Genomic DNA, 111,694 nt, shown 5'->3' on the forward strand with positions numbered 1-111,694 from the left:
GACTCGGCGGCGAGCGCCTCTGGACGATCGGCTTCGACGGGCAGGCGGCCGAGTGGTACGGGGGCGGCCAGCTCGGGCGGGTGCGGGACGTGGTGCGTGGGCCCGGGTCCACGCTGTATCTGCTGACCAACAACACCGACGGGCGCGGGACGCCTCGCGCGGGCGACGACGTGCTGTACCGGGTGAATCTGGTGCCGGCGGGCTGAGGGCTCGGCGGGCGGGCGCGGTGGGACGGGTGGCGGGCGGGTTCACACGCGGGCTCGGCGGTCGGGTTCCCGCGCCGGTCTTCGAGCGTGGGTTCGCGACCTGCCGGGGGCGACGGGGCGCGATGACGGATGCTCTGGGTACCCTGGATCGAACGGGATCCGAATCACCGGTGGGAACGAACGCCAGATCCAGGCGCGGGGCCCAGACGTAACACCAGGAGCACCAACTGAGCATCATCACCGGCTACGACATGACCACCCTCCGCGAGAAGGTCGACCTTCGCGCGATCGGTGAGCGCCTCGAGGAACTCGGCAAGCTCCGCAGCCTCTCGGCACTCAACGAGAAGGTGGTGCTGCTGCGCCTGGGCGGCCAGCTCGACGAGGCCTTCACCGTGGCGAACGAAGCCGTTCGCCAGGCGCGCTTCTCGGGTGACCGCGAGCAGGCGCTCGGGGCGCGCATCCGCCGGGCCCAGGTTCAGCAGTACCAGGGCAAGTACGCCGCCGCACTGCAGGAATTGAGCCTCTGCGTCGAAGAGGCACAGACCCACGAATGGGGCGCCCTCGAGGCGACGGCGACGCTCAGCCGCGGCAAGGTGCACTTCGAGACCCAGGAGTATGCGGAGGCGCTCACCGATTTCAAGGCGACCGTCTTCCTGCTGGAGCGGCAGGGCGCATCCATCGATCAGCTCGAGAGTTCGCTGGTGGCCGTGGCCGTCACGGAATCGCTCCTGTCGGCCTAGGTTCGACCGGATGGCTGAGCTCGCGCGCGTGACGACCTGGGCGGATGCGCTCATCGCTATGCACCTCGACGCGCGCGTGTGGTCGTTCGGCTTCGACAACGCGAAGACGCGCGCGGGGCAGTGCAACTACACGACGCACCGCATCACGGTGTCACGGTATCTCGCGGCGCGCTACGAGGACGACGAGATCCATCAGGTGCTGCTGCACGAGGTGGCGCACGCACTCGCCGGCGCCGGTGCGGGCCACGGGCCGCGGTGGGCGGCGATCGCCCGCGAGCTGGGCTACGAGGGGAAGCGCCTGCACGACGGCGACCGCGCTGACGAGCTCGCGCCGTGGGTGGGGCGGTGCCCCGCGGGGCACGAGTTCTACCGCCACCGGAAGCCGGCGGGGCGGCTGTCGTGCAGCCTGTGCGCGCGGGGGTTCAGCTCGGCGCACCTCATCGTGTGGGCGCGGCGCGACGTGTCGGCTGCTCGGCGCTCGGTGCGGCGGGACGCGGCCGTGCGGCCGGTGTCGGCGTCGCCTCCCGATGCGGCGGCTCGCGGCTCCGAGCCGCGCAAGGCGCGTTCGGCCTGAGGCACCCTGCGCCCGAGTCACGGCCTGCGCGCTCAGCCTGGGTCGCGGTCTGCGCGCGGACGGAGATGCGGTCTGGCGCGCTGGCGTGCGCGGTGGGGCGCGCCCGCTGACCGCGGCGGCGGTGGGCGGCTTGAGGCGGGTCAGACGTTGCCGAGGGTGTTGCGCACGGCGTCGGTGTACCAGAGGGAGCCGTAGGAGGTGACAGCGAGGCGGTCGGGGGCGCTGTCGGTGAAGGGTGGGCGCGTGTACCTGACGTGGCCGGCGGAGTCGACCGTGCCGATGCCCATTGCGTAGTCGGTGAAGTGGAGTTCGGTGTCGACGCCGGCGATGAGGTGGCGCGGGGCGGTGTAGCCGGCCGGCGAAGGGGGAAGCGCGACCGAGGCCGCGATGGAACCGTCGAGGCGCACGCGGAGGAGCGTGTCGATGCCGGCGACCCAGAGGTCGCCGGTGTTCGAGAGGGCCAGGCCGGTGAACTCGCCGACGGGCACCGGGTAGGACTCGAAAGTGCCGGTGCGCGGGTCGTAGGAGCCGAGCTCGGGGCCGGTGTTCTTCGTGTACCAGAGGCGGCCGTCGGCGGCGGCGACGAGGTCAACGATGGCGGCTCCGGACGGTTCGGGGATGCCGGTGATGCTGCCGCTCGGCGAGATCGCGTCGATGCGCCCGTTCACAGGGTCGCCGAACCACACGGACCCCTCAGGACCGGCAACCAGTGACGACGCCCAGTCGGTGGCGGCGAAGAGCGGGAACGACTCCACCACGCCAGTGACCGGGTCGAGATGGCCGATGGCCCCGTTGACGAAGTCGTCGAACCAGATCGAGCCGTCGGCACCGACCGCGAGGCTCGAGACGCCGGGCCAACCGGCACCGAGATCGTAGCTGCGTGGGGTGGAGGGCGACGCGGACGGCACCCGCACGATCTGATTGTCGAGCGGGTCGGAGTACCAGATGTTGTCGGCGGCGTCGGTGGCGATCGTCGCGAGCGTGCCACCGGGCGTGGCGGTGGGGTATTCGTGCCAGGTGGCGAAGTCGCCCGGGCGAGGGTCGAGAGCGATGGCCGGAGCGGCCACGAGCATCCCGCCCGCCACCGTTCCGAGTGCGACGGCGGCCGCGAGGGTGCGGCGGGAGAGAGATAACACGGGGGGCTCCTCGCGGGGATGGTGAGTGGGCGGCGCGTAGGGGGGACACGCGCCGCCCGCCATCACCGTAGGCGAGGGGGATTCAGGGGTGGGACGAGTAGTTCGTACTCAGTCCATCCCGGGTCAGTCGGTGACCTGGACTTCTTTCCAGAAGGCCACGTAGTTGCTGAAGTCCTTGCCCACGCGATCGAACGCGGTGGGGTACGGCGTGGGATAGCTCCAGGCACGGTCGGGGAGGACCGCGTCGCCGTCTTTCACGGAGAAGTACTGGCACTCGCCCTTCCACGGGCAGGTGTAGGGGGTGTCGCTCTTCACGAGGAACTCGGATTTCACGCTCTCCGGCGGGAAATACCAGTTGCCCTCGATGGCGATCAGGTCTTCTTTGGGTGCTTCGGCGATCACGGTGCCGCCCAGAACTGCCTTCATGTGCTGACCTCCCAGTCGATGCAACGCTACGCCTCGCACGCCCCCTCGGGCCACGGATGCGCGAGAAGTCAGGAGACGCTCAGCACCGTGTCGACGGCGTCGAGCCGGGCAGCCTCGGCGAGCGCGTCGGCCCGGCCGAGGCTCACCCACTCCTGGCCCGCGACCGAGGCGGAGACCAGATGCCCGATCGCGCGGCGCAGGCCGGTGAAGGCCGCGCAGGCGGCGGCGGCCTCGGGCGAGGAGAAGTCCAGCCCGAGCTCGGCGAGCGCGTCGACCACGGCGCCCGCCGCGAGGAAGTCCTCGACCGCGAACCGACCGTCGGCGCGGCTTAGCGTGACGACGGTGACGTGTGCCCTGGTGCCGAATCGAGCCTGCGCATCCAGAACGACCTGGGCCGCTGCGGTGCGCGTGCGGAAGTCGGCCACCACCACCTCGGCACCGGCGCCGACCGGCGCGATCGCGCCGAACGCCTCCTGCTCGCCGAAGCGCGCCAGGTCGCCGTCGTCGAGCACGTCGACCACGACCACGACGTCGGAGCTCGAGACCGCGGCCCGCACCTCGGTGACGCCCGCGCCGACGAGGAGACGCACCTGGTAGCGGGACTGCGGAACGACGGCGGCGGATTCGGCAGAGCTGGGCATCCGTCGATTTTATGCCGCCGCGACCTCGCACGCGCGAGACTGGGAGCATGCGCGTTCTGTTGAAGCTGGTGCTCGATTGCGACCCGGATGCCGCGTGGCGCGCCGTCCGCAGCCCCGCCGTGTTCCGGGAGGTGTCGTCGCCGCTGGTGGAGATCGAGTCCCTGGCGGCCGACGGGTTCCCGACTGTGTGGGAGCCGGGGCAGCATCCGGTGCTCATGCGCGGCGGCGGGGTGGTGCCGATGGGAAAGCAAATCATCCGGCTGAGCTTCGAGACGGCCGAGCGCGGGAGCACACGCATCCTGCACGACTCGGGGCGGGGCGTGACCGGCGCGGTGAGCGCCATCCGGCTCTGGGACCACCGGATGGCCGTGGCACCCGACCCGGCGGGCACCGGGAAGACGCTCTACCGCGACCAGCTGATCGTGGGTGCCGGACTCCTGACCCCGTTCGCCTGGTACAGCCTCTGGGCGTTCTGGCAGTGGCGCGGGCGGAAGCTGCAGCAGCTCGCCCCGAGTTGGGCCTACGATTTCCCTGCACCCGATCCCGACGCCGTCGCCGTCGACGACGCGGAGTCGGCGCCCTCGGAGGAGAAGCCATGAACGCACGTGCCACGACCGCGCTCGAGACCGCCGACTGGCGCCGACGGGTGTTCAGCATCTACGAGGAGGTGCGGCGACTGCGGAGCGTCGACGCCGCCGAGGCGCACGAGTTCTGGCGCGAGACGCGCGACGACCTGTTCCGGCTGCACCCGGCATCCCCTCTTCTCGCCGAGGATCTGCCGGATTTCGCCGGGCTCCCGATCGCGCCCTACGACCCGGCGTGGAGCTTCGAGGTGGAGATCGAGGAGGTGGCCGACGACGACCCCCGGCCCCGCCGCTTCGACTTCGAGACCGGGACCGACGGCGTGGTGCCGTTCGAGCTGCTCGGCATCGCGCGCCTCGAGGGCGTGGGCACCCTCGACGTCTGGCGCCTCGCCTCCTACGGCGGCGGGCTCTTCGTGCCGGTGAAGGATGCGCGCGCCGGCACGCCCGGCGGCACCTACGGCGGCGGCCGCTATCTCGTCGACACCATCAAGGGAGCGAGCCTCGACGCGAACGGCGTGCTCGGCATGGGCGAAGGCTCCGCCACGCTCGTGCTCGACTTCAATTTCGCCTACAACCCCTCGTGCGCCTACGACCCGGCCTGGGCCTGTCCACTGGCGCAGCCGGGCAACCGCGTGGCTGGGGAAATCCCGGTCGGCGAGAGCTATCCAGGATCCGTGCACTAGGCTGTAAGCAATCGAGGGCTCGGTCATGAGCCCCGTGCGTCGAAAGAACGCTCCCTCTTCACTCTGAAGCACGGCATCGCGGTAGCAACCGGGGCCGGTTTCATTTGCAGATACTTCTTGCGGCGAACGGATGCACCGTCGGTGCGTTCGCCAAGCTTCCGAGTGGGCCTTCTTCGTAGTGCGCCTGCCGGACTGATGCCGGAAAGGCACCACTGTGTCCACAACACCCACCACTTTCAGCGCGCTCGGCGTGCCTGCTCCTCTCGTGGCGGTTCTCGCCGCCGAGGGCAAGATCGAGCCCTTCCCCATCCAGGTCGACACGCTTCCTGACACCCTCAACGGCCGCGACGTGCTCGGCCGCGGCAAGACCGGGTCGGGCAAGACGCTCGCGTTCTCCATTCCGATGGTCTCCCGCCTCGCCGGCGCTCTCGCCGGTGGCAAGCGCCGCCCGGGACGCCCGGTCGGCCTCATCCTCGCGCCGACCCGTGAGCTCGCCACCCAGATCGACGCCGTCATCGCGCCGCTCGCCAAGACCTACAACATGACGACCACGACGATCTTCGGCGGCGTCTCGCAGGGCCGCCAGGTCACCGCGCTCAAGGCCGGCGTCGACATCGTCGTGGCCTGCCCCGGCCGCCTCGAAGACCTCATGAAGCAGGGCTTCGTGACCCTCGACGCGGTGGAGATCACCGTGCTCGACGAGGCCGACCACATGGCCGACCTGGGGTTCCTGCCCGTGGTCACGCGCATCCTGGACAAGACCCCGCAGTCGGGCCAGCGCCTGCTGTTCTCGGCCACGCTCGACAACGGTGTGGACAAGCTCGTGCGCAAGTTCCTCCACAACGAGGTGCTGCACTCGGTCGACGAGGCGAACTCGCCCGTGGCCGCCATGACGCACCACGTGTTCGAGACCGCCGACGTGGAGTCGAAGCGGGTTCTCGTGGAGAAGCTGGCCTCGGGCACCGGCCGCCGCATCCTGTTCATGCGCACCAAGCACCAGGCCAAGAAGCTCGCGAAGCAGCTGACGGATGCCGGCATCCCGGCCGTCGACCTGCACGGGAACCTCTCGCAGGTGGCCCGCGACCGCAACCTCGCCGCCTTCTCGGCCGGCGACGTGCGCGTGCTCGTGGCGACGGACGTGGCCGCCCGCGGCGTGCACGTCGACGACATCGAGCTCGTGATCCACGTCGACCCGCCGGCGGAGCACAAGGCGTACCTGCACCGCTCGGGACGCACCGCGCGTGCCGGCTCGGCCGGAGACGTCGTGACGATCATGCTGCCCGCGCAGCGCAAGGACGTGAAGGACCTGCTGCGCAAGGCCGCGATCACCGTCACGCCCGAGGTGGTCCCGGCTTCCGCCGACGCCGCTTCGGTGAACGCGCTCGTGGGGCAGGTGGCCGCGTATGTGAAGCCGGCTCCGCGCACGACGAGCCAGCTGCCTGCATCCGGTCAGCGCCGCACCGGGAACGACGGTGTTTCGCGCGGCGGCTCGCAGGGCGCCAACGCGCAGCGCAAGCGCTCACGCCGGGGCGAAGGCGCCGGTGCGGGCCAGGGTGCCGGTGCCGGTGCCGGCGAGGGTCGCGGTTCGCGCCAGGGCGGCGGCTCGGGCCGCGGCGCCGGCGGATCGTCGCGCGGTGGCAACGGCGGGGCCGCAGGCGGCAGCCGCTCCTTCTACAGCACCTCGAGCGACGGCGCCTCCTCGGGCGCCGGGCGCGGCAACGGCGGTTCGGGTTCGGGCGATGGCGGCTCGCGCCGCGGCCAGGGCTCGGGCGCTGCCGCCGGGAACGGCGCGGGTCGCCCGCGTCAGTCGGCGGCCGCCTTCTCGGCCGGCTCGGGTGGCGGGCGTCGCAGCTCGCGCTAGTCGCGCATCCGCTGCTCGTCGCAGCACTCTCGTCTGAACGGCCCGCCTCCTCGTGAGGCGGGCCGTTCGGCGTCTCGGGAGCTCGCCCGGCCGTGGCGCGCCGGGCCCCGGGTGGTCGGGCCGCGCGAGTCGACGGAGTTCAGGGGGGCGATGTCGAGAACGACGGATGCTGGGTCCGAGTCGAGCGGACTATTCCGTCGGTTGGGGGCCACAGGCGGGGCGCGGCGGGGGCGTCAGGCTSGGGCCTGAGCGCGAGGAGGCGTGCGCCTGAGTGCCCGCGCGCCTGGCGGGTGAGGTGGGGACGACGGAGTTCGGGGGGCGAACGCGAGGACGACGGATGCTGGGTCCGACTCGAGCGGGTTATTCCGTCGTTCGGGGGCAAGACGGGGGCGCGAGCGAAGGGTGGGCGCGGATGCGGGCGCGGGGCGGAGGGCGTCAGGGGGCGGGAGGTGCGGCGGGGGCGGGGCGCGGGGGCTGAGGGTAGACGGTTTCGTGGCGGGCGAGCTGGGCGACGAAGGTCGTGATGTTGCGGGCGCGGGTTTCGGGGCGCTTGGCGTGGTGGAGGCGGAAGAGGATCGCGTAGCGGTTCTGGCTCGAAAGAGTGCCGAAGAACGCGAGAGCCTCCGGGTTCGCGGCGAGCGCCGCCGCGAGGTCGTCGGGCACCTCGATGGTCTTGGAACCGGCGTAGGCGGCCTCCCAGCGGCCGTCGGCCTTCGCGCGTGCGATCTCGGCGTGACCGGCCTCGCGCATCCGGCCCGCGTCGATGAGGGCGGCGACCTTGTCCTGATTGACCTTCGACCAGATGCTCTTCGAGCGCCGGGGCGTGAAGTTCTGCAGGAAGAAGTCGGCGTCGAGCGCGTTGCGGCGGGCGTCGATCCAGCCGTAGCAGAGGGCGACGTCGAGCGCCTCGGGGTGGCTCACGGTGCGGTGGGCGCTGCCCTTCTTGGCGATGCGCAGCTGTGCTCCCGCGCTCGATTCGTGGTGGGCGGAGAGCCAGGCCTCCCACGCAGCGGCGTCGTCGAACTGCAACTGCGGGAGCTCGGCGGCCATGCGCCCGACCCTAGAGCAGGCGGCCGACCGAGGCGAGGGCCGCGCGGAGGAGACCCCCGCGGCCGCCCTCCATCTCGTCGGTGATGCTCGGGGATGCCGCCTCCTCGGGCGTCATCCAGGTGAGTTCCAGGGCGTCCTGCCGCGGCTCGCAGGTGCCGGTGACCGGCACCACGTAGGCGAGCGAGACGGCGTGCTGGCGCTGGTCGTAGTAAGCCGAGACGCCGGGCAGCGGGAAGTACTCCGCGACCTGGAAGGGCACCGGGCTGGCCGGCAGCTGCGGGAACGCCATCGGTCCGAGGTCTTTCTCGAGGTGGCGGAAGAGCGCGTCGCGGAGGGTCTCGCCGTACATCACGCGGCCCGAGACGAGAGTGCGGGCGATGGTGCCGCTCGGCCCCACGCGGAGCAGCACACCCACCTCGACCACCTGGCCGAGCCCGTCGACCCGCACCGGCACGGCCTCGACGTACAGCAGCGGAAGACGCTGCCTGACCTCGGCGAGCTCGGAGTCGCTCAACCAGCCGGAGTTGGGGTCAGGGGTGCGCACGCTCATAGTTCATTCTTACCTACCCGCGCGCACGATTGCGCTTGCGGCGATCGGGCGAGCCGTTGTCGGGGGCGTGGGCGAGGATGGGGGGATGGGCGACGTGCTCGACAGCTTCTCCCCCGCGACCCGGGAGTGGTTCCGTGGCGCCTTCTCGGCGCCCACGGCGGCGCAGGCCGGGGCGTGGGATGCGGTGTCGGGCGGGCAGCACGCGCTCGTCGTGGCGCCCACCGGCTCGGGAAAGACGCTCGCCGCCTTCCTCTGGGCGATCGACCGGCTCGCCTCGACCATCACCGAGGGCGCGCCGCGCAAGACCTCGGTGCTCTACGTCTCACCGCTGAAGGCCCTCGCCGTCGACGTCGAGCGCAACCTGCGCGCGCCGCTCGTGGGCATCACGCAGACGGCGAAGCGGATGGGGGCCGCCCCGCCGGTCATCACCGTGGGCGTGCGCTCGGGAGACACGCCCAGCGGCGAGCGGCGCACCCTCGCGAAGAACCCGCCCGACATCCTCATCACGACGCCCGAGTCGCTCTTCCTCATGCTCACCTCCGCCGCGCGCGAGTCGCTCAGCGAGGTGACCACGGTGATCGTCGACGAGGTGCACGCCGTCGCCGCCACCAAGCGCGGGGCCCACCTCGCGATGAGCCTCGACCGGCTCGACCTGCTCCTCGCCTCCCCCGCTCAGCGCATCGGGCTCTCCGCCACCGTGCGGCCCCGCGAGGAGGTCGCGCGCTTCCTCGCCGGCGGGCGGCCCGTGACGATCGTCGCGCCGCCGTCGACAAAGAAGTTCGACCTGCGGGTGGTGGTGCCGGTCGAGGACATGACGCAGATCCCGCCCGCCGAGTCCGCCTCGCTCGAAGGCTCGGCTGCCGCAGCCTCCGCGCCCGAGCAGGGATCGATCTGGCCGCACGTCGAAGAGGACATCGTCGACCGCATCCTGGAGCATCGCTCGTCGATCGTGTTCGCGAACTCCCGGCGGCTGGCCGAGCGGCTCACCGCCCGGCTCAACGAGATCTTCGCCGAGCGGATGGCGGCGGTCACGGAGGGCGGCGACGCCGACGACGACGACAGCGACGCCGGCGAGCGGGATGCGCGGAGGGCGCCCCGAGAGGCGGTCGGGCAGCCTCGCGCGGGTACCGCATCCGTCGCCCGCATGCCGCTCGTGCGACCTCCCGCGCAGACGATGGGGCAGGCCGGCCAGACCATCGGTGCCGAACCCCTGCTCGCCCGCGCCCACCACGGCTCGGTGAGCAAGGAGCAGCGGGCCATCATCGAGGACGACCTCAAGACCGGGAGGTTGCGCTGCGTGGTGGCGACGTCGAGCCTCGAGCTCGGCATCGACATGGGGGCCGTCGACCTCGTGATCCAGGTGGAGGCGCCACCGTCGGTGGCGAGCGGGCTCCAGCGGGTGGGCCGCGCCGGGCACCAGGTCGGCGAGGTCTCGAAGGGGCTGCTCTACCCGAAGCACCGGGCCGACCTCATCCACTCCGCGGTGGTGTCGATCCGCATGAGCGAGGGCCTGATCGAGACCCTGGCCGTTCCCGCGAACCCGCTCGACATCCTCGCGCAGCAGACCGTGGCGGCCTGCGCACTCGAGCCGATCGATGTCGAGGAGTGGTTCGACGTGGTGCGGCGCAGCGCCTCGTTCACCAACATTCCCCGATCGGCATACGACGCCACCCTCGACCTTCTCGCGGGGCTCTATCCCTCCGACGAGTTCGCCGAGCTGCGCCCGCGACTGGTCTGGGACCGCGACGCCGGCACCCTCACCGGCCGTCCCGGCGCCCAGCGCCTCGCGGTCACGAGCGGCGGCACGATCCCCGACCGCGGGCTCTTCGGCGTCTTCATGGTCGGCGGCGAGCCCACGGATGCCGACCCCGCGCCGGGGTCGGTCGCCACGACCCGTTCCGCGCCGGGCCGACGGGTGGGCGAGCTCGACGAGGAGATGGTCTACGAGTCGCGCGTGGGCGACGTGTTCGCGCTCGGGGCGACGAGCTGGCGCATCCACGAGATCACGCACGACCGCGTGCTCGTGACACCCGCCTTCGGGCAGCCCGGGCGCCTGCCGTTCTGGCGGGGAGAGGGCCTGGGCAGGCCGGCCGAGCTGGGGGCCGCGATCGGCGCGTTCACCCGCACCGTCGCATCCGCTTCGCCCGCCGAGTCCGCGGCGCTGGCCGAGAAGGCGGGGCTGGACGCCTGGGCGGCGTCGAACCTCGTGGCCTTCGTGGCCGAGCAGCAGGCGGCCACCGGCCAGGTGCCGAGCGACCGCACCCTCGTGGTGGAGCGCTTCCACGACGAGCTCGGCGACTGGCGGGTGATTCTGCATTCCCCGTTCGGGATGCAGGTGCACTCGCCGTGGGCGCTGGCCGTGAACGCGCGGATCCGCGAACGCTTCGGCGTCGACGCCAACGCCGTGGCGAGCGACGACGGCATCGTCGTGCGACTGCCCGACACCGAGAGCGAACCGCCCTCGGCCGAGCTCTTCCTCTTCGACGCCGCCGAGCTCGAGCAGATCGTGACCGAGGAGGTGGGCGGTTCGGCGCTCTTCGCCTCCCGCTTCCGCGAGAACGCGGCGCGGGCGCTGCTGCTGCCGCGGCAGAACCCGGGCAAGCGCTCGCCGCTCTGGCAGCAGCGCCAGCGCTCGGCGCAGCTGCTCGAGGTGGCGCGCAAGTATCCGTCGTTCCCGATCATCCTCGAGACCGTGCGCGAATGCCTGCAGGACGTCTACGACCTGCCCGCCCTGCTCGGCATCGCACGCGACATCGAGGCGCGGCGCATCCGGGTGGTGGAGACCGAGTCGACCGAGGCCTCGCCGTTCGCCCGCTCGCTGCTCTTCGGTTACGTGGCCTCGTTCGTCTACGAGGGCGACAGCCCGCTCGCCGAGCGCCGGGCGGCCGCGCTCGCTCTCGACCCGAGTCTGCTCTCCGAGCTGCTCGGGCGCGCGGAGCTGCGCGAGCTCCTCGACCCCGGCGTGATCGAGGAGACCCAGCGCGAGCTCCAGCGCCTCACACCCGAGCGCCGGGCGCGCGACGAGGAGGGGGTGGCCGACCTGCTGCGCCTGCTCGGCCCGCTCACCACGGCCGAGGTGCGGGAGCGCTCGCTCGACTTCGATGTCGAGGCCGCCCTCGGCGAACTCGTGGCCTCGAAGCGCGCACTGCGGGTGAGCTTCGCCGGCACTCCGTGGTGGGCGGCCATCGAAGACGCGGCGCGCCTGCGCGATGCGCTCGGCGTGCCCATCCCGTTCGGGGTGCCCGACGCGTTCATCGCACCGGTCGAGCATCCGGTGCTCGATCTCGTGAGCCGCTACGCGCGGACGCATGCGCCCTTCCTCGCCCAGGAGGCGGCGGCGCGCTTCGGCCTCGGCGTCTCGGTGGTGACGGATGCGCTGCGCCGGCTCGCCGCCGACCGCCGCGTCATGGAGGGCGAGTTCCGCCCGAGCGGGCTCGTGGTGGACGCCGAACGCGTCGGGCAGGCCGGTTCGACGGAGTGGTGCGACGCCGAGGTGCTGCGGCGGCTGCGCAGTCGCTCGCTCGCCGCACTGCGGCACGAGGTGGAGCCCGTCGCCACGCAGACGCTCGCCCGCTTCCTGCCCGCCTGGCAGCACGTGGGCGGCTCGCTCCGCGGGGTCGACGGTGTGCTGACCGTGATCGAGCAGCTCGCCGGCGTTCCCGTGCCCGCCTCGGCCTGGGAGAACCTCGTGCTGCCGGCCCGGGTGCGCGACTACTCCCCCGCGATGCTCGACGAGCTCACGGCGGCGGGAGAGGTGGTGTGGTCGGGCCGCGGGAGCCTGCCGGGCAGCGACGGGTGGGTGGCGTTCCACACACTCGACACGCTGCCGCTCTCCTCCGCGCCGCCGGAGGAGTTCGACGAGACGCCCGTGCACCGCGCGGTGCTCGACGCGCTCGGGCACGGCGGCGCCTACTTCTTCCGCTCCCTGGCCGACGGCGTGGTCGCGACCCTGCAGGCCGAGGCGCCCGAGCGCATCCCCGACGACGCGGCCCTCGTCGGCGCCATCTGGGATCTCGTCTGGGCCGGACTCGTGACGAACGACACCGTCGCCCCTCTCCGCACCCTCACCGGCTCGGGCAAGGCCGCACACAGCACCAAGCGCGCCGCGCCGCGCTCCCGCATGTACCGCGGACGCGGGCTCGCGCGCGCCTCGATGCAGACGCGGGTAGGGCCGCCGACCGCGGGCGGCCGCTGGTCGCTGCTGCCCGCGCCGGTGGCCGATCCCACGCTGCGCGCGCACGCCACGGCCGAGATGCTGCTCGACCGGTACGGCATCGTCACGCGCGGTTCGGTGGTGAGCGAGCGGGTTCCCGGCGGCTTCGCGCTCGTCTATCGCGTACTCAGCCAGTTCGAGGAGAGCGGGCGCTGCCGCCGGGGCTACTTCGTCGAGACGCTGGGCGCCGCGCAGTTCGCGACGGGTGGCACGGTCGACCGGCTGCGCGGGTTCGCTCCGGATGCGATCGGCCGCGACTCCGGCCGCAACCGGCCGCCCGAGGCGGTGACGCTGGCCGCCACCGACCCCGCGAACCCCTACGGCGCATCCTTGCCGTGGCCGACCGTGGAAGGGCACAAGCCCGGCCGCAAGGCGGGCGCCCTGGTGGCCCTCGTCGACGGCGAGCTGGTGCTCTACCTCGAACGCGGCGGCAAGTCGGCGCTCTCCTTCAGCACCGACGAGGAGGAGCTCGCGGTCGCCGCGCGCTCGGTGGCGCACGCCGTGACCTCGGGACGGGTCGACCGGCTGGCCGTCGAACGCGTGAACGGCGACTTCGTGCTCGGCACTCCCGTGGGCGGGGCGCTCGAGACCGCCGGGTTCACGGGCACCCCGAGAGGACTGCGGCTCCGTGCCTGAGGGCGACACCGTCTACCGCACGGCCGTGCACCTCGACGAGGCGCTCCGCGGCCGTCCCCTCACCGTGAGCGATGTGCGGGTGCCGCAGTTCGCCGCGGTCGACCTGCGCGGCGAGGTGGTCGAGGAGGTGGTCTCGCGTGGCAAGCATCTGCTCACGCGTGTCGGTGCGCAGAGCATCCACACCCACCTCAAGATGGAGGGTTCGTGGCACATCTACCGCCACGGAACGGCCTGGCGCCGACCCGCCTACCAGGCGCGGATCGTGCTCGAGAACACCGAATGGGTGACCGTGGGCTTCGATCTCGGCGTGGTGGAGGTGGTCGACCGGGACCGCGAAGACGAGGTGGTGGGGCACCTCGGGCCAGACCTCCTCGGGCCTGACTGGAATCCCGAGGAGGCCGTGCGTCGCCTCGCCGCGGCGGGTGAGCGCGAGATCGACGTGGCTCTGCTCGACCAGCGCAACCTCGCCGGGCTCGGCAACGAGTACGTGAACGAGCTGTGCTTCCTGCGCGGGGTCCTGCCCGAGCGGCCGGTGTCGGCGGTGTCCGACCTCCCGGCCGTCGTGGCGCTCGCCCACCGGCTGATCACGGCCAACCGCGACCGCGTCGAGCGCACCACCACCGGCGACACCCGCCGCGGACAGCAGACCTGGGTCTACGGGCGCGAGGGGCGGCCGTGCCGGCGCTGCGGCACGCGCATCCGCCGCGGCTCGCTCGGGGCGAGCGAGCTCACCGAGCGCGTGACCTACTGGTGCCCCCGGTGCCAGAGCTGACGGCCGGCCGGGCGGACCGCTCGCCGCGTTCGTGCTGCTCGGCTTTCGCATCCCGCGCATCCCCCGCATCCCGCGCATCCCCCGCCTGCGCGTCGAGCGCCACGCGCTGACGCTTCAGCGCCACCTGGCGGTAGGAGGTGTCGACGAGCTCGGCCACGAAGGCCCAGTCGGTGTCGGCGTCGTCGCCCACATCGATGGCGAGCCAGCCCGAGGGCCCGAAGTAGGGCGGCACGAACACGCCCGGCAGTTCGAGCAGGGCTGGACGCTCCTCGGGGTCGGGCTTGAAGACGATGCTCAACGGGCGGTCCATCATGGCGCCGGCGACCACGAAGATCTTCTTGCCCGCCCGGAAGGTGGGCCGCCCCCACGACTCGACCTCCACGGCCTCGGGGAAGCGCGCGCAGATCTCGCGAACCCGCTCGAGAACGGGCTCTCCCGGCTCGAAGAGCGTCGGATGCTCCATGCCGGCCAGGCTACCCACAAGCGCCACCGAGGGCGAGAGTCGATGTTAGATTCGGACGATGAGCGACCTGGATGCCCCTGCTGCCCTCGAACTCGACGACTCGGTGGTGGTCTGGTCAGTGGCGCGGGAGGAGCTCTCGGAGCGTCTCGCGAGTGAACCGCTCGTCGTGGTGATGCACGGTCGCGGCTCGCACGAGGGCGACCTGCCGGGTCTGTTCCCCTCCCTGCCCGAAGGCGTGGTCTATGCCTCGCTCCGCGCCCCGCTGAACGGCGCGCCATACGGCATCGGCGGCTTCACCTGGTTCCCGCCCGGAGTGCCCGCCGATCCCGCTCCCGAGGTGATGGCGGCCGCCGCCGGAGCCGTGCTGGCCTGGCTCGACCGGGTGGAGGCGGAGTTCGGCGCCCCGCCCGCGATCGCCGCGCTCGGGTTCTCGCAAGGCGGCGCGATGTCGATCCACCTGCTGCGTTCCGCCCCTCACCGCTTCGCCGCCGCCGTGAACCTCTCGGGCTTCGCCGCCTCGGGCTCTCTGCCCGGCGACGAGGTGCTCGCCGAACTCCGGCCGCCGCTGTTCTGGGGGCGCGATGTCGCCGACCCGGTGATCGCCGCATCCGGGATCACCCGCACCGAAGCCTTCGTGCCCGGCCACTTCACGGTGACCGCGCGGCTCTACCCGGGCATCGCGCACTCGATCTCGCTCCCGGAGCTGGCCGACGTCTCGCAGTTCCTGCGCTCGGTGCTGCCGGTCGACCCGGCGTCACAGGTTCCCGCGGGTCTGTAGCGGACGGCACCCGGATGGCGAAGAAGGCAAGCGGGACGGCTGCGGGCGGCCCCACGACGGCCGCGACCCAGGCGCTCACGCGGGCGGGCATCCCGTTCACCCCGCACGTCTACACGCACGACGCAGCGGCGACCGATTTCGGTGCAGAGGCGGCGCGGGAGCTGGGCGTCGAGCCGGCCCGTGTGTTCAAGACACTCATGGTGGAGACCGACGGCGGGCTCGGCATCGGCATCGTGTCGGTGCAGGACCAGCTCGATCTCAAGGCCCTCGCCACGGAGCTCGGCGCGAAAAAGGCGGCGATGGCCGACAAGGCGCTGGCCGAACGCAAGAGCGGCTACGTCGTGGGAGGCATCAGCCCGGTCGGGCAGAAGACGCGACTGCCGACCGTGGTCGATTCGGCGGCGCTGGAGTTCGCGACGGTGTTCGTCTCGGGAGGGCGACGCGGCTTCGACATCGAGATCGCCCCGACGGCGCTGCTCGAGGCGGTGGCGGGGCGGACCGCCGTCATCCGGCGGGGCTGAGCGGGCAGGCCGGACGGGATCAGGCGGGGCCGTCGGCCTCGACGCCGTCGACGACCGACGCCGCCCAGCGCCGCAGGAACACCGCGCCGGCCGCATCGTTGACGATCTCCTCGTCGGCGGTCAGCACCTCGTAGGGCTTGTCGGGAACGCCCTCGGACGGGCGCACGTCGACGTGCGCCACCTCGTAGCGTTGCGCGTGCAGCCAGTCGGCCATGGCGTAGTCGCTGCGCGAGTCGCCCACCGTGCGCCAGACGGCCGGCACCGCGCCCGTCGCGGCGATCAGGGCGAGGGCCCGCTCGGCACCGAGGTCCTTGCCGACCTGGACCGACTCGATGTCGGTCGAGATGATCGTGGGGTCGAGACGATAGAGGATGCGCCCGTCGCTCGCGGGGTGCTCCTCCGTTCTCCACACCGCGCCGAGGTCGAGAGTTCTGCACAGATCGAGCACCGCCCGGTCGAACTCGGGCTGCAACGCGAGATAGTCGTCGGAATCGATCTCGGTGCGCTGCTCGACCGAGATCATGGTGCGTTTCGTGTAGTCGAAGAACATCGACTCCGCGAAGCGCGTGGCAACGAGTTCGTCGACGGCGCGCGACAGCTCCACAGGAGGAATGAGGGTCTCATCGATGGACAGATCGCCCACGCCGGCCGGGGTGATGCGGAACCACACCGCGCCCTTCTCGCACACGCCGAACACCCGGGCGTTCTCGGTGAGGCCGCCCTCGACCAGAGGCCCGACGACTTCGCCGCGCAGGAACTCGTCGGAGCGGCCCGTGTTGAACACCACCGGCACGCCGGCGTTGGCGAGGGCCACGAGGTCGGCGGCAATGGACGGGATGGCGATGCTGCGCGTGACGGGGCTGGCGATCGGCCCGTCGACGTCGAGGAGCAGGCCGAGGGCAGGCAGATCAGAGGTCACCGCTCCATTATCGCCGCCGGGTGGGTCAGCCGGCCGCGGTGCGGCCGAACGTGGTGTGCAGTCCGGGGGAGAACAACACCGAGTCGGGCGCCCGGTCGGCCAGCCCGGGAAAACCGGCGGCGGCGAGCAGTTCGTCGTCGAGGAACCGCAGTTCGGCGTCGACGACGGCCCAGGGCGGATGCTCGTTCGGAATGAAGCGGGTGCGGCCGGCCCGCGCCACATGCAGGCCCCAGCGAGCCGTGAGGAACACGGCGAGCTCGTCGTCAGAGCGATCGGCGGTTCCCGGACGGGCCTCGACGACGCAGTGCGGGCCGGGGGCGCCTCCGAAGCCGTCGTCGCCGAACCGCTCGGAGCGATACGAGATGGTGCGGTCGGCTGCCGTGCTGATGCTCATGCGCGCCCAGCGGTAGGGCAGCCCGAACAGGGCGTGGGCGGCCGCGACCGCCGCGAAGCGCGACGACTCGAGGGAACGGAAGACGACTCCCCGACGGCCCGACCCGTCAACCGAGTAGAGCCGCACGTTGATCTCGGGGAAGGTGCCCGCGTACGGGATCGGTCCGAGCGCGCGGAACCCTGGCGCCGTCGCGTTCGCGAGCCGGAACGGGATGAGGCCGACCCAGGTGGAGCCGTCGAAGACGTCCGGCCGCGTGCCCGCGGGCAGAAGGGGCGCCACGATCGCCGGGTCGACCCGCCAGTGCAGGAAGGTGAGCGACTGCCAGTCCTGCTCGTGGAGCACGCCCCCGCGCAGAGCGGGGGCGAGACGCGAGATCGGCTCGGGAGCATCCGGGCCGGGGCTGACCGCCATCAGTCGACGGCGTCGATGCCGATCACGGAGATGTCGATGCCCGGGGAGAGCAGGATGTCGGCACGCTTGTACCGGCCCTCGCCCACGTTGACTTCGAGCCAGACCGGAACGGCCTTCTCCACAGCGGCGCGGATCTCCTCCTTGACCTCGTCGACATCGCGACCCGAGACCGAGTACTGCTTTCCGCCGTACAGGATGTTGATGCGCTTCATGGAGCCCTGCCTTCCGCCGAGACCCAGGCTACCGGGATGGCGGGGATTCCGCGGCGATCCGGCTGCGCATCTCCCGCCCTGCACGGATTGGCTCTACGCTCGTGGTGATGACGACCTCCAGCATTCCGACGCCCTACGAAGACCTCCTGCGCGAGACGCTCGCGCTCGGCACGCCGAAGTCCGACCGAACGGGCACCGGAACCCGCAGCGTGTTCGGCCGGCAGCTCCGCTTCGACCTGAGCGAGGGCTTTCCGCTCGTGACGACCAAGCGCGTGCACTTCAAGTCGGTGGCCTACGAGTTGCTCTGGTTTCTCCGCGGCGAGGGCAACGCCCGCTGGCTGCAGGAGCACGGCGTGACGATCTGGGACGAGTGGGCCGACGAGCAGGGCGAGCTCGGGCCGGTCTATGGCGTGCAGTGGCGGTCGTGGCCCACGCCGAACGGCGAGCACATCGACCAGATCTCCCAGGTGATCGAGACCATCCGCACCGACCCCGACTCGCGCCGCATGATCGTCTCGGCCTGGAACGTGGCCGAGATCCCGCAGATGGCGCTGGCGCCCTGTCACGCCCTGTTCCAGTTCTACGTGGCCGACGGCAAGCTCTCCTGCCAGCTCTACCAGCGCAGCGCCGACCTCTTTCTCGGGGTTCCCTTCAACATCGCGAGCTACGCGCTGCTCACCCACCTGATCGCCGCCCAGACCGGACTCGGCGTGGGCGACTTCGTGTGGACGGGCGGCGACTGCCACATCTACGACAACCACGTCGAGCAGGTGGAACTGCAGCTGAGCCGCGAACCCTTCGCCGCGCCCACCTTGCGGATCGCGCCGGGCCGCGAGAGCGTCTTCGACTACGAGTACGAGGACTTCGAGGTCGTGGGCTACGAGCACCACCCCGCCATCCGCGCGGCCGTCGCCGTATGAGCCTGGCCCTCGTCTGGGCGGAGGCCCGGGGTGGCGTGATCGGCAGCGGCGGGACGATTCCGTGGCACCTGCCCGAAGATCTGGCTCGATTCCGCGAGCTCACGACGGGAGCCACGGTCGTGATGGGCCGGCGAACCTGGGACTCGTTGCCCGAGCGGTTCCGGCCGTTGCCGGGGCGGGAGAACATCGTGGTCACGCGTCAGCCGGGGTGGCAGGCGGTGGGGGCACGGACCGCCCACTCGCTCGAGGGGGCGCTCGCGCTGGCCGGAGCCGAGGCATCCGTGTGGGTGATCGGCGGCGGAGAGATCTACCGCGAAGCGCTGCCGCTGGCCAGCCGCCTCGAGATCACCGAGGTGGATCTCGACGTGCCGGGTGACACTCTGGCGCCTCTGGCGGTCATCGATGACGCGGCGATGCCGGATGAGAGCTCCTGGCAGCAGACGATGCAGCCGGAGTCAGGATGGTTCGAGTCACGCACGGGGCTGCGCTACCGATTCCGCACGCTCATTCGACAAGCGCGCTGATCGTCGAGCCGATCCGGAGGAGATCGGCGCCACGGCAGTCGGCGACACGGCGCTCGGCGCTAGTGGTCGGTCTCCTGCTCGGCCGGCTCGCCGGCGAGCGTGACCACGACGATCGTGATGACGGCGCCGATCACCGCGAACCCGAACGCGGCGACCGCGATCCAGTCCATGATGCCCCCCAGAACGTCGTCGGGCGGCAGGGTCAGGACGACGTCGCCCGGGCCGGGTGAACTCATCGTCGATGCTGTGATCGAGAGCACCACGTCGAGAAGGAACAGCCCGGCGCCCACCAGATAGGCGACGCGGAGCAGGACCACGAGGCGGCCGAGACGCGAGTTCACGATCCAACGATACGACGTGGACGCTCGGCGGCGCATCGCCCTCCTACCCCAGGCAGGAGCGCACGATGCGCCGCACGAGGCTCAGACCGCGGCCTGCTGACGGCGCGGGAGCTTCCAGCCTGGGCGCACGTAGTGGCAGGTGTAGCCGTTCGGGTAGCGCTCCAGGTAGTCCTGGTGCTCGGGCTCGGCCTCCCAGAACGCCCCGGCGGGAACCACCTCGGTCACGACCTTGCCCGGCCACAGACCGGAGGCGTCCACATCGGCGATGGTGTCGAGCGCGACCTCCTTCTGGGAGGCGTTCTCGTAGTAGATGCCTGAGCGGTAACTCGTGCCGATGTCGTTGCCCTGACGGTTCTTCGTCGACGGGTCGTGGATCTGGAAGAAGAACTCCAGCAGCTCGCGGTAGCTCGTGGCCGCCGGGTCGTAGGTGATCTCGATCGCCTCGGCGTGGGTGCCGTGGTTGCGGTAGGTGGCGTTCGGCACGTCTCCTCCGGTGTAGCCGACACGCGTGTCGAGCACGCCCGGGCGGCGGCGGATGAGGTCTTCCATGCCCCAGAAGCAGCCTCCGGCGAGGACGGCCTTCTCGGTGGTGGTCGAGGCGGTGGTGGTCGAGGTGCTGGTGTCGGTCATCGTGCGTTCTCCTTGGTGGATGCGGTGGTGCCCTCGAACAGGGCGAGATAGTCGCCGTATCCCTCGGCCTCGAGCTCGGCGAGCGGCACGAAGCGGAGTGCGGCGGAGTTGATGCAGTAGCGGAGCCCACCGGCCTCGGCCGGCCCGTCGTCGAACACGTGCCCGAGATGGCTGTCACCATGGGCGGACCGCACCTCGGTGCGCGTCATGCCCCAGCTGCGGTCCTTCTTCTGCACCACGTTGGCGGCGTCGATCGGAACGGTGAAGCTCGGCCAGCCCGACCCCGAGTCGAACTTGTCGACCGAGGCGAACAGGGGTTCGCCGGAGACGACGTCGACGTAGATCCCGGCGTCGTGGTTGTTCCAGTACTGATTGCGGAACGCCGGCTCGGTCACGTCGTCCTGGGTGACGCGATACTGCTGCGGCGTGAGACGGGCGAGCGCCTCGGGGGTCTTGCGGTACTCCTGTGTCACGGAATCCTCCTCGGATTCGCGTCGCTGGCTGCGACGGTCACTCAGTAGAACGCCCGTTCCCCCGCGGTTGGTCCCGCACTCAGCGAACTGCCAGCTACGGTCGGCGCCGGGCATCGCGGTACCCTGCACGCATGGGATTCACGCGGGCCGAACTCGACTCCTTCCGCGGGGCGAGCATCCCCGACGTGATCGGGCCGGGCCTCCGGATGCTCCTCGTCGGCATCAACCCCGGCCTCCACACGGCGGCGGTGCAAGCCCCGTTCAGCCGACGCGGCAACCGCTTCTACCCGGCTCTCTACCGGGCGGGCATCACCGACCATCTGATCGACGCTTCCGAGGGCTTCCGGCCCGGCGACCGGGAGCACCTGGTCGAACGCGGTCTCGGCATCACGACCTTGGTGGCCGGGGCGACCGCCCGGGCAGACGAGTTGAGCGACGCCGAACTGGTCGCCGGGGGTGCCGCACTCCTCGCGAGGCTGCCGTCGCTGCATCCGGCCGTCGTCGCCGTGCTCGGCATCACCGCGTTCCGCACCGCCTTCGGCCGGCCGCGCGCCACTCCGGGCCGGCAGTCCGACGATCTCGCCGGCTTCGAGCTCTGGGTGGTGCCGAACCCGAGCGGACTCAATGCCCACGAGACGGTCGACACGCTCGCGACCGCCTACCGGCGGGCGGCGGTCGCGGCGGGCATCGAGGTCTTCCCCCAGCCGCCGCTCCGGCCGGCGGCGCGGTAGCCCGACCCGCACGCGCTCCCGGGCACCCGACCGAGTGCCCGGGAGACGGAATCAGAGCGACCCGGTTCGACGCCGCCGCGCGAGGGATGCACCACCGACGGCGATCGCCCCGAGGGCGGCGAGCAGCAGGATCCCGGCCGGCAGGCCCGCCCGCGGAGGCCGCGGCCGCCACCGATGTCCCGGCCCCGGCCTCGGCGACCGGAGTCGCAGGAACGTTCGGGCCCTCCTCGCCGACCGTCAGCGCAGCCGAGACCTGGCTGCCGTCGGCGAGCACGACGACGACATGGTGCAGCCCCGCCGGCGTTCCGGCGGGGATCACGGCTTCGAAGCTCAATCGGCCGTCGGCGGGGACCACCACAGAACCCAGCTGGACCGGGGTGGAATGCAGCTCGATCCCGACGGTCGAACCCGGCGCGAATCCCGCGCCGGAGAGCACCACCGAGCCGCCCGCCGCGACGTCGGCGACGGAGAGCGCGAGGGTGGGCGTGCCCCCGCCGACGGGAGCGACATCGACCGGGGTCGTGTGCGACGACTCCACATTTCCTGCGACGTCGGTGGAGACGACCGCGACGTCGTGCTGCCCGACGTCGGAGATCGTGAATGGCGCGGTGTACTGCTGCCAGTCGCCGGTGTCGATCCGGTAGCGGGTGTCGGCCACTCCCGACACCGCATCGGATGCGGCGATCGACACGGTCGCAGACCCGGAACCCGGCGTCGAGATCACCGTGCTGGTCGGCGGCGTGGCGTCGCGTTTCACCGTGATGTCCTGCGGCGCCGAGACATTGCCCAGCGTGTCGGTGGCGCGGAACTCGTACCGCGTCTCACCCTCGCCCGCGGCGATCGGAGCGGCGTAGGGGCTCCACGTGCCGGTGTCCCCGATCCGGTACTCGACGCCGGCGACCCCGGACGGGTCGCTCGCCGTCGCCCCGACCCGGGTCTCGCCGACATACCAGCCAGCGGCACCGTCGGCGACGGCGGGGGACGTGGTGACCGCGAGCTCGGGGCCGACCTCGTCGGGCGCCGTCGGGTCGCTCACCATCAGCCAGCTCAACTGGACGTCATGCCCGCGCGTCGGGGCGAGGGAGAACGTCAGCTTCCCGTCTGCGCCGACCACGGCATCCGGATACGTTGCGGCCTGGTCGGCGGAGTCGTAGTCGTGGTCGTGCTCGACGAGGGTGCCGTTGATCGAGACATCGGCCCCCCGGTCGTCCCAGGGCCAGGGGTCGGCATACCCGGCGTAGACGGTGTACGACCCAGGCCGAAGCCCGTCGAGCTCGTAGCTGAGGTCACTCCCCCCGGTCGCGTAACGCAGCGTCGAGTAGATGTCCCCCGCGGCGTCGCCCGACACCCCGTTGGCGTCGCCGAGGTAGCCCCAGTTCTTGCCGCTCTGCGGATCTGCGCCGAAGGACTGATCGCCCGCGGTGTTGTACACCGGGCCGGCCGCGCGCGCGGCGGCGATGATCGCCGTCCAGTCGGCGGTCTGCTGCCCTCCGGCGTCCACCACGTAGCGGAGGCCGGGAGGGAGGACCGGGACGGACCTCGAGAAGGTGCGGCCGCCGAAGTCAGGGAGCGTTCCGGTGATCGTCACCATGCCCGGCCGGTCGAGCGCCCCATCGACGGCCCAGGTGACCGGCTGTACGGTGTCGGCACCGTTCTGGCGCACCGTCACGGTGGGTGGTCGGCGCCTGTCCGATCGTGAGCGAGGCCGGAGCCCCGGTCACGTCCCAGGCAGCCCACTGCCCCAGCTGGTCGAGGGTCCACTCGTCCCAGACCTCGACCCCGAACGTGGTGCCGCCTTCGGACATATTGATCGGCAACCACACCATCGGGGCGTTCGCGAGATCGTCGGCATTGTTCCAGCGGTCGCCCATGTAGATGTACTTGCCGTTGGCGGGGTCGAGCGGGATGACGGAGGTCGGCTGCGTGTTCCACGACGTGCTCTGCGCCCACCACGGGAACGGATTGCCTTGCACCGCCCAACCGCCCCCGAGAATCGACGTCGACGAGGCGTATTCGGCCGGGTTGGGCGACCACCCGGTGGCCCTCGAGGTCATCAGGAAGTAGGTGTCGCGGTACTTGAACATGGCCGGAGCCTCCCGCGACCAGCCGATGAACAGGCGCCGGTAGTCGCGTCCCTCCACCGCCTGAGCCGGATCGGTGGCCAGCGCCGTGTAGTCGGCATCCAGTTTGGAGATGAACATGGTCGCGTTCTCCTCGCTGGAATAGATGATGTATGCGGTGCCGTCGTCGTCGACGAAGAGGTTCATGTCGCGGGCCATGCCCGGGTTCCCCGGGGCCTTGTTCGTCGGGTCGTCCGGCGAGGCGTAGTCGAGTCGTGAACTCCCGAGGTATTTGAACGGTCCGTACGGGGAGTCGGAGATGGCGACGCCGGCGTTGGCTTTGGCGTACTGCGCGTTCGACCAGGCGGACGGCCCGTCGGCGTGCACCCACATCACCCATTTGCCGGTGGCCTCGTTGTGGATGACCTTCGGGCGCTCGAGGATGGCGGGGTTCACATCCGGGTCGGTCTGGACGGTTCCGAGGTCGCGGTACACCGCGGTGCGCTGCTCGTCGGTATCGTTCCCGTAGAGAGCGGCGAAATAGGGGTCGCTCACGAACTGGTCGGCGGACGACATCGCGCGGAGGGCGACGCCCTGGTCGGTCCAGTTGTAGAGGTCGTACGAGCTGTACACGTGCACGCCGGGCGAGGAGTGATAGCCGTTGGTGCGATCCTCGCCGTAGAGGTAGTAGATCGTGCGGCCGTCGGAATCGGTGGACGGCACGACCTGACCGCCGTGCGCCTGGATCGCCGCGCCGTTGTCGTCGACCCAGGGCTGGCCCGGTCGGATGCTGGAATAGGTCTCGGCCGCCGGGTTCGCCGCCGCGACGTCAGCCGCGCGCGCCGGCTCGGCTGAGATCGCGAGCGGGACGACCGCTCCGGCCAGTAGGACGGCCGCGGTCACCGCCGAAGCGAAGGAAGTGCGCGATCGGATGGGGGAGATCGACATCGTTGTCCTCTCGAGTGTTAACGCAAACATCTATGTTCACGTAAACATGAATAGCGGACGCCCCACCGCCGCGTCAAGCCCCGATGCGCCGCGCCCGGTGACTCCGACGAGCCACCGGGTCACCCCGGCTCAGTGCACGAACGCTTTGAGCAGCACGAACACCACGCCGAACGACGCCGTCACGAGGGCTCCGAGGATGCGCACCCAGAACGCGCTCCCCCGCCGGAGGAAGGCGACATAGCCGAGGAGGGCCAGGATGACGACGCCCGACCACAGCGCGATGTCGATGGCCACCACGTCGGGCACCACCTTGAGGATGCCCGCCGCGAGCACCAGGCACGGGATGGCGGCCGCGCTCAGCATGCCGAACGAGTGCCGCACCGACTGGCCGAAAGCCCGCCGGAGCCCGGGATGCGCCTCATCGTGCACTTCGCCGACCTCGGCGAGCCGCGCCACGGTGCCGGAGTACACGTGCGCACCCCAGAACACCAGCACGGTGATCGCCACGGTGAGCAGCACGACACCGGAGGTCTCACCGTGCGCCGAGGACACCGCCACGAGTCCGCTCACCAGGATGGTGCCGTACACGGCGGCCTCGGTTCCGAAGCCAGGGCGCAGCACCCGGTGCATGCGCAGGATGCTGCGGTCGGCGGCGCTCGGCGTGCTCATGCGACGAGCTTATTGGCGGCCGATGTCCGCCCGCGCGGGAATCAGATCGCCGGATGCGCGTCAGTACGCCTGCTGGATCGACGCGGCCACCTTGCCCACGTCGTCGTTCGCGGCGAACACGCCCTCGACGTCGGCGAAGACACTGCTGTTCGCCATGATCGTGAAGGCGAAGTGCCGGCCGCCCTTGGTCTCGATGTAGCCACCGAGGGCCTTGGTGGACAGGAAGTAGCGGTTCGCGTTGAAGGGATCGACGCTCGCGAGCGTGCCGGTCTTGCCGACGACCTTGCCCGCAGCGGGGCTGCCGGCCTGCACGGTGCTGAGCGAACCGTCGACGCCGAGGCCGGGCATGGTCGACCGCCACTGGTCGGCGTCGGAGCGCTTGGCCATGATGCTCTGCAGCTGCACCTGGTTGTTCGCGGTGATGCGGTTGCCCGGCAGGCCGGATCCGTCGACGAGAACGGCCTGGCTGGTGTCGAGGCCGGCCTTCGACCAGATGGCGGAGGCCTGCTTGAGACCGTCGGCGCACTTCGTGCTGCCCGCCTCCACGGCCAGGCGGCAGATCAAGGTCTGCGCGCCGCGGTTGTAGCTGATCTTCATCGTGTAGGTGGCCTCCTGCAACAGAGGCAGGCTGGTGAGTTCGGCGACGGAGGGCAGGGCGTCGACGCTCGCCTTGTCGGGCAGGGCGGCATCCGGGTTCTTCGACGTCGGGTCGGCGGTCACCGTCACGCCGGCCCGGCCCAGCGCCTCGATGTAGGCGGTGCGGGCGAAGGTGGCGGGGTCGTCGAACTCGTAGACCTTGAGGATCGGGCCGGCATCGGCCGCGATCGTGCCGGTGAGCACGATCGTCTTCTCGTCGGGCGACGTCACCGTGACGTCGGTGTCGCCGCCCGCCGCGACGGTCGTGACCCGGTCGTCGATGGTCCAGGGCGCGACCACCGGGCTCATCGCCGCGGTGGAGGGCCGGCCTTCGGCGCCCGGGGTGATCGTGATGTCGATGACGTTCTGGTTGATGATGATCGGCGTCACCGGCTGGCCGACGAGCTGTGCCGGGTCCCACAGCCGGTCGTCGACGATGACGTCGCCCGACACGGCGTCGATTCCGGATGCCTTCACCTGCTGCGCGAGCTCGTTCAGTCCCGTGAGCGGGTCTTCGGGGGTCAGGGTCGCCCCGGGGATGCCGTTGGCGTCGTTGTGGTCGAGGTTCGTGAAGTCGACCGTGCCGTCGGCCTTGGTGCGGCCGCCCATGGTGAGGTCGCCCTTTCCGACGAGCACGAGGTCGCCGTTCAGGGTTCCGTTCACCACCTGGCCGGTGGCCTTCACGGGCGTCGTGATGGTGGAGTCGGGCCCGAACTGCTGCCAGGCGGCGCCGATGCTGTAGGTCTTCACGATCGAACCGGGCTCGGAGAAGGTGTCGGCGTTGAGCGAGACGATCTGCTCGCCGGTGTCGAGGTCCTGCACCGAGACCGCCCACCGACCGTTGGCGTAGGCCGGCTGGTTCATCACGTCGAGGGCCGCCTGATCGAGGCCGGCCACACTCGTGAGGGTGCCGCCGGCTCCGGAGCTGGAGCCGGCAGGGGCGCTCGCGTCGGCGGTGCACGCCGTGAGCCCCAGGAGCGCGACCGCGGCGACACTCGCGCCGATCAACCGGGAGGTTCTGCCGAACAGCATGCGTGGGCTCCTTCGAAACGGGGCGTCGCACCGGCGTGCTCGAGCGCGCGGCCGACCTCTATACCCCGATGATGGCAGCCCGCAGCCTCGACGTCACCGTCAGCCGTTCCCCGCGGACACGCTGGCGCGCACCTCGTCGACCAGCGCGGCCACCACGGGTCGCCGGCTCTGGCCGCGGCGGGTCGCGAGCGACACCACCCAGGGTCCGATCGGCTCGGTCAGCGGCACCCGCACGCATCCGTCGCTCACCACCAGATCGGGCACGACGGCCACTCCGAGGCCGGCTGCCACGCAGGGCCCGACGGCCGGCAGTTCGGCGAGTTCCGCCGCGATGTGGCGCACGATGCCGCGCTCGGCGAACGCGCGCTCGACCGTGACCCGGTTGCCGAACCCGGGCTGCATGTCGACCCAGTCGTCGTCGGCCAGCTGGGCGAGCGAGACCGAGGAGGCTCCGGCCAGGGGATGCGCGGGCGGCAGCAAGGCGACGAACGGGTAGCTCACCAGCGGCCAGCTGTCGAACGCGGGCGACGGGGGCAGAGCCGTGAGCGCGAGGTCGAGGCGGCCGTGCACGAGGTCGTCGGCGAGTCCGGTCGACCCGGTCGGAGACACGGTCAGCTGGAGATCGACTCGCGGGTGGCGCCGCCGGAAGCGGCCGAGCAACCCGGGCAGGTCGAGCAGTTGCAGCGCGGCGAAGGTGCCGATGCGCACCCGGCCGCGGAACCCCGCGACCGACTCCGGAGCCGCCTCGCGCAGCACGGTCACCTCGTCGAGCACGCGCCGCGCCAGGGGCAGCAGCTCTTCTCCGGCGGGCAGCAGGCGAACGGCCTTGGTGCTCCGCTCGAACAGGGTGACGCCGAGTTCGGACTCCAGGCTGCGCAGCCCTGCCGAGACGGTGGACTGCGCCGCGTAGAGGCGGGCGGCGGCGCGGGTGACGTTGAGTTCGTCGGCGACGGCGACGAAGTACTCCAGCAGGCGCGTCTCCACGTGCTGATCATAGATGAAGCCGATGACTGTGTGCATTGAAACTCGTTGGACTCGATGACTAAGAGCGCGCATCATCGAGTCATGACCATCACGTCCATCCCCCTGCAGACCACTCCGGAGCCCGCCATCGATCGGCCCGCCTCACGCCGGGGCCTCCGGCTCCCCCATCGCGCAGGCTTCTGGGTGACGGCCGTCGCCTTCCTCGTGATGATGGCGTTCAACACGGTGCCCACCCCGCTCTACGCGCTCTACCAGCAGCGCGACGGGTTCCCCACCGTGATGATCACGGTGGTGTTCGCGGCCTACTCGATCGGTGTGATGGTCGCGCTCTACCTCGCCGGGCACCTGAGCGATCGCCTGGGCCGGCGCCGCATCATCCTGAGCTCGGTGCTGATCGAGGTGGTGGCCGCCGTGCTCTTCCTTCTCTGGCCCTCGGCCGTGGGACTGGTGGTGGCGCGCTTCGTGGCCGGGCTCGGCATCGGGATGCTCACCGCCACCGCGACCGCGCACCTGGCCGACCTGCGGCGCATCAGCCACCCCGCCGCCACCATCGGCTTCGCCGCGACCATCGCGGGCGTGGCGAACATGGGCGGTCTCGCGCTCGGGCCGCTGATCGGCGGGCTCTTCGCCGAGTGGGCGCCGCAGCCGCTCGTGGCGCCCTACCTCGCCTTCCTCGCCGCGCTGGTGGCGATCGGATTCGCCTACGCCTTCGTTCCCGAGACCGTGGAGCGCGGCCGGGTGCACGGCCCGTACCGGCCGCAGCGCGTGCGGGTGCCGGCCGAGAGCCGCCGCGCCTACTGGGCGGCGGGCATCGGCGCCTTCGCGGCCTTCGCCGTCACGGGGCTGTTCGGCTCGGTGGCGCCCACCTTCCTCGCGCAGCTGCTGCACCAGAGCGACCACCTCGTGGCCGGGATCGTGTCGTTCTCGGTCTTCGGCGCCGCGGCGCTCGCGCAGGTGGTGTTCGCGCGGCTGTCGACGCGCACGCAGCTGTGGATCGGCGTGCTGGCGATGGTGGCGGGCCTCCTCGCTCTCGGCGTCGCCGACCTCACCGTCTCGGCCGCGCTCTTCGTGGGCGGCGGAGTGGTGGCCGGCGCGGGCGTCGGTCTCGTCTTCCGCGGAGCACTCGCCACGGCCGGCTCGCTCGGCACCGCGGCGAACCGCAGCGAGATCACCGCGGGCATCTTCCTGCTCGCCTTCGCCGGCATGACCGTGCCGCCGCTGCTCGTGGGAGCTGCCCTGCTGGTGCTGCCGCTGGTGCCCGCCTTCCTCGGGTTCGTGGTGCTGGTGCTGGCGCTCATCGTGTGGGCCGGGCCCTCGATGATCCGGGCCGTCGCCCGCTGAGCCCGCTCGGCGCGAACAGCGCGACCTCGATGCGACCGTCCTCGTAGCGCGAAGCCTAAGATTCAATCCGGACGACGTCCCGAGCAAGGGAGATTCACGGTGGAGCAGGGTGGCCGGAAGTGGGAGTCTGCGAGTTCCTTGAGCGGGCTGTGGACCGCGGCGGCGCGCGCCAGGGAGTCCTCCCGCACCGATGCGCTGTTCGAAGACGACCTCGCAGGTGACCTGGCAGGAGAACAGGGATGGCTGCAGCTCGCGGCTCGTGAAGCAGACGGCATCGAGAATCCCTACCTGCCCGTTCGCACTCGCTTCTTCGATGACGTCATCCGCGCCTCGGTCGGACCCGCTCACCAGGTCGTTCTCCTCGGCGCCGGGATGGACACGCGTGCTTTTCGCCTGACGCTCCCGCCCCGCACGACGATCTTTGAAATCGACCGCGCAGAAGTGTTCGACTACAAGGAACATGCCCTCGCCGGCACTGTCGCACCCGGCGAGCGTCGCGTGGTGCCGGCCGATCTTCGCGGGGAGTGGTTCACGGAGCTCACCCGGGCGGGCTTTCGCAGCACCGCTCCCACACTCTGGATTGCTGAGGGGCTCCTGTTCCACCTCCCGACGCCCGCGGTTCGAACGCTGCTGCGTCAGGCCGCGGAAGGCAGCGCGCCGGGCTCCGATTTCGTTGCCGATGTCTTCGGAAAGGGGTTGCTGCACCTTCCTTCGATGCGACCGCTCATCGACGCGAGGCGTGCGGCCGGCGCCGAGCCCCCGTTCTGCACAGACCAGCCACGCGAGCTCTTCGCCGACTGCGGATGGCCGGAGGTACAGGTCATCCCCGCCTTCCACATCGGCGCGCGACTGGGTAGGCACACCCCGAGCGCAGAGCCCCTGACACCTCGTCCGAGCACGCTCACCAGCAGTTTCATCACTGCCCGCTCACAGAAAGACGAGTAGCCCGGAAATGCAGCGAGATCACCGCGGGCGTCTTTCTGCTCGCCTTCGCCGGCATGACCGTTCCGCCGCTGCTCGTGGGAGCTGCCCTGCTCGTGCTGCCACTGGTGCCCGCCTTCCTCGGGTTCGTGGTGCTGGTGCTGGCGCTCATCGTGTGGGCCGGGCCCTCGATGATCCAGGCCGTCGACCGCTGAGCCCGGCCGGCAGTTCGACCGCCCGCGCGCCAGCCCGTCAGCCCGCGGGACAGCCCCCGGGAGGCGGGCTCCGGGGCGCATACTGAGGGAGTGCGCATGCTGGGCGGTGACCTCGTACCCCATCCGGGGTCGGGTCGGGGAGAGCCCTCACCTGGGCGCGCTCTCGTCTGGCCGCTAGCTCGAGCCGATGACCAGTCGGGGAGCTCAGGGCTCGGGGTGTGCTTCAGCGACGACCACGGCGTGATCGTCACGCGCCATCTCGACATGATCGCTTCCGACACGATCCCGGCGGTCGGTGAATGGAAGAGCGTCATCGTGGTGCTGGCGTCCCATCCGGGCGACATCCACACCGCGATCGATGTGGGACGCGTCAACGGCTGGATTCCCGTCGCCACCTCCGCTCCGGCCGACGACACCACCATCGGGTACGCCGTGGGCGTGGGCATCTCGACCACCTGATCTTCCGACGTCGACGGGAGCTACTGGGGCCGGCCAGCGAGCCGGCGCGCGACGCCTAGCGGAACAGGCTGAGGAAATCGAAGAAGTCGAGGATGCCGCCCGGAACGTCGCGTTTGCGCAGCCGGCCTCGCCGGTTCTGGAGGAATTCCTGGTCGTTCTCCCGGTCGCGTCGGCGCCTCGAGCTCGCCGCACGCTCGTGCCTCTCGGCACGTTCGATGCGGCGCTCCTCGCGTTGGGCGCGGAACCATTCGGCCGGTGTCTGCATGTCGCGAAACTAGCAGCCCTGGAAGGATGTCAGCACGGGATCGTAAATGGAGCGAAATTTTCCGTGCACCACGGCGGCCTGCCGATCCGGCCGCCCCACGCAGCTAGGCTCTCTTGCAACACCCTCCGAGCATCGCACACCACGAAAGGACAGTCCCGTGACCGTCATCGTCATCCTCCTCGTCCTCTGGGCCGTGCTCACGGTCGTCGGGTTCGCAATCCAGGGCCTTCTCTGGCTGGGGATCATCGGCATCATCCTCCTCGTCGGCACGCTCGTGTTCGGCCTCGTCCGTCGAAGCGTCGGCAAGAAGAAGCGCCAAGCCTGAAACCGGCGGTCGGCCCACACCAGGCAGATGCGCCCGCTCGGTAGCCACCTTCGCCGATTGAGCATCGGCGGCACCATCCGAGTGGGCGCTCATCGCTCCGGCGCCTCGAGCTCTGTGGCCGGGTCGGTGTATGCGCTGGCCGTGGTCACGGGGCTGTCATGGCCGCCAGTGTCGTGCTGAGCTCGGATGCGGCGGCGGCGTCGAGGTAGAACGTCACCCTGGGGTGGCGCTGCAACAGCGATGCTGGGTGTGAGAGATCCGCGGGTTCTTCGATGGCTCGACGGACCGCGTCTGCTTTGTCGATGCCGTTGGCTACGAGAACGATTGACCTGGCCGCCATGATCGTCGCGAGCCCCTGCGTCATCGCCTGGGTAGGGACATGGTCGATGCTGGGAAAGAAGCGACTGTTGGCGGAGCGGGTCTCGCCAGTCAGGTCGACGACACGGGTTCGTGAATCCACTGGCGATCCTGGCTCGTTGAAGCCGATGTGACCGTTGCCTCCGATACCGAGGATCTGGAGGTCTATGCCGCCCTGCAAGGCGATTTCGGCCTCGTAGGCGGTGGCGGCTCGGCAAAGGTCCAGTGCGAGCCCTTCGGGTACCCGTACTCTCGCGGCATCCATGTTGAGGGGAGCGGTGACGTCACGCTGAACGATGGAGTGATAACTCTCCGGGTGCTGATAATCGAGGCCGACGTATTCGTCGAGGGCGAACGCTGATGCTGAACGGAGATCTAGCTGGCCTGCCTGGACGAGGTGCCCCAACGCACGGTACAGCGGCTGTGGTGAACTTCCGGTGGCCACGCCGAGAACCAGATCCGGTCTTTGAGCGGCGGTGACGGCGATGGCTTTCGCGGCAGCAGTCGCGGCATCGTCTGCACTGTCGTAGATGGCGATCTTCATGAGGCGAGTCCGGTGATGTAGGAGACTATTTCGTTGCGGCTGGTGTCGGCCAGCGCACGCGTGGCGACCTGGGTTCCACGCCGGAGGACGGTGACGGTGTCAGCGATGCGAAAGACCTGGTCGAGATTGTGGCTGACGATGAGAACGGCGGCTCCGCGGGCTTTCAGCTTCAGGATCGTTTCTTCCACTTTGGCGGTCTCCGCAACACCCAGCGCGGCGGTGGGTTCGTCCATGAGGACGAGGCCCTTGGCGTAGTGCGTCGCGCGGGCGATAGCGATCCCCTGCCGCTGGCCGCCGGAAAGGGCTTTGATGTTCGATCTCGGGGACGGGATCCGCACGTCGAGTTCGTCGATCATGGTCTGGGTTCGCTGCGCCATGGTCTTGCGGTCGAGGATCCGTAGGGGTCCTCGGACAAGTTCACGGCCGAGGAACATGTTCATGTACACGGGCTGGTTGTCGACGAGCGCGAGGTCTTGATAGACGACTTCGACACCCTTGCCGCGCGCGTCCGACGCGTCTTTGAAGGTGACCTGTTCGCCGTTGAGATAGATCTGGCCGGCGCTTGGCGGGAACAGGCCGGAGATGATCTTGACGAGAGTGGACTTTCCGGCACCGTTGTCGCCGACGAGTGCGACGATTTCACCGGGCCGGACTTGAAGGTCGAAGTGCTTGATCGCGACGACCCCGTCGAAATGTTTGGAGATCCCTTCGATTCGGAGGGGCAAATTCTTGGTCGTCGGCGCGGACCTGTTCTCGTTGCTGATGTCGGTCATGATGTCCTCAGTCGTTGAGCTATCGGAGCTAGATGGGCCAGGTCGTCGGCGAGCCGTCGGCAAACCAGATGTTCTGCACCCGGGGGGTGTTGCTGGATATTCCGGAGACAGCTGCGGTGTAGCCGCGGGTGACGAACGCTTGGATCCGGAATCCGAAGACGACGCTGTCGCCGGTGCGGATTGTGGTCTCGTCGGGGTCGAGTTGGCCGTAGTAGTCGATCGCGGTCGCGGGCGGAAGTTCCACGTCGACCTGATGGACCGTGTCGGCGTCTGCACCGACGAGGGCGCGCATTTGGTAGGGCGGGAAGACGGGGTCGACGTACATGCCTCCGCCGAAGCAGTACGCCCGGCCGCGTGCGAAGTGGCTGACTTCCGAGAGGTAGCAGACGGCGGGGGTTTCGGGGACGTCGTCACGGTAGGCGTGCAACGGGGTCGTTCCGGTGAGCGCATGGCCGGGTTCGACCTGGGTGGCGCCGGCGCCGGCGAGGGCTTCGAGCATGATGGTGGAAGTCGTTCCCGGGGCGTTCACCTGGAAGTCCCTGCGCCCGGAGTTTCGGAGTGCCTCGGCTGTCCGCTCCAAGGTTCTGAGGTTCTTCGTTTGCCTGATGGCGCGGGTCTCGGTGTCGAAGACGAGGGCGGGGAAGGTGGTGATTCCGCCGAAGTGGCCGCCGTTCAGGGCATCCAGTCGGTCGGCGACGTCGACGATCCGGGCTGCGTCGAATCCCCCCTCGTGGCCGGAGTAGAACTCGTCGCCCACATCCTGCACCCGCGCCAGGAGTCGCTGACTTCTGCCTAGATCGTGAGCGGCCGCAGCGGCCTCCTCTGCTTTGTCGTCACTGAACACCGTCCAGTTGTGCGGGGCCATCGCAGCTGCGGCTGCGGCCTCGGCGCGAGGCACTTGGACGAGGTGTCCGAGGTGACCGAGTTGCATCCCGGCGGCGACGGTGGCTCGTGCGCAGGCCATGTCCACCGCGACGCTCGCGGGGATTCCCGCCTCGATCAGCGCTTTCGAGACATCTGGGTTCCGGCCGATCTGCTTGGTCATGGCGAAGACCGTCAGCCCGAGCCTGGTGGCCTCGGCGCTGATGATCTGAGCATTGCGGGTGATCGCATCCAGATCGAGGACGAATGTGTTGGCAGGGAGTTTTCCGGCTTGGTGCAGCGTGATGGTGGCGTTGATCAGTCCGGGATTCCGTGATCTCAGGGCGTCGAGGAACATGTCCGGCCTTTCAAGATTTCTTTTCGCGGAGGGTGAGGACCACGGCGATCAGGATGATCGCACCGCGGGCGATTTGCTGTTGCGCGTCACTGAACCCGGCGAGGATCAGTCCGTTGTTGAGCATTCCGAAGATCAAAGACCCGGCGAAGGCTCCGATAATGCTTCCCTTGCCGCCGAACAGCGCGGTACCGCCGATAACAGCAGCGGCGATGACGGTGAGTTGGTCTGAACTGCCGAGGGTGTACGACGCACCGTGGAGTCGGCCGGTGTACAGGAGCCCGGCGAGGGCGGCGCACATTCCGCTGAGGATCATCACGCCAAGCAGGATGCGGTCCGCTCTGATACCGGACACTCGCGCCGATTTGATGTTGTCCCCGACGGCGAGGACATGAGCGCCGATGCGGGTGTGCCTGTAGACGTACTGACCCACGATCAGGACGACGATGGTCCAGATCACGAGGGAAGGGACACCGAACACGGTTCCTGCGCCGAAGATGGTGTTGAACGTCGTGTCCAAGGTCGGAACCGCCTGAAGGCCGGTGATCTGCTGGGCGATACCGGCCACGAGGCCCGTCATTCCCAGCGTGACGAGGAAGGACGGGAGCCGGAATCGGGTGACCAGGATGCCGTTCACGGCTCCGACGATCGCTCCGGTCGCGAGTCCGGCGGCGATGCCGGCGATGAGGCCGTAACTGTTCAGGACCGATGCGGAGACCAGTGCGGAGAGCGCGACGACGGCTCCGATGGAGAGGTCGATCTGTGCCGTGCTGAGCACGAAGACCGCGCCGACAGCCATGACGGTGATCGGGGTGGTCTGGAGGACGATGTTGAGCAGGTTCGTCGGGTTGAGGAAGCCTTTGTCGTGCAGCAGGATCGACATCACGACGAAGATCAGGGCGAGCGCGACGTACGGGAAAGCGCTGTTGCTGGCGGTGGCCAGTCGTTGCGCTCGGACGCGCAACGAGGGTGGTGCGGGTGTTGTCGGGCTGGTGGTGTTCATGGTGATCCTCGGTTAGAGGTTTGGGCCGGGTGCGGTGAAGTACCCGGCCCAAACGATGAAGAAGCTACTTCAACGCCGCTTGAACGGTGTCGGGTACGTCGGCGTCGAGGGAGTCTTTGTATCCCGCGGCGATGGTGTCCTTGGTGACGACGACGGTGTCGGCGACAGCGAAGGCGGGGGCCGACTTGCCGAGGATGCCGTAGGCCGCGGCGTCGGCCATGCCCTTGCCGAGCGCGTAGGCCTGGTCGGCGACCACCGCGACGGTGTTCCCACCCTGCGCCAGATCCACGATCACCGGGTCATCGATGTCGAGGGTGACGAGTTTGGTGGTGGTGTTCCCGGCGCTGCGAAGAGCGGAGAGTGCGCCCTCCGCCGCGGGCTGCGCATAGCTGACATACATGCCACCGAGGTCGGGGTTCTGCGTGAGCATTGCGCTGGCGATCGTGTCGACCTTGGTCGCGTCGGAGAAGCCCTGCTTGGACACGATGGTGATGTTCGGGAATTCTGTCTTCATCGTATTCAGGAATGCGGCGTCTCGCTGATTGGTCACGTAGTAGTTGGCGTTGTAGTAGATGACACCGACGGTTCCCGTTCCTCCCATCGAGTTTCCGAGCTGCTCTGCAGCCTTCTTGCCCATTTGGTACAGGTCATCGGTCACGATCGACGTGTAATCGACGCCCTGCTTGTATCCGGCGGGGGTGTTGGAGAGGAACACCAGTTTTACTCCGGCATCAACGGCGGGCTGGAACGCAGCGGCGGCGGATGTCGGGTCGACAGGCAGACTCAGGATGGCGCTCGGCTTTGACGCCAGCGCGGTCTGAACCTGGTTCGCCTGAGTGCCTGCGTCCATGTTCGCGACGGCGGAGAGGCCGACGCTGATACCGAGACGACCGAATTCGTCGGTGGCGCCCTTTTGCACGGCGGTGACGAACTGCGATGAGGCGTGCCAGAGGAAGTCCGCGGAGTATCCGCCGGCTTTCAGCTTGGCTACGTCGCCATCGGTCAAGGTGAGAGCGGACAGCGGGGTGGGTGTTTCCCCGTTCGGTCCGACGGTCTGCGAAATGTCGAGGTCGATGACTGTCTTGTCACCAGCGGCTGCGGTAGCACTCGTCGATGCGGTCGTGCCGGAGGAGCTGCAGCCGGTGAGCGCGGTGACGGTCACCGCTATCGCCGCGACGGCGAGGAACATGGGCTTTCTCATTGTCTTCCATCTCTGTGTGTTCGAACTGATGTGACGCTGGTCGGGTGTTGCTGTCGTTCGGGCTCGTACCGTTCCATTTCGGGTCGGCCTCGTTCCCGGGCGAGTTCTATGGCGCCGAGGACGGACGCATCCGCTCCGAGGGCGCTCGTTCTGATGTCGACCCCTGTGGCACCGAACTTGATGAGCCAGGCCTGGATCAGGGGCAACATCTCTGTGCGCGATCCGACCCCGCCGCCGAGGACGACCATGGCGGGGTCCAAGACGGATCTCACGGCGACGACGGCCTGAGCGACGTAGCGGGCTTCGACCTCGATCGAAGCGATCGCGACAGTGTCACCGGCGCCTGCGAGGTCGAAGACGTTCCTTGTCGTCACCGTCTTTCCGGTCTGCCGGGTGTACCGGATGGCAATTTCCTCGCCGGCGACGAGCTCTTCGAGCGGTCCCCTGCTGTGGTTCAGAGGGTCGAGGGGGTCGGCGCCGATCGGGAGATAACCGATTTCTCCGGCCGCGTTCCGCGCCCCCCGGACCAGAGTCCCCTCCGCGACGATGCCCATCCCGATGCCGGTTCCGACGGCGATGAAAACGAAGTCCGTTTCGCCGGTCGCGACGCCTCGCCGCCATTCGCCGAGGGCGGCGAGGTTCACGTCGTTGTCCAGACGGACAGGGGCGTCGAAGATGGCGGTCAACGCGTCGAGGATGTGGCTGGTGCTCGTCCCTTGCAAGTTCGGGGCCAACGCGAGCTGTCCGTTTGACACATTCACCGCCCCGGCGATCCCCACACCCACACCCCGCACGTCTTCCGGATACACGTTGGCCTGAGCGAGAAGTGTGAGACTCGCGCGGCCGACCGAATCAGCGAGCTCTCGGGGGCTGGTCGCATCATTCGGTGTGATTCGGTCACGCAGGACCTGCCCATGGGCGTCGGACAGCGCGAAATGGATCTTCGTGCCACCGAGATCGATACCGAGGAAGTAGTGCGCCCCGTCCACCCCGACGGCAGCCGTGGTGCTCTTGAGCCCTGAAATGGGTGGGTTCATCGAGTTCCCCCGACCGTGAGGAGACGTCTGGGGTTCACGTGCGTCATCGTCGCGATGTCGGTTTCGGTGACGCCGTGGTCGCGCAGCAGCGGCAGAAAGACGGCGGAGAGGTACGAGTAACCCCATTGGCCATGGGTCAGGGGATTCAGGTACGCCTCTGCACCGGTGAGGTCCATGGCCAGGAAGAGGCGATCTGCCCAACCCGCGGCGACGAGGTCAGCCACTCGTGCAGCCCGCGAGACATCCGATCGGAAGTACGCCCGTTTCGTGTACTCGCCATCTGCTCGCACCGGTTCGGCACCAAGGAAGAAGTCCCAGTGCTGTTTGCCGATCGTGTCGATCGCTACGTTCGCACCCGCGTTCAGGGCGTACAGGACGTCATCTGGGCTTTCCGGGATGTCGAGATGACCGATCACCACGCGGGAAAGGTCCGTGTTCTCGTCGGTGAGGATCGCGATCTGTTCGCGAACCATCGTCCCGTGCGTGGTGTGAGTCGCTATCGCGAGGCCGGTAGCCCGCGCGGCGCGAGCCGCCGCCCGCAGATTCTTCTCTTCGAAATCGGTGACGACGCCGAGCCCGGTCGCCTGCTCACCAAAGATCCCGGCTCGGACACCGGTGTCCCCGAAGCCGGTTGTCGCGTCGGAGATGAAGCGTTCCGCGAGACCGTCGGCATCCAGGTCACGCACCCAGGCCGGACTCATCGCCTCGAGGTAGACCGAGGACCCGGCGACCACATGGAGCCCCGTTCGTTCACTGAGCTCGCGAAGAGCGAGGACGTTCGATCCGGTGGCACTTCGCCCGACGACGCCGTAGGGGCTCAGGTCCACGATCGTGTCGACTCCCGCGTCTTTCAGCGGCGCGAGAGCATCGACCGCGATACGGATCGCGTCGGGCCGGCCACCCGATCTGCCGCCGCTCAACCAGGGGCCGGGAACCAAAGAAAGCAGATGCTCATGGGGGAGAACCCCACCGAGCTCTTCGGCACTGACAGGCCCGAGGACGGTCTGCACGTGACTCATAGCGGCATCATTTCCTGACGTGGAACGCGAGATGTGATCAACGGTGATCATTTACTTTCATCGTGAGACTAAAAGTAGAGCACGGCGTTCGAGATCGCAAGACCTTTTTGTCAGTGACGCGTTCATGGAGCCAAACTGGGCTTGAATCTGTCACTCTGGGGCGCGATCCAATAGATTTGGGTTCGCCGAGAACAGAAATAGGTATCGATGAACGACAACAGGTTCAACGGTCGGCGAGAAGTCTTGACCGAGCTTCTTAGCGCACACCGCACCACTCGCGTGGACGTCGCTTCAACGACGGGGCTTTCGCCGGCTACCGTTTCGCGCGCGGTGGACGCACTCGTGAGTGAGGGAATCGTCCGGGAGACACGAGACATACACACCGGAATGAGGGGGCGCCGTGCCGTACTCCTCGAGGTGGTTCCGGATCTGCAACACGTCGCCGGCGTCGACCTCGGTGCCACCACGACGCGTGTCGTCATCGCGAACTTCCTCGGCGAACCCGTCAGATCCGTCCAGGTGCCCACCCCGACCGACAAGGGCTCGGCAGCTCTGGGCCAGTGGCTCGCCGGCATCGTGAAAGACGCGCACCAGGACTACCGACCCCCGACCGCCGTTGCCGTCGGGCTTCCTGGGGCCGTGAAGACAGACGACAGGAGCGTCAGCAACGCACCGAACCGTCGAGAAGTCGAGGACCCGGCCTTTCTCGGAGCATTTCAGTCCCATCTCGGCGTGACCGCCGAGATCGACAACGACGCGAACTTCGCGCTGCTCGGCGAGCAGAAGTTCGGGGCCGCACGAGACGCCCCGACCGCCGCGATGATGACGATCGGCGCCGGACTCGGCTGCGCCATGTCGATAGACGGACGCATCATCAGGGGCCGACGCGGCATCGTCGGCGAATTCGGACACCTTCTCGTAGGTCCGCTCGGATCCCGGCTGGAGAACATGGTCACCGGGCCCATGCTCAGACGCCGCGCACAAGAACTCGGACACGAACTGGACTCCCCCGCAGATCTGTTCCGAAGCGACAGACCAGCTGTCCTCGACGCCGTGGTCTCGCAATTCGATCAAGCCCTGATGGTGGCTCTCACCGCACTGATCGTCAGCTCCGACCCAGCAGTGGTGGTCCTCGGGGGCGGAATCGCGAAATCCCTCACGTCAAGGCTGGGCCGCTATGAAGAAGCCATCGCGAGCAACCTCAACGTCTTCACACCCGTCGTCAACTCACAACTCGGAGACTTCTCTGGCGCGATGGGCGCCGTGGTCGCGTGTCTCCAGTCCGTCTACGAACAGCTTGGTGTCTCGGAGAGCGATCTCTCCCGACTGCCCGCAGCCCGCCCATTGGGGCAGAGCGAGCTCTCTCCGGCATTCGAACGGCGGGATGCCGCCTCTCCGACTCTGTGAAGGATCCCCTCAACAAGCCGAGTGCGATGGCGGAGAGCTCGGCGAAGCTGGTGGGAGTCACGCCAGGTGAAACCAGGTAGACCCCGCGCTAGGCGTACAGGCCTGGTCGCGGACCGGGCCGCTCCGCGTATCCGAGCGACTCGCGGCCGTCAACGTAGACCCTGAGCTGCCCGATCTTCTCTATCTCCATCGTCACCACATCCCCGTCGACGATCGGCCCGACCCCGGCTGGAGTGCCCGTGGCGATGATGTCGCCTGGCTCGAGAGTCATCACCGAACTGGCGTAGGCAATCAGCTCCGGCACGCCGAAGATCATCTTCGATGTCGACGAATGCTGGCGAACATCGCCGTTCACGTCGAGCTTCAGTATCAAATCGCCGGGATCCGGGATCTCGTCGGCGGTCACGATCCACGGGCCGAGCGGCGTGAAGGTGTCGAACGATTTTCGGGTCGATCGATCTTCGCTCGAGCGAATGGTGATATCGAGAACGCAGGTGTAGCCGAAGACGTGCTCTAGTGCACGATCTGCAGTGATGTCCCTGCCGCCCGTACCGATCACCACCGCGAGTTCACCCTCGTAGTCGGTGCGGACATCGTTATAGGGAAGCCTTACTCGCCCCTCCGGACCGGTGATCGACGTCGGCGCCTTCAGGAAGGTGCCCCAATCCCGAATCGTCGCAGAATCGGGCATCTCGTCGATGTGCTCGTAGTAGTTCGCCGGCGCTCCGATGATCTTGCCCGGTCTCTCGATCGGGGCCTCGAGCACCACGCCCGATACCAGTTCGCCGCGTTCCTCTCCGACGTCATCGGCGCAGAAGCGGCTGCCCGCTGAGAAGAGGTCGACGATCGATCCACGCGGCACTTCAGCCGACCCGAAGGAGGCCGAGATGTCGTGGATTCGATCCCCCTTGACGATACCGATCCGGCCACCGTTGAATCTTGCGATGATCATGACGCGGTCACACGCTTGTCGTAGGCGGCACGTTCCGAGGCGATCACCTCGTAGTCGTCCCGGCTTTCCGGGATCCGCGGAATCGGCGCCGTGGGATCATTTCCGTAGAGCCAGTCGAGATGCCGATAGATATCGGGCGCGACCGAGCGGAGCACTTCATCTCTGCGAACGGCCTCTGCGCCCCCGACGTGGCTCCATTCACCCCAGAATCTGGACCCGCGCTGAACGGCACTCGTGCGAGGATATCGGCGCTCTTCGAATTCTTGAAGTCGATCGGACAGATCGTCCGAGTTCGCGATCAGTTCCGCGAGCTCGATTCCGTCCTCCATCGCCTGGCATGCTCCTTGCGCGAAATATTGGTGAGTGGGATGCGCAGCGTCGCCAGTCAGGACGATCCTCCCTTGAACCCATCCCGGCTGGGGCGCTCGATCGAATTGTGTCCATCGCTTGGAACGGTCCAGTTGGCGGACCGCGCGCCTGACCACCGGATTGGCACCCGCGAATCTGTCGTCGAGCTCGGTTATCGCACCCCAGGCGTCTCCGCCCGGAGCGTCTGTCACGCTCCTGAACGAACACACGAGATTCACCATCGTTCCGGCCTTGATCGGGTAGTACATCACGTGGTGTTCATGCCCGACCTGAAGCGTGACCGCGTTCTCGATGTCGTCAGTGCGATCGAAGGTTCCCCGGTAGATCGCGTACGTCGATGCGAGCGGCGGTTCATTGTCGCCGAGTATTCTGCGCACGTGCGACCGGATGCCGTCGGCGCCGACCAGAACCTCAGCGAGGGCGCTCGAACCGTCCGCGAATGTTGCTGTGACCGTGTCCGCATCCTGCTCCACGCCTATCAGTTCTTTGGCTGGCACGATCGAGACGAGCCCAGTTTCCTGAGCCGTGCGAACCAGGGCGGCGAGCAGATCGCCACGATGCATCACCTGATAGGGCGCACCGTATCGCTTTGTGAACTGGTCGCCGAACTGGATCGCGAAGACCTCTTCCCCCGTGCGGATGTCCCTCATGACAGCGCGATCCGGGAGGACGATCGCCTGCGTCAGGTAGCGCGTCACGCCCAGACGTTCCAAGATCCTCACGGCGTTCGGGCCCACCTGGAGACCGGCCCCGACTTCTCGGATCTCCTGTGCGCGCTCATAGACGGTGGCCTTGACACCCTTCTGGGCCAACGCCAACGCGGTTGTGATGCCGCCGATTCCGCATCCGATCACGATCACCCGCGCCGGACCCGATTCGGGGGATCGCACCTCACCCGGTTTCATGCGTTGTCCTGAGCCGGTTCGACGATCTGTCGACGAAGAAGGCCGAACGGTTCGTAGATCGGCAGATCGCTCAAAGAGAACAGGACCGCATCCCCCGAACCAGCGACATGCTCATACCAATGCCATGACGGCACGACGAAGAAGTCGTTCTCGGCCCAGTCGTACCGCTTGCCCTCGATGAGGCTGTACCCGCTTCCTTCCAGCACGCAGTAGACCTTGCTGGGCGTGTGCCTCTCCCGCACACTTCGACCGCCCTCGGGGATCAAGGTGAGGTAGGAGGCCAGGGTGGGAATGACGTGACCACCGGTCAGTGGATTGACGTACTCGAGCGTGGACCCCGTGACCGGAGCTCCTTCGGCATCGTGGAATGTGTCGAGCGCGACGCGGGCGACATCGTATGGATACTTGTTGAGCGGCGAGTGTTGGGCGGTCCAGGCTTCGTCGACGGGGTTGAGGCCCGCGAAATAGCGGTGGACGCTGGCGTCTTCGGTCTTCGTGAGCTTCTGGAGCTCACCGTTCTCGTATTCCTCCGCGAACTGGGCGTGCTGGCCTCGGACGAATGGCACGTCGAGTCCATCGAGCCAGATCATCGGTACGTCTCCGTTGTGGCGATGATCGTGCCAGGTGTTGGGCGGAGTGAGCACCAGGTCGCCACGCTTCATCAGCACAGGCTCGCCATCGACGGTGGTGTGCCCGGAACCTTGAAGAAGGAGTCGGATCGCGCTGGGCGTGTGCCGATGCGCGGGTGCCGTCTCGCCGGGAAGGACGAGCTGATAGCCGGCTACGAGATTGTGGCTGGTGCCGAATACCCGGTTCGGGTTGGAAGCGTTCAGCGCCCTGCGGTCGGTCTCCTCGCCGAGGTCCGCGATTTCGACCGCTTCGAACAGCAGCGGAAAGATCTCGTCCGCATGCCAGACATAGGGGACCTCGTCGAGGGTGGGTTCGGTCGCCAGCGTCCCGGGAATGGTCCACAGCGCAGCAACGTGCGCGTCCCGTAGCTTCCCGAAGTACGCGGCTGCTCGAGTTGCCCTGTCTGTTTCGGTCATTGCAGTTCCTCTTCTCATCTTTGATCAGCGGCACAATTAGTCCGTTAACGGATTATCTGGAGAAGACGATATTATTCCGTCAACGGAATGTCAACGGACTTCATCGGGAGAGCACGGATGATCGAACTGTCGAGTGAAGGCGCGTTACCCCAAACCTTCGAGGAACTGATCTGCCGGCAGCCTCTGCCCGACGGCGCCGCCATTCGAACCGCACGCGTTCCTTACGAACGCGACGGTACGCAATTCGAAGGCTTCGTCGCGACAGATGTCGCTGTGACCGGTCCTCGGAAGGGCATTCTGCTTCTGCATGCGTGGACGGGGGTCGGCCCCAATGTTCAGATGCGCGCCCGGATGCTGGCACGACTCGGCTACGTGGCGTTCGCCGCCGACCTTTACGGGGCGGGAATTCGTCCGACGGCTCCGGCAGACGCGGCCGCCGAAGCGGCAAAGCACTACTCAGACCTCCCCCGGCTTCGCCGGCGAGTCCTCGCAGGGTTGGATGTGCTTGTTCATGACCTCGGCGTCGACCTCAGCAAGATCGTCGTCGCCGGTTACTGCTTCGGAGGCACAGCAGCGTTGGAGTTCGCGAGGACAGGCACCCCCGTGGCCGGGGTGGTCTCCTTTCACGGCAATCTCATCTCCCCCGACCCCGGGTGCTTCGGAACAATCGCCGTTCCTCTGCTGATCGTTGCCGGGGGCTCGGACGATCTGGTTCCGGACGACGCCCTCATGCGTTTTCTCGATACGCTTCGGGCGCACCCCGAGGTCGACTGGCAAGTGGCCCTGCACGGGGGCGCACCGCACGCGTTCACGGTCCCGGGAAGCGACCGGTTCCGCCCGATCGCGGATCAGCGCAGCTGGGGTCAGTTCACGGCGTTTCTGGATGAGAGATTGGCTCCGTCGGAATAGCGCTCAAATGACGAAAGCCGACGAGGTCTCGGGCGCGAAGAGCTCCTCGGGGGCTCGCGCCCGCGATGCGAGCCCCTGGTCGACCGAGTACTGGATCAGGGTCTCGAGGGTGCTCTGATTCTCTTCGAGACCGTACTGCCAGAAATCAGAACCCATGAGCGCGAAGGTCGACTCCGCTTCCTGATAGCTCCACGGCAACATCGAACTCAACGCAGCAGTCTCCCGCAGATGCCGCTCGGCTGAGGCTTTCGAGGCTTGGAACGCCTTCATGATCGAGCGGGCGATCCAGCGATCACGCTCGTACACATCTCGACGGATGACCACGGTGTGCATTATCGGAAAGATGCCTGTCTCACGGAAATAGGAAGCCTCTACCGCTTTCGAGTCGGCCCAGAGTCGACGGATGCGCCGGTCTCCCGCCGCGTATTCGGGCGGAATGCGGGGAGAGTAGATCGCATCCAGCTCTCCGTCGATCAGAAGCTGGCCGAGCGTTGCCTTTCGGCCCACCGGGGCCAGGTCGATGCCGGGAGGATTGATCGCCAGCTTTTCAGTCCTCCCGGCATCGTAGAGCCCACCGATCCGATACTTGACGGATCGCACCGGCACGCCGTGGTGCTCCTGCAGGATTCCGCGAATCCAGACGGCCGCGGTGACTTGATATTCGGGCACTCCCACTGTCGCACCGACGAGTTGCTCGACGCTGTCGATTCCACCGTCAGTTCGCACATAGACGCCGTTATGACGAAACGAACGAGACGGAAAGACCGGTATCGCAACGAACTCCGCCTGACGGTCGAGCGTGAGCAGGTAAGAAGACAAGCTCATTTCAGAGATGTCGAATTCCGCGTATTTCGCGGTCCGGTAGAAGATCTCCTCCACCGGGAGCGTCAATACGGTCAGATCAATGCCTTCCGGCCTCACTCCTCCGTTCGCGAGCGCGGCGGTCCGGTCGTAGCTCCCACAAGCAAGCGTCAGTGCTTTCATCAGAAATCCTTGGCTGTCGAACTATACGGAGGCCTCGCCCATCGCCGGCTCTGCGGGCTCTGATTGGTCGAGATCATCACGTCGCCCAAGACTCTTTCGGCTGGACTCCTTCAGGATCAGGAGGCAGACCAGCGCGACCACACAGGTTGCAGACATGATCAGTGACAACGGGAGCGTACTCGTGCCTCCATTGCCCTGAAGAACCGAGGCGAAGACGAGCGGCGTCAGCCCTCCGAAGATGCCGGCCGTCTGGTAACTGACCGATGCACCGGTGAAGCGCGCCGCAGTACTGAACTGCTCGGTGACGAACGCAGGCTGAGGTCCTGCGAGAGCCGCGTGCACGAGCGCCTGGTTCACCGGGAGGATGAGGGCCAACGCAACAACAGATCCGGTATCGATGACAGGGAACAGCACGAACGACATCACGATCAGACCGATCGCTCCCGCAATCATCACCGGCCGTCGGCCCAGGCGATCGGAGAGTGACCCGTAGAACACCATGAAGATCGCAGTGATGAACGACGACAGCAAGAGCACGTTCAATACTTCTTGACGTTCGAACCCTCGCGTAGTGGCGTACGAGAGCACGAATGTCGTCAGTACGACCGAACAGACCGACCCGGCGATCGACACTCCCAGGACGAGCAGCAGAGGTCGCCACTCGTATCGCAGCACGTCGACAAGGGGGAAACGACGCTTCGGCGCATCCTTCATCGCGGCGAGGAAGACCGGGGTCTCCTGAACCTTCAGACGGATGACCAAGCCGCCGATCAGCAGCACGACACTGAACAGGAACGGAATTCTCCAGCCCCAGGACAAGAATTGCTCCTGGGTGGTGAGCGCCGACACCAGCGCGAGCACCGCGGTGGAGAAGACCGAACCTGTCGGGGCGCCGGCCTGCGTGAAGCTGGCCCAGAGCCCGCGGCGCGACGTCGCATGCTCTGCAGAGACGAGGGCCGAACCGGCCCATTCACCCCCGATCGCGATACCTTGCACGACTCGGAGAGACGTCAAGACCAGCGGTGCGAGGACGCCGATTTGAGCTGCTCCTGGGAGTAGCCCGATCAGGATGCTGGACCCGGCCATCAGGCTCATCGTCCAGACAAGAATGCGCTTGCGACCGAGCTTGTCGCCGAAGTGACCGAAGATGATTCCGCCCAGCGGCCGTGCGAAGTAGCCCGCCGCGAGGGTTCCGAAGGAAGCTATCGTGCCGACGACCGGGTTCAGGTCAGGGAAGAACACCACATTGAAAACGAGCGCGGATGCGGTGGCGTACAGGAAGAAATCGTAGAACTCAAGGACACTTCCGAAGAAGCCCGAGAACACGGCGAGGCGGAGTTGCCTATTCGCTCGCACGGCACTGGAGGGGGAAGAAGTACTCATGTGCTGACTCCATTGTCAAGTGAAAGATCGGGTCTCCCCGTCTGATCGGTTGAATCTGAGCGTGTTGGCATCTCGCTTGAGGTACCTGCACGAGAGGGGCCGAGCGCGGCTAACGCTCGGCCCCTCCGACTTGCGTGAGGTGCCGCCTTCTACGAACCCGGGAGGAGAGCTTGGTCCTGTCCCGCGTCCGCCGATCACGGCGCATTTCTCTGTGCAGAAGCGAGAATACGCAAACCATTCCGTCGACACAATAGTTTTCGTGGAATTTCTCCGTCAACGGAACAGTTGCGCTCGCGAGGGCCTCCTGGATTGCCCCTATCGCTGCTCCCCCGCCTCGACCAGCAGCTTCAGAATCCGCACCAGTTCCCGTTGCTCCGGGCCGGCCAAGGGTTGAACGAACACATCGGTCATCCGTGCAGCCTTCTGGGCAATGAGCCGGAACTCGTCTTCGCCGGCCGGGCTCAGCGTCAAGAGATTGCGTCGGAGGTCCGACGGATCCTTGCTGACCTCTATCCATCCGCGTTGGATGAGCCTGTTCACGATTGCGCCGATCGTCGAGGTATCGAGCGACGTGGCCCGCGAAATGGCGTTCTGGTCGATGTTCGGATGATCGGCAAGCGCAGAGAGTGTCGAGAACTGCGACGGGGTGACCGCAGCCGACACGAGCGTGGTCCACAAGGAATTGTGCACTTGATGCGCCCGGCGCACCCAATGTCCCGCCTGGCCGTACATGTCAGGCAACGGGGAGCGATCCAGCTGTCCTTGCTCGTCGATATCGCCCTGCTGAGAATCCATGGAGGAAGTCTAAGTGAGGGTGCAACGTGTACTGAATATCTCAGGGACGCCCCCGAGATCGACCCCCCACAGACCCGATCGAGCGTTTCGATTCGAAGCGTTGACACGGTGATCGAATCACCATACGTTCAGTTAACGGAATTATTTAGCCAGGGAGCTGAAATGCACATCGTGGTGCTCAACGGGCCCAACCTCAATCGCCTGGGCAAGCGACCGGTCAGCCAGTACGGCACGGACACTCTTCCCGAAATCGAGGCGCGGATTAAGACTCGGGCCTCGGAGCTGAGCGTCCGCGTCACGCAATACCAGTCGAATCACGAAGGCGACCTCATCGACAGACTCTACGATCTGCTCGATACTGCCGATGCCGTCGTCGTGAACCCGGCCGGCCTCACCACCTACGGCAAGAGTCTCGCCGATGCGCTGGCCGAGTGCGGAGTTCCCTATGGCGTCGTGCACATCTCGCAGCCGTACAGCCACCGCGGAGCCGACATGCCCGACGTCTTCCGCGACAACTCCGCAGTGTATGTCTGCGGTCTCGGATGGAAAGGGTACGTCGCCGCGATCGAAGGACTGGCCGACCGCATCCGGTCCGCGGAGTGAGCGGGTCGGGCGGAACCCGTGCATCGCTCACGCGACCGACCCGAGAGCGACGAAACCCCCTGACTTCCGCTTAGACAAAGAGAAGTAGGGGGTTCATCTGTGGCGGTACCGGTGGTGTCTGGTTTCAGGACATAGGAAACGGGTGTCTCACGACATAGGAAACTCCGGGCCAGTCTCGGTGGGTGTCGAAAGCGCGTCTGATAATCACCGCCGTCCTCATCCAGGGCCGCCCGCAGTCCGAGGTCGCCCGCGAGTACGCGGTCTCCAAGAGCTGGGTCTCCAAGCTCGTCGCCCGCTACCGACTCGAAGGAGCGGCGGCCTTCGAACCTCACTCACGCAAGCCCCGCACCAGCCCCACGGCAATCAGCGACGAGACCCGCACCCGCATCCTCGCCCTCCGCGACCAGCTCACCGCAGAGGGCCTGGACTCCGGCGCCCACACCATCGCCTGGCACCTCCAACACCACCACGACACAGCCGTGTCGCCGGCCACGATCTGGCGCACCCTCCGCCGCGCCGGGGCCATCACCCCGCAGCCGCAGAAGCGCCCCCGCTCCTCCTGGATCCGATTCGAGGCAGCCCTGCCCAACGAGACCTGGCAATCCGACTTCACCCACTACCGCCTCGCCGACGGCACCGACACCGAGATCCTCACCTTCCTCGACGACTGCACCCGATACGCAGTCGGCATCACTGCCCACCCCAGCGTCACCACCTCCGCGATCCTCACCGCCTTCCGCGCCGCCGCCCGAGTCCACGGGATCCCCGCCTCCACCCTCACCGACAACGGCATGGTCTTCACCGTCCGCCTCGCCGGACACGGCCGCCGCGGCGGCCGCAACGCGTTCGAGAACGAACTGCGCGAGCTCGGCATCGACCAGCGCAACGGCAGCCCGAACCACCCCCAGACCCAGGGCAAGGTCGAGAGGTTCCAGCAGACCATGAAGAACTGGCTCCGCGCCCGCCCCGACCAGCCCGACAACATCGAGCAGCTACAGCACCTCCTCGACCTCTTCGCCGACGAATACAACAACCGCCGGCCGCACCGCTCGCTGCCACACCATGCCACACCCGCAGCCCGCTACCAGGCACTCCCCAAAGCCGCCCCCAGCCCCGACAGCCACTCCCGGATCCGCCACGACCGAATCGACAAGACCGGCTCCGTCACCCTCCGGCTGGCCAGCAGACTCCACCACATCGGCATCGGCCGAACCCACGCCGGAACCCACGTCCTCATGCTCGTCGACGACCACGACGTCACCGTCATCAACGCCACCACCGGCGAACTCCTACGACAACTCACCATCGACCCGACACACGACTACCAGCCCCAGAAAACAGAAAAACCCCCGAACCAATAGGTTCGGAGGTTTCCTATGTCTTGAGACAAGACAGTGGCGGTACCGGTGGGATTTGAACCCACGGTGGAGTCTCCCCCACACAACTTTTCGAGAGTTGCACCTTCGGCCGCTCGGACACGGTACCGCAGATGAGTGTACGCGAGCACGGCCCGCCTCGCCAATCGAGCCGGTGCAGCCACCCGCCACGCTCGGAGTACCTAGGCTTGCCCTGTGTCCATCTCCCTCTCCGTGGTGATCCCGGCGCGTGACGACGCCCGGTTCCTGGAGCGCGCCCTCGAGTGCCTGGATGCGCAGACCCGCCGCCCCGACGAGGTGATCGTGGTCGACAACGGCAGCACCGACGACACGGCAGCGGTGGCCAGGGCGCACGGCGCCCGCGTGCTGAGCGAACCGGTGCAGGGCATCCTGCGCGCGACCGCGGCCGGCTTCGACGCGGCGACCGGGGTCATCCTCGCCCGCATCGACGCCGACTCGGCGCCGCCCGCAGACTGGCTCGAGCGGGTCGAGCGCGCCTTCCTGAAACCGGACGCGCCCACCGCCTACACCGGCCCCGGCGCCTTCTACGGCATCTCGAGCGCGGGCGCGTGGGCCGGCCGCACCTTCTACCTCGGCGGCTACGTGACCTGGATGACGCTCTTCCTCGGCCATGCGCCCCTGTTCGGCTCCAACTTCGCGATGCGCCGTGACGCCTGGCTGCGCATCCGCGACACCGTGCACCGCACCGACCGCCGTGTGCACGACGACCTCGACATCAGCTACCACCTGCTGCCCGACATGAGCGTGGAGTACGACCCGACGCTGGTGATGCCCATCTCGGGGCGGCCGTTCCACTCCCCGCGCGGCTTCCTGCGCCGCCTCGGCTGGGCGTTCCGCACGATCGGCGTGAACCTGCCCGGCCAGTGGCCATGGCAGCGCTGGTCTCGCCGGCGGGCGACCGCTCGTCGCGCCGCCCGGTGAGGGTGCGGGCTTACCGGCCCTCGGCCTTGGCGAAGAGCGCCAGCAGGTCGCCCGAGAGCTCGTAGGGCGCATCCTCACACGGACTGTGACCCGTGCGGTAGACGCTGATCGACGCCCCGATCGCCTGGGCGAAACGCCGGTGCCGGCCCAGCGGCCACAGGTCGTGCTCGCCCACCGCCACGGCCTTGGGCAAGGTCGCCGCCGCCAGCGCCTGTTCGAAGTCGGGCGCGTGCATCATGATGTCCATGATGTCGCGGTGCGAGTCGCGCCGGGTGAGCTGGAAGCGATCACGCACGAACGCCAGCCTGCCCGGCTTCACGTGCAGCACGTTGCTCACCACGCCCCAGCGCATGAGCGTCGCGGCGACTCCTGGTGAGGCGAACCTCGAGATGGCGCCGATGCGGCTCACTCCGGCGAAGCTCTGCCCCGGGTCGGGCGGCGTTCCGAGCAGAGTGAGGCTCGACACGAGCTCCGGATGCGCCACCACCGCGGCCTCGGCCACCACCCCCGCGAACGAATAGCCGAGCAGATGCACGGGCGTCGACCCCGCCGACAGGAACGCCACCATGTCGTCGACGAAGAGCTCGAGCGTGTAGTGCGGCTGCGGCGGCGACAGGTTCCACGGCCCTGCCGCGTGCGACTCGAACTGCCCGGCGAGGTCGTAGCTCTGCACGTAGTAGCCCGCCTCGGCGAGCACCGGCATGATGAAGTGGAAGTCCTCTTTCGACCCGGTCGCCCCGGCGACGAGCACGACCCGCGGATGCGCCGGGTCGCCGAGCGACACCGTCGCGAGCTCGCCGCTCGGCGCGCGGAAGAGCGAGGTGACGGCCCCCTCGGGCGGAGTCACCCAGTCGATGTCAGGAAGGTTCTCGTCGCGGCTGACGGCCAGTCGCTTCGCCTCCGTAGCCGGGTCCAACACGCCCCCAACTTACCCCGCCGCGCCCGCGAACCGTGGCATCCTGACCCCCAGGGAGGCCGCATGGCGCAGGACGACGCACGACGCATCGCATGGGAGACCGCGACGTCGATCCCGCTGGTCGTGCTCTCAGTGGTGTTCATCGTCGCGTACTCGGTGCAGATCCTCACGCCGCAGATGGACCCCGCCGGAACGGCCGCGCTCAACGTGGTGATCTTCGTGGTCTGGCTGAGCTTCGCCGCCGACTACGTCGTGCGGCTGAGCCTCGCCGCCCACAAGTGGGCGTTCGTGCGCTCGACGCCGATCGTGCTGCTCTCGGTGCTCGTACCCGTGTTCCGCCCGTTCCTCCTGCTCACGCGGCTACGGGACATCCCCTACTTCCGTCGCAGCAGCGGCAACGCGGTGCGCTTCACGATCATCATCTACGCGGCCCTCTTCGTGGTGCTCTTCATCTACTCCCTCTCGCTCGCCGAGTACGCCGCCGAACGGGATGCGCCGGGCGCCACGATCGTGAGCTTCGGCGACGCCGTGTGGTGGGCCTGCGTGACCATGACCACCGTGGGCTACGGCGACTACACGCCCGTCACCATCCTCGGCCGGGTGATCGCGGTGGTGCTGATGTTCGGCGGGGTCGCCATCCTGGGCGTGGCCACGGCCACGATCGTGTCCTTCCTCAACGAGAAGATCGGGCGCCCGCGACACGACCGGGCCGAGCACTGATCCCGTCCTGACCCTCGAAGTGGGGGTGTCGATCGCCCCCAGGTGGGTTCAGACTCGATCTTCAGCCCGACTCGCGGGCGGAAGTTCGCCTCCCGTTCAGATTCGCGTGATTGGGTCGAACCAGCACCACGGACGGGTCGCAACCCCTGAGGCCCGCACCTCACCCGAATGGAACTCCTGTGAGTAACCGAACGGCCGAGTACCCGAGGCCGAACCACTTCCTCCTGCACCTCAGCGACACGCACCTGCTGGCGGGAGGCGGAAAGCTCTACGACACCGTCGACAGCGAGAGCCACCTGCGCGAGGTGTTCGCCGAGCTGGAGGCATCCGGGGGCCGTCCAGAGGCCATCATCTTCACCGGCGACCTGGCCGACAAGGGCGAACCGGATGCCTACGCCCGGCTCCGCGCCATCGTCGAGCCGGCCGCCGCGCGGCTCGGCGCCCAGGTGATCTGGGTGATGGGCAACCACGACGATCGCGCCTCGTTCCGCGAGGGCCTGTTCGGCGAGGTGCCGACCGACCGCGCCGTCGACCGCGTCTACGACGTCAACGGCCTGCGCGTGATCACGCTCGACTCCACCGTTCCCGGCCACCACTATGGCGAGATCACGGGCGATCAGCTCGACTGGCTCGCCGAGGAGCTGGCCTTCCCCGCTCCGCACGGCACCATCCTCGCGCTCCACCACCCGCCGGTGCCGAGCGTGCTCGACCTCGCCGTGGCCGTCGAGCTGCGCGATCAGAAGAACCTCGCCGAGGTGCTCGAGGGCTCCGACGTGCGCTCCATCATCGCCGGGCACCTGCACTACTCCACCAACGCGACCTTCGCCGGCATCCCGGTCTCGGTCGCGAGCGCCACCTGCTACACGCAGGACCTCAACGTGGAGACGGGCGGCACCAAGGGCCGCGCCGGCGCCCAGGCGTTCAACCTCGTGCACGTGTACGAGAACACGGTGCTGCATTCGGTGGTGCCGGTCGGCACCTACCCCACCCTCGACTACATCACGGCCGAGGAGACCCGTCGCCGCCTCGCGGCCGACGGGATCGTGATCGCCGACGCCGTCAGCCCGCGGGTCTCTCCTGAGCCGCCGATGACGATGCCGATCCTGCTGCCGACGGGCGTGTGACGCCGCTCTCGGCCACCGGCTTCTCCCACGGCGCCGGGAACGGGAAGTAACGCTCGAGGAACGCGATGACCGCGGTCGTGCGCTCCTCCACGCCGATCTCGGGCTTCGAGCCGTCGTTGAGGCAGAACATGTCCATCGAGCGCTTCTTGAGCAGCACGTCCATCTCTTTGAGCGCGGACTTCAGCGTGGTCTCGATGTACTTGACCTTCGCATCCGTCTGCACCACGGCCCGGCCGGTCATCAGCGCGTAGTAGTGGTAGAACGAGTTCGTCACCGAGATGTCGGTGGCCGAGCGGAACGGGCTCGCCGCGGTGCGCGCGAACTCGGCCGGGAACTGCTGCTCCATCTCGAACAGCACGCTCTTGCGCAACGGTGCCGCGCAGTGCTCCAGGTGGCGGGTGGTGACCCGGCCGAAGCGCTGCTGCAGCAGCTCGCGGTTCACCCGGGCGGCGTTCTCGAAACCGCTGCGATGCAGCGCGTTCGGGCCGAGCCCGATGCGCGTGGAGGCCTCGACGAACTTGCTGATGCCACCCGGCGAGAAGAACAGGTCGGGTCGCACCGGCCGGCCGAAGAACATGTCGTCGTTGGAGTACAGGAAGTGCTCCGAGAGGTCGGGGATGCGGTGCAGCTGCGCCTCGACGGCGTGCGAGTTGTGCGTGGGGAGGTCTCCGAGGTTCTTGAAGAACGCCTCGCTCGGCATGATGGTGACCCGCGGGTCGTCGGCCAGCCAGGCGGGCCGCGGGGAGTCGGTGGCGATGAAGATGCGACGAACCCACGGAGCGAACAGGTAGACGCTCCGCAGGGCGTACTTCAGCTCGTCGATCTGGCGGTAGCGCGCCTCGGAGTCGTCGCCCTCCCCCACCACGTAGCTCGCCATGCGCTTGGCCCGTGCCCGCTGGAACTCGATCGCGGTGCCGTCGACCCAGGAGAACACCATGTCGATCTCGAAGCCGATGTCGCTGGCCAGCTCGTGGAACATGCCCTCGAGCGTGGTCCAGGTGCGGCCATAGAGGTCGACGGTGGTCTCCACCATCTCCTCGCGCGGGATGGTGCGGCGGGTGAGCGAGTTCTCGAGAGGCGCTTCGACGACGTCGCCGTCCTCGCGCCAGAACTCCAGCTGCACGGCCGATTCGGCTCCGTAACGCAGGCGGCCGATGGGCTCGATGCGGGGGCGGTAGAGCCGCACCACGCGCGCCTTCGGGTCGCGCGTCAGCTTGCCGTCGGCCACGAGAAGAGCGGGCGCGCCGGGCGCCTTGGCGTAGAACGGCTCGCTCGCCATGGCCTCGAACAGCGCCGCCTTGGCGCGCTTGCGGTCGGCCCAGCGCACCGCGATGACGGGCCGCTCGTCGTTGCCGCGCACGAGCAGGAAGCGCACGTGGGCGCCGTCGAGGGCATCCGCGATGAAGAAGAGGTCTTCGATCATCGACTCGCGCGGCGTGGCGTGGCCGTTGAGAAGGGTCAGCTGCCCCTTGCGCAGCACGAGGTCGTCGCGATCGAGGGCGATGGGATGCGCCGTGGCGACGCGCAGCACCGATTCGAGGTGTGGGGCTCCTGACACGTCATCGCTCAAAGTCGCCTCCTCGTGGGGTGCTGCGTGGGTGGGGTGCTGGTGGTGCTCGTGCTCCTGCCGTCGTCGCCAGTCGAGGGTCCAGTACCCCTATTTTACGCCGATGTCACCCGGACGGGTGACCACCGGATGCCGCACTCCTCAGAGGGCGCGCATCCGGTTGTTCCGGGGGTCGTGGGTGAGTTCGGCGAGGCCGAGCTCTTCGAGCAGCGGCGGCAGGTACATGCCGAAACGGCCGCGGTAGCCCTTGCGCAGGCCGTACCAGCCGCCGACCGGGTTGTCCTCGGAGCGCCCCCAGGCCTCCACCGAACCGGCCGGGGCGGGCTTCTGCTCGTCGGCGGCGCCAAGCGGCACCCATCCGTCGTTCTCGGTCTGCGTCTTCAGCCAGGCATGCAGATCGTCGATGGCGCGCGCCTGGTAGGTGAGTTTCGTGGAGCCGACCTGGCAGACCAGGATGGGCGGGTCGACGGTGTCGTCGCGGTGCATCGTGTAGGCGGAGGAGCCGGGGGGCGTCTTCAGCTCCCAGGGCTCGGCGGGGGTTCCGGTGGTCATAGCCGCATTGTCCTCCCTGAGGACCAAAGACCCTAGCGATCCGCGAATGCCCGCGTGTTAGCCTTGCCTAAGTAGGGCATGGAAAACGCGCTTGCCTTCTGACCGAAAGGGTTCATTTCGCGATGAGCTACATCCGTTCCCAGGCCTTCGAGGAGACCGGCTACGTCGTTCTCGACCGGTACGACCAGGAGGCCGACCCGAAGGAGTGGCTCGACCTCGAGTACGTCGACTGGAAGTCGTCGGGCGACACGCGATTCGCCCCGCTCGCGAGCGCATTCGGCGAGATGGAGTGCAACGGGTTCTGGAACCACACCCCGCCGCGCACCGACAAGGACGGCGTGTGGGTGGAGGCGAACGTCGCCAAGGCGCCGCACCTCAAGGCGCGGGCCGAGGAGCCCGGCGCCAACATCGGCCGCTGCCGCGTGATCGAGCTGCAGCCCAACGACTACGCCGAGGCGCTCTACAACCTGCACCAGGACGACAACAACCGTCTGAACCCCGACGGCACCGGCTGGATCGTGCGCGGCTTCTTCAACCTCTCCGACGACAAGGACTCCTGCATCATCCTGCGGGAAGACCGCTTCGACCCCGAGACCGAGGTGCGCATCGCGCTGCCGGCCGGCGCGCAGCTCATCGTCGACACCCAGCGCTTCTGGCACGCCGTGTGGCAGAAGGGTCCGGAGCCCCGCTACTGCCTCATCACCTCGTGGGAATCGGGGCCCGCCCTCGACGCCTACATCGAGAAGTACCACGGCAACCCGCACTCCGCGAGCCTGCCGCTGGACCCCGCCTTCGTGGAGGAGGCGCAAGCCCAGGTGCGCCGCCGCCTCGCCGAGCGCGCCGCCATCCTGGCCGCCAAGGGCAAGGCCGACCACGGGCCGGTCGACCCGGAAGCCTGATCCCGGCGCTCGTTCCGCGGGACTTTCGGCCCTGAGGCCGGGCCTCCGGCACGCCTACCGTCGGAGCATGAGCACCCGCCGGTCCAGCAGTGTCGCGCTCCTCGTCGTCGCCGCCTTCAACGCGCTCTCCGCGATCGGAGGCGGCATCGGATTGATCGCCACGAACGGGATGGGCGCGCCCGTGTCGTGGCTCGACGGCACGGCCTTCGACTCCTACCTCGTTCCGGGCCTCGTGCTGCTCGTCGTGGTGGGCGGCACCCAGCTCCTCGCCCTCGTGCTGCAGTGGCGTCATCAGCGCTTCGCGCTCGTGGCCTCGGTCGTGGCCGGCTTCGGCATCGTCATCTGGATCCACGTCGAAGTGGCGCTCCTCCCGGGCTACTCCTTCTTGCAGACGCTGTATTTCGCCACCGGCCTCCTGCAGCTCGCGCTGGTGCTGGTGCAGCTCGGCGTCCTCAGCCCCGCCCCGGCACGGCGTGGCTAGAGTTGAGGTGACGCGCACCCGACGTGCCCGCGCCGCCCGAGGAGGATCCGTTGGCCGACAGCGATCCTCTCTCGTTCCCCGACGGCCCGCGCTCCGAACTCGACCGGGCGCTGCGCGAACTCGTCGAGCGGGCCGGTGACGTCATGACCACGCAGGGCCGCCTGCGCGCCCTGCTGCGCGCCACCCAGGTGGTGGCCGAGGAGCTCGACCTGCCCGTGGTGCTGCAGCGCATCGTCGACGCGGCCGTGGAGCTGGTCGACGCCGAGTACGGCGCCATCGGCGTGATCGCACCGCAGGGCGGCGGGCTCGAGGAGTTCATCTACGTCGGGATGACGCCACAGCAGAAGGACACCATCGGCGAGCTCCCCGAGGGGCACGGTCTGCTCGGCGCACTCATCGCCGACCCCCATCCGATCCGTCTCACGCACCTCTCGGCCGACGGACGCTCCTCGGGCTTCCCGGCCGGGCATCCCGAGATGGACAGCTTCCTCGGCGTGCCGATCCGCGTGCGCGACACCGTGTTCGGCAACCTCTACCTCACCAACCAGCGTGGCGGCGCCTTCTCGGCCGAGGACGAGCAGCTCGTCTCCGCCCTCGCCGCCACCGCCGGCTCGGCCGTCGAGAACGCCCGCCTGTTCGCGGAGGCGCGCATGCGCGAGAGCTGGATGACGGCCTCCGCCGAGATCTCCTCGGTGATCCTGTCCGCCGGGCGTGACGCGGGCCTCGAGGCGCTCACCGCGCAGGTGCTCCGGCTGGCCGGCGCCGGCCGGGTCGCGGTGGTGCTGCCGACGCCCGACCCGGAGCTGCTGCAGGTGGCGGCGAGCGCCGAGCAGGCCGGCCGGGAGGGCGCGTCCGGGGCCGGCGCCACGGGAAGCAGCGCAGACGGGGACGGCGAGCTGCGCGCATCCGGAACGGCCGCCGCCGAGGTGCTCGCGCACGGTGTGTCGCGCGCGGCCGGGCCGGTGCTGTTCGGACGGCATGCCGCGGCGATCGGAGACGAGCACGGCCACGGCCAGTCGACCCCGCCCCGCCGCACGCACCAGCAGCCCGACACGGACCAGCCTGCCGACGCCTCCCCGCACCCGGCCACCTCCCCTCAGCCCGGCGCCGCGCACCGCCACGCGCTGCCCGGCGAAGCCGTCTCCGCGCCGGACGACGAGCAGATGGCCTTCGCCGCCGAGGCCCCCGAGCCGATGGCGCTCCACGACGACCGCCGGAGCGGGCCGCTGCTCGCGGTGCCGCTCAGCGCATCCGGAACCACCTGGGGCGTGATCGTGATCGCCCGCGCGCCCGGAGCGCGGCAGTTCACCGCCGCCGAGCAGGAGATCGCCGACGACCTCGCCGGCCGCGCCGGCCTCGCCTTCGAGGTGGCGCAGGCCCGCGAGGACCACCAGCGGATGCTGCTGGTCGAGGACCGCAGCCGCATCTCGCGTGACCTGCACGACCACGTCGTGCAGCAGCTGTTCGGAACCGGGATGCAGCTGCAGGCCCTCGTGCGCCGGCTCGGCGCCGGCGAGGAACCGGACACCGAGGCCGCCGCCGACACCATCTCCACCGCGGTGACCCAGATCGACGACAGCATCGCGCAGATCCGCACCGTCATCTTCGCCCTCGAGTCCTCCGGCAGCGAGGAGCAGCCGACCACGCGCCGGCGCCTGCTCGACCTCACCGATCAGGCCTCGGCCGCCCTCGTGCGCCGGCCGGCCGTGAGCTTCACCGGGCCGGTCGACCTCGTGGTGACGGGCGGGCTCGCCGACGACGTCGCCGCGGTGGTGCGCGAGTGCGTCACGAACGTGGTGAAGCACGCCTCGGCCACCCGGGTGTCGCTCGACGTGACGGCCGCCGACGGGCGGGTGGTGGTGACGGTGGCCGACGACGGCATCGGCCTGCTGCCGGCCGGCGAGAACGGCGGCCGGCGCAGCGGCCTGCGCAACCTCGAGCAGCGGGCGGTGCGCCGGGAGGGCTCGCTCACCGTCGACTCGGCGCCCGGCCGCACCTCGGTGCGCTGGAGCGTTCCCTTCCCCGAATTCGACGACGAGGAGTCACGATGATCCGGCTGTTCCTGGTGGACGACCACGAGATCGTGCGCCGCGGCGTCGCCGAGCTGCTCGGCGCCGAACCCGACATCGAGGTGGTGGGCGAGGCGGGCTCCGCGGGCGAGGCGCTCGGCCGCATCCAGGCCACCGCCCCCGACGTCGCCCTGCTCGACGTGCGGCTGCCCGACGGCAGCGGCATCGACCTCTGCCGGCAGCTGCTCTCGCGCCCCGGCGGAGCCGGCCCCGGCACACCGAACGGGCTGCGGTGCCTGATGCTCACGGCCTACGACGACGACGACGCCCTGCTCGCCGCGGTCGTGGCCGGCGCATCCGGGTACGTGCTGAAAGACGTGCGCGGCACGCGGCTGGCGGACTCCGTGCGCGCGGTCGCCTCCGGCCGTTCGCTGATGGACCCGGCGCTCACCCGCCGGGTGGCCGAGCGGATGCGCGCCCGCTCCGGCGAGACCGACCCCCGGTTCGCGTCGCTCGGCCTCCGCGAACGCCAGATCCTCGCGCTCATCGCCGACGGGATGACGAACCGGCAGATCGGCGAGCAGCTCTCGCTCGCCGAGAAGACGGTGAAGAACTACGTCTCCTCACTGCTGTCGAAGCTCGGCCTCGAGCGCCGCACGCAGGCCGCCGTGTTCGAGCTCGAGCACCGCCGCCCGAACTAGCTCCGCGTCGGCGGCGGGATGCGCCGCGGCCCACGGGACCTTCGGCCCTGTCGAGCGCTCCCGCCCCACGGGAGCATCGTGCTCGTGAACGATTTCCTCGATCCACTCCTGCTCTCGCGGTGGCAGTTCGGTCTCACGACCATCTACCACTTCCTGTTCATCCCGCTGACGATCGGCATGGTCACCGTCACGGCCGTCTTCCAGACCGCCTGGGTGCGCACGGGCAAGGCGAAGTACCTGCAGATCACGCGTTTCGTGGGCAAGCTCTTCCTGATCAACTTCGCCATGGGCGTCGTGACCGGCATCGTTCAGGAGTTCCAGTTCGGCATGAACTGGTCGGACTACTCGCGCTTCGTCGGCGACGTCTTCGGTGCCCCGCTCGCGATGGAGGGGTTGCTCGCCTTCTTCCTCGAGGCCACCTTCATCGGGCTGTGGATCTTCGGCTGGGACAAGCTGCCGAAGAAGCTGCACCTCGCCACCATCTGGATCACCGCCGTCGCCACCGTGCTCTCGGCGTTCTTCATCATCGCCGCGAACGCCTTCATGCAGAACCCCGTGGGCTACGAGCTGAACGCGGCCCGCGGCCGCGCCGAGCTCACCGACATCTGGGCGGTCGTCACCAACAAGGTGGCCCTCGCCGCCTTCCCGCACACCATCGCCGCCTGCTTCATGGTGAGCGCCGGGCTCCTCATCGCGGTGGCCTGCTACCACCTCTACCGCAACCAGCACCTCGAGACCATGCGCCCGCTGCTGAAGTTCAGCATGTGGACGATGGTGGGCGCCGGCATCCTGACCATCCTCACCGGCGACCAGCTCGGGCTCGCCATGGTGCAGACGCAGCCCATGAAGATGGCGGCGGCCGAGGCGCTGTACCACACCTCGACCGGGGCGGATGCCTCGTTCTCGATCTTCACGCTCGGCACACCCGACGGGGTGAACGAGCTGTTCAGCATCCGCATCCCCTACCTGCTCTCGTTCCTCTCGACGCACACCTTCACCGGCACCGTGGAGGGCATCAACGAGCTGCAGGCGCAGTACGTGCAGCTCTACGGCCCCGGCGACTACACGCCCACCATCTGGATCACCTACTGGTCGTTCCGCTGGATGATCGGCCTCGGCCTGGTGTCGATCCTCATGTCGGTCGCCGGCCTCTGGATCACCCGCAAGGGCCGCGAGCCCAAGCGCCGCTGGCTCTACCGCGTGGCGATCTGGACCTTCCCGCTGCCGCTGGCCGCGATGATCGTGGGCTGGATCTTCACCGAGATGGGCCGGCAGCCCTGGATCGTCTTCAGCCTGCTGAAGACCCAGGATGCGGTCTCCCCCGGCGTCACGGGCACCGAGGTGCTCATCTCGCTCATCGCCTTCACCGCCATCTACGGCGCCCTCGCCGTGGTGGAGTTCGGCCTCATCAAGCGCACCGCGCAGAAGGGGCCCGAGCCGATCGAGCCGGACACTCCGGATGACACCGCAAGCCGCCCCGTCGTCACCACCACGGTCTACTAGGAGACTCCGATGGATCTTCCCACTCTCTGGTTCTTCATCGTCGGCTTCTTCTTCGTCGGCTACTTCGTGCTCGACGGCTTCGACTTCGGCGTCGGCATGTCCTTGCCCTTCCTCGGCAAGGACGACACCGACCGCCGCGTGCTCATCAACACCATCGGCCCGGTCTGGGATCTCAACGAGACCTGGGTGATCGTGGCCGGCGCCGCCCTCTTCGCCGCCTTCCCCGAGTGGTACGCCACCCTGTTCAGCGGCTTCTACCTGGCGCTGTTGCTCATCCTGCTCGCCCTCATCGTGCGCGGCGTCTCGTTCGAGTACCGCCACCAGGGCTCGAGCTCGCGCTGGAAGGCCTGGTTCGACGGGATGATCGTGGTCGGCTCGGCCGTGCCCGCCCTGCTCTGGGGCGTGGCTTTCGCGAACATCGTGCAGGGCGTGCCGCTGGATGCGGGCCACAACTACACGGGCACCCTCTTCGACCTGCTGAACCCCTACGGCCTGCTCGGCGGCCTCACCACGCTGCTGCTCTTCTTCACCCACGGAGTCGTCTTCGTGGCCTTGAAGACCGAGGGCGAGCTGCGCGAGAGGGCACGCAAGCTGGCCGTGCGGGCGGGCGTGCTCACCATCGTGGTGGCCGCGGTGTTCCTGGTCTGGACGAACCTCGCCTTCGGCGGCGTCGCATCCTGGATCCTCGCCGCGCTGGCCGCGGTGGTGCTGATCGCTTCGGTGCTCTCGACGGTGCGCGGAGCCGACCGGCTCGCCTTCGGGCTCACCGCCGCCACCATCGGCCTCGCCGTGCTGAGCCTGTTCATGGCGCTCTTCCCGAACGTGATGCCGGCGTCGAACGACCCCGCCAACTCGCTCACCATCGCCAACGCCTCGAGCACGCCCTACACGCTCACCGTGATGAGCTGGGTGGCCCTCTGCGCGATCCCGCTCGTGCTGGTGTACCAGGGCTGGACGTACTGGGTGTTCCGCAAGCGCGTCACCCGGGCGCACATCACCGCCGCCGAGGCGGCGCACTAGACCCCGGCCGGGCGTGCGGGGAGTGCGCGTCCGGCCGGCCCTTCGGGGCTACTGGACGTGCGTCGGGTCCATCCAGAGGAAGTCCCAGTGGTGACCGTCGAGGTCTTCGAAGCCACGGCTGTACATGAAGCCGTAGTCCTGGGCGGCCTTCGGCTCCGTCGCCCCCGCGGCGAGCGCCTTCTCGAGGATCTCGTCGACCGCCTCGCGGCTGCCGAGGCCGATGGCGTTCCGCACCTCGCTCACCGTGGTCGCATCCGCGATCTGCTTCGAGGTGAAGGTCGCGTAGAACGGATGCGTCAGCAGCATGACGTAGATGGTGTCGCTGAGCACGACGCACGACGCGTTCTCGTCGGTGAACTGCGGGTTGATGGTGTAGCCCAGCGCCTCGAAGAAGGCCTTGGAGGCGTCGAGGTCTTTCACGGGCAGGTTCACGAAGATGTTGTCGGCCATGCGTTCAGTCTCGTGCGGCCGGCGGCCTGTGTAAAGAAGCCCGGATGTCGGCGGCCGGCTCTACGCTGAATCCCATGGCCACCAGATCCTCCACCGCGTACCGCTGCACCGAGTGCGGCTGGCAGACGGCGAAGTGGGTGGGCCGCTGCGGGGAGTGCCAATCGTGGGGCACCGTGGTCTCGGCAGCCGAGAACGAGGGCATCAGCCGCGCAGTGAAGGCGACGGTCCTCGACGCGGCGCGCATCGCCCGGCCGATCACCGAGATCTCCTCCGACGTGGCCTCGCACTGGGCCACGGGCATCGGCGAGTTCGACCGCGTGCTCGGCGGCGGGCTCGTGCCGGGCGCCGCGATCCTGCTCTCGGGTGAGCCCGGCGTCGGCAAGTCGACCCTGCTGCTCGAAGTGGCCGCGAAGGCCGCCGAGGAGCACCTGCGCGTGCTCTACGTCTCGGCCGAGGAGTCGGTGTCGCAGGTCAAGCTCCGCGCCGAGCGCACGCACTCCCTCTCCCCCACCCTCATGCTCGCGGCCGAGACCGATCTCGCGACCGTGCTCGGGCAGATCGACGCGGTGCAGCCGCATCTCGTCATCGTCGACTCCGTGCAGACGGTCTCCTCATCGTCTCTCGACAGTGCCGCCGGTTCCCCCACGCAGGTGCGCGAGGTGGCCTCCTCGCTCATCCGCGTGGCCAAGGAGCGCTCGCTGCCCGTGCTGCTCGTGGGGCATGTCACGAAAGACGGCTCGATCGCCGGGCCCCGGGTGCTGGAACACCTCGTCGACGTGGTGTGCCAGTTCGAGGGCGACCGGCAGACCTCCCTGCGCTTCGTGCGTGCGCTCAAGAACCGCTTCGGGCCGACCGACGAGGTGGGCTGCTTCGAGATGACGGCCGACGGCATCGCCGAGGTGCCCGACCCGAGCGGGCTGTTCCTCTCCCGGGGGTCGGATGCGGTGTCGGGCACCTGCGTGACCGTGGCGCTCGAGGGCCGTCGCGCGCTCCCCGTGGAGGTGCAGGCGCTCGTGGTGTCGACACCCTCCCCCAACCCGCGCCGGGTCACCAACGGGGTCGACTCCTCGCGGGTGGCGATGATCCTCGCCGTGCTCGAACGACGGGCCCGCATCAAGCTCAGCGAGCAAGACGTCTACGTGTCCACCGTCGGCGGCGTGAAGCTCACCGAGCCTGGGGCCGACCTGGCCATCGCGCTGGCGCTCGCCTCCGCCGCGAACGACCGTCCGCTGCCCCACGACCTGGCGGCGTTCGGCGAGATCAGCCTCGCGGGCGAAGTGCGGCCGGTCTCGTCGAGCCGGGTGCGGGCATCCGAAGCGCGCCGGCTGGGCTTCACGCGCATCATCGACGACGAGGTGCAGCAGCTCGTGCGGGCACTCGGCCGGGCCTTCGGCTAGGTCGCACCCTCACGGGTTCAGGGAAGGGCGCGAAGGGCGTCAACGAAGCGGGCAGCCGCGAGGGCAGGGGCGGTACGGGCGGCGAAGTCGCGCGCGGCGGCCCTTGCCTCCGGGCCCTCCGCCGCGATGCCGTCGAGGGCGGTCACGAGGTCGACGGGCTCCTCGAAGTCGACGGGATGCACCCACGGCTCCTCGAACAGATAGCCGAGCGAGGGCAGAGCCGACAGCAGCACCGGCACCCCGAAGGTCGCCGCGAGATACACCAGGCTCGGGTTCAACGCGGCCCGGTAGGGCAGCAGCACGGCGTCGGCGGAGCGGAACCAGTACTGCGTGTCGTCGGAGGGCACGTAGCGCAGGAACGGTTTCACGCCCTCGAAGTCGAACAGCGCGCGCAGCTCGTCATCGGTGAAACCGGGGCCGATCTCGCCCGCCACGAGCAGCACCAGGTCCGGCCGGCGGGCGCGGGCCCGCATCACGTCGTCGAGCACACGCTCGACACCCTTGTAGGGGCGGATCGTGCCGAAGAGCAACAGCACCTCGGCACCGGGGGCGATGCCGAGCATCCGGCGGGCCTCGTCGCGATCGACCGTGTCGGCGAAGAGTCCACGGTAGCTCGGGTGCGGCTGCACCACCGTCTTCGCCTCCGGCAGCGGGTAGTCGCCGGCCACGAGGGCGCTCGTCTGCGGGTTGAGAGTGATCACGAGGGCGGCGCGCTGCACGATGCCGCGCGAGAGGCGCAGCTCGGCCTCGCGGAAGCGCAGCTCGTGCGGCAGCGTGTTGTGCACTGTCCAGACGAGGGTGCCTCCGCGCGTGATGAAGTCGTCGAGGGCGGCGAGGAAGGCGTCAACGGCGGCCTCGGCCTCCTCCGCAGTCTCGGCGGCATACTGCACGATCGGGGCGGTCCAGTTGAGGTGCAGGATGCGCTCGGTCGCGCCGTTCCCGCCGGTGGCGGCCGTTCCGTCGCTCGCCGCAGGCTCGGCGGTGACGGCTCTGCCGGCGGCGGCGCTGTCGGCCGCGTCGGTGCTCGCGCGGTGCACCTGGGTTGTGTGCGCGGCGGTGCCCCCGGCGGTGTCCGTGGCGGCCAGCTCGGCGAACAGTTCTGCCACGGTGCCGGGGGCCACGAGTGCGAAGTCGGGCCCGAGGTCGCCGTAGACGATCGACTGGAACGGATTGTTCGGGTAGTACGGAAACGCGATCACCGTGCGCGGAAGCACGTCAGGCCGACCACCGAACGGGTGCCGCAGCGCAGCCAGCACGCGATGCGGGAGACTTTCGTGCGCGAGCGCACCCGGATCGACAGCGGTCTCGCCTCCCGGCGTGGCGGCGCTGCCGGGCGTGGCGTCGGCGTCGGCGTCGGGCGCCGCAACGGCGGCACCGCCCGCAGCGGCACGCTCGGCGTGGTGGCGGGCCAGCGAGGGACCGAGAACGCCGACGCGCGGCCCTGAGGCGATGTCAGCCAGGTCGAGCAGCAGCAGGCGCTCCTCCTCGGTGCGGCGCTGCCACTCGCGCTCCGGCACGAGCTCGAGCACCCGTCGGGCGTACCGGCGCAACGCGGCCTGCGTGCCGTCCGGGGCCGACGCGGGGTGAGCATCCTGAATCGACGCCCAGTAGGTGGCCGCCTCGAGCAGCCGGCCGTCGTCGTCGCGCAGGGCCTCGGCCGCCGCGCGCTCCCCCTCGACCGCGCCGGCGAGTGCCGCCCGCTCGAGTGAAGCGGAGTGCCCGGCCACCCAGTGAGCAGGATCGGACTCGGCGGCGGTCGCCGGGGCGTCGTCGGGCACGGTCGTCACCGTCTCCATCTCGTCTGCGGGACTGGCGGGGTGGTCTTCACGCTACACGCGCCGCGGCTCAGACGTGGGGAACGAAAGCCTGCCAGGCGAGTCGGCGAGAGGCCCGCGGGTCGTTCTCGACCCGGTCGATGGTGTCGAAGATCAGGGTGGCGCGGTCGGTCTCGTCGTAGGGCGGCCAGGCCTCGTCGTCGACGCGGCCGTCGCGCGCGAAGGAGAGCCAGTGGGCGCGCATCCGCCGGCTCGTGGCGAGGAACGCGCGACGGCCGCCGAGGGAGGTCATGGTGCGGCCGAACCAGCTGTGCATCCGGTCGAAGACGGCGTAGAGCTCGAGCCCGTGCGTCGCGTCGAAGCCGGCGAGGCGCACGAGCCGCGGCGCGATGTCGAAGCGGTAGAAGTGCACGGGTTGGTAGCGGGAGTGCCGCTCGGCCACTTTGACCGTGGGGTACCAGAACGCGTAGTCACCGCCGAAGTCGGCCGCGGGGCGTTTGGCGGGCAGCCCCGGGTACTCGGCCTTGATGGCCTTGCGCGCGCCCTTCTTGGTGCGGGCGAAGATGGCGCGGATGCGCTTCGGCGTGGTGGCGAGGATGTCGAGGCGGCCCGTGAAGAGAGAACCCTCGCGGTCGTTCGTGCCGATGAGGAGGGGAACCGGATGCGCGCGCCCCTCCTTGAAGGCGTCGAGCGGGCGTTCGGGCAGGAAGTCGCCGTCGATCACCGGGGAGAGCACGATCGTGCCGGGGTGGGCATCCGGAGTGCGCAGGGTGAGCGCCACGCACGCCTCGACCAGCTCGCTCGCGGCAGCGTCGGCGAGCACGCGGCCGGCGATGTCGTCGGAGGTGGATTCCACGCCGTCGGTGTCGATGGACTCGGTGAGGAGTTCCACGAACTCCTCGGCCCAGAGCGCCGCCATCTCGGGCAGGTAGATGGCGTTCGGCGGTGAGCTCTGGGCGATGGCGCGCGCGAAGAGGCCGGAGGCGGCAGGCGTGGTCATGAGCGTCGTGACGGCGTTGGCGCCGGCCGACTCGCCGAACAGGGTGACGTTGCCCGGGTCGCCGCCGAAGGCCGCGATGTTGTCGCCCACCCACTCGAGGGCGGCCACTTGGTCACGCAGGCCCAGGTTCGACTCCAGCGGTCGCTCGGGCGTGGAGTAGCGGGTGAAGTCGAGGTAGCCGAGCGGCCCCAGCCGGTAGTTGAAGCTCACGTAGACCACATCGCCCTCGCGCACGAGGGTCTCGCCGTTGCGCGGATACTCGGCCGAGGAGCCCACGCTGTAGGCGCCCCCGTGCACGAACACCATGACGGGCAGGCGCACCGCGGGGCTCGCGGGCCGGATGACGTTGATGGTGAGGCAGTCCTCCGACATCGGCGTGGAGCGGGAGGCGCCGATGAAGTTGCCGTCGCGGGACTGCATCGAGATGGGCCCGAACTCGGCGGCGTCGCGCACGCCCTCCCAGGGCAGCACGGGCTGCGGGGCCCGGAACCGCAGCGCGCCGATGGGCGGGGCGGCGTAGGGGATGCCGCGCCAGGTCTCGAGGCGGCGGCGCATCCGGCCCCGCACGGCGCCCCCGGTCACCTCCACGTCGAGCGAGGAATCGCTGGAGCGCGGGCGCCGGGTCGTCGCGCGGGTCTCGCGCGGGTCGCGCGTGGGGGCGGTCACGCCCGAATGCTAGCGCGGCGAGGTGAACGTCGGCCGACGAGGTCCATCAACTCAGGATGAACTGCTGCGAGTTCGTGGAGTCGATGCCGGCCACGCGCACGTTGAGATGGTAGGAGGCGCCGCCGGCCGGCACCTGCGGCAGGTCGGTGGAGGCGCAGGTGGACGTGGAGGAGCGCGTGCGGTTCCAGGTGAACGGCGTCGACGTGACCGCCACGCCCGGTTCGAGCACGGCCTCGGTGTCGGAGGGGTTCGTCTGGCAGTCGGTGGAGACCCAGTAGGTCTCGGTGCCGCTCGTGATGGTGTAGATCTGCTGCGAGGTGCCCGCGTTGATCTTGCAGGGCTGCGAGCCCGTGTTCGTGATGCTGAACGAGAGCTGCGGCATCACACCGGCGGCGTAGGTGGTGGCATCGGTGACGGGAACCACCGAGATGTTGCCGCCGGCACAGTCGGCCACCGTGCCCGGAGGGGTGGTCGAGGAGGTGTCGACGGTGCCGGGCGTCGAGGTGGCGGCCGGGTCTGCGGGAGGCGCGGCCGCATCCGTCGCCGCCGCCGAGTCGCTCGGCGCCGGAGCGGTGGCCGCGTTGGGGTCGGCCGCGCCGGAACCCGGCCGCACCACGATCAGCACGACGATGGCGATGATCGCCACGAGCACGAGAAGAACGACCAGCCGACGGCGCCAGTAGACCTTCTTGGGCTGGGGCCCGACCGGATGCCTGATCGTCGACATGCCCTCAGGGTAACGACCTGATGCCCGACTACGCGGTCACACCGCCGTGAGTCGCGAGTCCGAATGCTTCGAGTTCGCTGTCATCGAGCAGGCGCGAGCGGATCATGAACCGCTTGCCCTCCGGCGCCTCGATCGAGAATCCGCTCCCGCGGCCGTCGACGAGGTCGATGGTGAGGAAGGTGTACTTCCAGTACTCGAACTGCGACCTGGACATATAGACCTCCACGGGGTACATGCCGTCGACGTGCAGGGTGCCGATCAGGATGTCGGAGGCGCCCACCCGGAACATCCCGACGGGGTAGCACATCGGCGACGAGCCGTCGCAGCAGCCGCCCGACTGGTGGAACATCAGCTGGCCGTAGGTGGCGGCCAGGTGCCGCAGCATGTCCGCTGCGGCACCCGTCACATCCACCCGGGAGAGCGCGGGGGCGCCCTCGGCCGGGGACTCGCTCATCAGAAGAATCCCATGGGCCCGTCGGCGTAGGACACCAGCAGGTTCTTCGTCTGCTGGTAGTGGTCGAGCATCATCCGGTGGTTCTCGCGCCCGATGCCGGACTGCTTGTAGCCGCCGAAGGCCGCGTGCGCCGGGTACTGGTGGTAGGTGTTCGACCACACGCGTCCGGCCTGGATGGCGCGGCCCGCCCGGTAGAGCTGCGAACCGCTGCGCGACCACACGCCGGCGCCCAGACCGTACAGGGTGTCGTTGGCGATGGAGATGGCGTCGTCGTAGTCGTCGAAGCTCGTGAGTGCGAGCACCGGCCCGAAGATCTCCTCCTGGAAGATGCGCATCGAGTTCTGCCCCTCGAACACCGTCGGCTGAACGTAGAAGCCGCCGGAGAGCTCGCCGCCCAGGTCGGCCCGTTCGCCGCCGATGAGCAGCTTCGCGCCCTCCTGCTTGCCGATGTCCATGTAGCTGAGGATCTTCTCGAGCTGATCGTTCGAGGCCTGTGCCCCGATCATCGTCGACACGTCGAGCGGGTTTCCCTGCTTGACCTTCTTCACGCGCTCGAGTCCGTCGGCCACGAAGCCGTCGTAGATCGAGCGCTGCACGAGCGCGCGCGACGGGCAGGTGCAGACTTCGCCCTGGTTGAGCGCGAAGAAGGTGAAGCCCTCGAGCGCCTTGTCGTAGAACGAGTCCTTCTCGTCGGCCACGTCGGCGAAGAACACGTTCGGGCTCTTGCCGCCGAGTTCGAGGGTCACCGGGATGAGGTTCTCGCTCGCGTACTGCATGATCAGGCGGCCGGTCGTGGTCTCGCCGGTGAACGCGATCTTGCGGATCTTCGGATGCGACGCGAGCGGCGCCCCCGCCTCGATGCCGAAGCCGTTCACGATGTTGAGCACGCCGGCGGGCAGCAGGTCTTCGATCAGCTGGAGCCAGACGTGGATCGAGGCCGGGGTCTGCTCGGCCGGCTTCAGCACGATGCAGTTGCCGGCGGCGAGCGCCGGGGCGAGCTTCCAGACGGCCATCAGGATGGGGAAGTTCCAGGGGATGATCTGCCCGACCACACCCAGCGGCTCGTGGAAGTGGTAGGCCACGGTGTCGTTGTCGAGCTCGCTGATGCCGCCCTCCTGCGCGCGGATGCAGCCGGCGAAATAGCGGAAGTGATCGATGGCGAGCGGGATGTCGGCGGCGAGCGTCTCGCGCACCGGCTTGCCGTTCTCCCAGGTCTCGGCCACGGCGAGGAGCTCGAGGTTCGCCTCCATGCGGTCGGCGATCTTGTTCAGGATGACGGCGCGCTCGGCGACGCTCGTCTTGCCCCAGGTCTCGAAGGCCTTCCAGCCGGCCTCGACCGCACGGTCGACGTCGGCAGCGGTGCCCCGGGCGACCTCGGTGAAGATCTGGCCGGTGATGGGGGTGGGGTTCTGGAAGTACTGTCCGTTGGCCGGCGGCACGTACTCGCCGCCGATGTAGTTGTCGTAGCGCGGTTTGAACGACATGACCGCGCCGGCGGTTCCGGGGTTGGCGTAGACGCTCGGCGCGGCGGCGGGGGCCGCCTGCTGCTGTTCGGTGTCGCGATCGATGATGGTCATTGCTGCTCCTTGTCGACGACGGTGTCGGTTGCGCACGACGCTACGCCGGGCGAGGTTGCATCCGGTTGCGGCCGGTTCGCACGGCGCCCGGCACCGGCGCGGGGAATGCCGGCGCCCCGCCGCCGCTTGAGGAGTTGCATGACGACCGTCTCGGGAACCGCGGATGCGCATCCGCTCTCCGCGTTCCTGGCGAGCCTGCGGCTGACCGCCACGACGGTCGGCAGCACCGCTCTCCCGGCCGGCCGGCAGCAGGCCTTCGACGGCGATGAGATCGCCCTCCACCTGCTGGTCGCGGGCGACGCCTGCATCGCGGCCTCGGGCGAGTGCTCGATCGTGCGGCCGGGCGATCTGGTGGTGCTGCCGCACGGCGGCGAGCACACGATCACGGCGATCGGCGACGCCCAGCTCACCACGGCACGCCTGCGGATCGACGGCGGCCCGTTCGGCACGCTCCTGGCCGGAGCGCTTCCCGCCCTCCTGATGTCGTGCGCGGCCGCCGACGCCGATCCGGTGGTGGCCGGCGTGGTGACGGCGCTCCAGGCGGAGCAGCTCGGCGCGCGCCCGGGCTCGGCCACCGTGCAGCAGGGGCTCGCGGCGGTGCTCGCCGCGGCCGTCATCCGCCGCTGGGTCGAGACGAGCTGCAACCCCGCCGACCCCGAGTGGAGCCTCACCCTCCGCGACCCGCACATCGCTCGTGCCGTGGAGGCCATCCACGCCGAGCCGGGGGCGCCGTGGACGGTCGCCGACCTCGCGCGGCTGGCCCGGTCCTCCCGGTCGGCCTTCTCCGAGCAGTTCCGGCGCACGGTCGGAGAACCGCCGCTCGGCTACCTCGCGCGGGTGCGGATGGAGCGGGCGAAAGTGCTCCTCGCCGGCGGTGGCGACGGCGCGAGCGGCGGCTTCAGCGTGGGCGAGACCGCGACCCTGCTGGGCTACCGCTCCGACGAGGCCTTCAGCCGAGCCTTCCGCCGCCACGCCGGCGCGACCCCCAGCGCCTGGCGCCGCGCCGCCCGCTAGGAGCTCGTCACGCCCGGGTGCGGCGCTGCTTGAGGGTGCTCAGGAGCACGGCGCCGGCGAGCACCGAGACACCGCCCGCGAGCACGGCGGTCTGCACGCCCACACCGTCGACGAGCAGGCCTCCGACGATCGCACCCATGGCGATGGCCACCTGGAAGGTCGCCGCCTGCAGTCCGCCCACGCTCTCGAGGCGGTCGGGCTCGGCCCGCGCCATCCAGGTCATCAGCGTGGTGGGCATCCCGCCGAAGCCGAAGCCCCAGAGCGCGACGGCGGCGAGCAGCCCCACGGTCGATCCGCCCGCGACGGCGAAGAGCAGCATGGCGGCCCCGAGCACGAGCGGGAACAGCAGGATGGCCACGCGCATCCGCCGGTCGGCCACCGGGCCGGCTGCGAGGTTGCCGGCGAAGGCGGCGACCCCGTAGACGAGCAGCAGCAGGGCGAGCCCGGAGGGTTCGACGCCGCCGATCACCTCGGCCGCGGGCCGGATGTAGGTGAAGCCGGTGAAGTGGCCCGCCGCGACCAGAGCGGTGGCGATCAGGCCCAGGATGATGAGGCGCGAGCGGAGTGTGGCCAGCAGCGGGCCGAAGCCCGGCGCACCGTTGGGCGCCACCGACGGCAGCACCGCGGCCTGCACCGCGAAAGCGGCCACGCCGACGCCGGCCGCGAGCGCGAACACGACGCGCCAGCCCCACACCTCGCCCAACCAGGTTCCGAGCGGGATCGCCGCCACCGTGGCGAAGGAGACGCCCATGTTGACCACGGTCATCGCGAGGCCGAGACGACGGGCGGGCACGAGCCGGGCCGTCATCGCGATGGCGAGCGCCCAGAACCCGCCGAGGGCGACGCCGAGGAGCACGCGGGCGGCCAGCAGCACGGGGTAGTTCGGCGCGAACGCGACGAGCAGGTCGGAAAGAACGGCCAGCGCAGTGAGGCCGAGCATCACGTGCCGGCGGTCCAGGCGCGGCAGGAGGACGGGCAAGGTGATGCCGGCGATCGCGGCCACCACCGCGGTGACGCTCACCGACTGACCGGCGAGCCCCTCGCTCACCCCCAACTCCCCCGCGATGCGAGAGAGCAGGCTCGCCGGCAGGAACTCGGCCATCACGATGGCGAACACGCCGAGCCCGAGCGAGACGACACCCGCCCAGGATGCGCGCCGCTCGGCGGGTTCGGCACCGCGAGCCGAGTCGCCCACCGCGGAGATCGCCCCGGTGCCGGGGAAAGTCTGTGTGTCTGTCATGAAGGGTGCAACGCATCCCGTGCCGGAGTGATCCGACCGATCGTCGCCGGAACGGTGCCGATCGTCCGCCGCGCTCGACCGTGCCGACGACGCGGCGGCGGATCGGGCTCAGGCCTCCCGGGCGAGACGCTCGAGCTGCAGCACCACGCCGGCCCGCCGCGGCGAGCGCGCGGGCAGCAGCCGAAGCGCCGCCGTCCACACCTCGGCGTCGTCCGAGCCGTCCTCGGTGGCGGCGTAGTCGAGCAGCACGTCGACGGCGGCGTCGCTCAGGATCGCCTCGCGCAGCCGAACCTGCAGCACGGCGCGCAGCTCGGCGATGCCGGGGGCGTCGGAAGCCGGAAGCAACCGCCCCCGGTAGGCGGCGAGCGCCACCCGGTGCGCGCCGCGGTCGAGCAGCGACACCACGTGGTGGGCGTCGAGCTCGACCGGGGCCGACAGACGGTAGGGCCGCGACTCGATGTCGAATCCCACCCCGCTCGCCCGCAGCAGCCGCCGCAACCGCACGATCTCCGCGCGGAGCGTGACCGACGCGGAGTCCTCCCCGTAGACCTCCTCGGCGAGCCGTGCGGCCGAGAGCCCCTCGCGGTGCCAGGCGAGCAGCGTCACGATGTCGGAGTGCCGCGCGCTCAGCTCCACGTGGCCGGCCGGGCCGGTGAGCTCGCCCGTCTCCCGCCCGAGCACGTGCATCGACACGCGAGGCCGGGCGTGGGCGAAACCGGTGATGCGCATCCCGGGCGTGCGCGTCGCCGGGCGCGTACCCGCATCCCGTTGCGCCTGCAGCCGCAGCACCATCAGCTCGGCCTCCGCGGCGGCGGCCGTGGCCTCGATCAGCGGCAGCGTGTGCGGGTCGACCGCGCGCGCGTCGCCGGTGATGTCGATGACGCCCAGGATGCGCCGGGTCTCGGGGTCGTGCACGGGGACCGCCGTGCAGCTCCAGCCGTGCACGAGCCGGTTGAAGTGCTCGGCGTCGTGGATCTGGATGCCGTGGTCGAGCTCGAGCGCCGTGCCCGGGGCCGAGGTGCCCACCCGCTGCTCCGACCATCCGGCGCCCTCGACGAAACGCATCTGCTCGGCCCGCCGTTTCGAGGCGCTGTCGCCCTCGACCCAGAGCAGGCGGCCCATCTCGTCGCCCACCGCCACGAGCAGCCCAGAGCCCTCGGCGTCGCGCACGAGCAACTTGCGGATCACCGGCAGCACCGGGGCGAGCGGATGTCCGAGCCGCCAGTCGCGCAGTTCGTCCTCGGACACCTCGAGGCCGGGGAGCCGCTCAGGATCGATGGCGTGGTCGCGGGCCCGGGCCCACGACTCGTCGACCACGCGGCGCGGACGACCGGTGAGGAGCTCGAACGGGCGCGCCAGCCAGGGACTCGACATGGGTCACCGCCAATCGTCGTCGATCGTGGGATGCGCGGGGCGCGCGCTGCCCTCAGTATCGCCCCGCGGGGCGGTGGCGTCCACCCGGAGCTCGCCGGGAGCGTGAGCGGGAGCCGGACGGCTGCCGGCGTCTCAGCGGTGGGCGGCCGGGTCGTGCAGCTCGAAGTCGCTGACGGTGGCGCAGTCCTCGCCGAAGACGAAGTCGCCGAGCACGGGTTCACCCGCGAGCACGGCCGGGAGCCAGTGCTTCGCGTCGTCCCACATCGCATCGAGCGGCAGTTCGTCGAGCGGGTACCAGGCGGGCGACACCTCGTCGGACTCCTGCGGTTCGCCGCTCCAGCGGGAGGCCACGAACACCGTCGAGTCCTGGCTCCAGTTCTCGCGATACGGGAACGCGAACTTCACGAGGCCCATCTCGGTGAGATCTGCGGGGGCGACGACGAGGCTCGACTCCTCCTCGATCTCCCGCACGATCGCCTCGAGCGCGGTCTCGCCCGGCTCGATCTTGCCGCCGAGGCCCACGATGTTTCCCGAGCCGAGGCCGGTCTTCTTGCGTCCGAGCAGCACCTCGGTGCGGCCGTCGGCGCCGAGGCGCGTGAGGAAGGCCACACAGACCTGATAGGGCGAGACGGGAGACACCTGAGGATGATAACTCGCCCATGTGTTCGGCATGTTTCGGCTCAGCGCTCGGGTGCGGGGCGCTCCGCGGCATCGTGGATGTCGGCCGCGGGGAGTATTCTGCGGGCCATGAGCACATTCACGGATCCCCTCGAGCCCGAGTCGTTCGAGCACAACAACCAGCACCCGGAGGTCGACGAAGACGAGGAGCAGGACTCGTTCGACAAGCAGGTCGAAGACGAGTTCAAGGAGTTCATCGGCGAGGCCTCCCCCACCGACGGGCCCGCGCCCGCCGGCTGAACGACGCCTCCTCCTCCCGGCGCCCCGCGCACACCGATGACCCATGACCGCTGACGCGGTGACCGGCTCGACTCCGAGCGACCCCCGACTGCCCCTGCCCGGCGCCTCGGCCGTCGCAGCGAGCGGCGACGGCGACTCCGCGGTGCGGGTCCGCCTCCAGCGCGAGCGCGACGAGGCGGCCGAGCAGCTCGCCGCGCTCGCGCGGGCGATGGAGGCGCTCCGCACGGTGCGCGAAGCCTCCCCCGACGACGACGAGCACGACCCCGAAGGCCCCACTCTCTCGAGCGAGTGGTCGCAGTTGCGCGGGCTCGAGATCGCCGCGGTCGCGCGCTTGGCCGACGCGGATGCCGCCTTCGAGCGCCTCGAGCAGGGCCGCTACGGGGTGTGCCTCTCGTGCGGCCGCCCGATCGCGCCGGGGCGCCTGGAGGTGCGGCCCGCCGCCGCTCTGTGCGTGGAGTGCGCGGCTCGCGCATCCTGAGCCTGTCGTCGGTCGAGTCGCACCGCCGGCGCCACCAGCGCCCACTCGCGGGCGGGCGGCGAGGACGCGGCCAGCGGAGTGCTCAGCGCCGGGGCGAGGATGCTGCCGAGTCGGCGTCGTCGCCGCCGAGCTCCCAGGGCAGCGGTCCTTCGAACTCGATGGGCTCCTCGGGCGGGGTGTCGAAGCCACCGGGCCGCTGCACGCGGCCGAAGAAACCCATCTGGTTCGACTTGGGCAGCGACGATTCGGCCGCCTCCTCCTGCTCGGGAGTCTCCTCCGGCGACCGCCGGCCGAAGTAGCGGGCGCGCAGGCGCTCGTTGAAGCTGCGCTTCTCCGGTTCGTCGTGGCTCATGGCGGTCTCCGTCTCAGGGATCGTGGTGCGGGCTCGCCCGCTCAGCGCAGGTGCTTGAGCATGCGCGTGTTCCCGAGCGTATTCGGCTTCACCCGCGCGAGATCGAGGAACTCGGCCACGCCTTCGTCGGGCGAGCGCACGAGCTCGGCGTAGACCTCGGGGTCGACGAGCGAGAGCGGGGAGGCGATGTAGCCGTTGCGCTCGAAGAAGGGCACCTCGAAGGTCAGGCAGAACAGGCGGGAGAGACCGAGCTCGAGCGCATCCTGCTCGATCTGCGTCAGCAGGGCGCGGCCGACCCCCTGGCCGAGCCAGTCCTCGTGCACGGCGAGAGTGCGAACCTCGCCGAGGTCTTCCCAGAACACGTGCAGGGCGCCGCAGCCGAGAGGGGTGCCGTTCTCGTCTTCGGCGATGCGGAACTCCTGCACCGCCTCGTAGAACACGACGGCGTCTTTTCCGAGCAGGATTCGTCGCTGCACCAGGGGTTCCACGAGGCTCTGGATCCACGGGACATCGCTGGTGCGCGCCCGCCGCACGGTGACGACGGGCTGCGTCTTGCTCGAACTCATCGCACCAGCGTATTCGCCTTAACGACGCAGATCCGTCACTTTCGGCTCTTCCCCGAGGGGTTTTCGAGCCGAAAGTGACGGATCCGGGGGTCGGGTGCTCTTAGTCCAGGTCGCCCAGGGCTGCGGCGGCCGCGGCGGCCGAGGCCTGCTGCGTGTCGCCGGCGCCGATCGCGGCGACGCCAACGGGCTCACGCGAGGTCTGCGTGAAGACGAAGGCGCCGTCGGCGAAGTCGACGTGCACGTGGTCGCCCGCGTTGAGCTCACCCTGCAGGATGCGCTCCGACAGCTGGTCCTCGACCTCGTGCTGCATCGCGCGGCGCAGCGGCCGGGCGCCCAGAGCGGGGTCGAAGCCGACCTCGATCAGGCGCTCCTTGGCGGGCAGCGTCAGCTCGATCGTCATGTCGCGGTCGAGCAGGTGGTCGCGCAGGCGCTTGATGAACAGGTCGACGATCTGCAGCAGCTCGACCTTGTTCAGCTGCGGGAACACGATGGTGTCGTCGACGCGGTTGAGGAACTCCGGCTTGAAGTTCTTCTTCAGCTCCTCCGAGACCTTCGCCTTCATGCGGTCGTACGAGGTCGACTCGTTGCCCGACACCTGGAAGCCGATCGGGCTGCCCGTGATGTCCTTGGTTCCGAGGTTCGTCGTCATGATGATGACCGTGTTCTTGAAGTCGACGACGCGACCCTGACCATCCGTCAGACGTCCCTCCTCCAGAACCTGGAGGAGCGAGTTGAAGATGTCGGGGTGGGCCTTCTCGATCTCGTCGAACAGCACCACGGAGAACGGCTTGCGGCGCACCTTCTCGGTGAGCTGACCGCCCTCTTCGAAGCCGACGAACCCGGGAGGGGCACCGAACAGCCGCGAGACCGTGTGCTTCTCGCCGTACTCCGACATGTCGAGGGAGATCAGCGCGTTCTCGTCGTCGAACAGGAACTCGGCGAGCGCCTTGGCGAGCTCGGTCTTGCCGACACCCGTGGGGCCGGCGAAGATGAACGAGCCCGAGGGGCGCTTCGGGTCTTTCAGACCCGCACGCGTGCGGCGGATGGTGCGCGAGAGGGCCGCGATGGCCTCGTTCTGGCCGATGACCCGCTGGTGCAGGGCCTTCTCCATGAACACGAGCCGAGCCGACTCCTCTTCGGTGAGCTTGAACACCGGGATGCCCGTGGCCTGAGCCAGCACCTCGGCGATGAGCCCCTCGTCGACGATGCCGGAGGTCTGAACCTCGCCCGACTTCCACTGCTTCTCCAGGCGCAGTCGCTCGCCGAGGAGGTTCTTCTCCTCATCGCGGAGCGAAGCGGCCTTCTCGAAGTCCTGGTCTTCGATCGCGGCTTCCTTCTGGCCGCGCACGGCGGCGATGCGCTCGTCGAACTCGCGCAGCTCCGGCGGGGCCGAGAGGATCGACAGACGCAGGCGTGCGCCGGCCTCGTCGATCAGGTCGATGGCCTTGTCGGGCAGGAAGCGGTCTTGCACGTAGCGGTCGGCGAGGTTCGCGGCGGCGACGATCGCGCCATCCGTGATCGACACCTTGTGGAAGGCCTCGTACTTGTCGCGCAGGCCCTTGAGGATGTTGATCGCGTGGGGCAGCGAGGGCTCGGCCACCTGGATGGGCTGGAAGCGGCGCTCGAGCGCGGCATCCTTCTCGAAGTGCTTGCGGTACTCGTCGAGCGTGGTGGCGCCGATGGTCTGCAGCTCACCGCGGGCGAGCAGTGGCTTGAGGATCGAAGCCGCGTCGATGGCGCCCTCGGCCGCACCGGCGCCCACCAGGGTGTGGATCTCATCGATGAAGGTGATGATGTCGCCGCGGGTGCGGATCTCCTTCGTGACCTTCTTCAGGCGCTCCTCGAAGTCGCCGCGGTAGCGCGATCCGGCGATCAGCGAACCGAGGTCGAGCGTGTAGAGCTGCTTGTCCTTCAGGGTCTCGGGCACGTCTCCGCGCACGATCGCCTGGGCGAGGCCCTCGACGACGGCGGTCTTGCCGACGCCGGGCTCGCCGATCAGCACGGGGTTGTTCTTGGAGCGGCGCGAGAGGATCTGCATGACCCGCTCGATCTCCTTCTCACGGCCGATCACCGGGTCGAGCTTGTTGTCGCGCGCGGCCTGGGTGAGGTTGCGGCCGAACTGGTCGAGGATCTGCGATCCCTTGTCGGGCGCCTGGTCGTTGCCGCCGACGGCGACCTGCTCCTTGCCCTGGTAGCCCGAGAGCAGCTGGATGACCTGCTGGCGAACCCGGTTGAGGTCGGCGCCCAGCTTCACGAGAACCTGGGCGGCGACGCCCTCGCCCTCGCGGATGAGCCCGAGCAGGATGTGCTCGGTGCCGATGTAGTTGTGGCCGAGCTGCAGCGCCTCGCGGAGCGAGAGCTCGAGCACCTTCTTCGCGCGGGGCGTGAAGGGGATGTGCCCGGTGGGCTGCTGCTGACCCTGACCGATGATGTCTTGAACCTGCTCGCGCACGGCGTCGAGCGAGATGTTCAGCGACTCGAGCGCCTTCGCGGCGACCCCTTCGCCCTCATGGATCAGGCCGAGCAGGATGTGCTCGGTGCCGATGTAGTTGTGGTTGAGCATCTTGGCTTCTTCTTGCGCCAAGACGACGACACGACGGGCTCGGTCGGTGAATCTCTCAAACATGTCTGTCTCCCTGGTCGCCAGGGCCGGAGGATGGCGACCGTTAGGAAGAGACTAACCAGGCGAAGGGCCGGGAACAGCCCCTGTTCGCCGTGGGCGTGAACGGATCAGATGGTGACGGCCGGCGCGGAGCCGGCGGGGCGCTCGCCCACGTACTGGTCGGAGCCGAAGCCGAGGATGGGGTAGCCGATGAAGGGCAGCGGCCAGAACAGCAGGAAGAAGCCGAACGCCCCGCCCTTGCCGAAGTTGCGCGCGACGCCGAGCGCCACGATGATGCCGATGACGATGTTGACGATCGGGATGATGTAGAGGATCCACCACCAGCCCGGCTTCCCGGCCACCTTGCACAGCGTGTAGATGTTGTAGAAGGGGATGATCGCCGCCCAGCCGCGACGTCCGGCCTTGAGGAAGGTCAGCCACATGCCCACGACGATGAGCACCCAGATCACGAAGCTGAACAGCGACGACACCGGGTCGAACTGGTAGCTGTACGAGTACGACGACGTCTCTGCGAGCACGGACGTGAACATGGAATCCCCCCGGATGGTGCGGTGTCGATGGCGAGCCGATGATCGCCCCCGATGGATTCTAGCGGGGTCGCGGACAATAGGATGCCGGTGTGAGCAACCTCGAGAAGCAGCCCGCAGAGACGTGGGCAGAGCCGGAACCGGCTTCCGCCGCCCTCTCGCCGCATCCCGAGATCATCACGGCGCGTGAGGTCCCTCTCGGCGGCCCGCGCGCGATGACCGTGCACCGCACCCTTCCGAGCAAGCAACGCACCCTCATCGGGGCCTGGTGCTTCGTCGACCACTACGGGCCCAGCGACGTGTCGGTGACGGGCGGGATGGTCGTGCCGCCGCATCCGCACACCGGGCTGCAGACCGTCAGCTGGCTCTTCGAGGGCGAGATCGAGCACCGCGACAGCGTGGGCAGCCATTCCTTCGTGCGGCCGGGCGAACTCAACCTGATGACGGCGGGGCGCGGCATCTCGCACTCCGAGATCTCGACCGAGGCCACCACCACGCTCCACGGCGTTCAGCTCTGGGTGGCTCTGCCGGAGCACTCGCGCCGCACCGAGCCCTTCTTCGAGACGCACGCCGCCGTGCCGCTGCGACTCGGGGCCGCCGACATCCGCGTCTTCGTGGGAGAGCTCGGTGGAGCATCCGTCGGGGCGACCACCTTCACGCCCCTCGTCGCCGCGGAGATCCGGCTCTCCTCCGGTGGGCGCACCGAGATCCCGTTGCGGCCCGACTTCGAGTACGGCGTGCTCGTCGACACCGGGGCCGTCACGATCGACGGCAGCGCCGCCATCCGCACCGAGCTCGCCTACCTCGGCCCCGGCCGCACGAGCGTCAAGCTCTCCACCGGCCAGAGCTCCGCGCGCCTGCTGCTGATCGGCGGCGCACCGTTCGGCGAGCAGGTGCTGATGTGGTGGAACTTCGTCGGCCGCAGCCACGACGAGGTGGCCGAGTACCGTGCGCAGTGGCAGCAGGAGTCGGGCGCCGAGCCGGCGACGGATGCTCCCACCCCGACGACCCCGGATGCCGCGGCCCGGCCGGGGCGCCGCGCCCGCCACGCGCGCCCCCGCTTCGGCGAGACCGACCACCACTACGCCGGCGACCCGCTGCCCGCGCCCGAACTGCCCACGGTTCGGCTGAAGCCGCGCCCCTGAGCCCGGCGGCCGTCCCTACTGGATGGCCGAGGTGAGCCGCGCGAGGTTGTCGAGGATGGTGGAGCGCAACGGCTGCTTGTGCCATTCGTCGAGGGTGAGCTCCCGGCTGACCGCGCGGTAGCCGTCTTCGACGGCGCGCATCTCGGCCACGAACGAGCGCCCGCGCACCATCAGCGAGATCTCCATGTTGAGGCTGAAGGAGCGCATGTCCATGTTGCTCGAGCCGATCACGGCCACCTCGTCGTCGATGGTGAAGTGCTTCGAGTGCAGGATGAAGGGCGACTCGTACATGTAGATGCGCACGCCCGCCTTCAGCAGCACCTCGTAGTAGGAGCGCTGGGCGTGGTAGACCAAGGCCTGGTCGCCGATCTCCGAGACGAAGAGCTCCACCCTCACGCCCCGCTGGGTGGCGGTGGTGATGGCGTAGAGCATGGCGTCGTCGGGCACGAAGTAAGGGCTCGTGATGATGATCTGCTCCTGCGCGTTGTAGAGCAGCGCGAGGAACAGGCGCAGGTTGTTCTCGCCCTCGAACCCGGGGCCGGAGGGGACCACCTGCATGTCGAGCGCATCGGCGTCGTCGTCGATGATGTCGTCGGTGATGGCCCGGGTCTCGCGCAGCAGCAGCTCGTTGGACTCGCTGTACCAGTCGGTGATGAAGATGGCGTTGATGCCGGCCACGATCGGACCCTCGAGGCGCGTCATCAGGTCTTGCCATTTCAGGCCGCGCTTGAGGTTGCCCTTCTTGTTGTAGCTGCGGTCGACCACGTTCTGCGAGCCCATGTAGGCGACCTCGCCGTCGACCACGAGGATCTTGCGGTGGTTGCGCAGGTCGGGGCGCTGCCACTTGCCTTGCAGCGGCTGCACCGGGAGCATGAAGTGCCACTTCACGCCCATCGCGTTGAGGCGCTTGACCGTCTTCTTGTGGCCCGGCGCGCGCACCGAGGCGATGTGGTCGAGCAGCACCCGCACCGTGACCCCGCGCTTCACGGCCGCCTCGAGGGCGTCGAAGAAGCCGGCGGTGGTCTTGTCGAGCGAGAGGATGTAGAACTCGGCGTGCACGTAGCGCTGCGCCTCGCCGATGGCGGCCGTCATCTGGCGGATGGCCTCGTCGTAGTCTCCCACGAGGCTCGCCTGGTTGCCGCCGACGAGCGGCATGGCGCCGAGGGTGCGGTTGAGCTCCACCACGTTCTTGAACCACGGCGGCCACGGGTTCGCGTCACTGACGCGCTCGATGCCCTCGGTGGTCTCGATGATGAACTCGTTGATGGCGTGCTGCTTGTCGCGCCGCGACTTCGGGAGCTTGTAACTGCCGATGAGCAGGAAGAGCAGGAACCCGACGTACGGGAGCACGAAGATCGCCATCAGCCAGGCGATGCCGGTGGAGGGGCGGCGGTTGCGCGGCACCACGATGACCGAGAACACACGGATGCCGAGGTCGACCAGGAGCAGAAGCAGCGCGACCATGGCCGCGATGTCGGCACTCGACACGGTGGTCTCCTCCCGGCAGGCGTCTGGGGTTCGATCCCCCACGCATACCGTAGCGGAAGTCGGCTACCGCGTCGGGAGGCCGAGCTTCTCGCGCTCTTCGGCCTCGATCTTCGCGAGCGCCTTGCGCTCCGACTTGTCGGACCGGATGAGGGCGCGCATGATGAACCAGAACACGAGCCCGACGAGAACCGTGGGGGCCAGTGCTGCGATCGCGAGCCAGAAATCGTTCATCGCTTCAACGATACGTCATCCGTGGGCCGGTTCCCTCGCCCGAGGGCGCCTCAGTGGCTGAGGATTCCCAGCAAACCGCTGCCGAGGAAGTAGAGCCCGACGCCGCCCACGACGACCCAGATGACGATCTGGGTGGGCGTGGGTTTGCGGGGGTCGCGCTCGGGCTTGTTCTCGTCGCTCATCGTCGCGCCCTCACTTCACCAGCGGGAACAGGATGGTCTCGCGGATGCCGAGGCCCGTGAGGGCCATCAGCAAGCGGTCGATGCCCATGCCCATGCCGCCCGAAGGGGGCATGCCGAACTCGAGGGCGCGCAGGAAGTCCTCGTCGAGGCGCATGGCCTCGTCGTCCCCCGCCGCAGCCTGCTTGGCCTGCTCCACGAAGCGCTCGCGCTGGATGACGGGGTCGACGAGCTCGGAGTAGCCGGTGGCGAGCTCGAAGCCGCGGATGTAGAGATCCCACTTCTCCACGACGCCCGGGATGCTGCGGTGCGCGCGGGTGAGCGGGCTCGTCTCGAGGGGGAAGTCGAGCACGAAGGTGGGGCGAACGAGACCGCCCTTCACGAAGTGCTCCCAGAGCTCTTCGACGAGCTTGCCGTGATTGGGCAGGTGCACCTCGACGCCCTCGCGGTCGGCGAGCGCTTGCAGCTCCGCCACGCTGGTGGCGGGCGTGATCTCGATGCCGGCGGCCCCGGAGAGCGAGCCGTACATGCTGATGCGGTCCCACTCGCCGCCGAGGTCGTACTCGGTGCCGTCGGCCCACGTCACGACGTGCGAACCCGACACGGCGAGCGCCGCGTTCTGGATCAGGGTCTGCGTGAGCTCGGCGATCGAGGTGTAATCGCCGTAGGCCTCGTAGGCCTCGAGCATCGCGAACTCGGGGCTGTGCGTGGAGTCGGCGCCCTCGTTGCGGAAGTTGCGGTTGATCTCGAACACCCGGTCGATGCCGCCGACGACGGCGCGCTTGAGGAAGAGCTCGGGCGCGATGCGCAGGAAGAGCTCGGTGTCGAAGGCGTTCGAGTGGGTCGAGAACGGGCGGGCCGCGGCGCCGCCGTGCATGGTCTGCAGCATCGGCGTCTCGACCTCGAGGTAGTGGCGCTCGGCGAAGGTGCTGCGGAGCGCCGCCATGGCCTGGGCGCGGGTGCGCACCACCTGGCGGGCCTGCTCGCGCACGATGAGGTCGAGGTAGCGGCTGCGCATCCGGGTCTCCTCGGAGAGCTCGGAGTGCAGGTTCGGCAGGGGCAGGATGGCCTTCGACGCGATCTTCCAGCCCGTCACCATCACGCTGAGCTCGCCGCGGCGGCTCGAGATGACCTCGCCCGTGACGAAGAGGTGGTCACCGAGGTCGACGAACTCCTTGAACTCGGCGAGCGACTCCTCGCCCACGGCGCCCAGCGACACCATGGCCTGGATGCGCGTGCCGTCGCCCGACTGCAGCGACACGAAGCAGAGCTTGCCCGTGTTGCGCAGATGCACCACGCGCCCGGCGATGCCCACGGTCTCGCCGCTCGCCTCGTCGGCGGCGAGGTGGCCCCACTTCGCCCGCACGGCGGGGATGGTGGTGGTGACGGGCACCGACACCGGGTAGGCCTCCGCGCCCGAGGCGTTGAGCTTGTCGCGCTTGGCCAGGCGCACGGCCTTCTGCTCGGAGACCTCGCGGGCGGCCGCTTCGGCCTCCTCGGGAGTCTGCTCGGCGGGCTCGGGGGCGTGGCTTGCGGGCGCGGCTGCGTCGGTCATGCGGGGAGGGTCTCCTTGAAGTCCCGCCCAGTTTACCGGGCGCACGCCCTCGCCCGGTTTGGGGATGTGAGTCCCAACCCATTCGGCTATCGTCGGCGCACAGGGGCATGAACGGGGGAGGTCGGCATGGCCGGGGTGTACGACAGAGGTGCGCGGCCGAGGCTGCGGCGCGGGGCGCCAGGCGCGTTGTTCGGCGGGGGCGCGCTGATCGCCATGCTCCTGAGCGGATGCGTCGCGCCGGCAGCGAGCGGAAGCGCTGCGGATGCGACGGCAGCGGCCTCCACCCCGACGGCCGACAGCCTGGCCGACGATGTCCACTCGCCCGCCCCGACGCCGCAGAAGATCTCGGCGACGGGCGACGGGCCGGGAACGGTCGAGATCCCGAACCCGTACTACCCGCTCGCCGAGGGCCGCGACCGGCTCACCTTCACGATGTCGTTCCGCTGCGAGGGCGCCGGCGGCTTCTGGGTGCAGCTGCTCCCCGAGTCGAGCGGCTCGTACAGCGGAAGCGACCACTGCAGCGGGGCCACCGCCGGCACCACCCTTCAGTTGTCGAGGTCGCAGGAGGTGTACGTCATCGACGTGCGCACCGACCCCGGCACCACCTGGACCCTGACCGGAACCCTCGCCCGCTGATGACGGAGACGGCGACGAAACGCACCCGACGAGGGCGGTCGGCGTGGACCGCGGCCGCGATCATGGTGCTCGGTGGGGCGGCGTTGGCCGGGTGCTCGGTCGCCGCTCCTTCGCCCGTGTCCGCCGCGTCCGGCTCGCCGTCCCCGTCTGCCTCGAGCTCCGCACCAGACGCCGCACCCGCCTGGCAGCCGCAACCGGTGCCGGCCGACGCTGTGCTCGCATCCGGCCCCGTGCTCGACGCCGACGGTGCCACGATCGCTACGGTCGACATCGTCACAGATGCCGCCCGCAACGCGTTCGCACGGTTCTCGCGGCTGGACACCAGCGACCCCCGGCCTCTCCAAGGCCTCCTCCGCTCGACGCCGGGGGCGCAGTACGGCTGCTTCAACTCCGAGGGATACGGCTTCGGGCTGCCGTCGTTCACCCCGGACGTCGCGCAGGAGTTCCCCTTGGGCCGCGTCGACGACCTCCCCTCCGGTGATCCGAGCTTCCTCGACCAGGCGGTGATCTACGCACCCGTGACGACCGTGCCGCCGGACGGCTTCGACGGCTGCTACGGCGACGTGATCGGCATAGCCGCACTCAGCTGGACTCACGAACAGGTGGTTCCCCGGCTGACCGACGGCGGAGCGCGGCGGGGCGCATCCGGATCCGTCACCGTGACGGATGCCGGAACCCCGCTCTTCTACGACGTCGTCGCCGGCGACACCCTCACGGACGTCGCGGAGAGGTTCGGCGTGGACCCCGCCGTCATCCTGTACCTGAGTGCCGGCCGCATCAGCCCCCAGGGCATCGTCGACGACCCCCTCGTCTACACCGGCGAGCGCCTCATCCTCGACCCCGCGGCCCGTTGATCGCGAGAGCCCTGCCCGCGGCTCACAGCCGTGGCTGCGTTCAGCGGCCGAGGTAGATGGCGGCGTTGTCGATGAGGCGGGTGTCGCCGACGCGGGCCGCCACGATCACGCGCGCCTTGCCGGTGTAGTCGTCGTCGACCGGCAGGAAGGTGTCGGGGTGCACGACGGCGAGGTAGTCGACGGCCACGAGCGGCTCCCCCATCGCCGCGGACTGGGCCGCCGCGAGCACGGCGTCGATGCCCCGGTCGGAGGCCGACTCGGCCGCCTCGAGCAGGTGCGAGAGGGTGAGCGCCGCGCGCCGCTCCTTGGCGTCGAGGAAGCGGTTGCGGCTGGACAGCGCCAGGCCGTCGGGGTCGCGCACGGTGTCGACCACCTCCACCGCGACCGGCATGTTCAGGTCTTCGACCATGCGGCTCACGAGGAACACCTGCTGCGCATCCTTCTCGCCGAACAGGATGCTGTCGGGCCCCACGGAGTTGATGAGCTTCGCCACCACGGTGAGCACCCCGTCGAAGTGCCCGGGCCGGCTGCGCCCCTCGAACAGCGAGCCGACGCGGCCGGCGGTGACCCGGGTCGACGTCTCGCCGCGCGGGTAGAGCTCGTCGACCTCGGGGGCGAACACGATGTCGGCGCCGCGGCCGGTGAGGATGCGCAGGTCGCCCTCGAGGTCGCGCGGATAGCGTTCGAGGTCGGCGGGGTCGTTGAACTGCAGCGGATTCACGAAGATCGACACCACCACGACGTCGGCGAGCTCCGCGGCGCGCTCCACGAGCGCCAGATGCCCGTCGTGCAGGGCTCCCATGGTGGGAACGAGCGCCACCCGGGCACGACGGCCCTCGGCGGCGAGGCCGTCTCGGCGGAGGCGGGCGGCGATCTCGATCTCGCGCCGAACATCCGTCACCGTGGTGGCGACGAGCGGGACCGGCGAGTCGAGAGCATCCGGAACGGGATCGGTCACCGGTGGTACTCCTTACGAACAGGCTGCGGGTGCGCTCTGCGCGCCCGGCCACTCGATGCTACCCGGGAACAGAACCACCCGCGCGCGCAAGCGCGTTCTCCACCGAGGAGCGCACGAGCGGCGCCAGCACGCGCCCCGGCCCCTCGACGCCGATCTCGGCGAGCAGCCCCGCGGCCTGCTCCACGATGGCGCTGGAGAACGTGGTGGCCGTCTCGATGGCCTCCGCATAGGCGGCTCGGTCGGCCTCGGCGACCACCACAGGCTCGCCGCCCATCTCCACCACGAGCGCCTGGGCGATCGGCAGCACGGCGGTGGGAGCGGTCACGGCGAAGTAGGTTCCGGCCAGGCGCGCCACGTCGACGCTGGTTCCCGTGAACGACATCGCCGGATGCACGGCGAGCGGGATGATGCCGGAGGGGCGCGCCGGGCCGAACACGTCGACGCCGAACCCGGGAGCCGTGTGGAGCACGAGCTGGCCCATCTGCCAGGTCGAGGTCTCGGCGAGCCCCGCGATGAGCGAGGGCAGCTCCGAGGCGGGCACGGCCAGCACCACGAGCTCGCTGCGTTCGACGAGCTCGGGGATGGTGAGGATCGGTACGCCCGGCAGCATCGCGTCCGCCCGTTCGCGGCTCTCCTCCGAGATCGCGGCGACGCCCACGATGGCGTGGCCGGCGCCCGCGAGGGCCGCGCCGAGCACCGGGCCGACCCGGCCGGCGCCGATGATGCCGACGCCGAGGCGGCCGGAGCGTTCGGAGGGCTTCACGCGTTCGATCCTGCCACGCCGGGCTCCGGATGCGCTCCGCCGTGCGTCTGCGGGCCGCCGCCGGGATGCGCCCCGCCGTCGACCTGCGCGCCGCCCCCGGGATGCGCGCCCCCGGGATCCGCTCCGCCCCCGGGATGCGCTCCGCTTCCGGGAGCCGCGCCGCCCGACGCCCAGCGATGGCTGCGGTCGGCGGCCTCCGCGAGCACGACCTCGTGGGTCCACCGCTCGAACGCCGCAGCGCCCACCGCGCCGTCGGCCACGTCGATGCTCGCCCGCACCGGCCCCGCCACCGTGTGCACACCCAGCTCGACGAGGCCGAGCACCCGCCGCACCGGCCCCTGCGAGATGCGCAGGCTCTGCACGCGCGCGAGCGGAATCACCGAGAGGTGCCGCCGGACGAACCCGGAGCGCAGCAGCACGGCGCCGGGCGCCTCGGCGAAGCCGGTGCGCCACCAGGAGAACGGCCGCAGCGGCCAGGCGCGCGCGGGGGCGTCGGTGAAGCCCGACCCCGATCGCGCCGTCATCCCGGCCAGCACGAGGGCTCGGGCCTCCTCGTTCGCGAAGCCCGGCAGCAGCAGCCCGAGCACCTTGCGCACCTGTTCGACCGTGCCGACGGGCAGCATCGTCGTGCTCGCCTGCGCGCTGCCCTCGCCGGCGGCGCCCGCCCGGTTGATGCGGATCATCCACCAGTTCGCCGGTCGCCAGAGCAGCGGCTGACTCACCTCGATGGCGTGGATGCGGCCCGGCGGGAGGGTGTCGTTGCTCGTCGAGAGCAGCCCGTAGCCGATGCGCACGCCGTCCGGGGTGGCGGCGATGCTGTAGCGCAGCGACTTCGTGAAGCGGTTGGCGTAGTAGCCGAGGGCGCCCAGCACGCCGGGCAGGATCAGGATCAGGAAGAACTCGCGCCGGCCGAGCAGCGAGGTGACGATGATGAACGCGCCCACGACCAGCAGCCCCACCGTGAAGCTGCTCAGCACGAGCGAGGCGATGAGCCGCAGCGGATGGATGCTCACCACCGACTCCGGCGGCGCGAGTCCCGGATCGCGCTCGGGGGCGAGGAGCTCGCGCACGCGCTGGCCGACGATACCGGCCGAGGCGGGCGACTCGGAGGGTGCCACCGGCACGACGCCTGCCGTGGCGGGCCCGCCGGCATCCGTGGCCCGCACCCCCGAGGCGAGCATCAGCACGTCCTGCCTCAACCGGTCGGCGTCGCCGCCGCGGAGGTAGGCCAGCTGCACCTTCGCGTCCTGCCCCGCCACGCTGATGTCGAGCTTCGCCGCCCCGAACAGGCGGGCGAACAGCGGGCGGCTGATGGCGATGCCCTGGATGCGGTCGAGCCGCGCCCGCCGGTGGGTGCGGAACAGGATGCCGCTGCGCACCTCGACGACGTCGTCGCCCACCCGGAAGCTGTGCGTGCGCCACGAGGCATAGAAGATCACGATGCCGAGCACGAGCCCGCCCACCACGATGAGCGAGAGGATGCCGATCTGCCCGCGCTCGTAGGCCGTCTGCAGCGGGTCTCCGGGCAGGTCGGGCGCTCCGAACACCCAGTCCACGAGCCGCTCCCGGAAGTTCGCGAGCACGAAGCCGAGGATGGCCACGAGGATGATGCCGCCCCGCAGCAGCGGGGTCGCCGGATGCAGCCGGTGCCATTCACCGTCGGTGAGCGCGGTCACAACCCCACCCGGCGCGACTCGGCGAGCGCCACGAGCTCGTCACGCAGGGCGTTCGCCTCCGCCTCGACGAGCCCCGGGATCGAGACCCCCGTCGAGGCGGCCGCGGTCACGAACTTGAGCTCGGCGAGCCCGAGGGCCCGGGCCACCGGCCCGCGGTTGATGTCGATGAGCTGCATGCGCCCGTAGGGCACCGACACCACCCGGTGGAACATGATGCCCCGCCGGAACACGAGGTCGTCGGCGCGCAGCTGGTAGCCGATCGCGCGCACCCGCCGGGGGGCGAGGGCGAGCGTGACGACACCGATCAGCACGGCCAGGCCGAGCGCCGGCCAGCCGAACCAGGTGCCGAGCAGGATGAACGGCACCGTGATGGCGCAGAGCACCAGGGTTCCGACGACGCCCGACGCGATCTCCACCCCGAGCAGCTTCGGGCTGACGCGATGCCAGTCGCCGCCGATGCTCAGGCGGCTCTGCGGCGGCGGAGCGCCGTCGTCGGGTGCGGACACGCGACTCTCATTTCGTCTCGGGTTCATCCGGCGGCAAGGTGCACAGCCGTTCGGCCACGAGGCCGGCCGTCAGGAGCACGACGCCCGCGAGCGCGGTGGCGATCCCCGGCCAGACCGAGCTCACGTCGGCCACCACCGGCCGGGTGAGGAGGAAGCCGACCACGCCGAGGCCGAAGCCCGCGATGAGGCTGCCGACGAGGGCCGAGGCCTTCGCGAGCAGCACGATGCGCATGGCGCGGAAAGGGTTGATGCGCGCCTTCGAGGTTCCCCGGATCGAGCGGCGGATCGGGACGGCGAGCACCACCACGATCACGGCGGCCGCCACGAGGGTGATCGTGAGCGTGTAGGGCGGGATGAGCACGGGCATCCCGGCGGCGGCGAGGGCGACCTCGAGCACGAAGCCGGCGGCGATGCCGACCACGCCGTAGATCACCACGGTGAGCGGATGCGTGTGCCTCATCGGCGCTCCCCCGCGTACGGGCGCAGGGTGCTGCCCGGTATGGCGCTCAGCAGGGCATCGACCCGGCCGCGACCGGGGAGCATGGCATCCGGGTCGATCTCGAGCCATGGAACGAGCACGAAGTCGCGCTCGGCCGCGCGCGGATGCGGCAGCGCGAGCCGCTCCGTGTCGCGGGTCACGTCGGCGAAGGTCACGATGTCGATGTCGAGCGTGCGGTCTCCCCAGCGTTCGGCCCGCACCCGCCCGTGCTCGTGCTCGATGCGGTTCACCGCGTCGAGCAGCTGTTCGGGCAGCAGGCTGGTGCGGATGGTGGCGACGGCGTTGAGGTATTCCGGGGCATCCGGGTCGATGCCCTCGGGCTTCACCGCGATCGTCTCGTAGAGCTGCGAGGTGGCCGTGACTTCGATGCCCGGGGTGGCCTCGAGATCGGCGAAGGCGGCCCGGATGGTGGCCTCGCGGTCGCCGAGGTTGCTGCCGAAGGCGAGCACCGCGGGCAGGTGGATGGTGCGACGGTCGACGCTGTCGACGGGCTGGGCGTTCATACGGAGGCCGTTCTGGTGATCGTGATGCTGACGTCGGCGAAGGGCACGGTGATGGGCGCATCCGGCTTGTGCACGACCACGGTCACCACGGCGACCGGCGGATGCGTGAGCACGACCCCCGCCACCCGCTCGGCGAGGGTCTCGATCAGGTCGACGGGGTCGCTCGCCACCGCCGCCACGATCTCCTCGGCCAGCTCGCCGTAGTGCACCGTCTGGGCGAGGTCGTCGCCGGCGGCCGCGCCCTGGGTGTCGAGACGCAGGGCCACGTCGATGACGAAGCGCTGCCCCTGCCGTCGTTCGAAGTCGAAGACGCCGTGGTGGGCGAACACCTCGAGCCCGGTGAGGGTGAGCAGGTCGAGTCGGTCGATCGGGTCGGTCATCGTCGCCCATCCTTTCCACGGTTCCACGCCGCCGCCACCTCGAGCGCCGTGCGGGTGGTCGAGACGTCGTGCACGCGCACGCCCCACACGCCCTCGTGGGCCGCGAGGGCCGCGACCACGGCCGAGGCGAGATCGCGCTCCCCCAACTGTGCCCCACCGGGCACGAGTTCGCCGAGGAAGCGCTTGCGCGACGCGCCGATGAGCACCGGCAGGCCGAGGGCGGCGAGCCGGTCCAGGTGCGCCAGCACCGTCCAGTTGTGGTCGGCGTTCTTCGAGAAGCCGAGCCCGGGGTCGACGATCAGGCGATCGGGATGCGCGCCCTTCACGATGAGCTCGGCCACCCGGTACTCGATCTCGCCCACCACCTCGGCCACCACGTCGTCGTAGCGCGCCGGGGGGTGCGTCTTGTCGAGATGGGCGCGCCAGTGCATCACCACGAAGCGGGCGCCGGACTCGATCACCACGTCGTCCATCTCCGGATCGGCCAGGCCGCCCGAGACGTCGTTCACGATGGCGGCCCCGGCGTCGAGCGCGGCGGCGGCGGTCGCGGCGTTCATCGTGTCGACGCTCACCGTCACGCCCTTGTCGACGAGCTCGCGCACCACGGGGAGCACACGTCGCTTCTCCTCCGAGACCGCCACGCGCTGGGCGCCCGGCCGGGTGGACTCGCCGCCCACGTCGATGATGTCGGCACCGCGGGCCACCATGCCGAGCGCGTGCCGCACGGCGGCCTCGCGGTCGAGCCACAGACCGCCGTCGCTGAAGGAGTCCGGCGTCACGTTCAGGATGCCGAGGATCTGCGTCACGCGGTCTCCCCCGTCACGTGGCGCGGAGCATCCGTGCCGATCAGGGCGATCGTCTCGGCGCGCGCCGCCGGCTCGGCCAGCGAGCCGCGGGCTGCGAGCGTGAGCGTGGTGCTGCGGGTCTGGCGCGGCCCGCGGGCGCTCACGCAGCCGTGCTTCGCGTCGACCACCACGAGCACACCACTCGCTCCGAGTCCGCGTTCGAGCGCGTCGGCGATGTCGTCGGTCAGGCGCTCCTGCAGTTGCGGGCGCGAGGAGGCGGATTCGACCACGGCGACGACCGAGCCGAGCCCGGCCACGACGGCGCCCGGCACGTAGGCCACATGCACCACGCCTTCGAAGGGCAGCAGGTGGTGCTCGCATACCGAGCGGAAGGTGATGTCACGCATCAGCACGGGCTGCGCGGAGGCGTGGCCGCCACCGTCGGGGGCACCGAAGGTCGAGCCCAACGCGGCCGCCGGGTCTGCACCCACCGAGCCGAACAGCTCGGCGTAGAGCGCGGCGACCCGGCGAGGCGTCTCCGCGAGCCCCTCGCGCGCCGGATCCTCGCCGATGGCGGCGAGGATCTCGGCGACCGCTGCCTCGATCCGCTCCTTGTCGACGGATGCCACGGGGCGGGCCTAGGCGGTGGCGGGGCGGGGGTTGATGCGCGGCGCGCGCTTCGGCTTGGCCTCGGGCTCCGGGTCGGAGTCGACGCCGCCGTCGACGGCCGAGCCGTCGATCGGAGCCTTCGCCGTGGGGAACTGCACGGGCGGGAGGCTCGACACCGGGCGGCGCTCGCTCGAGAGCCACTGCGGCCGGAGCGGCAGCTTCTTGACGCCCTCGAAGATCGTGGCGAGCTGCTCGTGGTCGAGCGTCTCCTTCTCGAGGAGTTCGGCGGCCAGCCGGTCGAGGATGTCGCGGTTGTCGTTCAGAACCGCCCACGCCTCGTCGTGCGCCGCCTCGATGAGTGCGCGCACCTCCGCGTCGACCTGCTGCGCGAGGCTCTCGGAGTAGTCGCGCTCGTGGCCCATGTTGCGGCCGAGGAACATCTCGCCGGAGGCGCTACCGAGCTTGACCGCGCCGAGCGTGGCCGTCATGCCGTATTCGGTCACCATCTTCTTGGCGGTGCCGGTGGCCTTCTCGATGTCGTTCGAGGCGCCGGTGGTGGGGTCGTGGAACACGATCTCCTCGGCCACACGACCGCCCATGGCGTAGGCGAGCTGGTCGAGCAGTTCGTTGCGGCTCACCGAGTAGCGGTCTTCGAGCGGCAGCACCATCGTGTATCCGAGGGCACGGCCGCGGGGCAGGATCGTGATCTTCGTCACCGGGTCGGTGTAGTTCATCGCCGTGGCCACCAGGGCGTGGCCGCCCTCGTGGTAGGCGGTGACCAGCTTCTCCTGGTCGCGCATGATGCGGGTGCGGCGCTGCGGGCCGGCGATCACGCGGTCGATGGCCTCGTCGAGCGCGCGGTTGTCGATCAGCTGGGCGTTCGAACGCGCGGTCAGCAGCGCGGCCTCGTTGAGCACGTTCGCCAGGTCGGCGCCGGTGAAGCCCGGCGTCTTGCGGGCGACGACCTCGAGGTCGACGCCGGCGGCGAGGGGCTTGCCACGGCCGTGCACCTCGAGGATCTTCTTGCGGCCGTTCAGGTCGGGCGCGTCGACGCCGATCTGGCGGTCGAAGCGGCCCGGGCGCAGGAGCGCCGGGTCGAGGATGTCGGGGCGGTTCGTGGCCGCGATCAGGATGACGTTCGTCTTCACGTCGAAGCCGTCCATCTCCACCAGGAGCTGGTTCAGCGTCTGTTCGCGCTCGTCGTGACCGCCGCCCATGCCGGCGCCGCGATGGCGGCCGACGGCGTCGATCTCGTCGATGAAGATGATGGCCGGCGAGTTCTCCTTCGCCTGCTGGAACAGGTCGCGCACGCGGCTCGCACCGACGCCCACGAACATCTCCACGAAGTCGGAACCCGAGATGGAGTAGAAGGGCACGCCCGCCTCACCCGCGACCGCGCGGGCCAGCAGGGTCTTGCCGGTGCCGGGAGGGCCGTAGAGCAGCACGCCCTTGGGGATGCGCGCGCCGACGGCGAGGAACTTGGCCGGCTCCTTCAGGAAGTCCTTGATCTCCTCGAGCTCCTCGAGCGCCTCCTCGGCGCCCGCGACGTCGTCGAAGGTGACCTTCGGCGACTCCTTGGTGACGAGCTTCGCCTTGGACTTGCCGAACTGCATCACGCGGTTGCCGCCGCCCTGCATGCCCGAGAGCATGAACCAGAAGAAGGCGCCGATCAGGATGATGGGGAGCAGCAGGCCGAGGGCCGAGAGGAACCAGTTGGGCTGGGGCACCTGGTCGTTGAAGCCGTTCGAGGGGTTCGCGCTGGTGACCGCCTGCACCACCTCGGTGCCGCGCGGAGCCACGTAGTAGAACTGCACCTTCGAGCCGTACTTGCTGTCGGGGTTGGCCAGAGTCATGTCGACGCGCTGCTCGCCGTCGATGATGGTGGCCTCCGACACCTTGCCGCTGGAGAGGAATCCGAGCCCCTCCTGCGTGGTCACCTGCTGGTAGCCCACGCTCGTGATCAGGCTGAAGCCGATCCACAGCGCGATCGCACCCAGGAGGATGTACGGAATGGGAGATCGGAGGATGCGTTTCGGATTCATGTCTCTTCACCGCTATGGTGCCGATGGGGTCGGCACAGTGCTTAGGTCGTGGTGCAAGGGTACCCGTCGAGGACTGGACGCCGCCTCCATGTTCCCCGTGGGCGTAACGTGAGCGCGGGGCCGCCCTCGGCGTGGTCTCGCCGGAGTTAAGCTCGGTTCGATGTCGTCTTCGATTCCGGCTGTGCGCACCGCGCTCGCGCGGGCGTCCGTCACGCCCGATTCGCTCACCGACGCCGAGCTCGCGGCTCTCCTCCTCGCCGAGGGCGAGGAGCTCGACGCCCTCACCGGGCTCGCGGATGCGCTCCGCCGCGAGGCCGTCGGAGAGGCCGTGCGCTTCGTCGTGAACCGCAACGTCTCCTCCGATCTCTTCGGCGCATCCGTGCCCCCGCCGAGCGGGCCGCACGCCGGCGCGCCCCGCGTGCTCGACCTCGCCGCGATCGGCGACATCGCCGACGACGCCTGGCAGCTCGGCGGCACCGAGGTGTGCATCCAGGGAACCGTGCCGGCCGTCGGAGAAGACGGGGCGCACGCGGGCACGACCCCGGCGCATCCGTTCGTCTACGCCGACATCGCCCGGGCGGTGAAGGGCCGCCGGCCCGGACTGCACCTGCACGCCTTCCGGCCCGCCGACCTCGTCGACGGCGCACGCCGTTCGGGGCTCGGGATGCCCGAGTTCCTCGCCTCGCTGCGCGAGGCCGGGGTCGACTCGGTTCCGGGCACGGGCGTCAAGCTGCTCGACGAGGCCCAGCGGCGGAGCCTCGCCCCCGGCGACCTGCCCGTCGACCGCTGGCTCGAGGTGGTGCGCACGGCGCACGGGCTCGGCTTCCGCTCGACGTCGATCATGTTCTACGGGCGCGGCGAGAGCCCGGCCGACCGCGTCGCCCACCTGCGCACGCTCGCGCGGCTGCAGGAGGAGACGGGAGGCTTCACCGAGTTCGTGCCGATGCCGTTCCCCGAGCTCGAGCCGCTCGTGACCGCACGCTCCGAGCTCGACGAGCACCGGGCGGTCACGGCCGTGGCGCGGCTCGCCCTGCTCGGGCGCATCGACCATCTGCAGGTGCCGTGGACCAAGCTCGGCCTCGGCCCCTCGGCGGTGATGCTCGCGAGCGGTGCCGACGACCTCGGCGGCACGCTCTACGACGGGCGGGTGCTGCCCACCGCCGGCGTGGAGTACGGCCGCTCGCTGAGCATCGCCGACATCGAGCGCACCGCGGCCGCCCTCGGCCGCCCCGCCCGGCAGCGCACCACGGTCTACGGCGAGCCCTCCGCCGAACGCCTCGAGGCGGCCCGCACCGCCGAGAGTGCGGGCGCGGGTCGGCACGCCGCGCAAGCCGACCCCGCCCCCGGTGGTCCGCCCACGGCTTCCCGCGCGGCCGGCGCCATCGCGTCAGGGTCGGGCCACTCAGCACCGGCGGCCCGACCGTGACGACGGATGCGCGCGCCGAGTCCGGCGGCGACCCGCGCGTCGTGCTCGTGCCCGGGCTCTCCGGCGACGCCGCGGACTTCTCCTTCCTCGGGCCGATGCTCGGCCGCCGCCGCACCGTGACCACCGCGTCCTTCGACGATCTCCCCGCGACGCCCACCGTGGCCGAGCTGACGACGCGGGTCGGCGCCGCGGCGAACGCCACCAGCACCCCGCCCGCGCTGATCGGCTACTCCGTCGGGGCCGTCGCCGCTGCGGTGTTCGCGGCGGAGCATCCGGAGCGCGTCTCGGCGCTCGTGCTGATCGCCGGCTGGCTCAGCCCCTCGCCCAAGCTCGTCGCCCTCGCCTCGCTCTGGCAGCGGCTCGCGCGCACCGACCCGGATGCCCTCGCAGAGGTGCAGCGCAGCGCCCTGTACAGCGCCGAGGGCTGGGACTCCGCGGCCCTGCCCCGCGTCGACGAGCGCTCGGCCGCCCTCGTGCGCCTCGCCGCCACCCCCGCCCTCGTCACCGCCTCCGCACCTGCACCTGCACCTGCACCTGCACCTGCACCTGCACCTGCACCTGCACCCTCGCACGCCCGGGCCGGCGCACCGGGTGCCGACCTCACCTCCGCGTCCGCGCGCGCACCGGGATCGCCACACGACCGCCGCGCCGCGCCGTCCATCCCGCTCGATCTCGCCACCCTCGCCTCCCGCATCACGGCGCCGACCCTCGTGATCGGCTGCGCGCACGACGAGATCGCCACCGCCCGTGAGACCCGGCTGCTCTTCGCCGCGATCCCGGATGCGCGCTACACCGAGGTCGAGAGCGGCCACGGCGTGCTGCGCGAGCGCCCCGCCGAGGTGCTCGGCCTCGTCGACGCGTTCCTCGCCGAGCCCCGGCGGCACCCGGCCGGCGCGATCGTCGAGCGGAGCCGGCCATGATCGACCCCACCGACTCCGGTGCCGCTCCCGACCCGGCCACCGCTCCCCGTTCCGCCCCCGGGACGGCACCGGCGCACCCCGTCGCCCACGTGCGCGTCGCCGTCATCGGCGCCGGATTCGCCGGGGTGGGCCTCGGCATCCGGCTGCAACGCCAGGGAGAGTCGTCGTACCTCGTGTTCGAGCGCGGCTCGGGCGTCGGCGGAACCTGGCGCGACAACAGCTACCCCGGGGTGGCCTGCGACGTGCCCTCGCACCTCTACTGCTACTCGTTCCGGCCCAACCCCGACTGGTCGGGCGTCTTCGCCCCGGGGGCCGAGATCCGCCGCTACATCGAGACGGCCGCGCGGGAGGAGGGCGTGCTGCCCCACCTGCTCACCGACACCGAGGTGTTCGGTCTCGACTGGGACGAGAACGCCGCCCTCTGGCGCCTCGACAGCACGCGCGGCGCCTTCACGGCCGACGCCGTGGTGCTCGCGGCGGGGCGCCTCACCGAACCGCGCATCCCCGATGTTCCCGGCATCGAGGGGTTCGACGGCCCCATGTTCCACTCCGCGCGCTGGGACCACACGGCCGAGCTCGCCGGCAAGCGGATCGCGGTGGTGGGCTCGGGCGCCTCCGCCATCCAGATCGTGCCGCAGCTCGCCGCCGTGGCCTCGGAGCTCGTGGTGATGCAGCGGAGCGCGCCCTACATCATCCCGCGCGACACCCGCGCCTACTCGGCGGCCGAGCGCTCCCTGTTCGCGCGCGACCCGGAGGAGCTCGAACGGGTGCGCTCGCGCCTGTTCTGGAAGGCCGAGGAGGCCTTCGCGCAGAGGGCCGGGGATGCGGATGCGACGGCCGCGGCCCGATCCCGCGCGCTCGCGCACCTCGAGTCGCAGGTCTCCGACCCCGGCCTGCGCGCCAAGCTCACGCCCGACTACGAGATCGGCTGCAAGCGCGTGCTCATCTCGAGCGACTACTACCCGGCGGTGGCCGAGCCCCACGTCACGGTGGAGCCCTCGGCGCTCGCGGGCATCCGCGGCAACACGCTCGTGGCGCGCAACGGCGGCGAGCACGAGGTCGACGCGCTCGTGTTCGCGACCGGCTTCCACTCGGCCGAGCAGCCCTACGCCCGACTCACGCGCGGCCGCGACGGGCAGCTGCTCGCCGATCACTGGGCGGGCGGGATGACGGCGTTCGCGTCGACCGTGATGGCCGGCTTCCCGAACCTCTTCGTCATCAACGGGCCGAACGGCGGTCTCGGGCACAACTCGGCGGTCTACATGATCGAGGCGCAGATCGACTACATCCTCGGTGCCCTGCACCACAGCGCGGCGAACGACGGACTCGTGCTGAGTGTCACCGCCGAGGCCGAGCAGGAGTACACCCGCGCCGTCGACGAGCTCAGCGCCTCCACGGTCTGGCTCACGGGCGGGTGCAACAGCTGGTACGTCGATGCGCGCAACGGCCGTCTCACGCTGCTCTGGCCCGACTTCGCCCACAGCTTCCGCGCCCGCAACGCCGCCTTCTCCCCCGCCGTCTTCGACCCGCCACGGCCGGTCGCCTCACCGCCCGCCTAGACTCGCGTCATGAAGCAGAGCCGGTTCAGAGTCGTCCCCGCCGTGATCGCGATCGCGCTCCTCGCGGCGCTCTCCGGGTGCAGCGCCCCCACCAGCCCCTTCGTGGGCACGTGGGGCAACGCCGGCGCGGCAGGCCAGCCCTCGCTCGTCCTGAGCTCCGACGGAACGGTCTCGGGCACCGACGGCTGCAACTCGCTCACCGGCACCTGGACCGCGTCGAACGACGTGGCCACCTTCGGCGCCCTGGCCTCGACCCTCATGGCCTGCCCGGGCACGACGCAGTGGCTCGGCGGCGCGAGTACCGCGAAGGTCACGGGCGGCCAGCTCGTGGTCTCCGACGCGACGGGCGCGAAGATCGGCACCCTCCCGAAGGCGCCCTAGGCGTACACGTGCGGGGCGAGCACCCCGATCGACTTCAGGTTGCGGTAGCGCTCGGCGTAGTCGAGGCCGTAACCCACCACGAACGCGTTCGGGATGTCGAAGCCCACGTACTTCACGTCGATCTCCACCTTCACGGCCTCGGGCTTGCGCAGCAGCGCGCAGATCTCCACCGACTTCGCCCCGCGCGAGCGCAGGTTGGCGAGCAGCCACGACAGGGTGAGCCCCGAGTCGATGATGTCCTCCACGATCAGCACCGTGCGGCCGGTGAGGTCGGTGTCGAGGTCTTTCAGGATGCGCACGACGCCGCTCGACTGGGTGCCGGAACCGTAGGAGCTCACCGCCATCCAGTCCATGTTGACCTGGATGCGCAGCTCCCGGGCGAGGTCGGCCATCACCATCACGGCGCCCTTCAGCACCCCCACGATGAGCAGGTCGTCGTCGGCGTAGTCGGCCTCGATGGCCCGCGCGAGCTCGGCGATCTTTCCCGCGATCTGCTCCTCGGTGAGCAGCACCTCGGTGATGTCGTCGGCCACGTCAGTGATGTCCATGCGAGTCGTTCCCTTCGTTCTGGCTTTCGTTCGCCGCCGCGCTGAAGACGAGCCGGCCCGCCTGCCGCACCACTCTAATCCCTGGCAGATCGACGCCCTTCTGCCCGTGCCACCCGGTCACGAGCGCGACCGCCGCGAGCGTCTGCACCCGCGAGAGCGAGACCCCGAACTCGGCGTCGACGACGTAGCGGATGATGCGGTTGCGGAGCGCGGGCGGGTTCGCCTCGAGCGCCGCCACCGAGATCGCGATGCCGGCCTCGGCGGGCTCCACGATCTCCTCGATGGTCTCGATCGCCATCGCGTGCAGGGCGTCGTCGTCCTCGCGGAGCTGCTCCGCCGTGCGGGCGAGCGCCTCCGCGATGCCGGGCCCGAGCTCGGCCTCGAGCACGGGCAGCACGGTACGCCGCACCCGCACGCGGGTGAACCGCTCGTCGGCGTTGTGCGGGTCGTGCCACGGCTCGAGCCCCGAATCGGCGCAGAACGCCTCGGTCTCGGAGCGGCGGATGCCGAGCAGGGGACGCAGCCGCGCGCCACGCGGGACAGCGGGAGCGCGGAGACCTCCGGAGGCGGGGGGCGCGGCGGAAGCGGGGGACGCGTGGGCATCCCCGTCGGCGTCGGGTGGCCCGGTGACCGTCGCCATGCCCGCGAGCGACGCGGCTCCGGCGCCGCGGGCGAGGCCGAGCAGCACGGTCTCGGCCTGGTCGTCGAGGGTGTGCCCGAGCAGCACGGCGTGGGCGCCGGTCGTGCGGAGCGCATCGTCGATCGCCGCGTAGCGGGCGTCGCGGGCGGCCGCCTCGACGCCGCCGGTGACGGAGGAGGATCCCTCGGCCGGCCGCACGCGCGTGACGAGCACGGGAGCCAGGCCGAGAGCGCCCGCCTGCCGAGCCGCCTCGGCGGCCACCGCATCCGAGCCGTCCTGGAGTCCGTGGTCGACGATGATCGCACCGGCGCGGATGCCCGCCCGCGGCGCCTCGAAGGCGGTCGCCGCGGCGAGGGCGAGCGAATCCGGGCCACCGCTCAGGGCGACCAGGACGTCGGCCCCCGGTTGCTCGCGCAGGATCCCGTCGCCGTCCTCGCGAGTCGCGGCGGATGCCCCGGCTCCCGCCGGCAGCACCGCGGCCCCGTTGGCGAGACCCGCGGCCTCCAGGCACTCGCGCACGGCCCGGCGCACGTCGGCCATCGCGGGCGTGAGCCGAGGTCGGCGCTCGTTCATGCTCATCCAGTAACGTTATTGCAGTTTCCGGCGCGGATTCCGCGCGCCAGCACACACCAGAGGAGCAGGAGCACATGGCCGCCTACGATGTCGTCGTCGAAATCCCCAAGGGAAGCCGCAACAAGTACGAAGTCGACCACGAGACCGGCCGGGTCTACCTCGACCGTGTGCTGTTCACCACCTTCGTCTACCCCACCGACTACGGCTTCTTCGAGAACACCCTGGGCCTGGACGGCGACCCCGTCGACGCGCTCGTGCTGCTCGAGTACCCCACCTTCCCGGGCGTGGGCGTCAAGGTGCGCCCGGTCGGCGTGCTCAACATGAGCGACGAGGCCGGCTCCGACGCCAAGGTCGTCGTGGTGCCCTTCAAGGACCCGCGCTGGGCGCACATCCAGGACATCGAGGATGTGCCGGAGCAGACCCGCAAGGAGATCGAGCACTTCTTCGCCCGCTACAAGGACCTCGAGCCGGGCAAGTTCGTGAACATCGAGGGCTGGGGCAACGCGGCCGAGGCCGAGGCCATCGTCGAGGCCGGCTTCAAGAAGCTCGCCGAAGAGGGCTCCCACTAACCCCACCCCGCCACCTCTTCGCGAGTCGCCAAAAAGCGCCCCAAGACCTCGGCTTTGGGGCGCTTTTTGGCGACTCGCGAGGAGGGCGGGCGGGTTCGGGAGGCGGGGGCGGCCTAGAAGGCCACGTAGTTGCGGGGGTTCTCGGGCGAGCCGTCGACGCGGGTCTCGAAGTGCACATGGCAGCCCGTCGACGTGCCCGTGGTGCCGGCGAAGGCGATGACCTCGCCACCGCCGACCGCCTGCCCCCGGCCCACGTTGAGCGAGGAGTTGTGGCCGTACACGGTGGTGAGCCCTCCGCCGTGGCTGATGGTCACCGAGTAGCCGAGGCCGCCGTTGTAACCGGCCTGCGTGACGGTGCCGGCCGCCGCCGAGTACACCGGCTTGCCGCACGTTCCGCCGCCGGCCACGAGATCGATGCCGGCGTGCAGGCGCCAGACGAGGGCGATGGGGTGGAAGCGCTGGCCGAACTCGTCGCTGACGACGTGGTTCGCGAGCGGGCTCGACCAGCCGCTCGCCGAGGGGCCGGGGCGACCGGATGCCGCAGCCTCCGCCGCGGCGGCGGCCCGCGCGGCGGCCTCGGCGGCGAGCCGGGCCTCCTCCGCCTTGCGTCGCTCCTCGACACCCACCTCGTACTCGGCCACCGTCTTCGCGGTGGCCGAGGTGAGTGCGGCCAGCTGCTGTTCGAGCACGATCCCCTGCGCCGACTGCTCCGCGAGGGCCGCCTCGGCCTGCTCCTGCGCCTGGTTCGCCTGCTCGAGCGCCGCCGCCGCGGCGAGCTTGAGCCCCTCGAGCTCGGCCTCGGCCACGAGCGCCTGCGCTCCGAGGGCGTCGGCGGTGTTGCGGTCCTGCGTGGCCTGCTCGTAGAGCGCGCCGGTCTTCTGCGTGAGCTGGCTCATCGCGCCGAGCTGGTAGAGCAGGTCGTCGGTCGCCTCGCCGGCCACGATGAGGTTGAGGGTGAGGTCTGCTCCGCCGGCCCGCGTGAACTGGGTGATCAGCATCCCGGCCTGCTTGTTGGACTCCTCGGCGCGCATCCGGGCCTCGTCGGTCTGCCGCGCGAGCTCGTCGGCGCGGTAGACCGCGGTGTCGTAGGCCTCCTGCGCGAGCGAGTACTCGTCGGCCTTCTGCATCGCCAGCTCCTGGGCCGCCTGCGCCTCCGACTCCAGCTGGGCGATGAGCCCCTGGATGCGCTGCACCTCGGCCTGCTTGGTGGACTCGCTCGCCCGGGCGGCGATCACGTCCTCCCAGCTCGGGTAGTCGGCGGCGGACGCCGGCTCGACGCCCCGCAGCACGTCGACCGCCACGATGCCGGCGGCCAGCGCCAGGCCCGCGAAGAAGCGGGAGAGAGGATGCGGGCGTTCGGTCGTCGTTCGTGTCTGCATGGTTCCTAGCCGAAGTCGATTCCCTGGGCGGCCATGAACGGCCGTGGATTGATGGCGGTGCCGTTCTGCCGCACCTCGAAGTGCAGGTGGCAGCCCGTCGAGTTCCCGGTGGTGCCCGCGAGCGAGATGGGCTGACCCACCTGCACGTAGTCGCCGTTGCCCACGAGCAGCTGCGTGTTGTGACCGTAGGCGGTGGCGATGCCGCCGCCGTGGTCGATCTGGATGAAGTTGCCGTAGCCGCCGTTCCAGCCGGCGAAGTTCACGATGCCCTCGGCCGCCGCATAGACGTAGGCCCCGCAGGTGCCGCCGTTGTAGACGAGGTCGATGCCGGAGTGCAGACGGTAGCCACCGTCGACCGGGTTCACCCGCATCCCGTATTCGTCGGAGGAGTAGGCGCCGGGGAAGGGACTCGTCCATCCGCTCGCCGCGACGAGAGGCAGACTGGGGAGGCCGGCCGCGGCTGCTGCGCGCGCTGCCGCCGCCCGTGCCTCGAAGCCCTTCTGGTAGTCGGCCTCGGTGGCCGCCCGGTTCTGCTGCAGCACCTGGAGCTGAGCGGTGAGCTCGACCTCGTGGTCCTGCTGCTCGGCGAGGGCCGCTGCGGCGGCATCCTGAGCCGAGACGGCCTCGTCGCGGAGTCGCTGGGCTTCGTCGGCCAGCCCCTTCAGGGCATCGCGCGCGACCGTCGCCTGGGCGGTGAGGGCCGTGGCGGTGTTGCGGTGCTGCTCCGCCAGAGCGTAGATGCGCGAGGTCTTCTCGGCGAGCTTGCTCATCGCGCTGAGCTGGTAGAGCAGGTCGGCCGAGAGCTTCTCGCCGCCCACGAACAAGTTCATGCTGAGGTTGCCGCCGCCGCCTCCGGCGCGGGCGAGCTGAGCGGCGAGCTGGCCGGCCTGCCGGTTCGACGCCTCGGCCGTCGCCGCCGCCGCGCTCGCCTGCGCGTCGAGCTCGGCCTGCACGAAGTTCGCGGTGTCGTACTTCTCCTGCGCCGCGTTGAACTCGTCGCCACGCTGCAGGGCGAGCTGCTGCGCGGCCGCCAGGGTGGAGTTCATCGAGTCGATGAGCCCCTTGATGCGCGCGACCTCGTCGTTCTTCGCCGCCTCGTCGGCCTGGGCGTTCTTCACGTCGTCCCAGGTGGGGTAGTCCTCCGCCGCGGCGGGCGCGGAGGCGACGCCGATCGACACCACGAGCGTCGCGACGGCGATCGTGGTGGCCACGGCGTCGCGGATGCGCCGTCCTCGCGGGCGCGGGGCGGGGGAGTTCGAGCTGGTCATGTCTCCGGCGAATCTAACCCGAGGCCGATGCGAATGCACGGACATTCCCCCGCGGGTGCCCAACTCGAGGGCTCGCGAGCGCCGATTGGCGGCCGGGGAGGGGATGTGGCATACTCGATGAGTTGTCGCCGCCGGCCCCATCGTTTAGTGGCCTAGGACGCCGCCCTTTCACGGCGGTAGCACGGGTTCGAATCCCGTTGGGGTCACGAAGGCTGGGGCCACGGAACTGTGGCGAAAGCACCAGGCGGGCAACACATACAATAGGAACACAGCAACAAAACGTAAGGCCCTGTAGCGCAGTTGGTTAGCGTGCCGCCCTGTCACGGCGGAGGTCGCGGGTTCAAGTCCCGTCAGGGTCGCCAGGCGTGAAGCCCTCCATTCGGAGGGCTTTTCGCTGGAAGCGGCATAGTGCCAGTGATGGTGCGACATCGCCGGTTCGGCTCTGTAGCTCAGTTGGTAGAGCGCACGACTGAAAATCGTGAGGTCACGGGATCGACGCCCGTCGGAGCCACGAAGCCCTCTCCCTAGCTTCTACATGGGAGGGGGCTTTTTTCGTTCCCGAGGTCTCGAGTCACGTCGCTAAGCCGCTAAGCAAAGTCCGCTGGATTTTTTGCGTTGGGTATGCGATATTGAAGTCTCAAGTTGCAAACGGAATCGGGACCGGTTGCAACTACTCGTCTGACTGGGGCGGGGGGATGGATGCGGGAGACCGGCTTCGGCCGGCCCCGCATCCTCTGTTTGAGGCCGCCTATTCGAGGTTGAGCGCCCGCCGCCAGCGCTGGCCGAGCGCCCGCACGGCCCGGTCGCCGGGCGAGCCGAGCGGGTTGTCGCTCATCATGTAGGTCCAGGTTGCGGAGGGCCGGATGAGGCCGAGCCCCGCGAGACCACCGTCGAGGTCGTCGTCGGTGAGCCCCGCGACGAGCGACTCCGTGCGCTCGGCGACCCGCTCGAAGAAGCCGTCGAACTCCTCGAGCGCGATGCGGTGGAACTCATCCACCGGCACCAGCCCGGCGAGCGCGCGCAGGTGGATGCCGTCGCGCACCTCGCCGAGCAGCGCCAGGTGGGCCTGCCACTCGTCGTCGAGCTCGAACAGCTCGATCGCCCGCTCGAGCTGCTCCCGGCGGCCGGCCGGCTCCCGGGCGAGCACTTGCTCGCGCACGGCGAGCACCGCCTGCCGCTGCTTCACGACCGCACGGTTGTAGGCCCAGGTCGAGCGATGCCGGTCGAGCCGCATCCCCTCGGCCACCGCCTGGCAGTCGGCGATGATCTCGCTGCGCTCGGCGGCCGGCAACGCGGAGCCCGCGCGCTCGATCCGGGCGAGCAGGTGTGCGGGCGCCGTCGTGCGCACGAGCTCGTCGTCGAGGCTCACGAACGATGCGCTGCTGCCCGGGTCGCCCTGCCGGCCCGCCCGGCCGCGGAGCTGCGCGTCGAGACGGCCCGAGGGGTAGCGCCCGGTCGACACCACGGCGAGACCGCCGAGCGCCGCGACCCGGTCGTGATCGGCGGCGTCCGGTCCGCCGAGCCGGATGTCGGTGCCCCGGCCCGACATCTGCGTCGAGATGGTGAGCGCGCCGAAGGCACCGGCCGCGCCGATGATCGCCGCCTCGTCGGCGTCGTTCCGCGCGTTCAGCACCACCGGGGCGAGGCCCGTGGCCTGCAGGGCGCCGGCGAGCGCATCCGATTCCGCCACGCTCTGCGTGCCCACGAGCACGGGCCGCCCCTCGGCGTGCAGCCGGCGCACCTCGGCCACGACCTCGCGCTGCTTCTCGGCCGCCGAGAGCAGGATGCGCTCGGGCGCGTCGACCCGCCGGTTCGGCACACGCCGCTCCACGCGCCCCGCCGGCAGCTGGTAGAACTCGAGCAGGTCCTCGGCCACGGCCACGACCGTGCCGCTCATGCCGGCCAGAGTCTGGTAGCCCCCCAGCAGATCGTGGACGGTGACCGTGTCGAGCACCACCCCCGCGCTCGTGACGGGCAGCCCCTCCTTGGCCTCGACCGCGGCGTGCAGCCCGTCGGGCCAACGCTGCAGGCGCGCCACGCGCCCGCGCCCGGCGTCGATGAGCCGGATGGCACCGCGCTCGTCGACGAGGTAGTCGACGTCGCGCTGCACGAGCACGCGGGCGTGCAGGGCGAGGTTGAGCTCGGTGAGCAGCGGCACGCCCTCGGCGCCGTAGAGGTTGAGGCCGCCGAGCCGCGCCTCGAGGGTGTCGAGCCCGCGGTCGGTGAGCGTGACGTTCGCGCGCTCCTCGTCGACCTCGAAGTGCTCTCCTTCGCGCAGCCCGGCCACGAGCGCGGTGGCGCGCTCCATGTTCCGGGCGGCCTGCGGCGAGTCGCCGGCGAGCACGAGGGGCACGGTGGCCTCGTCGATCATGACGGCATCGGCCTCGTCGACGATCACCGCGTCGAGCACCGGATGCACCGCGTCGGCCGGCCGCTCCACGAAGCGGTCGCGCAGGAGGTCGAACCCGAGCTCGGTGACCGGCAGGTACACCACGTCGGCCCGGTAGGCCTCGCGACGCTGCCCGGTGGTGGAGGCCTGACCGACCGTCGCCACCGAGAGGCCGAGGCCCTCGAAGAGCGGGCGCATCCATTCGGCGTCGCGCGCGGCGAGGTAGTCGTTGACCGAGAGCACGTGCACCTGCCGGCCCGCGAGCGCGAGGCCCGCGGCGGCCAGCGCCCCCGAGAGGGTCTTGCCCTCCCCCGTGTCCATCTCCACCGCGTGACCGGCCATGAGTGCCGCCGCCGCGACGAGCTGCTCGTCGAAGGCGGTGAGGTGCACGGTGCGGGCCGCCGCCTCGCGGGCCAGAGCGAGGTACTCGGCCGTGACCGGTGGGGTGCCGGCCCGCGAATGGGACTCGCCGAGCGCCTGGGCCGCGGCACGCAGAGCGTCGTCGCCGAGGGCGCGCTGCGACTCGGCGAGCGCGCGGGAGGCAGCGGCCAGGGCGGCGAAGCGGCGGAAGGAGACGGCGCCGGGCCGCCCGAGCACGCGCCCCAGCATCCGGCCCAGCGCGCTCACGGCCGCACCGCGCCGTCGGGAACCGGAGTGCCGCGCGGAGCGCTCACCGCTCGGCCTCCCACTCCGCCATGAGCTGCGGCAGGCGGGCGTCGAGGAACCCGTAGAACCGCGCCATCTCGTCGACGCGCAGGGCGGCGGGCGAGCCGGGGGCGTCGAGGGCCGCGGCGGCGTTCTCGGCGAGGCTCGCGAGCGTGCCGTACATCGGGCTGGTCTTGAGCGAGGCCGTGTACCAGGTGTCCTCCACCAGCTCGTAGCGGTCGCGGCGACTGCCCGACTGCGCGATGCGCCGGATGGCGCCGAAGGTCTGCAGGTAGCGCACCGCCCCCGAGATGGCGGCCGCGCTCACCCCGAGCGTGTCGGCGAGCGCGGCGGCGGTGAGGCCGCCGTCGTCGGTCACGAGCAGGGTCATGAGCACGCGCGCGGGCATCTTCGGGAACCCGGCGGCGGTCAGCACCGCCGCCGACTGCTCGACCGCCGCTCGCAGCGATCCCTCGTCCCGTGCCATCCCCTCAGCCTCTCACCCGGCGTCGCCCCCGTGGCGCATCGCGCGCCGGGTCGCACGCCGGGTCGCGCGCCGGGTCGCGTCGCCGGCTCACGCCGTGGCCAGCTCGCGACGGCGCAGCAGCACCACGGATGCGCCGATCGCCGCCACCGCGATCGCCGACAGCCAGAACACCCCGCCCGCATCGGCGCTGCCGCCCACCACGGGCGTGTGCGTGAACGGCGAGAGGTCGCGCAGCCACTGCGGCAGACCGAGCAGGCCACCGAAGTTCCCGAGCACGATGCCGAGCGCCACAAGCGACCAGCCGGCGGCGATCGCCGCGCGCGGCACCAGCACGAACAGCAGCGCGGTCACGCCGAGATACACGAGCGCGGCCGGCAGCTGCGCCGCCGCGGCGGCGAAGGCGTCGCCGACGCGGGCCGCGTCCTCCCCCGCCGACAGGAGGCCGAGCGCGGCCACGAGCGCCGACGCGGCGAGCACGATCAGCACGGCGAGCGCGCCGAGCACGAGGTAGCCGGCCAGCCAGCGCCCACGCGAGACCGGGGTGCTGAGCAGTAGCTCGGCGGTTCCGGCGGCCTCCTCCTGGCGCATCCGGATGACGGTCTGCGTGGCACAGGCCGCTGCCAGTGCGCCCACGAAAGCGAAGAGCGCGCCGATGAGCGTCTGCGTGAGCGATCCGCCCGCGCCGGCGACGCTCTCGAGCGTGCCGACGATGGCCGGATCGGAGCCGGCCGCCTGCTGCACGAGGCTCGCGAGGGTACCGGCGAGGTAGCCGAAGGCCGCCCCTCCGGCGGCCCAGGCGAGGATGGTGCCCCACTGCAGCCGCCAGGCCAGGCCGAAGGCGCTCGAGAGGGCGGGCCGCGCATCCGCTCGCCCGTGCCGCTCGGCCACGAGACTCGCGCCGCTGTCCCGGCGGGACTGCAGGGCGAACACGGCGGCCAGGCAGACCGCGGCGAGGCCGAGGCTGAGCAGCAGCGGGAGCAGGGTGTCGCTCGTGTAGGCGCCCGTCTGCTGCCCCCACCCGATCGGCGAGAGCCAGCTCGGCCAGGCGCTCGTCATCTCGAGCGGGCCCGTGGGGGTGCCGAGGGCGTCACCGAGGCCGCGGAGTACGAAGGCGAGGCCGACGAGGGCCACCGAGAGCCCGTTCGCACCGCGGGAGGTGCGCAGGAACTGGGCGGAGAGCATCCCGACCCCGAGGAAGGCGATGCCGGTGGCGGCCACGGCGGCACCGGTGACGAAGGAGCCGCGGAGCTCGAGACCGCCGAGCACCAGCGCCGCGGCGGTCGCGAGGCCCAGCACGAGGTTCGCCCCGACGCCGTGCACGAGCGTGACGACGGTCGGCAGCGTGCGGGCGGCGGGCGTGGCCTCCACGAGCTCCGCGCGGCCCGACTCCTCGTCGCCGCGGGTGTGGCGCACGGCGAGGAAGGTGCTCATCAGGCCGGCGAGCAGAGCGAGGTAGGTGAAGATCTCGAAGAACACGAAGGCGGCCAGGCCTCCGCCCTGGGGCAGGCCGCGCAGCACGAGGATGGCCGGGCTCGAGATCGCGAGCGCGAGGATCTGGTCGCGCGCCACCGGGTCGCCGTAGCTCTGCGCCACGGCGACGGCGGCGAAGAGGGCGAGGAGGGCGGTGCCGCCGATCCAGAACAGCAGCTGCAGGCGGTCGCGCCGGAGACGCTGGCCGAGCAGGATGCGCAGGGCCGGCATCAGGATGCCGCATCGCCGTGGCGGGGGCCGGCGCCTGTTCCTGCTCCGGTGCCGGCACCGAGGCTCGCGCCCTCCGCGGGCCGGTCGCCGTAGTGGCGCAGGAACAGCTCCTCGAGCGAGGGCGGTGCCACCGTGAGCGAGCGCACTTCGAGGGCGGCGAGGGCGGTGAGCACCGCGGGAAGGTCGTCGCTGTCAGCCGTGAACCGCACGCGGCCGCCGGCCACGGTGAGGTCGTGGGCGTCCGGGATCGCCGCGAGCCGCGCCGGGCTCAGCCCCTCCGAGGCGAAGGCGATCTCGGTTCGGGTGAGGTGCCGCAGCTGCTCCAGCGTGCCGGTTTCGGCCGTGCGGCCGGAGCGGATGATGGTGACTCGATCGCAGAGCTGCTCGACCTCGGAGAGGATGTGGCTCGACAGCAGCACCGTGCTGCCCTCGCCGGCGGCGCGGTGCACCTCCCCCTCGAACACGGCCTCCATCAGCGGATCGAGGCCGCTCGTGGGCTCGTCGAGGATGAGCAGCTCGGCCGGCGTGACGAAGGCGGCGATCAGCGCCACCTTCTGCCGGTTGCCCTTGGAGTAGGCCCGGCCCTTCTTGGTGGGGTCGAAGTCGAAGGCCTCGACGAGCCGCTTCTTTCGAGCCGCGTAGGCCGCCTTGTCGGCGGTGCCTCCGCGCAGCCGGCTGAGCAGGTCGATGGCCTCGCCGCCGGTGAGGTTCGGCCAGAGCGTGACGTCGCCGGGAACGTAGCCGAGGCGGCGGTGCAGGGCGACGGCGTCGGTCCACGGGTCGCGGCCGAAGACGCGCGCGCTGCCGCCGGTGGCCCGGGCGAGTCCGAGCAGGATGCGGATGGCCGTCGACTTGCCGGCCCCGTTCGGGCCGAGGAAGCCGTGCACCTCGCCCGCGGAGACGGAGAGGTCGAGGCCCGCGAGCGCGTGCACGCGGCCGAATCGCTTCTCGAGGCCCTGGGCCTGGATCACGGGGGTCACCGACGCTGTGGTCATGACCGGCACGCTACGCGCATTTCACAATTTTGTGAATACTGTGACGCCGACTGTTGCGTCGGACTCGACTCAGGGCGCCGCGCTCGTGAAGCCGGGGGCGCGGATGACGCCCTCCTGCGCCACACTGGCCACGAGCACACCGCCCTCGGTGTAGAAACGGCCGCGGGCCAGGCCCCGCCCGCCCTGCGCCGACACGGCGTCCTGCACGTAGAGCACCCACTGGTTGGGGTCGACGGGACGATGGAACCACATCGAGTGGTCGAGGCTCGCCGTGGTGACCCCCTCGCTCTGCCAGCCCAGGCCGTGCGCCCGGAGCAGCGGTTCGAGGATCGTGTAGTCGCAGACGTAGGCCAGCGCCAGCTGCTGGGTGACCGGGTCGGTGGGGATGGGCGAGAACGCCCTGATCCAGAGGGCCTGGCGGGGCTCACGACCGGATTCGGCGTCGAAGTACACCGGACCTGGGTCGTGACGGATGTCGAAGCTCCGCCCCCAGGCCCAGTATTCGGCCGCGGCGCCCGACAGCCGACCCTCGCGGGCCAGGAACTCCTCAGTGCTCGGCAGCTCCGCCGCCGGGCGCACCGCGCGCCCGACCGGCTCGGCGAAGACGTCGATGCCGGCGGGAACGGCGAACGACACGATGCCGCTGAACACCTCCTTGCCCGACTGGGCGCCGACGACCGTGCGGGTGGAGAATCCCCGGCCGTCTCGGGTGAGCTGCACCGTGTAGGTCACCGGCTTGCCGATGTCGACCGGCCGGAGGAAGTAGGAGTGGAACGAGTGGATGCTCCGCCCGGGGTCGACGGTCGCCGTCGCCGCGGCGAGCGCCTGGGCCACGGTGTCGCCGCCGTAGGCCTTGGGCCAGGGCACGTACTGCGGCTGCGCCCAGAAGCGGGCGGACGACTCGTCGCGCCCCAGGGGCGTCACGGCGATCGAGCGCAGGAAGGGCTGGGCCGTGCCGGGCGCGACCAGGCCGGCCGGGGCATCCGTGCCGGTCGGGCCACCCGGGCCGCTCGGCGCATCCGGGCCGCCCCGCCCGCTCAGGCTGCTCACGGAACCTGCACCCGGCGGCGAGCGCGCAACCCCGTGAGGTACTGCGCGGGGGTGCTCGGGTCGTCGTAGCGCTGGTCGATGGCCGCGTTCATCGTCCAGTACGGATCGATTAGGTGCGGCCGCGCGAGCAGGCAGAGGTCGGCCCGGCCGGCCACGAGGATGGTGTTGATGTCGTCGATGCTCGACACCGCGCCCACCGTCATGGTGGGCACACCGGCGTCGTGCCGGATCTGGTCGCTGAAGGGGGTCTGGTAGAGCCGGCCGTACTCGGGCCGGGCCGCGGTGCTCGTCTGGCCCGTCGAGACGTCGATGATGTCGGCGCCGAGCTCCTTCAGCCAGGCCGAGACCTGCACGGCGTCGTTCCCGTCGAAGCCGCCCGCCACCCACTCGGTGGCGCTCAGCCGCACGCTGATCGGCTTCTGGGCCGGCCACACCGCCCGCACCGCGGCGAAGATCTCGACCGCGAGCCGGGCCCGGTTCTCGAGCGGGCCCCCGTAGGCGTCGGTGCGCCGGTTGGCGAGCGGGCTGAGGAAGCTCGACACGAGGTAGCCGTGGCCGAAGTGCAGTTCGAGAAGGTCGAAGCCCGCCGACTCGGCCCGGCGTGCCGCCGACACGTGCTGCTCGACGATCTCGGCGATCCCGGCCTCGCTGAGCTCGTGCGGCACCTGGCTGTCGGCCCGGTAGGGCACGGGCGACGGGGCGACGATCTGCCACTCGCCCTCCTCGAGCGGCACGTCGGTGCCCTCCCAGCCGAGCTTCGTGGCGCCCTTGCGGCCGGAGTGGCCGAGCTGCAGCGCGATCTTCGCGCTCGTCTCCTGGTGCACGAAGTCGACGATGCCGGCCCACGCATCCGCTTGCTCGTCGCTCCAGATGCCGGGGCAGCCGGGGGTGATGCGGCCTTCGGGCGACACGCAGGTCATCTCGGTGAACACCAGCCCGGCGCCGCCGATCGCCCGCGAGCCGAGGTGCACCAGGTGCCACGTGGTCGGCATGCCCTCGGCGGCCGAGTACTGCGCCATCGGCGAGACGGCCACGCGGTTCTTCAGCTCGAGCCCGCGCAGGGTCAGCGGGTAGAACATCGGCGGGGTGCCGGCCGGAGCGTCGTTGCCGCGCGCGATCTGGTCGGCGTGGAACCACTCGTCGACGCGGGCCACGTAGAGCGGATCGCGCAGGCGCAGGTTGTCGTAGGTGATGCGCTGGCTGCGGGTGAGCAGCTGGAAGACGAACTGCGCCGGCGGCAGGCTCCGGTAGCGCTGGATGCTCTCGAACCAGCGCAGGCTCGTCATCGCCGAGCGGCGGAGGGATGCGGCCACCGGCCGGCGCTCCGCCTCGTAGCGCTCGAGCGCGCTCGGCACGTCGTCGGCGGCGGTGAGCGAGGCCACGAGGGCGATGGCGTCCTCCAGGGCCTGTTTGGTTCCGGAGCCGATCGAGAAGTGCGCCGTGTGGGCGGCGTCGCCGATGATGACGACGTTCTCGTCGAACCAGCGGGCGTTCGCCACGTCGCGGAAGTTGAGCCAGCCGGAGTTGTTGCCCTCGAGCCGGTGGCCGCCGAGGTAGTCGGCGAAGATCCGTTCGCAGAACGCCATCGAGCGCTCGTCGCTCTGCCCGGGCCGGCGCGGGTCGGCGGCGAACTCCGCGAGGCCCGCGCGCTCCCAGGTCT

At 69.9% G+C, this 111,694-nt stretch carries 114 protein-coding genes and 4 tRNA genes (2 of these 118 only partly in view); 46 read left to right on the top strand and 72 right to left on the bottom strand.

The window, feature by feature from the left end; genetic code table 11:
• The 3 genes from VD659_RS11890 to VD659_RS11900 form a co-directional block, all read left to right on the top strand.
• Positions 1–206, top strand: partial view of a PQQ-dependent sugar dehydrogenase gene (locus tag VD659_RS11890; protein ID WP_423261269.1) — the final stretch only. 988 nt of this gene lie to the left of the window's left edge; only the last 206 of its 1,194 coding nucleotides appear in the window; its start codon lies beyond the left edge, outside the window; the stop codon is at positions 204–206.
• A gap of 251 nt (positions 207–457) precedes the next feature.
• On the top strand, positions 458–946 hold the full coding sequence (locus VD659_RS11895) for a hypothetical protein (RefSeq protein ID WP_171010884.1): 489 nt from the start codon (positions 458–460) through the stop codon (positions 944–946).
• A gap of 10 nt (positions 947–956) precedes the next feature.
• Entirely contained in the window at positions 957–1,520 is a 564-nt protein-coding gene (locus VD659_RS11900; protein ID WP_423261270.1) for a SprT-like domain-containing protein, read from the top strand.
• Between the two features lie 140 nt (positions 1,521–1,660).
• Here the strand turns inward: VD659_RS11900 and VD659_RS11905 are convergent, their stop codons facing one another.
• The 3 genes from VD659_RS11905 to VD659_RS11915 form a co-directional block, all read right to left on the bottom strand.
• Positions 1,661–2,656, bottom strand: a complete 996-nt coding sequence (locus tag VD659_RS11905) for a virginiamycin B lyase family protein (protein ID WP_423261272.1) — start codon at positions 2,654–2,656, stop codon at positions 1,661–1,663.
• Positions 2,657–2,779: 123 nt separating this feature from the next.
• On the bottom strand, positions 2,780–3,082 hold the full coding sequence (locus VD659_RS11910) for a DUF427 domain-containing protein (RefSeq protein WP_423261274.1): 303 nt from the start codon (positions 3,080–3,082) through the stop codon (positions 2,780–2,782).
• A gap of 68 nt (positions 3,083–3,150) precedes the next feature.
• Complete coding sequence (locus VD659_RS11915; RefSeq protein WP_423261275.1) at positions 3,151–3,723, bottom strand: 2-phosphosulfolactate phosphatase; 573 nt, start codon at positions 3,721–3,723, stop codon at positions 3,151–3,153.
• Positions 3,724–3,770: 47 nt separating this feature from the next.
• On the opposite strand from VD659_RS11915, the gene VD659_RS11920 reads away from it, so the two are divergent.
• The 3 genes from VD659_RS11920 (at position 3,771) to VD659_RS11930 (ending at position 6,851) form a co-directional block, all read left to right on the top strand.
• A complete protein-coding gene (locus VD659_RS11920; protein ID WP_423261276.1) occupies positions 3,771–4,322 on the top strand; it encodes a hypothetical protein in 552 nt (183 codons plus the stop codon).
• Complete coding sequence (locus VD659_RS11925; protein ID WP_423261277.1) at positions 4,319–4,990, top strand: DUF1684 domain-containing protein; 672 nt, start codon at positions 4,319–4,321, stop codon at positions 4,988–4,990. Before VD659_RS11920 ends, VD659_RS11925 begins: the two co-directional genes overlap by 4 nt.
• Positions 4,991–5,204: 214 nt before the next feature.
• Complete coding sequence (locus VD659_RS11930) at positions 5,205–6,851, top strand: DEAD/DEAH box helicase (RefSeq protein ID WP_423261278.1); 1,647 nt, start codon at positions 5,205–5,207, stop codon at positions 6,849–6,851.
• Positions 6,852–7,286: 435 nt separating this feature from the next.
• On the opposite strand, the gene VD659_RS11935 is transcribed toward VD659_RS11930, so the two are convergent.
• Positions 7,287–7,901 carry a YdeI/OmpD-associated family protein gene (locus VD659_RS11935; RefSeq protein ID WP_423261279.1) on the bottom strand — a complete coding sequence of 205 codons (615 nt, stop codon included), beginning with the start codon at positions 7,899–7,901 and terminating at the stop codon, positions 7,287–7,289.
• 10 nt (positions 7,902–7,911) lie between these two features.
• A complete protein-coding gene (locus VD659_RS11940) occupies positions 7,912–8,451 on the bottom strand; it encodes an NUDIX hydrolase family protein (RefSeq protein ID WP_137838817.1) in 540 nt (179 codons plus the stop codon).
• Between the two features lie 85 nt (positions 8,452–8,536).
• Here VD659_RS11940 and VD659_RS11945 point away from each other — a divergent pair, with 85 nt between their 5' ends.
• Both VD659_RS11945 and VD659_RS11950 read left to right on the top strand, forming a co-directional pair.
• The gene (locus VD659_RS11945) at positions 8,537–13,300 is read left to right on the top strand and encodes an Lhr family ATP-dependent helicase (protein ID WP_423261280.1); all 4,764 of its coding nucleotides are present in this window, start codon (positions 8,537–8,539) and stop codon (positions 13,298–13,300) included.
• Positions 13,293–14,072 (top strand): DNA-formamidopyrimidine glycosylase family protein, encoded by a 780-nt coding sequence (locus tag VD659_RS11950; protein WP_423261281.1) that lies wholly within the window; start codon positions 13,293–13,295, stop codon positions 14,070–14,072. The genes VD659_RS11945 and VD659_RS11950 overlap by 8 nt, the downstream gene beginning before the upstream one ends.
• Here the strand turns inward: VD659_RS11950 and VD659_RS11955 are convergent.
• Complete coding sequence (locus VD659_RS11955) at positions 14,029–14,535, bottom strand: MmcQ/YjbR family DNA-binding protein (RefSeq protein ID WP_423261282.1); 507 nt, start codon at positions 14,533–14,535, stop codon at positions 14,029–14,031. The two genes, VD659_RS11950 and VD659_RS11955, sit on opposite strands and share 44 nt — an antisense overlap.
• 58 nt (positions 14,536–14,593) lie before the next feature.
• Between VD659_RS11955 and VD659_RS11960 the strand changes: the two genes are divergently transcribed.
• Complete coding sequence (locus VD659_RS11960) at positions 14,594–15,313, top strand: alpha/beta hydrolase (RefSeq protein ID WP_423261283.1); 720 nt, start codon at positions 14,594–14,596, stop codon at positions 15,311–15,313.
• Between the two features lie 14 nt (positions 15,314–15,327).
• The gene (gene ybaK, locus VD659_RS11965; protein WP_423261285.1) at positions 15,328–15,834 is read left to right on the top strand and encodes a Cys-tRNA(Pro) deacylase; all 507 of its coding nucleotides are present in this window, start codon (positions 15,328–15,330) and stop codon (positions 15,832–15,834) included.
• A 19-nt stretch (positions 15,835–15,853) separates the two neighbouring features.
• Here ybaK and VD659_RS11970 read toward each other — a convergent pair whose 3' ends face one another.
• From VD659_RS11970 to VD659_RS11980, 3 genes are read right to left on the bottom strand one after another with little or no spacing between them, the layout of a single operon-like run.
• Positions 15,854–16,753, bottom strand: coding sequence for a hypothetical protein (locus VD659_RS11970; protein WP_423261286.1), 900 nt, complete (start codon positions 16,751–16,753; stop codon positions 15,854–15,856).
• 25 nt (positions 16,754–16,778) lie between these two features.
• On the bottom strand, positions 16,779–17,558 hold the full coding sequence (locus VD659_RS11975) for a YqjF family protein (protein WP_423261288.1): 780 nt from the start codon (positions 17,556–17,558) through the stop codon (positions 16,779–16,781).
• The gene (locus VD659_RS11980; protein ID WP_423261290.1) at positions 17,558–17,770 is read right to left on the bottom strand and encodes a hypothetical protein; all 213 of its coding nucleotides are present in this window, start codon (positions 17,768–17,770) and stop codon (positions 17,558–17,560) included. Before VD659_RS11980 ends, VD659_RS11975 begins: the two co-directional genes overlap by 1 nt.
• Positions 17,771–17,877: 107 nt before the next feature.
• Here VD659_RS11980 and VD659_RS11985 point away from each other — a divergent pair, with 107 nt between their 5' ends.
• Together VD659_RS11985 and VD659_RS11990 are read left to right on the top strand one after the other, a co-directional pair.
• Positions 17,878–18,690, top strand: coding sequence for a thymidylate synthase (locus tag VD659_RS11985; protein ID WP_423261291.1), 813 nt, complete (start codon positions 17,878–17,880; stop codon positions 18,688–18,690).
• The gene (locus tag VD659_RS11990; RefSeq protein WP_423261293.1) at positions 18,687–19,214 is read left to right on the top strand and encodes a dihydrofolate reductase; all 528 of its coding nucleotides are present in this window, start codon (positions 18,687–18,689) and stop codon (positions 19,212–19,214) included. Before VD659_RS11985 ends, VD659_RS11990 begins: the two co-directional genes overlap by 4 nt.
• Before the next feature lie 59 nt (positions 19,215–19,273).
• Here the strand turns inward: VD659_RS11990 and VD659_RS11995 are convergent, their stop codons facing one another.
• The 3 genes from VD659_RS11995 to msrB all read right to left on the bottom strand — a co-directional run bounded on the left by VD659_RS11995 (position 19,274) and on the right by msrB (position 20,658).
• The gene (locus VD659_RS11995) at positions 19,274–19,555 is read right to left on the bottom strand and encodes a hypothetical protein (RefSeq protein ID WP_423261294.1); all 282 of its coding nucleotides are present in this window, start codon (positions 19,553–19,555) and stop codon (positions 19,274–19,276) included.
• Positions 19,556–19,636: 81 nt separating this feature from the next.
• Complete coding sequence (gene msrA, locus VD659_RS12000; protein WP_423261296.1) at positions 19,637–20,185, bottom strand: peptide-methionine (S)-S-oxide reductase MsrA; 549 nt, start codon at positions 20,183–20,185, stop codon at positions 19,637–19,639.
• The gene (msrB, locus tag VD659_RS12005) at positions 20,182–20,658 is read right to left on the bottom strand and encodes a peptide-methionine (R)-S-oxide reductase MsrB (RefSeq protein ID WP_423261297.1); all 477 of its coding nucleotides are present in this window, start codon (positions 20,656–20,658) and stop codon (positions 20,182–20,184) included. The genes msrA and msrB overlap by 4 nt, the downstream gene beginning before the upstream one ends.
• Before the next feature lie 131 nt (positions 20,659–20,789).
• On the opposite strand from msrB, the gene VD659_RS12010 reads away from it, so the two are divergent.
• The gene (locus VD659_RS12010) at positions 20,790–21,389 is read left to right on the top strand and encodes a mismatch-specific DNA-glycosylase (protein ID WP_423261298.1); all 600 of its coding nucleotides are present in this window, start codon (positions 20,790–20,792) and stop codon (positions 21,387–21,389) included.
• Here the strand turns inward: VD659_RS12010 and VD659_RS12015 are convergent.
• The 5 genes from VD659_RS12015 to VD659_RS12035 form a co-directional block, all read right to left on the bottom strand.
• Positions 21,280–23,058 (bottom strand): OmpL47-type beta-barrel domain-containing protein, encoded by a 1,779-nt coding sequence (locus VD659_RS12015; protein WP_423261299.1) that lies wholly within the window; start codon positions 23,056–23,058, stop codon positions 21,280–21,282. The genes VD659_RS12010 and VD659_RS12015 overlap by 110 nt on opposite strands.
• Complete coding sequence (locus tag VD659_RS12020; protein WP_423261300.1) at positions 22,952–24,397, bottom strand: glycoside hydrolase family 43 protein; 1,446 nt, start codon at positions 24,395–24,397, stop codon at positions 22,952–22,954. Before VD659_RS12020 ends, VD659_RS12015 begins: the two co-directional genes overlap by 107 nt.
• Positions 24,398–24,526: 129 nt before the next feature.
• Complete coding sequence (locus tag VD659_RS12025; RefSeq protein ID WP_423261301.1) at positions 24,527–25,066, bottom strand: hypothetical protein; 540 nt, start codon at positions 25,064–25,066, stop codon at positions 24,527–24,529.
• A 60-nt stretch (positions 25,067–25,126) separates the two neighbouring features.
• The gene (dacB, locus tag VD659_RS12030; protein ID WP_423261302.1) at positions 25,127–26,734 is read right to left on the bottom strand and encodes a D-alanyl-D-alanine carboxypeptidase/D-alanyl-D-alanine endopeptidase; all 1,608 of its coding nucleotides are present in this window, start codon (positions 26,732–26,734) and stop codon (positions 25,127–25,129) included.
• A gap of 99 nt (positions 26,735–26,833) precedes the next feature.
• A complete protein-coding gene (locus VD659_RS12035; RefSeq protein WP_423261303.1) occupies positions 26,834–27,754 on the bottom strand; it encodes a LysR family transcriptional regulator in 921 nt (306 codons plus the stop codon).
• Between the two features lie 45 nt (positions 27,755–27,799).
• Between VD659_RS12035 and VD659_RS12040 the strand changes: the two genes are divergently transcribed.
• From VD659_RS12040 to VD659_RS12055, 4 genes are all read left to right on the top strand, one after another.
• Positions 27,800–29,059 (top strand): MFS transporter, encoded by a 1,260-nt coding sequence (locus VD659_RS12040; RefSeq protein WP_423261305.1) that lies wholly within the window; start codon positions 27,800–27,802, stop codon positions 29,057–29,059.
• 138 nt (positions 29,060–29,197) lie between these two features.
• Positions 29,198–30,004 carry an SAM-dependent methyltransferase gene (locus VD659_RS12045; protein WP_423261306.1) on the top strand — a complete coding sequence of 269 codons (807 nt, stop codon included), beginning with the start codon at positions 29,198–29,200 and terminating at the stop codon, positions 30,002–30,004.
• Positions 30,005–30,057: 53 nt separating this feature from the next.
• Positions 30,058–30,195: a hypothetical protein gene (locus VD659_RS12050; protein ID WP_423261307.1), complete on the top strand. Its 138-nt coding sequence runs from the start codon at positions 30,058–30,060 to the stop codon at positions 30,193–30,195.
• A gap of 216 nt (positions 30,196–30,411) precedes the next feature.
• Entirely contained in the window at positions 30,412–30,654 is a 243-nt protein-coding gene (locus VD659_RS12055) for a hypothetical protein (RefSeq protein ID WP_423261308.1), read from the top strand.
• 55 nt (positions 30,655–30,709) lie between these two features.
• Here the strand turns inward: VD659_RS12055 and VD659_RS12060 are convergent, their stop codons facing one another.
• The gene (locus VD659_RS12060; protein WP_423261309.1) at positions 30,710–30,919 is read right to left on the bottom strand and encodes a hypothetical protein; all 210 of its coding nucleotides are present in this window, start codon (positions 30,917–30,919) and stop codon (positions 30,710–30,712) included.
• Between the two features lie 157 nt (positions 30,920–31,076).
• Between VD659_RS12060 and VD659_RS12065 the strand changes: the two genes are divergently transcribed.
• A complete protein-coding gene (locus tag VD659_RS12065) occupies positions 31,077–31,244 on the top strand; it encodes a hypothetical protein (protein ID WP_423261310.1) in 168 nt (55 codons plus the stop codon).
• A 145-nt stretch (positions 31,245–31,389) separates the two neighbouring features.
• Here VD659_RS12065 and VD659_RS12070 read toward each other — a convergent pair whose 3' ends face one another.
• The 7 genes from VD659_RS12070 to VD659_RS12100 all read right to left on the bottom strand — a co-directional run bounded on the left by VD659_RS12070 (position 31,390) and on the right by VD659_RS12100 (position 38,394).
• Positions 31,390–32,145, bottom strand: coding sequence for a glucosamine-6-phosphate deaminase (locus tag VD659_RS12070; RefSeq protein WP_423261311.1), 756 nt, complete (start codon positions 32,143–32,145; stop codon positions 31,390–31,392).
• Complete coding sequence (locus tag VD659_RS12075; RefSeq protein WP_423261313.1) at positions 32,142–32,918, bottom strand: ATP-binding cassette domain-containing protein; 777 nt, start codon at positions 32,916–32,918, stop codon at positions 32,142–32,144. The genes VD659_RS12070 and VD659_RS12075 overlap by 4 nt, the downstream gene beginning before the upstream one ends.
• Before the next feature lie 28 nt (positions 32,919–32,946).
• Complete coding sequence (locus VD659_RS12080) at positions 32,947–34,137, bottom strand: alanine racemase (protein WP_423261315.1); 1,191 nt, start codon at positions 34,135–34,137, stop codon at positions 32,947–32,949.
• A gap of 10 nt (positions 34,138–34,147) precedes the next feature.
• Entirely contained in the window at positions 34,148–35,137 is a 990-nt protein-coding gene (locus VD659_RS12085) for an ABC transporter permease (RefSeq protein WP_423261316.1), read from the bottom strand.
• A gap of 64 nt (positions 35,138–35,201) precedes the next feature.
• The gene (locus tag VD659_RS12090) at positions 35,202–36,326 is read right to left on the bottom strand and encodes a substrate-binding domain-containing protein (protein WP_423261317.1); all 1,125 of its coding nucleotides are present in this window, start codon (positions 36,324–36,326) and stop codon (positions 35,202–35,204) included.
• Between the two features lie 8 nt (positions 36,327–36,334).
• Positions 36,335–37,375, bottom strand: a complete 1,041-nt coding sequence (locus VD659_RS12095) for an ROK family protein (protein WP_423261318.1) — start codon at positions 37,373–37,375, stop codon at positions 36,335–36,337.
• Entirely contained in the window at positions 37,372–38,394 is a 1,023-nt protein-coding gene (locus VD659_RS12100; RefSeq protein ID WP_423261319.1) for a phosphotriesterase family protein, read from the bottom strand. The genes VD659_RS12095 and VD659_RS12100 overlap by 4 nt, the downstream gene beginning before the upstream one ends.
• Positions 38,395–38,601: 207 nt before the next feature.
• Between VD659_RS12100 and VD659_RS12105 the strand changes: the two genes are divergently transcribed.
• On the top strand, positions 38,602–39,801 hold the full coding sequence (locus VD659_RS12105; protein ID WP_423261320.1) for an ROK family protein: 1,200 nt from the start codon (positions 38,602–38,604) through the stop codon (positions 39,799–39,801).
• 88 nt (positions 39,802–39,889) lie between these two features.
• Here VD659_RS12105 and VD659_RS12110 read toward each other — a convergent pair whose 3' ends face one another.
• From VD659_RS12110 to VD659_RS12120, 3 genes are read right to left on the bottom strand one after another with little or no spacing between them, the layout of a single operon-like run.
• Positions 39,890–40,753 carry a fumarylacetoacetate hydrolase family protein gene (locus VD659_RS12110; protein ID WP_423261321.1) on the bottom strand — a complete coding sequence of 288 codons (864 nt, stop codon included), beginning with the start codon at positions 40,751–40,753 and terminating at the stop codon, positions 39,890–39,892.
• Positions 40,750–42,027 (bottom strand): FAD-dependent monooxygenase, encoded by a 1,278-nt coding sequence (locus tag VD659_RS12115; RefSeq protein ID WP_423261322.1) that lies wholly within the window; start codon positions 42,025–42,027, stop codon positions 40,750–40,752. The genes VD659_RS12110 and VD659_RS12115 overlap by 4 nt, the downstream gene beginning before the upstream one ends.
• Entirely contained in the window at positions 42,024–43,073 is a 1,050-nt protein-coding gene (locus VD659_RS12120) for a cupin domain-containing protein (RefSeq protein WP_423261323.1), read from the bottom strand. Before VD659_RS12120 ends, VD659_RS12115 begins: the two co-directional genes overlap by 4 nt.
• Positions 43,074–43,190: 117 nt before the next feature.
• Between VD659_RS12120 and VD659_RS12125 the strand changes: the two genes are divergently transcribed.
• Positions 43,191–43,982 carry a dienelactone hydrolase family protein gene (locus VD659_RS12125; RefSeq protein ID WP_423261324.1) on the top strand — a complete coding sequence of 264 codons (792 nt, stop codon included), beginning with the start codon at positions 43,191–43,193 and terminating at the stop codon, positions 43,980–43,982.
• Between the two features lie 3 nt (positions 43,983–43,985).
• On the opposite strand, the gene VD659_RS12130 is transcribed toward VD659_RS12125, so the two are convergent.
• From VD659_RS12130 to VD659_RS12140, 3 genes are all read right to left on the bottom strand, one after another.
• Positions 43,986–44,966, bottom strand: coding sequence for an ABC transporter substrate-binding protein (locus tag VD659_RS12130; protein ID WP_423261325.1), 981 nt, complete (start codon positions 44,964–44,966; stop codon positions 43,986–43,988).
• Positions 44,967–44,987: 21 nt separating this feature from the next.
• Positions 44,988–46,349, bottom strand: a complete 1,362-nt coding sequence (locus tag VD659_RS12135; RefSeq protein ID WP_423261326.1) for an MFS transporter — start codon at positions 46,347–46,349, stop codon at positions 44,988–44,990.
• A gap of 315 nt (positions 46,350–46,664) precedes the next feature.
• Entirely contained in the window at positions 46,665–47,144 is a 480-nt protein-coding gene (locus tag VD659_RS12140) for a MarR family winged helix-turn-helix transcriptional regulator (protein ID WP_423261327.1), read from the bottom strand.
• A 162-nt stretch (positions 47,145–47,306) separates the two neighbouring features.
• Here VD659_RS12140 and VD659_RS12145 point away from each other — a divergent pair, with 162 nt between their 5' ends.
• Entirely contained in the window at positions 47,307–47,747 is a 441-nt protein-coding gene (locus tag VD659_RS12145) for a type II 3-dehydroquinate dehydratase (RefSeq protein ID WP_423261328.1), read from the top strand.
• Between the two features lie 182 nt (positions 47,748–47,929).
• Positions 47,930–49,108 carry an IS481 family transposase gene (locus VD659_RS12150; RefSeq protein WP_423261329.1) on the top strand — a complete coding sequence of 393 codons (1,179 nt, stop codon included), beginning with the start codon at positions 47,930–47,932 and terminating at the stop codon, positions 49,106–49,108.
• Between the two features lie 34 nt (positions 49,109–49,142).
• On the opposite strand, the gene VD659_RS12155 is transcribed toward VD659_RS12150, so the two are convergent.
• Positions 49,143–49,232 (bottom strand) — tRNA-Ser (locus VD659_RS12155).
• A gap of 86 nt (positions 49,233–49,318) precedes the next feature.
• Here VD659_RS12155 and VD659_RS12160 point away from each other — a divergent pair.
• The gene (locus tag VD659_RS12160; RefSeq protein WP_423261330.1) at positions 49,319–50,065 is read left to right on the top strand and encodes a glycosyltransferase family 2 protein; all 747 of its coding nucleotides are present in this window, start codon (positions 49,319–49,321) and stop codon (positions 50,063–50,065) included.
• 10 nt (positions 50,066–50,075) lie between these two features.
• Here VD659_RS12160 and VD659_RS12165 read toward each other — a convergent pair whose 3' ends face one another.
• The gene (locus tag VD659_RS12165; protein ID WP_423261331.1) at positions 50,076–50,984 is read right to left on the bottom strand and encodes an alpha/beta fold hydrolase; all 909 of its coding nucleotides are present in this window, start codon (positions 50,982–50,984) and stop codon (positions 50,076–50,078) included.
• 60 nt (positions 50,985–51,044) lie between these two features.
• Here VD659_RS12165 and VD659_RS12170 point away from each other — a divergent pair, with 60 nt between their 5' ends.
• Positions 51,045–51,701, top strand: a complete 657-nt coding sequence (locus tag VD659_RS12170) for a potassium channel family protein (protein ID WP_423261333.1) — start codon at positions 51,045–51,047, stop codon at positions 51,699–51,701.
• Between the two features lie 179 nt (positions 51,702–51,880).
• Entirely contained in the window at positions 51,881–52,825 is a 945-nt protein-coding gene (locus VD659_RS12175; protein WP_423261334.1) for a phosphodiesterase, read from the top strand.
• On the opposite strand, the gene VD659_RS12180 is transcribed toward VD659_RS12175, so the two are convergent.
• Together VD659_RS12180 and VD659_RS12185 are read right to left on the bottom strand one after the other, a co-directional pair.
• Positions 52,761–54,395, bottom strand: coding sequence for a stealth conserved region 3 domain-containing protein (locus VD659_RS12180; RefSeq protein WP_423261335.1), 1,635 nt, complete (start codon positions 54,393–54,395; stop codon positions 52,761–52,763). The two genes, VD659_RS12175 and VD659_RS12180, sit on opposite strands and share 65 nt — an antisense overlap.
• Positions 54,396–54,533: 138 nt before the next feature.
• Positions 54,534–54,944, bottom strand: coding sequence for a DUF6855 family protein (locus VD659_RS12185; protein ID WP_423261336.1), 411 nt, complete (start codon positions 54,942–54,944; stop codon positions 54,534–54,536).
• 122 nt (positions 54,945–55,066) lie between these two features.
• On the opposite strand from VD659_RS12185, the gene VD659_RS12190 reads away from it, so the two are divergent.
• The 6 genes from VD659_RS12190 (at position 55,067) to cydB (ending at position 61,557) form a co-directional block, all read left to right on the top strand.
• Positions 55,067–55,843: a hypothetical protein gene (locus VD659_RS12190; RefSeq protein WP_423261337.1), complete on the top strand. Its 777-nt coding sequence runs from the start codon at positions 55,067–55,069 to the stop codon at positions 55,841–55,843.
• A gap of 67 nt (positions 55,844–55,910) precedes the next feature.
• On the top strand, positions 55,911–56,324 hold the full coding sequence (locus VD659_RS12195) for a hypothetical protein (protein WP_423261338.1): 414 nt from the start codon (positions 55,911–55,913) through the stop codon (positions 56,322–56,324).
• A gap of 50 nt (positions 56,325–56,374) precedes the next feature.
• Positions 56,375–58,375: a GAF domain-containing protein gene (locus VD659_RS12200; protein WP_423261339.1), complete on the top strand. Its 2,001-nt coding sequence runs from the start codon at positions 56,375–56,377 to the stop codon at positions 58,373–58,375.
• Positions 58,372–59,034, top strand: a complete 663-nt coding sequence (locus VD659_RS12205; protein ID WP_423261340.1) for a response regulator — start codon at positions 58,372–58,374, stop codon at positions 59,032–59,034. The genes VD659_RS12200 and VD659_RS12205 overlap by 4 nt, the downstream gene beginning before the upstream one ends.
• A gap of 84 nt (positions 59,035–59,118) precedes the next feature.
• Positions 59,119–60,537 (top strand): cytochrome ubiquinol oxidase subunit I, encoded by a 1,419-nt coding sequence (locus VD659_RS12210; RefSeq protein ID WP_423261342.1) that lies wholly within the window; start codon positions 59,119–59,121, stop codon positions 60,535–60,537.
• 9 nt (positions 60,538–60,546) lie between these two features.
• Complete coding sequence (cydB, locus tag VD659_RS12215) at positions 60,547–61,557, top strand: cytochrome d ubiquinol oxidase subunit II (protein WP_423261344.1); 1,011 nt, start codon at positions 60,547–60,549, stop codon at positions 61,555–61,557.
• A gap of 48 nt (positions 61,558–61,605) precedes the next feature.
• Here the strand turns inward: cydB and VD659_RS12220 are convergent, their stop codons facing one another.
• A complete protein-coding gene (locus VD659_RS12220; RefSeq protein WP_423261345.1) occupies positions 61,606–62,007 on the bottom strand; it encodes a VOC family protein in 402 nt (133 codons plus the stop codon).
• A gap of 74 nt (positions 62,008–62,081) precedes the next feature.
• On the opposite strand from VD659_RS12220, the gene radA reads away from it, so the two are divergent.
• Complete coding sequence (radA, locus tag VD659_RS12225; protein WP_423261346.1) at positions 62,082–63,404, top strand: DNA repair protein RadA; 1,323 nt, start codon at positions 62,082–62,084, stop codon at positions 63,402–63,404.
• A 17-nt stretch (positions 63,405–63,421) separates the two neighbouring features.
• On the opposite strand, the gene VD659_RS12230 is transcribed toward radA, so the two are convergent.
• From VD659_RS12230 to VD659_RS12250, 5 genes are read right to left on the bottom strand one after another with little or no spacing between them, the layout of a single operon-like run.
• A complete protein-coding gene (locus VD659_RS12230; RefSeq protein ID WP_423261347.1) occupies positions 63,422–65,191 on the bottom strand; it encodes a glycosyltransferase in 1,770 nt (589 codons plus the stop codon).
• 58 nt (positions 65,192–65,249) lie between these two features.
• Positions 65,250–66,845 carry a carboxylesterase/lipase family protein gene (locus VD659_RS12235; RefSeq protein ID WP_423261348.1) on the bottom strand — a complete coding sequence of 532 codons (1,596 nt, stop codon included), beginning with the start codon at positions 66,843–66,845 and terminating at the stop codon, positions 65,250–65,252.
• A gap of 46 nt (positions 66,846–66,891) precedes the next feature.
• On the bottom strand, positions 66,892–67,572 hold the full coding sequence (locus VD659_RS12240) for a hypothetical protein (protein WP_423261349.1): 681 nt from the start codon (positions 67,570–67,572) through the stop codon (positions 66,892–66,894).
• Positions 67,573–67,600: 28 nt separating this feature from the next.
• Complete coding sequence (locus VD659_RS12245) at positions 67,601–68,026, bottom strand: DUF779 domain-containing protein (RefSeq protein WP_137837389.1); 426 nt, start codon at positions 68,024–68,026, stop codon at positions 67,601–67,603.
• Positions 68,026–69,603 carry an aldehyde dehydrogenase family protein gene (locus VD659_RS12250; RefSeq protein ID WP_423261350.1) on the bottom strand — a complete coding sequence of 526 codons (1,578 nt, stop codon included), beginning with the start codon at positions 69,601–69,603 and terminating at the stop codon, positions 68,026–68,028. The genes VD659_RS12245 and VD659_RS12250 overlap by 1 nt, the downstream gene beginning before the upstream one ends.
• A 138-nt stretch (positions 69,604–69,741) precedes the next feature.
• On the opposite strand from VD659_RS12250, the gene VD659_RS12255 reads away from it, so the two are divergent.
• Positions 69,742–70,617 carry an AraC family transcriptional regulator gene (locus VD659_RS12255; protein WP_423261351.1) on the top strand — a complete coding sequence of 292 codons (876 nt, stop codon included), beginning with the start codon at positions 69,742–69,744 and terminating at the stop codon, positions 70,615–70,617.
• A 7-nt stretch (positions 70,618–70,624) separates the two neighbouring features.
• On the opposite strand, the gene VD659_RS12260 is transcribed toward VD659_RS12255, so the two are convergent.
• From VD659_RS12260 to VD659_RS12270, 3 genes are all read right to left on the bottom strand, one after another.
• Positions 70,625–71,857 carry an MFS transporter gene (locus VD659_RS12260; RefSeq protein WP_423261352.1) on the bottom strand — a complete coding sequence of 411 codons (1,233 nt, stop codon included), beginning with the start codon at positions 71,855–71,857 and terminating at the stop codon, positions 70,625–70,627.
• 108 nt (positions 71,858–71,965) lie between these two features.
• Positions 71,966–73,231, bottom strand: a complete 1,266-nt coding sequence (locus VD659_RS12265; RefSeq protein WP_423261353.1) for a GAF domain-containing protein — start codon at positions 73,229–73,231, stop codon at positions 71,966–71,968.
• Positions 73,232–73,363: 132 nt separating this feature from the next.
• Positions 73,364–73,870 (bottom strand): 8-oxo-dGTP diphosphatase, encoded by a 507-nt coding sequence (locus tag VD659_RS12270; protein WP_423261354.1) that lies wholly within the window; start codon positions 73,868–73,870, stop codon positions 73,364–73,366.
• 108 nt (positions 73,871–73,978) lie between these two features.
• On the opposite strand from VD659_RS12270, the gene VD659_RS12275 reads away from it, so the two are divergent.
• Positions 73,979–74,149, top strand: a complete 171-nt coding sequence (locus VD659_RS12275; RefSeq protein ID WP_171010790.1) for a hypothetical protein — start codon at positions 73,979–73,981, stop codon at positions 74,147–74,149.
• Between the two features lie 43 nt (positions 74,150–74,192).
• Positions 74,193–74,627 (top strand): TraR/DksA family transcriptional regulator, encoded by a 435-nt coding sequence (locus tag VD659_RS12280; protein ID WP_423261355.1) that lies wholly within the window; start codon positions 74,193–74,195, stop codon positions 74,625–74,627.
• Between the two features lie 82 nt (positions 74,628–74,709).
• Here VD659_RS12280 and VD659_RS12285 read toward each other — a convergent pair whose 3' ends face one another.
• The 4 genes from VD659_RS12285 to VD659_RS12300 form a co-directional block, all read right to left on the bottom strand.
• Entirely contained in the window at positions 74,710–74,979 is a 270-nt protein-coding gene (locus VD659_RS12285) for a hypothetical protein (RefSeq protein WP_423261356.1), read from the bottom strand.
• A 41-nt stretch (positions 74,980–75,020) separates the two neighbouring features.
• On the bottom strand, positions 75,021–75,545 hold the full coding sequence (locus VD659_RS12290; protein ID WP_137837382.1) for an amino-acid N-acetyltransferase: 525 nt from the start codon (positions 75,543–75,545) through the stop codon (positions 75,021–75,023).
• 100 nt (positions 75,546–75,645) lie between these two features.
• Positions 75,646–78,171: an ATP-dependent Clp protease ATP-binding subunit gene (locus VD659_RS12295; protein ID WP_423261357.1), complete on the bottom strand. Its 2,526-nt coding sequence runs from the start codon at positions 78,169–78,171 to the stop codon at positions 75,646–75,648.
• Positions 78,172–78,275: 104 nt separating this feature from the next.
• Positions 78,276–78,698: a DUF5684 domain-containing protein gene (locus VD659_RS12300; protein ID WP_423261358.1), complete on the bottom strand. Its 423-nt coding sequence runs from the start codon at positions 78,696–78,698 to the stop codon at positions 78,276–78,278.
• A gap of 89 nt (positions 78,699–78,787) precedes the next feature.
• Between VD659_RS12300 and VD659_RS12305 the strand changes: the two genes are divergently transcribed.
• Positions 78,788–79,840: a pirin family protein gene (locus VD659_RS12305; RefSeq protein ID WP_423261359.1), complete on the top strand. Its 1,053-nt coding sequence runs from the start codon at positions 78,788–78,790 to the stop codon at positions 79,838–79,840.
• Positions 79,841–79,855: 15 nt separating this feature from the next.
• Here the strand turns inward: VD659_RS12305 and cls are convergent, their stop codons facing one another.
• The 4 genes from cls to lysS all read right to left on the bottom strand — a co-directional run bounded on the left by cls (position 79,856) and on the right by lysS (position 83,293).
• Positions 79,856–81,304: a cardiolipin synthase gene (gene cls / locus VD659_RS12310; protein WP_423261447.1), complete on the bottom strand. Its 1,449-nt coding sequence runs from the start codon at positions 81,302–81,304 to the stop codon at positions 79,856–79,858.
• Positions 81,305–81,391: 87 nt separating this feature from the next.
• The gene (locus VD659_RS12315; RefSeq protein ID WP_171010789.1) at positions 81,392–81,559 is read right to left on the bottom strand and encodes a hypothetical protein; all 168 of its coding nucleotides are present in this window, start codon (positions 81,557–81,559) and stop codon (positions 81,392–81,394) included.
• 50 nt (positions 81,560–81,609) lie between these two features.
• Positions 81,610–81,741, bottom strand: a complete 132-nt coding sequence (locus VD659_RS12320; RefSeq protein WP_423261360.1) for a hypothetical protein — start codon at positions 81,739–81,741, stop codon at positions 81,610–81,612.
• Between the two features lie 10 nt (positions 81,742–81,751).
• Positions 81,752–83,293, bottom strand: coding sequence for a lysine--tRNA ligase (gene lysS / locus VD659_RS12325; RefSeq protein WP_423261361.1), 1,542 nt, complete (start codon positions 83,291–83,293; stop codon positions 81,752–81,754).
• A 126-nt stretch (positions 83,294–83,419) separates the two neighbouring features.
• Here lysS and VD659_RS12330 point away from each other — a divergent pair, with 126 nt between their 5' ends.
• Positions 83,420–83,929 carry a hypothetical protein gene (locus tag VD659_RS12330; RefSeq protein WP_423261362.1) on the top strand — a complete coding sequence of 170 codons (510 nt, stop codon included), beginning with the start codon at positions 83,420–83,422 and terminating at the stop codon, positions 83,927–83,929.
• A gap of 197 nt (positions 83,930–84,126) precedes the next feature.
• Positions 84,127–84,783, top strand: a complete 657-nt coding sequence (locus tag VD659_RS12335; protein WP_423261363.1) for a hypothetical protein — start codon at positions 84,127–84,129, stop codon at positions 84,781–84,783.
• A gap of 40 nt (positions 84,784–84,823) precedes the next feature.
• On the opposite strand, the gene panC is transcribed toward VD659_RS12335, so the two are convergent.
• From panC to ftsH, 10 genes are read right to left on the bottom strand one after another with little or no spacing between them, the layout of a single operon-like run.
• Positions 84,824–85,741: a pantoate--beta-alanine ligase gene (gene panC, locus VD659_RS12340; RefSeq protein ID WP_423261364.1), complete on the bottom strand. Its 918-nt coding sequence runs from the start codon at positions 85,739–85,741 to the stop codon at positions 84,824–84,826.
• A 58-nt stretch (positions 85,742–85,799) separates the two neighbouring features.
• Positions 85,800–86,504 carry a Rossmann-like and DUF2520 domain-containing protein gene (locus VD659_RS12345; protein WP_423261365.1) on the bottom strand — a complete coding sequence of 235 codons (705 nt, stop codon included), beginning with the start codon at positions 86,502–86,504 and terminating at the stop codon, positions 85,800–85,802.
• Positions 86,501–88,180 (bottom strand): PH domain-containing protein, encoded by a 1,680-nt coding sequence (locus VD659_RS12350; protein ID WP_423261366.1) that lies wholly within the window; start codon positions 88,178–88,180, stop codon positions 86,501–86,503. Before VD659_RS12350 ends, VD659_RS12345 begins: the two co-directional genes overlap by 4 nt.
• Positions 88,177–88,686: a PH domain-containing protein gene (locus VD659_RS12355; protein WP_423261367.1), complete on the bottom strand. Its 510-nt coding sequence runs from the start codon at positions 88,684–88,686 to the stop codon at positions 88,177–88,179. Before VD659_RS12355 ends, VD659_RS12350 begins: the two co-directional genes overlap by 4 nt.
• Before the next feature lie 7 nt (positions 88,687–88,693).
• Complete coding sequence (locus tag VD659_RS12360; protein ID WP_423261368.1) at positions 88,694–89,146, bottom strand: DUF3180 domain-containing protein; 453 nt, start codon at positions 89,144–89,146, stop codon at positions 88,694–88,696.
• The gene (gene folK, locus VD659_RS12365; protein ID WP_423261369.1) at positions 89,143–89,688 is read right to left on the bottom strand and encodes a 2-amino-4-hydroxy-6-hydroxymethyldihydropteridine diphosphokinase; all 546 of its coding nucleotides are present in this window, start codon (positions 89,686–89,688) and stop codon (positions 89,143–89,145) included. The genes VD659_RS12360 and folK overlap by 4 nt, the downstream gene beginning before the upstream one ends.
• Entirely contained in the window at positions 89,685–90,068 is a 384-nt protein-coding gene (folB, locus tag VD659_RS12370; protein WP_423261370.1) for a dihydroneopterin aldolase, read from the bottom strand. Before folB ends, folK begins: the two co-directional genes overlap by 4 nt.
• A complete protein-coding gene (folP, locus tag VD659_RS12375) occupies positions 90,065–90,874 on the bottom strand; it encodes a dihydropteroate synthase (protein ID WP_423261371.1) in 810 nt (269 codons plus the stop codon). The genes folB and folP overlap by 4 nt, the downstream gene beginning before the upstream one ends.
• Positions 90,871–91,482, bottom strand: coding sequence for a GTP cyclohydrolase I (folE, locus tag VD659_RS12380; RefSeq protein WP_423261372.1), 612 nt, complete (start codon positions 91,480–91,482; stop codon positions 90,871–90,873). The genes folP and folE overlap by 4 nt, the downstream gene beginning before the upstream one ends.
• A 9-nt stretch (positions 91,483–91,491) precedes the next feature.
• The gene (gene ftsH / locus VD659_RS12385; RefSeq protein WP_423261373.1) at positions 91,492–93,504 is read right to left on the bottom strand and encodes an ATP-dependent zinc metalloprotease FtsH; all 2,013 of its coding nucleotides are present in this window, start codon (positions 93,502–93,504) and stop codon (positions 91,492–91,494) included.
• A 160-nt stretch (positions 93,505–93,664) separates the two neighbouring features.
• Here ftsH and VD659_RS12390 point away from each other — a divergent pair, with 160 nt between their 5' ends.
• The 4 genes from VD659_RS12390 to VD659_RS12405 are packed head-to-tail and all read left to right on the top strand — an operon-like array spanning position 93,665 to position 97,790.
• Positions 93,665–94,930, top strand: coding sequence for a radical SAM protein (locus VD659_RS12390; RefSeq protein WP_423261374.1), 1,266 nt, complete (start codon positions 93,665–93,667; stop codon positions 94,928–94,930).
• The gene (locus VD659_RS12395) at positions 94,927–95,850 is read left to right on the top strand and encodes an alpha/beta fold hydrolase (protein ID WP_423261375.1); all 924 of its coding nucleotides are present in this window, start codon (positions 94,927–94,929) and stop codon (positions 95,848–95,850) included. The genes VD659_RS12390 and VD659_RS12395 overlap by 4 nt, the downstream gene beginning before the upstream one ends.
• Positions 95,847–97,409, top strand: a complete 1,563-nt coding sequence (locus tag VD659_RS12400; RefSeq protein WP_423261376.1) for a flavin-containing monooxygenase — start codon at positions 95,847–95,849, stop codon at positions 97,407–97,409. Before VD659_RS12395 ends, VD659_RS12400 begins: the two co-directional genes overlap by 4 nt.
• A gap of 9 nt (positions 97,410–97,418) precedes the next feature.
• On the top strand, positions 97,419–97,790 hold the full coding sequence (locus VD659_RS12405) for an META domain-containing protein (RefSeq protein ID WP_423261378.1): 372 nt from the start codon (positions 97,419–97,421) through the stop codon (positions 97,788–97,790).
• On the opposite strand, the gene hpt is transcribed toward VD659_RS12405, so the two are convergent.
• Both hpt and VD659_RS12415 read right to left on the bottom strand, forming a co-directional pair.
• Positions 97,787–98,338 carry a hypoxanthine phosphoribosyltransferase gene (gene hpt, locus VD659_RS12410; RefSeq protein ID WP_423261379.1) on the bottom strand — a complete coding sequence of 184 codons (552 nt, stop codon included), beginning with the start codon at positions 98,336–98,338 and terminating at the stop codon, positions 97,787–97,789. The genes VD659_RS12405 and hpt overlap by 4 nt on opposite strands.
• Positions 98,325–99,551, bottom strand: coding sequence for a tRNA lysidine(34) synthetase (locus tag VD659_RS12415; protein ID WP_423261448.1), 1,227 nt, complete (start codon positions 99,549–99,551; stop codon positions 98,325–98,327). Before VD659_RS12415 ends, hpt begins: the two co-directional genes overlap by 14 nt.
• A 74-nt stretch (positions 99,552–99,625) precedes the next feature.
• Between VD659_RS12415 and VD659_RS12420 the strand changes: the two genes are divergently transcribed.
• Positions 99,626–100,120, top strand: coding sequence for an inorganic diphosphatase (locus VD659_RS12420; protein ID WP_137837363.1), 495 nt, complete (start codon positions 99,626–99,628; stop codon positions 100,118–100,120).
• Positions 100,121–100,233: 113 nt separating this feature from the next.
• On the opposite strand, the gene VD659_RS12425 is transcribed toward VD659_RS12420, so the two are convergent.
• Together VD659_RS12425 and VD659_RS12430 are read right to left on the bottom strand one after the other, a co-directional pair.
• Positions 100,234–101,499 (bottom strand): M23 family metallopeptidase, encoded by a 1,266-nt coding sequence (locus VD659_RS12425; RefSeq protein ID WP_423261380.1) that lies wholly within the window; start codon positions 101,497–101,499, stop codon positions 100,234–100,236.
• Between the two features lie 5 nt (positions 101,500–101,504).
• Positions 101,505–102,767: a M23 family metallopeptidase gene (locus VD659_RS12430; protein WP_423261381.1), complete on the bottom strand. Its 1,263-nt coding sequence runs from the start codon at positions 102,765–102,767 to the stop codon at positions 101,505–101,507.
• 133 nt (positions 102,768–102,900) lie between these two features.
• Between VD659_RS12430 and VD659_RS12435 the strand changes: the two genes are divergently transcribed.
• The 3 genes from VD659_RS12435 to VD659_RS12445 all read left to right on the top strand — a co-directional run bounded on the left by VD659_RS12435 (position 102,901) and on the right by VD659_RS12445 (position 103,278).
• Positions 102,901–102,973: transfer RNA gene (locus tag VD659_RS12435), tRNA-Glu, on the top strand.
• Positions 102,974–103,052: 79 nt separating this feature from the next.
• Positions 103,053–103,129 (top strand) — tRNA-Asp (locus tag VD659_RS12440).
• 76 nt (positions 103,130–103,205) lie between these two features.
• Positions 103,206–103,278: transfer RNA gene (locus VD659_RS12445), tRNA-Phe, on the top strand.
• Between the two features lie 237 nt (positions 103,279–103,515).
• On the opposite strand, the gene VD659_RS12450 is transcribed toward VD659_RS12445, so the two are convergent.
• The 6 genes from VD659_RS12450 to VD659_RS12475 all read right to left on the bottom strand — a co-directional run.
• Entirely contained in the window at positions 103,516–105,783 is a 2,268-nt protein-coding gene (locus VD659_RS12450; RefSeq protein ID WP_423261382.1) for an accessory Sec system translocase SecA2, read from the bottom strand.
• 43 nt (positions 105,784–105,826) lie between these two features.
• Positions 105,827–106,288 (bottom strand): GbsR/MarR family transcriptional regulator, encoded by a 462-nt coding sequence (locus VD659_RS12455; protein ID WP_423261383.1) that lies wholly within the window; start codon positions 106,286–106,288, stop codon positions 105,827–105,829.
• 87 nt (positions 106,289–106,375) lie between these two features.
• The gene (locus VD659_RS12460; RefSeq protein WP_423261384.1) at positions 106,376–107,989 is read right to left on the bottom strand and encodes an ABC transporter permease; all 1,614 of its coding nucleotides are present in this window, start codon (positions 107,987–107,989) and stop codon (positions 106,376–106,378) included.
• Complete coding sequence (locus VD659_RS12465; RefSeq protein WP_423261385.1) at positions 107,989–108,984, bottom strand: ATP-binding cassette domain-containing protein; 996 nt, start codon at positions 108,982–108,984, stop codon at positions 107,989–107,991. The genes VD659_RS12460 and VD659_RS12465 overlap by 1 nt, the downstream gene beginning before the upstream one ends.
• Before the next feature lie 69 nt (positions 108,985–109,053).
• The gene (locus VD659_RS12470) at positions 109,054–110,034 is read right to left on the bottom strand and encodes an acyl-CoA thioesterase (RefSeq protein ID WP_423261386.1); all 981 of its coding nucleotides are present in this window, start codon (positions 110,032–110,034) and stop codon (positions 109,054–109,056) included.
• Positions 110,031–111,694, bottom strand: the 3' portion of a protein-coding gene (locus tag VD659_RS12475) for a bifunctional salicylyl-CoA 5-hydroxylase/oxidoreductase (protein WP_423261387.1). Its footprint extends 619 nt past the window's final position; only the last 1,664 of its 2,283 coding nucleotides appear in the window; the start codon falls outside the window, past its right edge; it ends in the stop codon at positions 110,031–110,033. Before VD659_RS12475 ends, VD659_RS12470 begins: the two co-directional genes overlap by 4 nt.

It is taken from the genome of Herbiconiux sp. 11R-BC, from assembly GCF_049472555.1.
In the GTDB taxonomy this organism is placed as follows: Bacteria; Actinomycetota; Actinomycetes; order Actinomycetales; family Microbacteriaceae; genus Herbiconiux.

Coding starts and splice junctions, on each gene's coding strand:
- VD659_RS12115 (WP_423261322.1), bottom strand. CDS start 42,027: ATGAAACCGGGTGAGGTGCGATCCCCCGAATCGGGTCCGGCGCGGGTG.
- VD659_RS12420 (WP_137837363.1), top strand. CDS start 99,626: ATGGCCGCCTACGATGTCGTCGTCGAAATCCCCAAGGGAAGCCGCAAC.
- folB (WP_423261370.1), bottom strand. CDS start 90,068: ATGACCGACCCGATCGACCGACTCGACCTGCTCACCCTCACCGGGCTC.
- VD659_RS12425 (WP_423261380.1), bottom strand. CDS start 101,499: ATGCAGACACGAACGACGACCGAACGCCCGCATCCTCTCTCCCGCTTC.
- VD659_RS12140 (WP_423261327.1), bottom strand. CDS start 47,144: ATGGATTCTCAGCAGGGCGATATCGACGAGCAAGGACAGCTGGATCGC.
- VD659_RS12455 (WP_423261383.1), bottom strand. CDS start 106,288: ATGGCACGGGACGAGGGATCGCTGCGAGCGGCGGTCGAGCAGTCGGCG.
- VD659_RS12145 (WP_423261328.1), top strand. CDS start 47,307: ATGCACATCGTGGTGCTCAACGGGCCCAACCTCAATCGCCTGGGCAAG.
- VD659_RS12120 (WP_423261323.1), bottom strand. CDS start 43,073: ATGACCGAAACAGACAGGGCAACTCGAGCAGCCGCGTACTTCGGGAAG.
- dacB (WP_423261302.1), bottom strand. CDS start 26,734: ATGCTGTTCGGCAGAACCTCCCGGTTGATCGGCGCGAGTGTCGCCGCG.
- VD659_RS12100 (WP_423261319.1), bottom strand. CDS start 38,394: ATGAGTCACGTGCAGACCGTCCTCGGGCCTGTCAGTGCCGAAGAGCTC.
- VD659_RS12085 (WP_423261316.1), bottom strand. CDS start 35,137: ATGAACACCACCAGCCCGACAACACCCGCACCACCCTCGTTGCGCGTC.
- VD659_RS12110 (WP_423261321.1), bottom strand. CDS start 40,753: ATGATCATCGCAAGATTCAACGGTGGCCGGATCGGTATCGTCAAGGGG.
- VD659_RS11895 (WP_171010884.1), top strand. CDS start 458: ATGACCACCCTCCGCGAGAAGGTCGACCTTCGCGCGATCGGTGAGCGC.
- VD659_RS12415 (WP_423261448.1), bottom strand. CDS start 99,551: ATGAACGAGCGCCGACCTCGGCTCACGCCCGCGATGGCCGACGTGCGC.
- VD659_RS12405 (WP_423261378.1), top strand. CDS start 97,419: ATGAAGCAGAGCCGGTTCAGAGTCGTCCCCGCCGTGATCGCGATCGCG.
- VD659_RS11900 (WP_423261270.1), top strand. CDS start 957: ATGGCTGAGCTCGCGCGCGTGACGACCTGGGCGGATGCGCTCATCGCT.
- VD659_RS12285 (WP_423261356.1), bottom strand. CDS start 74,979: ATGAGCCACGACGAACCGGAGAAGCGCAGCTTCAACGAGCGCCTGCGC.
- VD659_RS12130 (WP_423261325.1), bottom strand. CDS start 44,966: ATGAAAGCACTGACGCTTGCTTGTGGGAGCTACGACCGGACCGCCGCG.
- hpt (WP_423261379.1), bottom strand. CDS start 98,338: ATGGACATCACTGACGTGGCCGACGACATCACCGAGGTGCTGCTCACC.
- VD659_RS12185 (WP_423261336.1), bottom strand. CDS start 54,944: ATGACCACCGGAACCCCCGCCGAGCCCTGGGAGCTGAAGACGCCCCCC.
- VD659_RS12280 (WP_423261355.1), top strand. CDS start 74,193: ATGACCGCTGACGCGGTGACCGGCTCGACTCCGAGCGACCCCCGACTG.
- VD659_RS12040 (WP_423261305.1), top strand. CDS start 27,800: ATGACCATCACGTCCATCCCCCTGCAGACCACTCCGGAGCCCGCCATC.
- VD659_RS12245 (WP_137837389.1), bottom strand. CDS start 68,026: ATGAGCGAGTCCCCGGCCGAGGGCGCCCCCGCGCTCTCCCGGGTGGAT.
- VD659_RS11910 (WP_423261274.1), bottom strand. CDS start 3,082: ATGAAGGCAGTTCTGGGCGGCACCGTGATCGCCGAAGCACCCAAAGAA.
- VD659_RS12035 (WP_423261303.1), bottom strand. CDS start 27,754: ATGCACACAGTCATCGGCTTCATCTATGATCAGCACGTGGAGACGCGC.
- VD659_RS12135 (WP_423261326.1), bottom strand. CDS start 46,349: ATGAGTACTTCTTCCCCCTCCAGTGCCGTGCGAGCGAATAGGCAACTC.
- VD659_RS12460 (WP_423261384.1), bottom strand. CDS start 107,989: ATGCCGGCCCTGCGCATCCTGCTCGGCCAGCGTCTCCGGCGCGACCGC.
- VD659_RS12330 (WP_423261362.1), top strand. CDS start 83,420: ATGGCCGGGGTGTACGACAGAGGTGCGCGGCCGAGGCTGCGGCGCGGG.
- VD659_RS12465 (WP_423261385.1), bottom strand. CDS start 108,984: ATGACCACAGCGTCGGTGACCCCCGTGATCCAGGCCCAGGGCCTCGAG.
- VD659_RS12430 (WP_423261381.1), bottom strand. CDS start 102,767: ATGACCAGCTCGAACTCCCCCGCCCCGCGCCCGCGAGGACGGCGCATC.
- VD659_RS12390 (WP_423261374.1), top strand. CDS start 93,665: ATGTCGTCTTCGATTCCGGCTGTGCGCACCGCGCTCGCGCGGGCGTCC.
- VD659_RS12050 (WP_423261307.1), top strand. CDS start 30,058: ATGACCGTTCCGCCGCTGCTCGTGGGAGCTGCCCTGCTCGTGCTGCCA.
- msrA (WP_423261296.1), bottom strand. CDS start 20,185: ATGACCGACACCAGCACCTCGACCACCACCGCCTCGACCACCACCGAG.
- VD659_RS12290 (WP_137837382.1), bottom strand. CDS start 75,545: ATGAGTTCGAGCAAGACGCAGCCCGTCGTCACCGTGCGGCGGGCGCGC.
- ftsH (WP_423261373.1), bottom strand. CDS start 93,504: ATGAATCCGAAACGCATCCTCCGATCTCCCATTCCGTACATCCTCCTG.
- cydB (WP_423261344.1), top strand. CDS start 60,547: ATGGATCTTCCCACTCTCTGGTTCTTCATCGTCGGCTTCTTCTTCGTC.
- VD659_RS12300 (WP_423261358.1), bottom strand. CDS start 78,698: ATGTTCACGTCCGTGCTCGCAGAGACGTCGTCGTACTCGTACAGCTAC.
- VD659_RS12170 (WP_423261333.1), top strand. CDS start 51,045: ATGGCGCAGGACGACGCACGACGCATCGCATGGGAGACCGCGACGTCG.
- VD659_RS12075 (WP_423261313.1), bottom strand. CDS start 32,918: ATGACCGACATCAGCAACGAGAACAGGTCCGCGCCGACGACCAAGAAT.
- VD659_RS12315 (WP_171010789.1), bottom strand. CDS start 81,559: ATGAACGATTTCTGGCTCGCGATCGCAGCACTGGCCCCCACGGTTCTC.
- VD659_RS11985 (WP_423261291.1), top strand. CDS start 17,878: ATGACGACCTCCAGCATTCCGACGCCCTACGAAGACCTCCTGCGCGAG.
- VD659_RS11955 (WP_423261282.1), bottom strand. CDS start 14,535: ATGGAGCATCCGACGCTCTTCGAGCCGGGAGAGCCCGTTCTCGAGCGG.
- VD659_RS11960 (WP_423261283.1), top strand. CDS start 14,594: ATGAGCGACCTGGATGCCCCTGCTGCCCTCGAACTCGACGACTCGGTG.
- VD659_RS12105 (WP_423261320.1), top strand. CDS start 38,602: ATGAACGACAACAGGTTCAACGGTCGGCGAGAAGTCTTGACCGAGCTT.
- ybaK (WP_423261285.1), top strand. CDS start 15,328: ATGGCGAAGAAGGCAAGCGGGACGGCTGCGGGCGGCCCCACGACGGCC.
- VD659_RS12125 (WP_423261324.1), top strand. CDS start 43,191: ATGATCGAACTGTCGAGTGAAGGCGCGTTACCCCAAACCTTCGAGGAA.
- VD659_RS11920 (WP_423261276.1), top strand. CDS start 3,771: ATGCGCGTTCTGTTGAAGCTGGTGCTCGATTGCGACCCGGATGCCGCG.
- VD659_RS12360 (WP_423261368.1), bottom strand. CDS start 89,146: ATGAGGCACACGCATCCGCTCACCGTGGTGATCTACGGCGTGGTCGGC.
- VD659_RS11935 (WP_423261279.1), bottom strand. CDS start 7,901: ATGGCCGCCGAGCTCCCGCAGTTGCAGTTCGACGACGCCGCTGCGTGG.
- VD659_RS12255 (WP_423261351.1), top strand. CDS start 69,742: ATGACGACCGTCTCGGGAACCGCGGATGCGCATCCGCTCTCCGCGTTC.
- VD659_RS12020 (WP_423261300.1), bottom strand. CDS start 24,397: ATGTCGATCTCCCCCATCCGATCGCGCACTTCCTTCGCTTCGGCGGTG.
- VD659_RS11980 (WP_423261290.1), bottom strand. CDS start 17,770: ATGAAGCGCATCAACATCCTGTACGGCGGAAAGCAGTACTCGGTCTCG.
- VD659_RS11940 (WP_137838817.1), bottom strand. CDS start 8,451: ATGAGCGTGCGCACCCCTGACCCCAACTCCGGCTGGTTGAGCGACTCC.
- VD659_RS12095 (WP_423261318.1), bottom strand. CDS start 37,375: ATGAACCCACCCATTTCAGGGCTCAAGAGCACCACGGCTGCCGTCGGG.
- VD659_RS12090 (WP_423261317.1), bottom strand. CDS start 36,326: ATGTTCCTCGCCGTCGCGGCGATAGCGGTGACCGTCACCGCGCTCACC.
- VD659_RS12320 (WP_423261360.1), bottom strand. CDS start 81,741: ATGAGCGACGAGAACAAGCCCGAGCGCGACCCCCGCAAACCCACGCCC.
- VD659_RS11975 (WP_423261288.1), bottom strand. CDS start 17,558: ATGGCGGTCAGCCCCGGCCCGGATGCTCCCGAGCCGATCTCGCGTCTC.
- VD659_RS12265 (WP_423261353.1), bottom strand. CDS start 73,231: ATGTCGAGTCCCTGGCTGGCGCGCCCGTTCGAGCTCCTCACCGGTCGT.
- VD659_RS11990 (WP_423261293.1), top strand. CDS start 18,687: ATGAGCCTGGCCCTCGTCTGGGCGGAGGCCCGGGGTGGCGTGATCGGC.
- VD659_RS12080 (WP_423261315.1), bottom strand. CDS start 34,137: ATGTTCCTCGACGCCCTGAGATCACGGAATCCCGGACTGATCAACGCC.
- VD659_RS12195 (WP_423261338.1), top strand. CDS start 55,911: ATGAGCACCCGCCGGTCCAGCAGTGTCGCGCTCCTCGTCGTCGCCGCC.
- VD659_RS12250 (WP_423261350.1), bottom strand. CDS start 69,603: ATGACCATCATCGATCGCGACACCGAACAGCAGCAGGCGGCCCCCGCC.
- VD659_RS12060 (WP_423261309.1), bottom strand. CDS start 30,919: ATGCAGACACCGGCCGAATGGTTCCGCGCCCAACGCGAGGAGCGCCGC.
- VD659_RS12275 (WP_171010790.1), top strand. CDS start 73,979: ATGAGCACATTCACGGATCCCCTCGAGCCCGAGTCGTTCGAGCACAAC.
- VD659_RS11925 (WP_423261277.1), top strand. CDS start 4,319: ATGAACGCACGTGCCACGACCGCGCTCGAGACCGCCGACTGGCGCCGA.
- lysS (WP_423261361.1), bottom strand. CDS start 83,293: ATGACCGACGCAGCCGCGCCCGCAAGCCACGCCCCCGAGCCCGCCGAG.
- VD659_RS12070 (WP_423261311.1), bottom strand. CDS start 32,145: ATGAAGATCGCCATCTACGACAGTGCAGACGATGCCGCGACTGCTGCC.
- radA (WP_423261346.1), top strand. CDS start 62,082: ATGGCCACCAGATCCTCCACCGCGTACCGCTGCACCGAGTGCGGCTGG.
- cls (WP_423261447.1), bottom strand. CDS start 81,304: ATGGTCGCGCTGCTTCTGCTCCTGGTCGACCTCGGCATCCGTGTGTTC.
- VD659_RS11915 (WP_423261275.1), bottom strand. CDS start 3,723: ATGCCCAGCTCTGCCGAATCCGCCGCCGTCGTTCCGCAGTCCCGCTAC.
- folK (WP_423261369.1), bottom strand. CDS start 89,688: ATGAACGCCCAGCCCGTCGACAGCGTCGACCGTCGCACCATCCACCTG.
- VD659_RS12260 (WP_423261352.1), bottom strand. CDS start 71,857: ATGACAGACACACAGACTTTCCCCGGCACCGGGGCGATCTCCGCGGTG.
- VD659_RS12010 (WP_423261298.1), top strand. CDS start 20,790: ATGGGATTCACGCGGGCCGAACTCGACTCCTTCCGCGGGGCGAGCATC.
- VD659_RS12295 (WP_423261357.1), bottom strand. CDS start 78,171: ATGTTTGAGAGATTCACCGACCGAGCCCGTCGTGTCGTCGTCTTGGCG.
- VD659_RS12190 (WP_423261337.1), top strand. CDS start 55,067: ATGAGCTACATCCGTTCCCAGGCCTTCGAGGAGACCGGCTACGTCGTT.
- VD659_RS12400 (WP_423261376.1), top strand. CDS start 95,847: ATGATCGACCCCACCGACTCCGGTGCCGCTCCCGACCCGGCCACCGCT.
- VD659_RS12220 (WP_423261345.1), bottom strand. CDS start 62,007: ATGGCCGACAACATCTTCGTGAACCTGCCCGTGAAAGACCTCGACGCC.
- VD659_RS12205 (WP_423261340.1), top strand. CDS start 58,372: ATGATCCGGCTGTTCCTGGTGGACGACCACGAGATCGTGCGCCGCGGC.
- VD659_RS12240 (WP_423261349.1), bottom strand. CDS start 67,572: ATGTCGACGATCAGGCATCCGGTCGGGCCCCAGCCCAAGAAGGTCTAC.
- VD659_RS12025 (WP_423261301.1), bottom strand. CDS start 25,066: ATGAGCACGCCGAGCGCCGCCGACCGCAGCATCCTGCGCATGCACCGG.
- VD659_RS11945 (WP_423261280.1), top strand. CDS start 8,537: ATGGGCGACGTGCTCGACAGCTTCTCCCCCGCGACCCGGGAGTGGTTC.